Source organism: Nocardioides sp. (genome assembly GCF_044226765.1).
GTDB lineage: Bacteria > Actinomycetota > Actinomycetes > Propionibacteriales > Nocardioidaceae > Nocardioides.
The window spans coordinates 1-110749 of the sequence record NZ_JBGAGJ010000008.1 but is presented as its reverse complement, the minus strand read 5'-3'; the positions used below and the strand labels follow the sequence as shown (position 1 = coordinate 110749).

Annotated in this window: 116 protein-coding genes, 1 tRNA gene, 2 rRNA genes and 1 other RNA gene (1 of these 120 cut by a window edge); 69 read left to right on the top strand and 51 right to left on the bottom strand. The window is 73.2% G+C overall.

Features of this window, described 5'->3' with window-relative positions:
- On the top strand, positions 1-955 hold the 3' portion of the coding sequence (locus ACILRH_RS16615) for a cation-translocating P-type ATPase (RefSeq protein WP_395695132.1). Its footprint begins 1742 nt before the window's first position; only the last 955 of its 2697 coding nucleotides appear in the window; its start codon lies beyond the left edge, outside the window; the stop codon is at positions 953-955.
- Between the two features lie 40 nt (positions 956-995).
- Here the strand turns inward: ACILRH_RS16615 and ACILRH_RS16610 are convergent, their stop codons facing one another.
- Positions 996-2378, bottom strand: a complete 1383-nt coding sequence (locus ACILRH_RS16610; protein WP_395695130.1) for an MBL fold metallo-hydrolase RNA specificity domain-containing protein — start codon at positions 2376-2378, stop codon at positions 996-998.
- Between the two features lie 108 nt (positions 2379-2486).
- Between ACILRH_RS16610 and ACILRH_RS16605 the strand changes: the two genes are divergently transcribed.
- Positions 2487-2666, top strand: a complete 180-nt coding sequence (locus ACILRH_RS16605; RefSeq protein WP_395695128.1) for a hypothetical protein — start codon at positions 2487-2489, stop codon at positions 2664-2666.
- The gene (locus tag ACILRH_RS16600) at positions 2663-3703 is read left to right on the top strand and encodes a zinc-dependent alcohol dehydrogenase family protein (RefSeq protein ID WP_395695126.1); all 1041 of its coding nucleotides are present in this window, start codon (positions 2663-2665) and stop codon (positions 3701-3703) included. The genes ACILRH_RS16605 and ACILRH_RS16600 overlap by 4 nt, the downstream gene beginning before the upstream one ends.
- On the opposite strand, the gene ACILRH_RS16595 is transcribed toward ACILRH_RS16600, so the two are convergent.
- Positions 3700-4371, bottom strand: coding sequence for a response regulator (locus ACILRH_RS16595; protein ID WP_395695124.1), 672 nt, complete (start codon positions 4369-4371; stop codon positions 3700-3702). The two genes, ACILRH_RS16600 and ACILRH_RS16595, sit on opposite strands and share 4 nt — an antisense overlap.
- 127 nt (positions 4372-4498) lie before the next feature.
- On the opposite strand from ACILRH_RS16595, the gene ACILRH_RS16590 reads away from it, so the two are divergent.
- Together ACILRH_RS16590 and ACILRH_RS16585 are read left to right on the top strand one after the other, a co-directional pair.
- A complete protein-coding gene (locus ACILRH_RS16590) occupies positions 4499-5194 on the top strand; it encodes a universal stress protein (RefSeq protein WP_395695123.1) in 696 nt (231 codons plus the stop codon).
- 70 nt (positions 5195-5264) lie between these two features.
- On the top strand, positions 5265-5405 hold the full coding sequence (locus ACILRH_RS16585; protein ID WP_395695121.1) for a hypothetical protein: 141 nt from the start codon (positions 5265-5267) through the stop codon (positions 5403-5405).
- On the opposite strand, the gene ACILRH_RS16580 is transcribed toward ACILRH_RS16585, so the two are convergent.
- The 3 genes from ACILRH_RS16580 to ACILRH_RS16570 are packed head-to-tail and all read right to left on the bottom strand — an operon-like array spanning position 5378 to position 7165.
- On the bottom strand, positions 5378-5569 hold the full coding sequence (locus tag ACILRH_RS16580; protein WP_395695119.1) for a hypothetical protein: 192 nt from the start codon (positions 5567-5569) through the stop codon (positions 5378-5380). The two genes, ACILRH_RS16585 and ACILRH_RS16580, sit on opposite strands and share 28 nt — an antisense overlap.
- Entirely contained in the window at positions 5566-6204 is a 639-nt protein-coding gene (locus tag ACILRH_RS16575; protein ID WP_395695117.1) for a hypothetical protein, read from the bottom strand. The genes ACILRH_RS16580 and ACILRH_RS16575 overlap by 4 nt, the downstream gene beginning before the upstream one ends.
- A gap of 31 nt (positions 6205-6235) precedes the next feature.
- Positions 6236-7165, bottom strand: a complete 930-nt coding sequence (locus tag ACILRH_RS16570; protein ID WP_395695115.1) for a universal stress protein — start codon at positions 7163-7165, stop codon at positions 6236-6238.
- Between the two features lie 115 nt (positions 7166-7280).
- Here ACILRH_RS16570 and ACILRH_RS16565 point away from each other — a divergent pair, with 115 nt between their 5' ends.
- From ACILRH_RS16565 to ACILRH_RS16545, 5 genes are all read left to right on the top strand, one after another.
- Positions 7281-7856: a flavodoxin family protein gene (locus ACILRH_RS16565; RefSeq protein WP_395695113.1), complete on the top strand. Its 576-nt coding sequence runs from the start codon at positions 7281-7283 to the stop codon at positions 7854-7856.
- Between the two features lie 10 nt (positions 7857-7866).
- Entirely contained in the window at positions 7867-9111 is a 1245-nt protein-coding gene (locus tag ACILRH_RS16560; RefSeq protein WP_395695111.1) for an NAD(P)/FAD-dependent oxidoreductase, read from the top strand.
- Positions 9108-9446 (top strand): TusE/DsrC/DsvC family sulfur relay protein, encoded by a 339-nt coding sequence (locus ACILRH_RS16555; protein WP_395695109.1) that lies wholly within the window; start codon positions 9108-9110, stop codon positions 9444-9446. The genes ACILRH_RS16560 and ACILRH_RS16555 overlap by 4 nt, the downstream gene beginning before the upstream one ends.
- Before the next feature lie 21 nt (positions 9447-9467).
- On the top strand, positions 9468-9995 hold the full coding sequence (locus tag ACILRH_RS16550; protein ID WP_395695107.1) for a DsrE/DsrF/DrsH-like family protein: 528 nt from the start codon (positions 9468-9470) through the stop codon (positions 9993-9995).
- 79 nt (positions 9996-10074) lie between these two features.
- On the top strand, positions 10075-10818 hold the full coding sequence (locus ACILRH_RS16545) for a response regulator (RefSeq protein ID WP_395695105.1): 744 nt from the start codon (positions 10075-10077) through the stop codon (positions 10816-10818).
- 22 nt (positions 10819-10840) lie between these two features.
- Here the strand turns inward: ACILRH_RS16545 and ACILRH_RS16540 are convergent, their stop codons facing one another.
- The 3 genes from ACILRH_RS16540 to ACILRH_RS16530 form a co-directional block, all read right to left on the bottom strand.
- On the bottom strand, positions 10841-11200 hold the full coding sequence (locus ACILRH_RS16540) for an Hpt domain-containing protein (protein ID WP_395695103.1): 360 nt from the start codon (positions 11198-11200) through the stop codon (positions 10841-10843).
- A 61-nt stretch (positions 11201-11261) separates the two neighbouring features.
- Positions 11262-12368 carry a threonine aldolase family protein gene (locus tag ACILRH_RS16535; RefSeq protein WP_395695101.1) on the bottom strand — a complete coding sequence of 369 codons (1107 nt, stop codon included), beginning with the start codon at positions 12366-12368 and terminating at the stop codon, positions 11262-11264.
- A gap of 1 nt (position 12369) precedes the next feature.
- The gene (locus tag ACILRH_RS16530; RefSeq protein WP_395695099.1) at positions 12370-13158 is read right to left on the bottom strand and encodes an isocitrate lyase/phosphoenolpyruvate mutase family protein; all 789 of its coding nucleotides are present in this window, start codon (positions 13156-13158) and stop codon (positions 12370-12372) included.
- 87 nt (positions 13159-13245) lie between these two features.
- Between ACILRH_RS16530 and ACILRH_RS16525 the strand changes: the two genes are divergently transcribed.
- Complete coding sequence (locus ACILRH_RS16525; protein ID WP_395695097.1) at positions 13246-13725, top strand: hypothetical protein; 480 nt, start codon at positions 13246-13248, stop codon at positions 13723-13725.
- Here the strand turns inward: ACILRH_RS16525 and ACILRH_RS16520 are convergent.
- The 7 genes from ACILRH_RS16520 to ACILRH_RS16490 form a co-directional block, all read right to left on the bottom strand.
- Positions 13722-14645, bottom strand: coding sequence for an MBL fold metallo-hydrolase (locus ACILRH_RS16520; RefSeq protein ID WP_395695095.1), 924 nt, complete (start codon positions 14643-14645; stop codon positions 13722-13724). The two genes, ACILRH_RS16525 and ACILRH_RS16520, sit on opposite strands and share 4 nt — an antisense overlap.
- A gap of 324 nt (positions 14646-14969) precedes the next feature.
- The gene (locus ACILRH_RS16515; protein WP_395695093.1) at positions 14970-17948 is read right to left on the bottom strand and encodes a bifunctional [glutamine synthetase] adenylyltransferase/[glutamine synthetase]-adenylyl-L-tyrosine phosphorylase; all 2979 of its coding nucleotides are present in this window, start codon (positions 17946-17948) and stop codon (positions 14970-14972) included.
- Entirely contained in the window at positions 17945-18697 is a 753-nt protein-coding gene (locus ACILRH_RS16510; RefSeq protein ID WP_395695092.1) for a type 1 glutamine amidotransferase, read from the bottom strand. Before ACILRH_RS16510 ends, ACILRH_RS16515 begins: the two co-directional genes overlap by 4 nt.
- Positions 18694-19059 (bottom strand): hypothetical protein, encoded by a 366-nt coding sequence (locus tag ACILRH_RS16505; protein ID WP_395695090.1) that lies wholly within the window; start codon positions 19057-19059, stop codon positions 18694-18696. The genes ACILRH_RS16510 and ACILRH_RS16505 overlap by 4 nt, the downstream gene beginning before the upstream one ends.
- 13 nt (positions 19060-19072) lie before the next feature.
- Entirely contained in the window at positions 19073-20410 is a 1338-nt protein-coding gene (locus ACILRH_RS16500; RefSeq protein WP_395695088.1) for a glutamine synthetase family protein, read from the bottom strand.
- Between the two features lie 117 nt (positions 20411-20527).
- The gene (locus ACILRH_RS16495; RefSeq protein ID WP_395695086.1) at positions 20528-22612 is read right to left on the bottom strand and encodes an NAD(+) synthase; all 2085 of its coding nucleotides are present in this window, start codon (positions 22610-22612) and stop codon (positions 20528-20530) included.
- Positions 22613-22631: 19 nt separating this feature from the next.
- Positions 22632-23381, bottom strand: a complete 750-nt coding sequence (locus ACILRH_RS16490) for a class I SAM-dependent methyltransferase (protein ID WP_395695084.1) — start codon at positions 23379-23381, stop codon at positions 22632-22634.
- 51 nt (positions 23382-23432) lie between these two features.
- Here ACILRH_RS16490 and ACILRH_RS16485 point away from each other — a divergent pair, with 51 nt between their 5' ends.
- The 9 genes from ACILRH_RS16485 (at position 23433) to ACILRH_RS16445 (ending at position 33172) form a co-directional block, all read left to right on the top strand.
- Complete coding sequence (locus tag ACILRH_RS16485) at positions 23433-23897, top strand: VOC family protein (protein ID WP_395695082.1); 465 nt, start codon at positions 23433-23435, stop codon at positions 23895-23897.
- Between the two features lie 106 nt (positions 23898-24003).
- Positions 24004-24852 carry a 3-methyl-2-oxobutanoate hydroxymethyltransferase gene (panB, locus tag ACILRH_RS16480; RefSeq protein WP_395695080.1) on the top strand — a complete coding sequence of 283 codons (849 nt, stop codon included), beginning with the start codon at positions 24004-24006 and terminating at the stop codon, positions 24850-24852.
- Between the two features lie 238 nt (positions 24853-25090).
- Positions 25091-26026, top strand: a complete 936-nt coding sequence (locus ACILRH_RS16475; RefSeq protein WP_395695078.1) for an ABC transporter ATP-binding protein — start codon at positions 25091-25093, stop codon at positions 26024-26026.
- Entirely contained in the window at positions 26023-26805 is a 783-nt protein-coding gene (locus ACILRH_RS16470; RefSeq protein ID WP_395695076.1) for an ABC transporter permease, read from the top strand. Before ACILRH_RS16475 ends, ACILRH_RS16470 begins: the two co-directional genes overlap by 4 nt.
- A 24-nt stretch (positions 26806-26829) precedes the next feature.
- Positions 26830-27930 (top strand): sensor histidine kinase, encoded by a 1101-nt coding sequence (locus ACILRH_RS16465; protein WP_395695074.1) that lies wholly within the window; start codon positions 26830-26832, stop codon positions 27928-27930.
- Positions 27927-28535 carry a response regulator gene (locus ACILRH_RS16460; protein WP_395695072.1) on the top strand — a complete coding sequence of 203 codons (609 nt, stop codon included), beginning with the start codon at positions 27927-27929 and terminating at the stop codon, positions 28533-28535. Before ACILRH_RS16465 ends, ACILRH_RS16460 begins: the two co-directional genes overlap by 4 nt.
- Positions 28536-28563: 28 nt before the next feature.
- Positions 28564-29739: a PQQ-dependent sugar dehydrogenase gene (locus ACILRH_RS16455; protein ID WP_395695070.1), complete on the top strand. Its 1176-nt coding sequence runs from the start codon at positions 28564-28566 to the stop codon at positions 29737-29739.
- Positions 29740-29791: 52 nt separating this feature from the next.
- The gene (locus ACILRH_RS16450) at positions 29792-31096 is read left to right on the top strand and encodes a hemolysin family protein (RefSeq protein WP_395695069.1); all 1305 of its coding nucleotides are present in this window, start codon (positions 29792-29794) and stop codon (positions 31094-31096) included.
- Between the two features lie 60 nt (positions 31097-31156).
- The gene (locus ACILRH_RS16445; protein ID WP_395695067.1) at positions 31157-33172 is read left to right on the top strand and encodes a hypothetical protein; all 2016 of its coding nucleotides are present in this window, start codon (positions 31157-31159) and stop codon (positions 33170-33172) included.
- Here ACILRH_RS16445 and ACILRH_RS16440 read toward each other — a convergent pair.
- Genes ACILRH_RS16440 through ACILRH_RS16430 form a run of 3 tightly spaced genes read right to left on the bottom strand, consistent with a single transcriptional unit; the run spans position 33169 to position 34099 of the window.
- The gene (locus tag ACILRH_RS16440) at positions 33169-33435 is read right to left on the bottom strand and encodes a hypothetical protein (protein ID WP_395695065.1); all 267 of its coding nucleotides are present in this window, start codon (positions 33433-33435) and stop codon (positions 33169-33171) included. The genes ACILRH_RS16445 and ACILRH_RS16440 overlap by 4 nt on opposite strands.
- A 45-nt stretch (positions 33436-33480) precedes the next feature.
- Complete coding sequence (locus ACILRH_RS16435) at positions 33481-33654, bottom strand: hypothetical protein (RefSeq protein ID WP_395695063.1); 174 nt, start codon at positions 33652-33654, stop codon at positions 33481-33483.
- 28 nt (positions 33655-33682) lie between these two features.
- A complete protein-coding gene (locus ACILRH_RS16430; protein ID WP_395695061.1) occupies positions 33683-34099 on the bottom strand; it encodes a tetratricopeptide repeat protein in 417 nt (138 codons plus the stop codon).
- Between the two features lie 294 nt (positions 34100-34393).
- Between ACILRH_RS16430 and rnpB the strand changes: the two genes are divergently transcribed.
- An RNA gene (gene rnpB / locus ACILRH_RS16425) (RNase P RNA component class A) lies at positions 34394-34782 on the top strand.
- A 30-nt stretch (positions 34783-34812) separates the two neighbouring features.
- Here the strand turns inward: rnpB and ACILRH_RS16420 are convergent.
- From ACILRH_RS16420 to ACILRH_RS16410, 3 genes are read right to left on the bottom strand one after another with little or no spacing between them, the layout of a single operon-like run.
- On the bottom strand, positions 34813-35268 hold the full coding sequence (locus ACILRH_RS16420) for a hypothetical protein (protein ID WP_395695059.1): 456 nt from the start codon (positions 35266-35268) through the stop codon (positions 34813-34815).
- Positions 35265-36374: a tyrosine-type recombinase/integrase gene (locus ACILRH_RS16415; protein ID WP_395695058.1), complete on the bottom strand. Its 1110-nt coding sequence runs from the start codon at positions 36372-36374 to the stop codon at positions 35265-35267. The genes ACILRH_RS16420 and ACILRH_RS16415 overlap by 4 nt, the downstream gene beginning before the upstream one ends.
- A gap of 27 nt (positions 36375-36401) precedes the next feature.
- A complete protein-coding gene (locus ACILRH_RS16410) occupies positions 36402-37094 on the bottom strand; it encodes a hypothetical protein (RefSeq protein ID WP_395695056.1) in 693 nt (230 codons plus the stop codon).
- 130 nt (positions 37095-37224) lie between these two features.
- Here ACILRH_RS16410 and ACILRH_RS16405 point away from each other — a divergent pair, with 130 nt between their 5' ends.
- From ACILRH_RS16405 to ACILRH_RS16375, 7 genes are all read left to right on the top strand, one after another.
- Positions 37225-37440: a helix-turn-helix transcriptional regulator gene (locus ACILRH_RS16405; protein ID WP_395695054.1), complete on the top strand. Its 216-nt coding sequence runs from the start codon at positions 37225-37227 to the stop codon at positions 37438-37440.
- A 307-nt stretch (positions 37441-37747) separates the two neighbouring features.
- Positions 37748-38731 (top strand): hypothetical protein, encoded by a 984-nt coding sequence (locus tag ACILRH_RS16400; protein ID WP_395695052.1) that lies wholly within the window; start codon positions 37748-37750, stop codon positions 38729-38731.
- A 32-nt stretch (positions 38732-38763) separates the two neighbouring features.
- Positions 38764-39045: a hypothetical protein gene (locus ACILRH_RS16395; RefSeq protein ID WP_395695050.1), complete on the top strand. Its 282-nt coding sequence runs from the start codon at positions 38764-38766 to the stop codon at positions 39043-39045.
- Entirely contained in the window at positions 39042-39383 is a 342-nt protein-coding gene (locus ACILRH_RS16390; RefSeq protein ID WP_395695048.1) for a hypothetical protein, read from the top strand. Before ACILRH_RS16395 ends, ACILRH_RS16390 begins: the two co-directional genes overlap by 4 nt.
- 116 nt (positions 39384-39499) lie before the next feature.
- The gene (locus ACILRH_RS16385) at positions 39500-39769 is read left to right on the top strand and encodes a hypothetical protein (RefSeq protein WP_395695046.1); all 270 of its coding nucleotides are present in this window, start codon (positions 39500-39502) and stop codon (positions 39767-39769) included.
- A 74-nt stretch (positions 39770-39843) separates the two neighbouring features.
- Positions 39844-40074 (top strand): hypothetical protein, encoded by a 231-nt coding sequence (locus ACILRH_RS16380; protein WP_395695045.1) that lies wholly within the window; start codon positions 39844-39846, stop codon positions 40072-40074.
- A gap of 11 nt (positions 40075-40085) precedes the next feature.
- Positions 40086-40610, top strand: a complete 525-nt coding sequence (locus ACILRH_RS16375; protein ID WP_395695043.1) for a hypothetical protein — start codon at positions 40086-40088, stop codon at positions 40608-40610.
- Positions 40611-40728: 118 nt separating this feature from the next.
- Here the strand turns inward: ACILRH_RS16375 and ACILRH_RS16370 are convergent, their stop codons facing one another.
- Together ACILRH_RS16370 and ACILRH_RS16365 are read right to left on the bottom strand one after the other, a co-directional pair.
- Complete coding sequence (locus ACILRH_RS16370) at positions 40729-41580, bottom strand: hypothetical protein (RefSeq protein WP_395695041.1); 852 nt, start codon at positions 41578-41580, stop codon at positions 40729-40731.
- Positions 41577-41861: an Rmf/CrpP fold protein gene (locus tag ACILRH_RS16365; protein ID WP_395695040.1), complete on the bottom strand. Its 285-nt coding sequence runs from the start codon at positions 41859-41861 to the stop codon at positions 41577-41579. Before ACILRH_RS16365 ends, ACILRH_RS16370 begins: the two co-directional genes overlap by 4 nt.
- 333 nt (positions 41862-42194) lie before the next feature.
- On the opposite strand from ACILRH_RS16365, the gene ACILRH_RS16360 reads away from it, so the two are divergent.
- The 3 genes from ACILRH_RS16360 to ppsA all read left to right on the top strand — a co-directional run bounded on the left by ACILRH_RS16360 (position 42195) and on the right by ppsA (position 45623).
- Positions 42195-42854, top strand: a complete 660-nt coding sequence (locus ACILRH_RS16360; RefSeq protein WP_395695038.1) for a hypothetical protein — start codon at positions 42195-42197, stop codon at positions 42852-42854.
- A gap of 104 nt (positions 42855-42958) precedes the next feature.
- Positions 42959-43234: a DUF1876 domain-containing protein gene (locus tag ACILRH_RS16355; RefSeq protein ID WP_395695037.1), complete on the top strand. Its 276-nt coding sequence runs from the start codon at positions 42959-42961 to the stop codon at positions 43232-43234.
- A 10-nt stretch (positions 43235-43244) separates the two neighbouring features.
- Positions 43245-45623: a phosphoenolpyruvate synthase gene (gene ppsA, locus ACILRH_RS16350; RefSeq protein WP_395695035.1), complete on the top strand. Its 2379-nt coding sequence runs from the start codon at positions 43245-43247 to the stop codon at positions 45621-45623.
- A gap of 79 nt (positions 45624-45702) precedes the next feature.
- Here ppsA and ACILRH_RS16345 read toward each other — a convergent pair whose 3' ends face one another.
- The gene (locus ACILRH_RS16345; protein WP_395695033.1) at positions 45703-46803 is read right to left on the bottom strand and encodes a fibronectin type III domain-containing protein; all 1101 of its coding nucleotides are present in this window, start codon (positions 46801-46803) and stop codon (positions 45703-45705) included.
- 82 nt (positions 46804-46885) lie between these two features.
- On the opposite strand from ACILRH_RS16345, the gene ACILRH_RS16340 reads away from it, so the two are divergent.
- The 6 genes from ACILRH_RS16340 (at position 46886) to ACILRH_RS16315 (ending at position 50793) form a co-directional block, all read left to right on the top strand.
- On the top strand, positions 46886-47209 hold the full coding sequence (locus tag ACILRH_RS16340) for a nuclear transport factor 2 family protein (RefSeq protein WP_395695031.1): 324 nt from the start codon (positions 46886-46888) through the stop codon (positions 47207-47209).
- 82 nt (positions 47210-47291) lie between these two features.
- Complete coding sequence (locus ACILRH_RS16335; protein ID WP_395695029.1) at positions 47292-48158, top strand: hypothetical protein; 867 nt, start codon at positions 47292-47294, stop codon at positions 48156-48158.
- 434 nt (positions 48159-48592) lie between these two features.
- Positions 48593-48736: a hypothetical protein gene (locus ACILRH_RS16330; protein ID WP_395695028.1), complete on the top strand. Its 144-nt coding sequence runs from the start codon at positions 48593-48595 to the stop codon at positions 48734-48736.
- A 23-nt stretch (positions 48737-48759) separates the two neighbouring features.
- Positions 48760-49920, top strand: a complete 1161-nt coding sequence (locus ACILRH_RS16325; RefSeq protein WP_395695026.1) for a zinc-binding dehydrogenase — start codon at positions 48760-48762, stop codon at positions 49918-49920.
- Positions 49917-50297 carry a hypothetical protein gene (locus ACILRH_RS16320; RefSeq protein WP_395695024.1) on the top strand — a complete coding sequence of 127 codons (381 nt, stop codon included), beginning with the start codon at positions 49917-49919 and terminating at the stop codon, positions 50295-50297. Before ACILRH_RS16325 ends, ACILRH_RS16320 begins: the two co-directional genes overlap by 4 nt.
- 100 nt (positions 50298-50397) lie before the next feature.
- Positions 50398-50793, top strand: coding sequence for a hypothetical protein (locus ACILRH_RS16315; protein WP_395695022.1), 396 nt, complete (start codon positions 50398-50400; stop codon positions 50791-50793).
- A 9-nt stretch (positions 50794-50802) separates the two neighbouring features.
- Here ACILRH_RS16315 and ACILRH_RS16310 read toward each other — a convergent pair whose 3' ends face one another.
- Positions 50803-52251 (bottom strand): RNB domain-containing ribonuclease, encoded by a 1449-nt coding sequence (locus tag ACILRH_RS16310; protein WP_395695020.1) that lies wholly within the window; start codon positions 52249-52251, stop codon positions 50803-50805.
- Positions 52252-52276: 25 nt separating this feature from the next.
- Between ACILRH_RS16310 and yaaA the strand changes: the two genes are divergently transcribed.
- Both yaaA and ACILRH_RS16300 read left to right on the top strand, forming a co-directional pair.
- Positions 52277-53026: a peroxide stress protein YaaA gene (gene yaaA, locus ACILRH_RS16305; RefSeq protein WP_395695234.1), complete on the top strand. Its 750-nt coding sequence runs from the start codon at positions 52277-52279 to the stop codon at positions 53024-53026.
- A gap of 68 nt (positions 53027-53094) precedes the next feature.
- Positions 53095-53640 carry a hypothetical protein gene (locus ACILRH_RS16300; RefSeq protein ID WP_395695018.1) on the top strand — a complete coding sequence of 182 codons (546 nt, stop codon included), beginning with the start codon at positions 53095-53097 and terminating at the stop codon, positions 53638-53640.
- 24 nt (positions 53641-53664) lie between these two features.
- On the opposite strand, the gene hypB is transcribed toward ACILRH_RS16300, so the two are convergent.
- The 3 genes from hypB to ACILRH_RS16285 are packed head-to-tail and all read right to left on the bottom strand — an operon-like array spanning position 53665 to position 56734.
- Positions 53665-55281: a hydrogenase nickel incorporation protein HypB gene (gene hypB / locus ACILRH_RS16295; RefSeq protein ID WP_395695017.1), complete on the bottom strand. Its 1617-nt coding sequence runs from the start codon at positions 55279-55281 to the stop codon at positions 53665-53667.
- Positions 55274-55651, bottom strand: a complete 378-nt coding sequence (locus ACILRH_RS16290; RefSeq protein WP_395695015.1) for a hydrogenase maturation nickel metallochaperone HypA — start codon at positions 55649-55651, stop codon at positions 55274-55276. Before ACILRH_RS16290 ends, hypB begins: the two co-directional genes overlap by 8 nt.
- Before the next feature lie 21 nt (positions 55652-55672).
- A complete protein-coding gene (locus ACILRH_RS16285) occupies positions 55673-56734 on the bottom strand; it encodes an AraC family transcriptional regulator (protein WP_395695014.1) in 1062 nt (353 codons plus the stop codon).
- A gap of 164 nt (positions 56735-56898) precedes the next feature.
- Here ACILRH_RS16285 and ACILRH_RS16280 point away from each other — a divergent pair, with 164 nt between their 5' ends.
- The 15 genes from ACILRH_RS16280 to ACILRH_RS16210 are packed head-to-tail and all read left to right on the top strand — an operon-like array spanning position 56899 to position 72625.
- Positions 56899-57507, top strand: coding sequence for a DUF1641 domain-containing protein (locus ACILRH_RS16280; protein ID WP_395695012.1), 609 nt, complete (start codon positions 56899-56901; stop codon positions 57505-57507).
- A gap of 16 nt (positions 57508-57523) precedes the next feature.
- Complete coding sequence (locus tag ACILRH_RS16275; protein WP_395695010.1) at positions 57524-58495, top strand: hypothetical protein; 972 nt, start codon at positions 57524-57526, stop codon at positions 58493-58495.
- A 30-nt stretch (positions 58496-58525) separates the two neighbouring features.
- Positions 58526-60163 carry a nickel-dependent hydrogenase large subunit gene (locus tag ACILRH_RS16270; RefSeq protein ID WP_395695009.1) on the top strand — a complete coding sequence of 546 codons (1638 nt, stop codon included), beginning with the start codon at positions 58526-58528 and terminating at the stop codon, positions 60161-60163.
- 1 nt (position 60164) lies between these two features.
- A complete protein-coding gene (locus ACILRH_RS16265; RefSeq protein ID WP_395695008.1) occupies positions 60165-61184 on the top strand; it encodes a hydrogenase maturation protease in 1020 nt (339 codons plus the stop codon).
- Positions 61181-62626: a hypothetical protein gene (locus ACILRH_RS16260; protein WP_395695006.1), complete on the top strand. Its 1446-nt coding sequence runs from the start codon at positions 61181-61183 to the stop codon at positions 62624-62626. The genes ACILRH_RS16265 and ACILRH_RS16260 overlap by 4 nt, the downstream gene beginning before the upstream one ends.
- Positions 62623-63486 (top strand): NifU family protein, encoded by an 864-nt coding sequence (locus ACILRH_RS16255; RefSeq protein WP_395695004.1) that lies wholly within the window; start codon positions 62623-62625, stop codon positions 63484-63486. Before ACILRH_RS16260 ends, ACILRH_RS16255 begins: the two co-directional genes overlap by 4 nt.
- Entirely contained in the window at positions 63456-64694 is a 1239-nt protein-coding gene (locus ACILRH_RS16250; RefSeq protein ID WP_395695003.1) for an NHL repeat-containing protein, read from the top strand. Before ACILRH_RS16255 ends, ACILRH_RS16250 begins: the two co-directional genes overlap by 31 nt.
- A complete protein-coding gene (gene hypF / locus ACILRH_RS16245; RefSeq protein WP_395695001.1) occupies positions 64691-66997 on the top strand; it encodes a carbamoyltransferase HypF in 2307 nt (768 codons plus the stop codon). Before ACILRH_RS16250 ends, hypF begins: the two co-directional genes overlap by 4 nt.
- Positions 66998-66999: 2 nt before the next feature.
- Positions 67000-67245, top strand: a complete 246-nt coding sequence (locus ACILRH_RS16240) for a HypC/HybG/HupF family hydrogenase formation chaperone (RefSeq protein WP_395694999.1) — start codon at positions 67000-67002, stop codon at positions 67243-67245.
- Entirely contained in the window at positions 67242-67880 is a 639-nt protein-coding gene (locus ACILRH_RS16235; RefSeq protein ID WP_395694997.1) for a hypothetical protein, read from the top strand. Before ACILRH_RS16240 ends, ACILRH_RS16235 begins: the two co-directional genes overlap by 4 nt.
- Positions 67877-68971 carry a hydrogenase expression/formation protein HypE gene (gene hypE, locus ACILRH_RS16230; RefSeq protein ID WP_395694996.1) on the top strand — a complete coding sequence of 365 codons (1095 nt, stop codon included), beginning with the start codon at positions 67877-67879 and terminating at the stop codon, positions 68969-68971. Before ACILRH_RS16235 ends, hypE begins: the two co-directional genes overlap by 4 nt.
- 20 nt (positions 68972-68991) lie before the next feature.
- A complete protein-coding gene (locus tag ACILRH_RS16225) occupies positions 68992-69261 on the top strand; it encodes a HypC/HybG/HupF family hydrogenase formation chaperone (RefSeq protein WP_395694994.1) in 270 nt (89 codons plus the stop codon).
- Between the two features lie 11 nt (positions 69262-69272).
- The gene (gene hypD, locus ACILRH_RS16220; RefSeq protein WP_395694993.1) at positions 69273-70451 is read left to right on the top strand and encodes a hydrogenase formation protein HypD; all 1179 of its coding nucleotides are present in this window, start codon (positions 69273-69275) and stop codon (positions 70449-70451) included.
- Positions 70432-71184, top strand: coding sequence for a DUF6390 family protein (locus ACILRH_RS16215; RefSeq protein ID WP_395694991.1), 753 nt, complete (start codon positions 70432-70434; stop codon positions 71182-71184). Before hypD ends, ACILRH_RS16215 begins: the two co-directional genes overlap by 20 nt.
- Before the next feature lie 49 nt (positions 71185-71233).
- Entirely contained in the window at positions 71234-72625 is a 1392-nt protein-coding gene (locus tag ACILRH_RS16210; protein ID WP_395694989.1) for an NAD-dependent malic enzyme, read from the top strand.
- Positions 72626-72628: 3 nt separating this feature from the next.
- Here the strand turns inward: ACILRH_RS16210 and ACILRH_RS16205 are convergent, their stop codons facing one another.
- The 4 genes from ACILRH_RS16205 to ACILRH_RS16190 all read right to left on the bottom strand — a co-directional run bounded on the left by ACILRH_RS16205 (position 72629) and on the right by ACILRH_RS16190 (position 76434).
- A complete protein-coding gene (locus ACILRH_RS16205) occupies positions 72629-73240 on the bottom strand; it encodes a hypothetical protein (protein WP_395694987.1) in 612 nt (203 codons plus the stop codon).
- Positions 73241-73392: 152 nt separating this feature from the next.
- A complete protein-coding gene (locus ACILRH_RS16200) occupies positions 73393-74550 on the bottom strand; it encodes a bifunctional RNase H/acid phosphatase (protein WP_395694985.1) in 1158 nt (385 codons plus the stop codon).
- Positions 74547-75173, bottom strand: coding sequence for a zinc ribbon domain-containing protein (locus tag ACILRH_RS16195; protein WP_395694983.1), 627 nt, complete (start codon positions 75171-75173; stop codon positions 74547-74549). The genes ACILRH_RS16200 and ACILRH_RS16195 overlap by 4 nt, the downstream gene beginning before the upstream one ends.
- Positions 75174-75300: 127 nt before the next feature.
- Positions 75301-76434 (bottom strand): Nif3-like dinuclear metal center hexameric protein, encoded by a 1134-nt coding sequence (locus ACILRH_RS16190; RefSeq protein ID WP_395694981.1) that lies wholly within the window; start codon positions 76432-76434, stop codon positions 75301-75303.
- A gap of 27 nt (positions 76435-76461) precedes the next feature.
- On the opposite strand from ACILRH_RS16190, the gene ACILRH_RS16185 reads away from it, so the two are divergent.
- From ACILRH_RS16185 to ACILRH_RS16170, 4 genes are all read left to right on the top strand, one after another.
- Positions 76462-76767, top strand: coding sequence for an antibiotic biosynthesis monooxygenase family protein (locus ACILRH_RS16185; protein WP_395694979.1), 306 nt, complete (start codon positions 76462-76464; stop codon positions 76765-76767).
- 256 nt (positions 76768-77023) lie between these two features.
- Positions 77024-77269, top strand: coding sequence for a ferrous iron transport protein A (locus ACILRH_RS16180; protein WP_395694977.1), 246 nt, complete (start codon positions 77024-77026; stop codon positions 77267-77269).
- A 21-nt stretch (positions 77270-77290) separates the two neighbouring features.
- Positions 77291-79249, top strand: coding sequence for a ferrous iron transporter B (locus ACILRH_RS16175; RefSeq protein ID WP_395694976.1), 1959 nt, complete (start codon positions 77291-77293; stop codon positions 79247-79249).
- Positions 79246-79773: a NifU family protein gene (locus tag ACILRH_RS16170; protein WP_395694974.1), complete on the top strand. Its 528-nt coding sequence runs from the start codon at positions 79246-79248 to the stop codon at positions 79771-79773. Before ACILRH_RS16175 ends, ACILRH_RS16170 begins: the two co-directional genes overlap by 4 nt.
- A 243-nt stretch (positions 79774-80016) precedes the next feature.
- Here ACILRH_RS16170 and ACILRH_RS16165 read toward each other — a convergent pair whose 3' ends face one another.
- Positions 80017-81561: an AMP-binding protein gene (locus tag ACILRH_RS16165; RefSeq protein WP_395694972.1), complete on the bottom strand. Its 1545-nt coding sequence runs from the start codon at positions 81559-81561 to the stop codon at positions 80017-80019.
- A 238-nt stretch (positions 81562-81799) separates the two neighbouring features.
- Between ACILRH_RS16165 and ACILRH_RS16160 the strand changes: the two genes are divergently transcribed.
- The 3 genes from ACILRH_RS16160 to ACILRH_RS16150 are packed head-to-tail and all read left to right on the top strand — an operon-like array spanning position 81800 to position 84271.
- Positions 81800-82225, top strand: a complete 426-nt coding sequence (locus tag ACILRH_RS16160; RefSeq protein WP_395694971.1) for a hypothetical protein — start codon at positions 81800-81802, stop codon at positions 82223-82225.
- The gene (locus ACILRH_RS16155) at positions 82209-83618 is read left to right on the top strand and encodes a sensor histidine kinase (RefSeq protein WP_395694969.1); all 1410 of its coding nucleotides are present in this window, start codon (positions 82209-82211) and stop codon (positions 83616-83618) included. Before ACILRH_RS16160 ends, ACILRH_RS16155 begins: the two co-directional genes overlap by 17 nt.
- Positions 83603-84271: a response regulator transcription factor gene (locus ACILRH_RS16150; RefSeq protein ID WP_395694968.1), complete on the top strand. Its 669-nt coding sequence runs from the start codon at positions 83603-83605 to the stop codon at positions 84269-84271. The genes ACILRH_RS16155 and ACILRH_RS16150 overlap by 16 nt, the downstream gene beginning before the upstream one ends.
- A 60-nt stretch (positions 84272-84331) precedes the next feature.
- Here the strand turns inward: ACILRH_RS16150 and ACILRH_RS16145 are convergent, their stop codons facing one another.
- The 11 genes from ACILRH_RS16145 to ACILRH_RS16095 all read right to left on the bottom strand — a co-directional run bounded on the left by ACILRH_RS16145 (position 84332) and on the right by ACILRH_RS16095 (position 95496).
- Positions 84332-84586, bottom strand: coding sequence for a hypothetical protein (locus ACILRH_RS16145; protein ID WP_395694966.1), 255 nt, complete (start codon positions 84584-84586; stop codon positions 84332-84334).
- Positions 84587-84798: 212 nt separating this feature from the next.
- Positions 84799-85728, bottom strand: coding sequence for a lysophospholipid acyltransferase family protein (locus tag ACILRH_RS16140; RefSeq protein ID WP_395694964.1), 930 nt, complete (start codon positions 85726-85728; stop codon positions 84799-84801).
- Positions 85725-87308: a lactate racemase domain-containing protein gene (locus ACILRH_RS16135; protein WP_395694962.1), complete on the bottom strand. Its 1584-nt coding sequence runs from the start codon at positions 87306-87308 to the stop codon at positions 85725-85727. The genes ACILRH_RS16140 and ACILRH_RS16135 overlap by 4 nt, the downstream gene beginning before the upstream one ends.
- 106 nt (positions 87309-87414) lie before the next feature.
- Complete coding sequence (locus tag ACILRH_RS16130) at positions 87415-88605, bottom strand: zinc-binding dehydrogenase (RefSeq protein WP_395694960.1); 1191 nt, start codon at positions 88603-88605, stop codon at positions 87415-87417.
- Complete coding sequence (locus tag ACILRH_RS16125) at positions 88602-90896, bottom strand: HAD-IB family hydrolase (RefSeq protein ID WP_395694958.1); 2295 nt, start codon at positions 90894-90896, stop codon at positions 88602-88604. Before ACILRH_RS16125 ends, ACILRH_RS16130 begins: the two co-directional genes overlap by 4 nt.
- Positions 90897-90972: 76 nt before the next feature.
- On the bottom strand, positions 90973-91359 hold the full coding sequence (locus tag ACILRH_RS16120) for a hypothetical protein (RefSeq protein ID WP_395694956.1): 387 nt from the start codon (positions 91357-91359) through the stop codon (positions 90973-90975).
- Positions 91360-91384: 25 nt separating this feature from the next.
- Positions 91385-92077, bottom strand: a complete 693-nt coding sequence (locus ACILRH_RS16115) for a DNA alkylation repair protein (RefSeq protein WP_395694954.1) — start codon at positions 92075-92077, stop codon at positions 91385-91387.
- Between the two features lie 289 nt (positions 92078-92366).
- A tRNA-Val gene (locus ACILRH_RS16110) sits at positions 92367-92438 on the bottom strand.
- Positions 92439-92812: 374 nt separating this feature from the next.
- The gene (locus ACILRH_RS16105) at positions 92813-93277 is read right to left on the bottom strand and encodes a peroxiredoxin (RefSeq protein WP_395694952.1); all 465 of its coding nucleotides are present in this window, start codon (positions 93275-93277) and stop codon (positions 92813-92815) included.
- A gap of 69 nt (positions 93278-93346) precedes the next feature.
- Positions 93347-94960, bottom strand: a complete 1614-nt coding sequence (locus ACILRH_RS16100; protein ID WP_395694951.1) for an AMP-binding protein — start codon at positions 94958-94960, stop codon at positions 93347-93349.
- A gap of 92 nt (positions 94961-95052) precedes the next feature.
- Positions 95053-95496, bottom strand: a complete 444-nt coding sequence (locus tag ACILRH_RS16095) for a DUF3052 domain-containing protein (RefSeq protein WP_395694949.1) — start codon at positions 95494-95496, stop codon at positions 95053-95055.
- 215 nt (positions 95497-95711) lie between these two features.
- Between ACILRH_RS16095 and aceE the strand changes: the two genes are divergently transcribed.
- Positions 95712-98480, top strand: a complete 2769-nt coding sequence (gene aceE / locus ACILRH_RS16090) for a pyruvate dehydrogenase (acetyl-transferring), homodimeric type (RefSeq protein ID WP_395695233.1) — start codon at positions 95712-95714, stop codon at positions 98478-98480.
- Between the two features lie 210 nt (positions 98481-98690).
- Here aceE and ACILRH_RS16085 read toward each other — a convergent pair whose 3' ends face one another.
- On the bottom strand, positions 98691-99629 hold the full coding sequence (locus ACILRH_RS16085; RefSeq protein ID WP_395694947.1) for an alpha/beta fold hydrolase: 939 nt from the start codon (positions 99627-99629) through the stop codon (positions 98691-98693).
- Between the two features lie 134 nt (positions 99630-99763).
- Here ACILRH_RS16085 and ACILRH_RS16080 point away from each other — a divergent pair, with 134 nt between their 5' ends.
- The 7 genes from ACILRH_RS16080 to ACILRH_RS16050 all read left to right on the top strand — a co-directional run bounded on the left by ACILRH_RS16080 (position 99764) and on the right by ACILRH_RS16050 (position 106807).
- Complete coding sequence (locus tag ACILRH_RS16080) at positions 99764-100957, top strand: PucR family transcriptional regulator (RefSeq protein WP_395694945.1); 1194 nt, start codon at positions 99764-99766, stop codon at positions 100955-100957.
- Positions 100958-101037: 80 nt separating this feature from the next.
- Complete coding sequence (locus tag ACILRH_RS16075) at positions 101038-102225, top strand: acyltransferase domain-containing protein (RefSeq protein ID WP_395694943.1); 1188 nt, start codon at positions 101038-101040, stop codon at positions 102223-102225.
- Positions 102222-103199 carry a beta-ketoacyl-ACP synthase III gene (locus ACILRH_RS16070; protein ID WP_395694941.1) on the top strand — a complete coding sequence of 326 codons (978 nt, stop codon included), beginning with the start codon at positions 102222-102224 and terminating at the stop codon, positions 103197-103199. Before ACILRH_RS16075 ends, ACILRH_RS16070 begins: the two co-directional genes overlap by 4 nt.
- Positions 103200-103276: 77 nt before the next feature.
- Positions 103277-103522 carry an acyl carrier protein gene (locus tag ACILRH_RS16065; RefSeq protein WP_134742449.1) on the top strand — a complete coding sequence of 82 codons (246 nt, stop codon included), beginning with the start codon at positions 103277-103279 and terminating at the stop codon, positions 103520-103522.
- Between the two features lie 42 nt (positions 103523-103564).
- Positions 103565-104815, top strand: coding sequence for a beta-ketoacyl-[acyl-carrier-protein] synthase family protein (locus tag ACILRH_RS16060; protein WP_395694939.1), 1251 nt, complete (start codon positions 103565-103567; stop codon positions 104813-104815).
- Position 104816: 1 nt separating this feature from the next.
- Positions 104817-106259 carry an acyl-CoA carboxylase subunit beta gene (locus ACILRH_RS16055; RefSeq protein ID WP_395694937.1) on the top strand — a complete coding sequence of 481 codons (1443 nt, stop codon included), beginning with the start codon at positions 104817-104819 and terminating at the stop codon, positions 106257-106259.
- A 53-nt stretch (positions 106260-106312) separates the two neighbouring features.
- Positions 106313-106807, top strand: coding sequence for a hypothetical protein (locus ACILRH_RS16050; RefSeq protein ID WP_395694935.1), 495 nt, complete (start codon positions 106313-106315; stop codon positions 106805-106807).
- Between the two features lie 18 nt (positions 106808-106825).
- Here the strand turns inward: ACILRH_RS16050 and ACILRH_RS16045 are convergent, their stop codons facing one another.
- From ACILRH_RS16045 to ACILRH_RS16020, 6 genes are all read right to left on the bottom strand, one after another.
- On the bottom strand, positions 106826-107359 hold the full coding sequence (locus tag ACILRH_RS16045; RefSeq protein ID WP_395694933.1) for a DUF3145 domain-containing protein: 534 nt from the start codon (positions 107357-107359) through the stop codon (positions 106826-106828).
- Between the two features lie 174 nt (positions 107360-107533).
- A complete protein-coding gene (locus ACILRH_RS16040; protein WP_395694931.1) occupies positions 107534-108454 on the bottom strand; it encodes an alpha/beta fold hydrolase in 921 nt (306 codons plus the stop codon).
- A gap of 17 nt (positions 108455-108471) precedes the next feature.
- On the bottom strand, positions 108472-109275 hold the full coding sequence (locus ACILRH_RS16035; RefSeq protein ID WP_395694929.1) for a PP2C family protein-serine/threonine phosphatase: 804 nt from the start codon (positions 109273-109275) through the stop codon (positions 108472-108474).
- 63 nt (positions 109276-109338) lie between these two features.
- On the bottom strand, positions 109339-110268 hold the full coding sequence (locus tag ACILRH_RS16030) for a tetratricopeptide repeat protein (protein ID WP_395694928.1): 930 nt from the start codon (positions 110266-110268) through the stop codon (positions 109339-109341).
- Positions 110269-110359: 91 nt separating this feature from the next.
- Positions 110360-110476 (bottom strand): 5S ribosomal RNA (rrf, locus tag ACILRH_RS16025).
- A gap of 145 nt (positions 110477-110621) precedes the next feature.
- Positions 110622-110749 (bottom strand): 23S ribosomal RNA (locus ACILRH_RS16020); the annotation flags it as partial.

The following is a 110749-nucleotide window of genomic DNA, read 5'->3' as shown; positions in this document are numbered from 1 at the left end:
CCTGCTCGACGACGACAGCGAGATCGTCTTCGCGCGCAGCTCGCCCGAGGACAAGCTGCGGATCGCCGAGCGTCTGCAGGCGGCCGGACACGTGGTCGCCATGACCGGGGACGGGGTGAACGACGCCCCCGCACTGCGGCGCGCCGACATCGGGGTCGCGATGGGCCGCGGCGGCACCGACGTCGCCCGCGAGGCGGCGACCATGGTGCTCACCGACGACAACTTCGCCACGATCATCGTGGCGATCCAGGCGGGACGGCGGGTCTACGACAACGTCCGCAAGTTCATCCTCTACATCTTCGCCCACGCGGTGCCGGAGATCGTCCCGTTCCTGCTGTTCGCGCTCTCCGGCGGCGCGGTGCCGCTCGGCCTGACCGTCGTGCAGATCCTGATGATCGACCTCGGCACCGAGACGCTGCCCGCCCTGGCGCTGGGCCGGGAGGCCGCCGAGCCGGGGCTGATGGACCGCCCACCGCGTCCGCGCAGCGAGGGCATCATCACCGGGCGGATGCTGCTGCGCGCCTGGGCGGTGCTCGGCCTGACCTCCGCCGCGCTGGTCGTCGCGGGGTTCTGCTGGGTGCTGTGGTCGTCGGGGTGGCGCCCCGGTGACCCGACCGGCGTCGGCAGCCCCTACCACCACGCCTACCTCCGGGCGACGACGATGACCTTCGCCGGGATCGTCGCCTGCCAGATCGGCACGGCGCTCGCGGCCCGCACCGACCACGTCTCGCTCTTCTCGGTCGGGGTGCTCAGCAACCGGCTGCTGCTGGCCGGCATCGCCTTCGAGCTGGTCCTCACCGCACTCGTCGTCTATGTCCCGTTCGCCCAGATGGTGCTCGGCACGCGGGCGCTGCGGCTGGCCGAGCTCCTCGTCCTCGCCTGCTTCCCGGTCGTCGTGTGGGGCGTCGACGAGCTGTTCCGGCTGGTCGGCCGCCGTCGGGCCGCGCGCGCCTGACCCGCCTGCCCCACCCTCAGTCCAGCCCTCAGTCCAGCCCTCAGTCCAGCCGGACGACCTCGCCGAGCTGCGGGACCACGGCCGGCCAGCCGAGTTCGGCGTCGATGCGGGCAGCGAGCTCGGCGGAGCCGTGCGCCTCGCCGTGCACGACGTAGACCGTGCGGGGAGGTTCGGGGGCGGTGGCCAGCCAGGCCAGCAGCTCGTCGGCGTCGGCGTGCACGGAGAAGTCGGAGTCGTCGACCACCTCGGCGCGGACCGGGACGTAGCGACCGTGGATCTTCACCTGCCGGGCGCCGTCGAGGAGCTGCCGGCCCCGGGTGCCGATCGCCTGGTAGCCGGTCAGCACGACGCAGTTGCGCGGGTCCGGCAGCTGCTCGGCCAGGTGGTGCACGACCCGCCCGCCGCTGGCCATCCCGGACGCGGAGACCACGATGCAGGGGCTGCCCGGGCGGTTGAGCCGGATCGAGCCCTCCGCGTCGGTCACCGTCCGCACGTGCAGCTCGTCGAGGGCGTCGAGGAGCTCGTGCGCCTCCGGCCGCAGCTGGGGCGAGCCCTCGGCGATGCAGCGTCGGTAGACCTCGAGCGTCGCCAGCGCCATCGGGCTGTCGACGTAGACCGGCACCCGCGGGACCTGTCCCGTCGCGACCAGCCGGCGCAGCTCGACCAGGACCAGCTCGGTCCGGTCGACCGCGAACGCCGGCACCAGGACCGAGCCGCCGCGGCCCAGCGTCCGGCGCAGGGCGGCGGCGAGCACCTCCGGGCGTCTCCGGGCATGCGTGCGGTCGCCGTACGTCGACTCCACGACCACCGTGCCCGCGGCCGGCACCGGCGCCGGCGGGCGCAGCAGCGGGTGGTGCGGGCGGCCCAGGTCGCCGCTCAGCACGACCCGCTGGTCGTCGACCTCCAGCAGGACCGTCGACGAGCCGAGGATGTGGCCGGCCGGCCGCAGGGTCACCGTCGCGCCGGCGACGAGCGCGGTCGGCTCGTCGTACCCGACGGGGTCGAGGAGCCGCAGCGTGGCCTCGACGTCCTCGTCGTCGTAGAGCGGCAGCGCCGGGCGGTGCTTGGAGAAGCCGTGCTCGTTGGCGAGCCGGGCGTCCTCCTCCTGCAGGTGGGCGCTGTCGCGCAGCACGATCGCGACCAGCTCGGCGGTCTCCGGCGTGCACACGATGCGCCCCGCGAACCCGTCGCGGACCAGTCGTGGCAGGTAGCCGCAGTGGTCGAGGTGGGCGTGGCTGACCACCACGGCCGCGAGGTCGGCGGCTCCGCCGTCGTCGGCGTCCCAGTTGCGGCGCCGCAGCTCGGCCGGGCCCTGGTAGAGCCCCGCGTCGACGAGGAAGCCACCGCCGTCTCCGCGGAACCGGAACCGGCTGCCGGTGACGGTGCCCGCGGCACCCAGGAAGGTCAGGGTCGGGCTGGTCATGCTTCGAGGCTGCGCCTGCCGGACCGGCCCCGTCAGGGTCGTAGGTCCCGGCGATCTGGCGCCGGTCGCCCCTGCTGCGCCGGGCCGGCCCCGATCCATCCTGGCGTCATGAGCACCGCGGGACCTGGCCTCATCCCGGATCCGTTCCTGGCGCGCCACCGAGTGGCGGGGGCGCTGCTGGCGCTGCTCGCGCTGGTCGTCCTCGGCGCGGTCACCGGCGCGCTCATCGGCTCGCTCCTGGCCCAGGCGGTCGATCTGGTGCTCGGCGTGGTGGGCGGCTCGGGGTGAGCGTGCGCCCGCGGATGGCCGCCTGGGTGGTGGACCGGCCCGGGCCCGTGGCGACGACCCCGCTGGTCGCGGTGCAGCGAGACGTGCCCGAGCCCGCGGCGGGCGAGCTTCTCGTCACGGTCGAGGCGTGCGGCGTCTGCCGCACCGACCTGCACCTGGCCGAGGGCGACCTCGAGCCGCACCACCGGCGCACCGTGCCCGGCCACCAGGTCGTGGGACGGGTGGCGCGCACCGGCCCGGGCACCGCACGCTTCGCCCGCGGCGACCGGGTCGGGATCGCGTGGCTCCGCGGCACCTGCGGGGAGTGCCGGTGGTGCCGCTCCGGACGCGAGAACCTCTGTCCCGGGTCGACCTACACCGGCTGGGACGCCGACGGCGGCTTCGCGGAGCACGCCGTCGTCCCCGCCGCCTACGCCTACGCCCTCCCCGACGACGTCCCGGCCATCGCCCTGGCACCGTTGCTGTGCGCCGGGATCATCGGCTACCGCGCGCTCCTGCGCGCCCAGCTGCCGCCGGGTGGGCGCCTCGGCCTCTACGGGTTCGGCTCCAGCGCGCACCTGACCGCCCAGCTCGCGCTCGCCCAGGGCGCCGAGCTGTACGTCGCCAGCCGGGGCGAGGCCGACCGCGAGCTCGCCCACGAGCTCGGTGCCGTGTGGGTCGGCGGGGCCGCCGACCCGCCGCCCCGCCCGCTCGACGCGGCGATCGTCTTCGCCCCCGCCGGCGAGCTGGTCCCCGTCGCGCTGCGGGCGCTGGATCGCGGCGGGACGCTGGCGCTCGCCGGCATCCACATGTCCGACGTGCCGGCGATGTCCTACGCCGACCACCTCTTCCTCGAGCGCGACCTGCGCACCGTCACCTCCAACACCCGGCGCGACGGCGAGGAGCTGCTCCGGCTGGCCGTGCGGCTCGGCGTCCGGGCGCACACCACGGTGTATCCCCTCGACGGCGCCGGGCGGGCGCTGGCGGACCTGGCCGCGGGCCGGGTCCAGGGGTCGGCCGTGCTGGAGGTCGCCGACCTGTCCTCCCGCGACGGCTAGTGCGGCGCCCGCTTGAGCGCCACGATCGCGGCCTGGGTGCGGCTCTCCACGCCGAGCTTGCCGAGCATCGTGGAGACGTAGTTCTTCACCGTCTTCTCGGCCAGGCCGAGCCGAGCCGCGATCTGGCGGTTGGTGAGGCCCTCCCCGACCAGCTCGAGGATCTGCTCCTCCTTCTCGGTCAGGTGCCCGTTCGGCTCGTCCGAGCCGCCGTGCCGCAGCCGGTCCAGCACCGACGCGGTGAGGGCCGGGTCCATAATCGACTGCCCCGCCGCCACCCGGCGCACGGCGTCGACCAGGTCGCCGCCCTTGACCTGCTTGAGCAGGTAGCCGGCCGCGCCGGCCTTGATGGCGGCGAACAGCGGCTCCTCCTGGTCGTAGGAGGTCAGGATCAGCGCCTGGATCCCGGGGTCCGCCTCGCGGACCCGGCGGCAGACGTCGATGCCCGAGCCGTCCGGGAGCCGGCCGTCGAGCAGCGCGACGTCGGGTCGCAGCCGCACGATCTCCTCGACCGCCCCCGTCGCGGCCCCGGACTCACCCACCACGCGGATGTCCTCGGCGCCCTCCAGGACCTCGCGGATCCCGCGGCGCACCAGCTCGTGGTCGTCGAGCAGGTAGACCGTGATCTGCCGCTCCGACGAGCCTGCGTTGTCCCTGCCGGACTCCGACATGTCGTCAATCTAGGACGATGGTCGTCCGAGCGGTCCGGGCAATCGCCCCGCAGGCCCGGGACCTTCGTCACGACGCTGGCGGCCTTCGCCCGTGGCACCAGGCGCCGTCCGGACGCAGGGTGGAGACATGACCGTCGTCGTGGGGACCGACGGGTCCGACCAGGCGCACGCCGCGCTGCTCTGGGCCGCCGAGCACGCCAGCAGGACCGGCGCCCGGCTGCGGCTGGTGCACGCCGTGGTGCTGCCCGTCATGGGCGGGCTGGCGTGGCGCACGGAGGCCGTGGCCCAGGCCGAGCGGCTGGTCCGCGCGATCGACGAGGACGCCCACCGTGAGTTGGGGCGGGCGGCCGGGCTGGTCCGCCACCGCCACCCCGGGCTGGAGGTCGACACCGACTGCGTCCACGGGGACCCGCGCGAGGCCGTGCTGGCCGGGACCGCTGCCGGCGACCTCGTGGTCGTCGGCTCCCGGGGCCAGGGCCCGGTGCGCAGCCTGCTGCTCGGCTCGGTGAGCGCCGCGGTGGTCCGGCACGCGGAGTGCCCCACCGTGGTGCACCGCACCCCGGCCACGGACGCCCATGGCGTCGCCGCGTCCGACGACCCCGTGGCCCTGGCGTTCGCGGAGGAGTACGCCGCGGCGCACGGCCTCGAGGTCACCCCGGTCGCCGCGCACGACGTCGACGCGCTGGTCGAGGCGGCGCAGGGCAGGCAGCTGCTGGTCGTCGTACGCCGGCACCCGGCCACGACCGTCGTCCGGGGCTTCGAGCGGGCGGTCGCGGTCGCCGAGCACGCCGGCTGCCCGGTCGCGGTGGTGCCGGCGACCTGACAGCGGGAGGGTGAGGCGTCCCACGTCGCGCCCGGGCATGACCGAGCCTCCCGGGGGGAAGAGGATCGGCATGGAAGACACCCCGATCCTGGCCTCCGTGGAGCGCGACCTCGAGCTGTCCTACGACGAGCTGACGACGTCCCTGGGCGCCGGGCCCGTCCCCGACCAGCAGGCACGCGTCGATCAGTCGAGCGCGCCCAGCGCCCCGTAGACCACGAACGCAGGCCACACGAGGCCCTCCAGTACGGCCAGCAGGTACCACCAGAACGAGTCGGCCTGCTGCCAGAACCAGACCCACGCCCCGAGGATCCCCAGGCCGTAGATCGCGCCGCTGCCGGCGGCCGCGCCGCCGCCACCCTCAGCCACTTCCCTCACCCACCGTTCCCACCGTCCCGGTCGTCGCTGGACTGCTCGCGCAGGCCGATCGCCTGGTCGACGATCGCCGCGAAGTGCATCGGGTTGCGCCGCTCGATCTCGTCCAGCAGCAGCACCCGCTCGTCGACGAGCTCGATCGCGAGCTCCGGCGGAGTCCCCGGGTGACGCAGGCGCGCCGCCGTGACGTGCCAGCGCCGCTCCAGCTCGCGGTCGGTCAGCAGCGCGAGGTCGACCAGCACCGGCTCCAACGGCGCGTCGGCCGCGATCGGCCGCAGATCCCCGGCGGCGTCCTCCCCGGCTCGCGGGTGCAGAGCCGACACGGCCCGAGCGACCAGCGGCGGTGCGGTCAGCACCAGGCCCAGGATCGCGAGCAGGGACCAGGGACCCAGCAGCGACGGCAGGCCGACCACGAGCAGGCCGCCGGCCACCCCCCACGCGCCACAGCGCACCACGGTACGGCGCACGGGCTCGTCGGACTCCTCGGCCCAGACGATCCCGACCATCCCGGCCAGCACCGTCGCGCAGGCGCCGGTGACCACCAGACCGACCCAGCCCGCGGTGAGCGCCGCGCTGACGCCCGACGCCACGGCGAGGGCGCCGATCGCCGTCACCCAGCAGACTCCGTAGATCCTCATCACGCTCTCGGCCATCGCGTCGACGCACGCGTCAGGCGAGCAGGCCGCCCGCCTCCTCGAGCACCAGGTCGGGGATCACCCCGGTCTCCCGCGGCGGCACGACCAGCACCGGGCAGGCCGACGCGCGCAGGACCGCGCGCGCGACCGAGCCGAGATGCGCCGCGGCCGGACCATGCACCCGGCGGACGACCACGACCAGGTCGGCCTCGGCCGAGGCCTCGACCAGCGCCTGCGAGGGGTGCTCGTGCACCACCCTGACGCGGACGGCGACGTCGGGGTAGGCGCGCCGCCAGGGACGCACCAGCTCCTCGACGTGGTCGGCCGCCCCCTGCTCCCAGTCGCCGACCGCGGGGTCGGTCCCGGCCAGGTCGTCGTACCCGCCGGGCAGGCGCCAGGCGTGCAGGCCCAGCAGCTCGGCACCCTGCTCGTCGGCGACCGCGAACGCGTCGGCCAGCACCGCGTCGGCGTACGCCGGTGACTTGAGCCCGACCACGACGACGCCGTGCGCGGGCCGGTCGGCCGAGGCGGGCCGCCACTCGGCCGGGACCTCGACCACGGGCACCTCGGCCCGCGAGGCGACGGACGCGGCCGTGTCACCACGCAGCATCCGCTCGAGCACCGGGCGGTCGTCGCGGCCGACGACCAGCACGCCGGCGTCCTCGGCGCACTGCAGCAGGGCGGTGGCGCGGGAGCCGTGCCACAACCGGGCGTCGACGTCGAGCCCGGGGGCCGCGGCGCGGGCGGCCTGCTCGGCGTCGCGCAGCACGGTGGCGCCGGTCTCGCTCAGGTCGAGCGGGGTCACCGGCACCAGGGGCGAGATCACCCCACGGTCCGGGACCACGTGCGCCAGGCGCAACGAGGTGCCGCGGCGGGCGGCGAGGTCGACCGCGAAGAGCAGCGCCCCGAGGTTCGCCTCGCTGCCGTCCACGCCCACGACCACGGGTCGCTGCAGGTCGGACACGGCTGCCACCTCCCTCCGGTGCTCCCCTCCACTGTCCTGCGGTCCCACGCCGCGCGGCAGGGACCAACGGCTCGACGACACGGGCCCATTTCCCGTGGGCCCGAGACAGCGCCCGGTGGACGCTGACGACGAGAGAGAGGTCGAGATGCGCGCCCTACTGGTCTACGAGTCGATGTTCGGGTCCACCGCAGCGGTGTCCGAGGCGGTCGCCGCCGGGCTGCGGGACGCCGGGCTCGAGGTCGAGGTCCAGGAGGTGCGGTCGGCACCGGCCGCCCGCGACGTGGCGTTCGACCTGCTGGTCGTCGGCGGCCCCACGCACGCCTTCTCGCTGAGCCGGCCGTCGACCCGCGCCGAGGCCGTGCGGCAGGGCGCCGGCGCCGAGCTCGCCGCGACCGGCCTGCGCGAGTGGCTGGAGGCCCTCGGACCGCGGGAGGACGCGGCGCGCCGACCGGCCGCCGCGTTCGACACCCGCGTCACCAAGGTGCGCAACCTGCCCAAGGCGGCGTCCACCCGCGCGGCCCACCTGCTGCGCCGGCACGGCTACCGGCTGGTGTCGCGACCCACGCCGTTCCTCGTCGACGACACCCAGGGACCCCTGGTCGAGGGCGAGCTCGAGCGCGCCCGCGCCTGGGGAGGCGAGATCGCCCGGGCAGCCGCTGCACCGCCCACACCGTCGAGCGTCGCGAGCTGAGGAGGCAGTCATGCGTCACGTCGTGATCCTGGGGGCCGGCACCGCCGGCACCATGGTGGCCAACCGGCTGCGCCGGGTCCTGGACCACCAGGAGTGGCACGTCATCGTCGTGGACCGCGACGACGACCACCTCTACCAGCCCGGCCTCCTCGAGGTGGTGTTCGGCCACCGCGAGCCCGGACAGCTGGTCCGGTCCCGGGCCGCGCAGCTCGCCGACGGGATCGAGGTCGTCACCGGCGAGGTCGACGTCGTCGACACCGGGACCAAGCACGTGCTCCTCGCCGACGGACGCCGGCTGCGCTACGACCAGCTGGTCGTCGCCTCCGGCACCAGTCCGCGTCCCGAGGAGACCCCGGGGATGGCGGGCGCGCTCTGGCGCCGGTCGGTGCACGAGTTCTACACCCTGGAGGGGGCCCGCGCGCTCTGCGCGGCGCTGGCCGACTTCGACGGGGGCCGCCTGGTCGTCCACGTCACGGAGATGCCGATCAAGTGCCCCGTCGCCCCCCTGGAGTTCGCCCTCCTCGCCGAGGCACGGATGCGGGAGCGTGGCCTGCGCGACGCCGTCGAGATCACCTACGTGACGCCGCTGTCGGGTGCCTTCACCCGCCCGGTCGCGTCCGCACGCCTCGGGCACCTGCTCGAGGAGCGCCACATCGCCGTGGAGCCCGACTTCGTCGTGGAGCGGGTGGACGAGGACACCTCGGCCCTGGTGTCGTACGACGAGCGCTCGGTGCCCTTCGACCTGCTGGTGACGGTGCCGCTCAACATGGGCGCCGACTTCGTGGGCCGCTCCGGGCTCGGCGACGACCTCAACTACGTGCCGGTCGACCCCCAGACCTTCCTCGCCAAGGGCCACGACGACATCTGGGCGATCGGCGACGCGTCCGACATCCCCGCCTCGAAGGCGGGCTCGGTCGCCCACTTCTCCGTCGACGTCTTCGTCCCCAACTTCCTCGACCACGTCGCCGGCCGGCCGATGCAGCACCAGTTCGACGGGCACGCCAACTGCTTCGTCGAGAGCGGGGACGGCAAGGCCCTGCTCATCGACTTCAACTACGAGGTCGAGCCGCTGCCGGGCCGCTACCCGGTGCCGGGCGTCGGCCCGATGACCCTGCTCGACGAGAGCCGGATCAACCACCGCGGCAAGCAGGCCTTCCCCTGGGTCTACTGGAACGTCCTGCTGCCCGGCCGTCCCATCCCCCTGCCGTCTGCGATGTCGATGGCGGGCAAGCACGAACCGGAGGCGACACCATGACCACGACCCCTTCCCCCTCGACCCTGACCACCACCATCGGTGGGCACACGGTCCACGTCGACCCCGAGGGCTTCCTCACCGACCCCGAGGAGTGGGACCTGGAGCTGGCCGAGGCGCTCGCCGAGCAGATCGGGATCACCCTGACCGCCGACCACCGCACGGTCCTCGCCTTCGCCCGGGCCGACTACACCGAGCGGGGCGAGAGCCCGACGCTGCGCCGGGTCAGCACCGGCGCCGACGTACCGGTCAAGACGCTCTTCGAGCTCTTCCCCGGCAAGCCCGCCAAGAAGATCGCCTACGTCGCCGGGCTGCCCAAGCCCCGCGGGTGCGTGTGACGCACGTGTGAAGGAGGAGCCATGACCACCACCGAGACCCACGAGCCGGTCACCGCACCGATCGTCCCGTCGTTCGACGACGAGGCGTCCAGCGGGCGCAAGCTCGCCATCATCTGCTCCAAGGGCAGCCTCGACATGGCCTACCCGGGCCTGATCCTCGCCAACGCCGCGCTCGGCGAGGGCGTGGAGGTCGACATGTTCTTCACGTTCTGGGGCTTCGACATGATCAACCCCAAGTACATGGGCGACCTGAAGTTCACGATGCTCGGGAACCCCGCGACGCACATGCCGCAGGGCCTCGGCGGCGTGCCCGGCATGACCTCGATGGCCACGCACCAGCTCAAGCGGGCGATCGCCGACCTCGACGTGCCCGAGGTGCCCGAGTTCCTCGAGCAGATCAAGGCGTCGGGCGGACGCCTCTGGGCGTGCCGGATGTCGGCGGACATGCAGCACCTCAGCGAGGAGGACCTGTGGGACGGCATCGAGGCCATCATCAGCGCCTCGGACTTCATCGAGAAGACCGCCGGCGCCCAGCTGCTCTTCATCTGAGCCGGCATCCGGTCCGACATCCGGTCCGACCCGGCGCTGGAACCTCAAGGAATCCGCAAGAAGTGGCATCATGCCGTCCATGAGCACGGGCACCGAACCGGGCGCGGAGCGCCGGGCGCTCGTCGTCGAGGACGACGAGGACATCCGGGCCCTCATCGAGTTCACCCTGCAGACGCAGGGATTCGCGGTGACGGCCGTCGACTCCGGCCTTGCGGGGGTCGACGCGGTGCGTGCTACGAAGCCGGACCTGGTCACCCTCGACCTGGGACTGCCGGGGATCGACGGCATCGAGGCGTGCCGCCGGATCCGGGAGATCAGCGACGCGTACGTCGTCATGATCACCGCCCGCGACGACGAGATCGACCGCCTGCTCGGTCTGGAGACCGGCGCCGACGACTTCATCTCCAAGCCGTTCAGCGCCCGCGAGCTCAAGGCTCGGGTGAACGCGATGTTCCGCCGTCCCCGCACCAGCGAGGGCTCGCCGGTGACGCACGTCCCGATCCCGGCCGACGAGCACGAGGTGCTCGAGCACGGACCGCTGCGTGTGGACGTCGACGGGCGCCGGGCGTTCCGCGACGACGTGGAGCTGGAGCTGACCCGCACCGAGTTCGACCTGCTGACCGAGCTGATGCGCACGCCTGCGCGGGTCTGGACCCGGGAGGCGCTGCTGCGGTCGGTGTGGGGCACCGAGTGGGCCTCGGACACCCACCTGGTCGAGGTGCACGTCGGCAACCTGCGCCGCAAGCTCGGCGAGACCCGCGACGGGCCGCGCTACATCCGCACCGTGCGCGGTGTCGGCTACCGCATGGAGCTCGCGGACTAGCCGACCGGCCCAGGCGTCCGGCTCAGGCCGCGAGGTAGGCGCCGAGCGCCTCGTCCGCGCGGTGCGCGGCGTCGGCCAGACCGGTGACCGCGATCCGGGCGTGCGCCAGGTCGGTGCGGCGCAGGTGAGCCTCCAGCGTCCGGCCGAGCAGGCAGAGCTCGCCGGCCCCGACCGTGCAGGCGGAGACCTTCAGGCTACGCACGGCGTCGAGCGCCTCGTCGACATCGCCCTCGCCCAGCGTGGTGGCGATCCGGCGGACGCGCTGCGGGAGCAGGGTGCGGAACTTGTCCACGAAGACGTGGGCGAACATGTCGTCGTCGGTGAGGTCCGCGACGACGCACGGGTCGAACACCGCGGCACCTGCCTGGTGCTTCTCGTTCATGGGCACCCCCTTCCGCAGTCAACTGTGCGGGACGCGGCTCAAGCGCACCGGTGCCAAACCCTCAAGACCTCCGCAAGCCGACGATTTCCGTCCACAAGCGCGCCACCTGCGCCGGGTCGTGCGCGAGGGCGGCGCCCTGCACGGCGACCTCGGTCGTCACGAGGCCCGGGACCGGCGCGTCCCACCACGGAGAGCCGGGGGCCAGCCGCTCGCGCTCCATGAACTCGGCCAGCCGTTCGTTGACCGCGTCCGCCCGGCCGGGAGCGTGGACCTGGAAGGTGTTGGTGTGCGGCGGGTCCGGGTCCACCGTGAAGCCCGCGGCGCTGAGCTCGCGGGCGAGGTCACGCGCCCAGCCGACGTACTCCCCCACCCGTGGGAGGTGCTCGTGCAGGCCGGCGAGGGCGCCCACGGCGTACGGCGTCATCCGGAACAACGTGCCACCCATCCGGCGCCGCCACCGGCGCAGGTCGGCGGCGAGGTCGGCCGGGCCGGCCACCGCGGCCCCGGCGTGGGCGCCGAGCACCTTGTAGAACGAGACGTAGACCGAGTCGGCGAGGTCGGCGACCTCCGGCAGCGAGTGGTCGAGGAAGGGCTGGGACTCCCACAGGCGCGCACCGTCGACGTGCAGCGGCACCCCGAGCTCACGAGCGGTCCGGGAGAGGTCGACCAGCTCGTCCCAGGTCGGCAGCCGGCAGCCGGCGTCGCGCAGCGGCAGCTCGACCAGGGCCGCCCCGAGCCCGGCGGGCAGGGCAAGCAGGTCTGCGGCGGTCGCCGTCCGCCTCCCGGTGGTCAGGTGCTCGAACCGGAACCCGTGCAGCTCGCGCGGGCCGTCCTCCTCGTGGACCAGCAGGTGGGAGCGGTCCGGGAGCGCGACCCGCCGCGACCCCGAGCGCTCGCACCAGGCTCGGAGGGCGGCCTGCTGGCCCATCACGCCGCTGGGGAAGAAGACGGCCGCCGGCTTGCCCAGCAGCTCGGCCACCTCCGCCTCGAGCCGGGCGACGGCGCCGCCGTCGCCGTAGGTGTCCCACGAGTCGATCCCCAGCTCCCCGCAGGCCGCGCCGAGCCGCGCGAAGGCATCCGCCGGGGACTCGCGCTCACCATGGAGCACCGAGCGCGTGCAGGCGGCCGAGGCCGCGCGGAGCCGGGCGGTGAGGTCGTCGTCGGCCACGTCAGTTGAGGATGCGCATCGTCGACGGCACGCCGCCGCCGCGGTGCACGTCCTCGACGAGCTCCTGCAGGGCGGTGAGGGCGACGTTCTGCGACATCGGGCCGTAGGAGACCCGGGCGACGCCCAGCTCCTCCAGCCGCGCTAGCGGCGGGACACCGGGGATGCCGATCAGCGTCAGCTTTTGCGGGCCCCACGCGTCGACGATCTCGCCGACCTGGGTCTCGTCGAGGATCGCGGGCACGAAGACCACCGGGGCGCCGGCGTCGAGGTAGGCGCGGCCGCGCTCGATCGCCTCGGCGACGTTGTCGGCCGGGTCGCGGTCCCGGCGCAGGTGGAAGGCGTCCGTGCGGGCGTTGAGCACGAAGTCGACGCCCTCCTGGTCGGCGACCTGCATGATCTTCTCGACGTTGCGGGCCGCCTCGGCCAGCGGCCGCATCTGGTCCTCGATGTTGGCGCCGACCACGCCGATCCCGATCGCCCGGCGCACCGTCTCGGCCGGGTCGCCATACCCGCCCTCGAGGTCGGCGGTGACGGGCAGGTCGGTCGACGCCACGATCCGTCCGACCGCCTCGAGCATCAGGTCGAGCGGGATGTTCTCGCCGTCCTCGTAGCCGTAGGACGCGGCGATCGAGTGGCTCGCGGTCGCCAGCGCCCGGGTGCCGTCGACGTCGGCGACGACCTTGGCACTGATCACGTCCCACACGTTCACGACGGTCAGCAGCTCGGGGGCGCGGTGCAGGTCCAGGAGGGTGGTCGCCTTGGACGCGGTGGTGGGGGCGGTCTCGGTCATGGGGTCACCCTAGGTCGCCGGGTGGAACCGCGGCAGCACCCCGGACGTCGGACCGGCATGGGAACACGACGAACGACTCTCGGGCTGGTGCTGGCCGCCCTCGTCCTGGCCACCGGGTGCGGGAGCTCGACCGGCTCCGGCGGTGGCACCGACGCTGGCACCGGGTCCGGCGGTGGTGGTGCAGCCGCGTCGTGCGCGGCGCCGTACCTCGACGACCGGCCGCCCGGCGAGCCGTCCCACGGCGGCCGGCCAGTGGTGCGCGTGGGCGAGGACGTCACGGTCTACGGGCACTTCTACACCAGCACCTGCAACGACACAGGTGGGGACACCGGTGGCCACGACCCGCTCGAGCCGCTGCCACCGGTGACGCTGACCGTGCGGATGCCCGACGGCGACGTCGTCGACCTCGGCACCCACACCCCGAGCGGCCCCGACGCGGGCTTCGCCGCCGTCCTGCACGTGCCTCCCACCGCCGCCACCGGCGTCGCGACGGTCCGCGATGACGGCGACCCGCACGCCACCCTCGAGATCGAGGTCCGCGCACACGTGGAACCCGGACCGCGCTAGGCCCAGGGGTCCTCGCGCCGCCACACCGTCGGCATCGCCAGGTCCCGTCCGTCGCCCTCCGCCAGAGCGGTCAGCACCGACATCGTGACGTCGAGGTCGTCCCCGGCGTAGGGCAGGGCGCGCAGCGGCTGGTCGAGCGGTCGGAAGAAGTCGTCCCAGTGCGTGAGCACCACGCGTCGGGCGCCGACGGCGCGCACCGTGTGCGCCCAGTAGTCGTGCAGGTAGCGCTCCGGCTGCACGCCGAGCTGGCCGACGCCGAGGTAGACCACCTCGGCCTGCAGCCCGTCGAGAGCGTGCGGCACGAAGCCGGCGCTGCCCTGGACGAGCGCGGTGCGACCGCCGACGTGGGCGACGTGGATCGACCAGGCCTCGCCGCACCTGTAGGCGTTGGCCCGCACCGGCGGGACGACCGGGGTCGCGACGACGCCCGGGTAGCGGTCGGGCGGGCAGTGCTCGGACACGACGTGGGTCAGCGCGAAGTCCCCGACCCGCAGGGGCTCACCCGGCCTGACGACGTGGATCTGCTCGGCGCCCAGACCGGCGCCGCGACCGACGTTCGCCGTCGACTCACCACCGACCAGCAGCCCGCCGGCCCGCTGCGCCACCGCCGCGGAGTCCAGGGCGTGGTCGTAGTGGGTGTGCACCGGGGCCACCGCTGCGAGCCGGCGGCCACCGGCCCCGAGCCCGACCCGGTCCAGGGCGGCGTCGATGCGCTCCCCGTCCGGTGCGATCCTCGCGAACGCTACGCGCAGCAGCGAGGGGCGCGAGAAGAACCCGTCGAACAGCACCGCCGACTCACCGTCGTCGAACAGCAGCGTCGAGACACCCAGGAAGGTCACGGCCAGGCCCTCCCCCGCCGCCGGCACGGTGAAGCGGTCGGCGTACGCCGCCAGGTCCGGTCGTCCGGTCTTGAGCCTCATGGGGCCATCATGGCGTCGGTTTGCTGCGCCGTGTCCGACGCGGCGGCTGCGGTTTCACCAGGGGATGCAGGTGAACCTGCACTTCCCATGGTGGGCTCGCCGTGGGAGGTGCAGGTTCACCAACAGACCATGATGAAACGGCGGCGGCTCGGGCAGGAGAGCTGCCACGGTCGACAGCCGCGGCGGACCGGCTGCGGTTTCACCAGGGGATGCAGGTGAACCTCCACTTCCCATGGTGGGCTCGCCGTGGGAGGTGCAGGTTCACCAACAGACCATGATGAAACGGCGGCAGCTCGGGCAGGAGAGATCGCCCCGACCGCCCGCTCAGGTCTCCCAGAAGACCCGCTCCACGACGGCCCGGGCGAGCCGGGTGTAGCGGAGCTGGTCGTTGACCATGGCGTCGGAGGAGCCGGGCGGGTAGCCGAGGACGGCGGCCACGGCGGCGCGCTCGCGGATGTCGCGGGGCAGCTCGTCGACGGGCTTGCCGCGCACGAGCGTGACCGCGTTGCGCACCCGGCTCACGCGGCGCCAGGCCTGCTGGAGGATCGCGGCGTCGTCCTCGTCGACCAGACCGGCCTCGCGGGCCGCGGTGAGCGCCTCCAGGGTGCGGGAGGTGCGCAGGCCGGGCAGCGCGCCGGCGTACCGCATCTGCAGCAGCTGGACCGTCCACTCGATGTCGGCGAGGCCGCCGCGCCCGAGCTTGAGGTGCAGGTGCGGGTCCGCGCCGCGCGGCAGCCGCTCCTCGTCGACCCTGGCCTTGATCCGGCGCACCTCGAAGACGTCGTCGTCGGACAGGCCGCCCGCGGGGTAGCGCAGCGGGTCGATCAGCTCGGCGAAGCGCTGCAGCAGTCCCGGGTCACCCACGACCGGGTCGGCGCGCAGCAGCGCCTGCGACTCCCAGACCTTGGACCACTTCGCGTAGTAGGCAGCGTAGGAGTCGAGGGTGCGCACCAAAGCGCCCTGCCGTCCCTCCGGCCGCAGGTCGGCGTCCACCTCGAGAGCCGGGTCCGGGCCGGGCAGGGCGAGCAGCCGGCGCAGCTCGTTGGCGACCGCCTGGGCGTACGACGCCGCCGTCTGCGGGTCGGCGTCGGACACCGGGTCGTGCACGAAGAGCACGTCGGCGTCGCTGCCGTAGGAGAGCTCGAACCCCCCGTAGCGCCCCATCGCCACCACCGCCATCCGGGTCGGGGCGACGTCGAGCCCGCGCTGGGCGCGCACCGCCCGCCCGGCCACGGCGAGGGTCGCCTCGAGGGTGGCGTCGGTCAGCCGGGACAGGCCCGCGCCCACGTCGGCGACGTCGGTGAGACCGAGCAGGTCGCCGGCGGCGATGCGCAGCAGCTCCCGCCGCCGGATCCCCCGCACGGCGAGCACGGCGGGCTCGGGCTCCTCGTGGCGGCCCGCCGTGGCCAGCATCTCCTCGGTGAGCGCCTCGGCCGGCAGCGGCCGCAGGTCACCGCCGAGCATGCGCACGCCCTGCGGCTCGCGCTCGAGCAGGTCGGTCGCGTAGCGGGAGGTCGCGAGCACCCGGGCGAGCCGCTCGGCGACCTGCCCCTCGTCGCGCAGCGTGGAGAGGTACCAGGGGGTCGAGCCGAGCGACTCGCTGATCCGCCGGAAGCCGAACAGCCCGGCGTCGGGGTCGGGCGCGTCCGCGAACCAGCCGAGCAGCACCGGCAGCAGCGTGCGCTGGATCTGGGCGGCCCGGCTGACGCCGGAGGTGAGCGCCTCGAGGTGCCGCAAGGCCCCGGTCGGGTCCAGGTAGCCGAGCGCCGCCAGCCGCTCCTCGGCCGCCTCCGGCGAGAGCCGCACCTCCTCGCCCGGGATCCGGGCGACCGCGGTGAGCAGCGGGCGGTAGAAGAGCTTCTCGTGCAGCCGGCGCACCTCGCGGCGGTGGTGCTGCCAGGTCTTGTCCAGGGTCTCGACCGGCTCCTTGAGGAAGCCCATGCTGCGACCGATCCGCCGCAGCGACGCCTCGTCCTCGGGGACGACGTGGATCCGCCGCAGCCGGTGCAGCTGGAGCCGGTGCTCGAGCGTGCGCAGGAACGCGTACGCCTGGTGGAGCGCCTCGCCGTCCTCCCGCCCGACGTAACCGCCGCGGGTCAGCTCGGCCAGGGCGCTCAGCGTCGCCGACGGACGGATCCGCTCGTCGGCGCGTCCGTGGACCAGCTGCAGCAGCTGGACGGCGAACTCCACGTCGCGCAGGCCACCCTCCCCCAGCTTCAGCTGGCGCTCGGCCTCCTTGGCCGGGATGTGCTCGATCACCCGCCGCCGCATCGCCTGGGTGTCCTCGACGAACCCGTCGCGCTCGGCCGCCGACCAGACCATCGGCCGGGTCAGGTCGACGAACTCCTGGGCCAGCGGCAGGTCGCCGGCGACCGCGCGCGCCTTGAGCAGCGCCTGGAACTCCCAGGTCTTCGCCCAGCGCTCGTAGTAGCCGCGGTGGCTGGCGATCGTGCGCACCAGCGGTCCGGCCTTGCCCTCGGGGCGCAGCGCCGCGTCGACCGGCCAGATCGTGCCCTCCCCGGTGTGGTCGGAGCAGACCCGGATCAGGTGGCTGGCGAGCTGGGTCGCGATGCGTACGGCGGCGTCGTCGTCCGCCCCGTCGGCGGCGGCGTGCACGAAGATGACGTCGACGTCCGAGACGTAGTTGAGCTCGTGACCGCCGCACTTGCCCATGGCCACGACGCCGAGCCGGGCGAGGGCGGCGTCGGCGCCGACCCGCGCCCGCGCGACCGCCAGGGCGGCGTCGAGGGTGCCGGCCGCGAGCTCGGAGAGCTCGGCAGCGACGTCGTCGACCCCGAGGTGGTGCGAGAGGTCCCGAGCGGCAAGGCGCAGCAGGACCCGGCGGTACTCCACCCGCAGCGCGTCCACCGCGACCGCGTCCGGGCGGGTGGCGACCGGCGCCGGGTCGCGCGGGTCGGCGCCGACCGCCAGCAGCAGCCCCTCGCGGACCGACCAGGAAGCGGGCCGGGTGGAGCCGAGCCGCGAGTCGGCCAGCTCGCGCCACTGCTCGGGGTGCCGGACCAGGTGGTCGCCGAGCGCCTCGCTCGCACCGAGCACCGACAGCAGCCGCATGGCGGTGCCCTCGTCGCCGGCGATCGCCTCGAGGAGGTCGTCGGGGTCGTCGACCGCGTCGGTCAGCCTCACCAGCGCGGCGAGCGCCTGGTCGGGGTCGGCCGTGCGCGCGACCAGCGCGAGCAGCCGGTCGCCCGGGTCCCCCAGGCGCCGGAACGCGACCAGCGCGGCCTCGGTGTCCTCGAAGCCCAGGCGCAGGAGGTTGCCCTTGCCGGTCGCGGAGCGGCTCATCGCGGCGGATCCTCCGTGCGCGCCGCGCGGTCCCGGTGCTCGGCGGCCAGCTCGGCCAGCCCGGTGGCCAGCGGACGCCACGCCGCCTCCAGCTCCGCGCTCGCCGCGTCGATGTCGCGCAGCAGCGCGTCGGTGTCGATGCCGCGCGTCTCGTGGGACCCGCGGTCCTCCTCCCCCCACGGCCGCAGCACGTCGGCGTCGACCTCGGGGTGCAGCTGGACCCCCCACACCAGCGGCGCGAACCGGGCCGCCTGCACCTCCCCGCGGCCGGTCTCGGCGAGCAGCACGGCCCCGGCAGGGAGCACGACGACGACGTCGTCGTTCCAGTGCACGCCGCGCCGCGGCCAGGACAGTGGTCCGAGGAGCCGGTCGTCGCGGGCCGCCTCGGTCCAGCCGACGCCGATCAGGCCGAGCTGCTGGCCGTGCGGGTTGCGCGCCACCTCGCCGCCGAGGGCGGTCGCCACGAGCTGGTGGCCCAGGCAGATCCCCAACGTCGGCAGGTCCGTGGCCCGCGCCTCGCGGACCAGCTCCCTGACCGGGCCCAGCCACGGGTGCGTGCCGTCGTCGCCGGCGCCCATGGAGCCGCCCAGCACGACGAGCGCGTCGTACGGCGCGAGCCCCGGCAGCGGGTCGCCGGCGTACGGCCGGGCCACGTCGAGCTCGCAGCCCGCCTCGGCCAACCAGGTGCCCAGGAGCGCCGGCGGGCAGCCCGCCTCGTGCTCGACGACGAGCACGCGAGGAGCGGTCACCGGGGCTCCTGCTCGGGGGCGAAGACGACGACCAGCAGGCCGATGCCCGCGACGGCCGTGAGCAGGCCGACGGCGATGCCGATGAGCGGGATGGAGAGGGACACCAGGAGCGCGCCGGTGAGGACGCACAGCGAGCGGGCGCGCTCCGAGCCGCGGCGTACGGCCCGCAGCGCCAGCCCGCCCGACAGGGCGAACGCGGTCGCGATCACCAGCAAGGTGATGCCGTAGGGGTGGAGCTCGTCGCTGAGGATGAGCACCGCGATCACCACGAGGACGACCGCGAAGAGCAGCGGCAGGTAGAGCACCCGCTGCAGGCTGCGGGCGCGGCGCTCGGTCAGGAACGGCTGGTCGGCATCCGCCATCTCGGCCCCGCCCTCAGATCACCGGGAGCATGCGGTCGCGCTCGAAGACCGAGACCTGCCCGCGATACTCCTCCCACTCGGCCCGCTTGTTGCGCAGGAAGAAGTCGAAGACGTGCTCGCCCAGGGTCTCGGCGAGCAGCTCGGAGTGCTCGGCGACCGCGATCGCCTCGGACAGGCTCTTGGGCAGCGGCTCGATGCCCAGGCTCTGGCGCTCGCGCTCGGTCAGCGCCCACACGTCGTCCTCGGCCTCGCGCGGCAGGTCGTAGCCCTCCTCGATGCCCTTCATGCCGGCGGCCAGGACCACGGCGAAGGCCAGGTAGGGGTTGCAGGCCGCGTCGACGGTGCGCAGCTCGATCCGGGTGGACTGGCCCTTGTTGGGCTTGTACATCGGGACGCGGATCATCGCGGACCGGTTGTTGTGCCCCCAGCAGATGTACGACGGCGCCTCGCCGCCGAACATCAGCCGCTTGTAGCTGTTGACCCACTGGTTGGTGACCACGCTGATCTCGTTGGCGTGCCGCAGCACGCCGGCGATGAACTGCCGGCCCGTCTTCGACAGCTGGTACTCCGCGCCGGCCTCGAAGAACGCGTTGCGGTCGCCCTCGAAGAGCGAGACGTGCGTGTGCATGCCCGAGCCGGGGTGCTCGGTGAACGGCTTCGGCATGAACGTGGCCCAGATCCCCTGGCCGAGCGCCACCTCGCGGATCACTGTGCGGAAGGTCATCACGTTGTCGGCGGTGGTGAGCGCGTCGGCGTACCGCAGGTCGATCTCCTGCTGGCCCGGACCGCCCTCGTGGTGGCTGAACTCGACCGAGATGCCCATCGCCTCGAGCATCGTGATCGCCTCGCGGCGGAAGTCGGCGCCCATCGACTGCGCGGTGTGGTCGAAGTAGCCGCTGCGGTCCACCGGCACCGGCGGTACGCCGGGCTCGGGCTGGTCCTTGAAGAGGTAGAACTCGATCTCGGGGTGCGTGTAGAAGGTGAAGCCCTGGTCGGCGGCCCTCGAGAGCGTCCGCTTGAGGACGTGCCGCGGGTCGGCGTAGGAGGGGGAGCCGTCGGGCATCACGATGTCGCAGAACATCCGGGCCGTCGCCGGGCCCTCGCCGCGCCACGGCAGGATCTGGAAGGTCGACGGGTCGGGCATCGCCAGCATGTCGGCCTCGTAGACCCGCGCGAAGCCCTCGATCGCCGACCCGTCGAAGCCGATGCCCTCCGAGAAGGCGCCCTCGAGCTCGGCGGGAGCGACCGCCACGGACTTCAGCGAGCCGAGCACGTCGCTGAACCAGAGCCGGACGAACCTGACGTCACGCTCCTCGAGCGCCCGGAGGACGAAGTCTTCCTGCTTTCCCATGGCGGCGAGCCTAGCGGCGCCGTACCCGCACCGGATGCCGGGTGAACGCCGGTGGGCGGACGGGCACGGACGGGCCGTGGGCGTGCCGCCCGGTCAGGGCCGAGGTCAGGACTGCGGTCAGGACTGGGGGACGTTCGCCTCGAGCTCGGCGAGCCACGCGGCCGGGGAGGCGTCGGAGGGCATCCGCCAGTCGCCGCGCGGCGACATCGTGCCGCCGTGGCTGACCTTGGGGCCGTTGGGCAGCGCGGAGCGCTTGAACTGGCTGGCGAAGAACCGGCGCACGAAGACCTCCAGCCACCGCCGCACGGTGGCGAGGTCGAACTCGACGCGCCGGTCGTCGGGGAAGTTCGGGGGCCACTCCCCCGCCTCCCGGTCATGCCAGGCGTGCCAGGCCAGGAACGCGACCTTGCTGGGCGGGTAGCCGTAGCGCAGCACGTGGAAGAGCGTGAAATCCTGCAGTGCGTAGGGGCCCACGGACTCCTCGGTGGACTGCGGGAGCTGGTCCTCCCGGGCCGGGATCAGCTCGGGGCTGATCTCCTGCGCGACGACCTCGTCGAGGACCTCGTTGGTCTCGTCGTCGAACTGCCCGGAGGTCGCCACCCAGCGGATCAGGTGCTGGATGAGCGTCTTCGGCACACCCGCGTTGACGTTGTAGTGCGACATCTGGTCGCCCACCCCGTAGGTGCACCAGCCCAGCGCGAGCTCGGACAGGTCCCCGGTGCCGAGCACGATCCCGCCGCGGTGGTTGGCGAGCCGGAAGAGGTAGTCGGTGCGCAGCCCCGCCTGCACGTTCTCGAAGGTGACGTCGTAGACCTCCTCCCCCTTCGCGTAGGGGTGGTCCAGGTCGGTCAGCATCGCCCGTGCGGCGTCGGTGATGTCGATCTCCTGCATGGTGATGCCGAGGGAGTTCGCGAGCCGCCAGGCGTATCCCTTGGTGCGCTCACCGGTCGCGAAGCCGGGCAGGGTGAAGCCCAGGATGTCGCTGCGGTCGCGGCCGAGCCGGTCCATCGCCTTGGCAGCGACGATCACCGCGTGCGTGGAGTCCAGCCCGCCGCTGAGGCCGACGACGACCTGGGGGCCCTGCCCACCCGGGCCGCCGATGGCCGAGAGGCGCTGCTCGAGACCGGAGACCTGGATGTTGTAGGCCTCGTAGCAGTCCTGGGCCAGCCGGGCCTCGTCGTCGGGCACGAACGGGAACCGGTCGACCTTGCGCCGCAGGCCGATGTCGCCGGTGGGCGGCGCGAGCTCGAAGCGGACGGTCCGGTGGCGGCCCCCGGTGGTTGAGGTGCGAGCGAAGCGAGCCTCGAAACCCCGGCGGTTGTCGTCGAAGGTTCCGGTGCGCAGCCGCTCGAGCCGGGTCCGGTCGAGGTCGAGGTCGGCCACCGCCCGGCGCGGTCCGTCGGGGAAGCGCTCGGTCTCGGCGAGCAGCTCGCCGTGCTCGTAGACCATCGTCTGTCCGTCCCAGGACAGGTCGGTGGTCGACTCGCCCTGGCCGGCGGCGGCGTAGACGTACGCCGCCAGGCAGCGGCTCGATGCGCTGCGGGCCAGCAGGTGGCGGTCCTCGGCTCGGCCGACGGTGATCGGGCTGCCGGAGATGTTGAGCAGCACCGTCGCGCCGGCCAGTGCGGCCTCGGCGCTCGGCGGAACCGGGACCCACATGTCCTCGCAGACCTCCACGTGCAGCACGAGGCCCCGCACGTCCTCGGCCTCGAAGAGCAGATCGGGCCCGATCGGCACCTCCTGCCCGGCGAGCACGGTCGTGCCGCGCACGTCGTCGCCGGGGGCGAACCAGCGTCGCTCGTAGAACTCGCGGTAGGTCGGCAGGTAGGACTTCGGCGCGACACCCAGGATCCGCCCGCGGTGGATCACGACCGCGCAGTTCAGGACGCGGTTGCCGTGCACGACCGGGGCGCCGACCACCAGGACAGGCAGCAGGTCCGCCGAGGCGGCGACGACCTCGGCGACCGCGTCGGTCACGGCGTCGAGGAGCGCGTCCTGAAGGAACAGGTCGTCGACGGAGTACCCCGAGAGGCACAGCTCGGGGAAGATCGCGACCGCGACCCCGTCGTCCGAGCACGCCCGGGCCTGCTCGAGGACCGCGCGGGCGTTGGTCGCCGGGTCGGCGACCCGGACCGGCACCGTGCAGGCCGCGACCCGCGCGAACCCGTGGGCGTAGGCGGAGTAGAAGTCCACGCTCCGCATGTTCCCACGCGGCCGGTTCTCACGCCGTCGCGGTGATCACCCACGCCGTGGCGTCGACGCTGAACGGGCCCTCGGGCAGCAGCTCCGCGCAGCGGGCCCGCAGCGCCTCCCGCTGCTCGGGGGGCAGCCCGGCGACGTGGTCGCCGGCGGGGCCGACGCCGAGCGTGTAGGGCTCCCACCACTGGTCGAACCCGGAGTAGGCGACCGACACCGTCAGGGTGCCCTCGACCACGTCGCGGAGCCCGGCCGCGCGCGCGAGCGCCCCGAGGTCACCCTCGCCGGTGCCGGGCAGCGCCGCCTCGTCGGCGACGCCGGGGTCGAGGTCCTTGGCGGCCCGCCAGAACGTCGTCAACGGTCCGGTCGCGGTCGCGTGGTTCCAGACCGTCGCCGCCACCGCACCACCGACCCGGCCCATCTCCTGCAGGCCACGGACCGGCTCGCTCATGAAGTGCACGACGAGGTTGGCCAGCGCGACGTCGAACGCGCCGTCGTCGAAGGGCAACGACTCCGCGGTCCCCTGCCGGACGTCGACACCCGGGCAGCGCTCGCGGGCGGCCGCGACGAACGGCGGCGAGGGGTCGAGTGCCACCACGCCCTCGGTGCCGAGCCGCTCTGCCAGACGCGCCGTCAGCACCCCGGGGCCGCAGCCGACGTCCACGGCACGCATCCCCCGCCGTACGCCGGCGAGCTCGACGAGCTGGTCGGCGAGCGGCTCGGAGTAGCGCCCCATGAAGCGCCCGTAGGAGTCGGCTGCGACGTCGAAGGCCATCGGCCGACGGTAGGCCGATGAGTTCTGCCCCGTCCATGAGTCAATCGGGGCATGCCCGAGATCAGCACCTGCCTGTGGTTCGACGACAACCTCATGGAGGCGGTGGACTTCTACACCACCGTCTTCCCCAACTCCGCGGTCCAGGGGGTCTCCCACTACGAGGACGGGCGCGTGCTCGCCGCCGAGTGGACCCTGGACGGACGGCCCTTCCGCGGCATCAACGGCGGTCCGATCTACGCGGGGTTCACCGAGACGATCTCGCTCAGCGTCAGCTGCGCCGACCAGTCGGAGGTCGACTACTACTGGGACACCCTGGTGGCCGGCGGCGAGCAGAGCCAGTGCGGCTGGCTCAAGGACAAGTTCGGGCTGTCGTGGCAGATCATCCCGACCCGGCTCTACGAGCTGCTGTCCGACCCCGACCCGGCCCGGGCGCAGGCCGCCGGTGCCGCGATGATGCAGATGCAGAAGATCGTCGTGGCCGACATGGAGGCCGCCGCCGACGCCGCATCCTCCTAGCCGGGTGACCAGCGACACAGGAGTCATCCGCGACCTGCGGGACTAGCCTGGCTGACGGTCCGTGGACTCCACCGGGGAGCTGCGAGATGACAGTCAGGGAGATCCCATGAGCGAGGAGACCGCGCCGTACGGCTCGGGGCCGGCAGCGTCCGCACCACCGACCAAGCGGGTGCGCACCCACCACCTCCGCGAGATGAAGCAGCGTGGCGAGAAGATCACCATGCTGACGACGTACGACATGTACTCGGCCGCGATCTTCGACGAGGCCGGTGTCGACATCCTCTTCATCGGCGACTCGGCGGCCAACAACGTCCTCGGCTACGAGACCACCATCCCGGTGACCGTCGACGAGCTGCTGCCGCTCGTGCGGGCCGTGTCGCGGTCCGTGCGCCGCGGGCTGGTGCTCGCCGACCTGCCGTTCGGCAGCTACCAGGCCTCCCCCGAGCAGGCGTTCCACACCGCCGTCCGGTTCATGAAGGAGGGCGGCGCGCACGCGGTGAAGCTCGAGGGCGGCGTCGAGGTCGCGCCCCAGGTCGAGAAGCTCTCGACCAACGGGATCCCGGTCATGGGCCACATCGGCTTCACCCCGCAGTCCGAGCACAGCCTCGGCGGCTACCGGGTGCAGGGCCGCGGCGAGGCCGCCAAGCAGGTCCTGGAGGAGGCGCGCGCGATGGAGGAGGCCGGCGCCTTCGCGATCGTCATGGAGATGGTGCCGGGCGACGTCGCCGCAGAGGTCACCGGCTCGATCTCGATCCCCACGATCGGCATCGGTGCCGGTGCCGGGTGCGACGGGCAGGTGCTGGTGTGGCAGGACGCCTTCGGCCTGCGCAGCGGCAAGATGGCGCGCTTCGTCAAGCAGTACGCCGACCTGCACGGCGTCCTCCTCCAGGCCGCACGCGACTACGCCGCCGACGTCAGGGCCGGGACCTTCCCTTCCGACGAGCACACGTTCTGAGCACCGCCCTGCCTGAGCTCGCGAAGGCAGGGCTCCCGGTGCCAGGTCGAGTAGCGCCCGCGACCGAGGAACGAGGTCGCGACGGCGCGTATCGAGACCTCCGCCGTTCCGGGTCTCGATACGCTCGCTGGCGCTCGCTACTCGACCACCGAACACACCGCGGTGCATGACACCTGTCACGGGCACCTCGTGACGGTCGTGTGAGGGTCGGAGCATGCGGCGACGGCATCGTGGAGCCATGACCTCCCCCAGCGTCTCGGCAGCCCCCGTGGCCGGCACCCACCCGGTCCCCGCGGTCCGCCTCACCGGCGTCACCAAGGACTTCGGCCCGGTGCACGCCGTCCGCGGCATCGACCTCGAGCTCCACCAGGGCGAGATCGTCGCCTTCCTCGGCCCGAACGGCGCCGGCAAGACGACGACCATCGACATGGTGCTCGGGCTCTCCCGTCCGACCACCGGCCACGCCGAGGTGCTCGGCATGAGCCCACGGCACGCCGTCGCCCGCGGCCTCGTCTCCGCCGTGATGCAGACCGGCGGTCTCCTCAAGGACCTCACCGTCCGCGAGACGGTGCAGTACACCGCGAGCCTCTTCGCCGACACCCGCCCCGTCGACGAGGTGCTCGAGAACGCCGGCATCACCGAGATCTCCGACCGCAAGGTCGCCAAGTGCTCCGGCGGCGAGCAGCAGCGACTGCGGTTCGCGATGGCGCTGCTGTCCGACCCCGCGCTCCTCCTGCTCGACGAGCCGACCACCGGCATGGACGTCGAGGGCCGGCGCACGTTCTGGTCCGCGATCCGCGCGGACGCCGAGCGCGGTCGCACGATCATGTTCGCGACGCACTACCTCGAGGAGGCCGACGCGTACGCCGACCGGATCGTGCTGATCAGCCACGGTCGGGTCGTCGCGGACGGGACCGGCCCCCAGATCAAGGCGCTCGCGTCGGGCCGGACGGTCCGTGCCACCCTGCCCGGCGCCGACACCGACGCGCTGCGTGCGATCGGCGGCGTCACCGGGATCGAGGTGCGCGGCGACGCGGTGCTCGTGCACACCAAGGACAGCGACGCGGTCGCCCGGCACCTGCTCACCCGCACCGACGCCCGTGACCTCGAGATCACCTCCCAGGGCCTCGAGGACGCCTTCTTGAGCCTGACCGGAGAGGACGACCCCCGATGACCACCACGACCATCGACCCCACCGCGCGGAAGGTCCCGCCGCTCGGCGGCTTCAACCTGACCCTGCTCGGCATCGAGCTGCGGCGGATGCTGCGCAACCGGCGCACCGTCATCTTCGCCATGGTCTTCCCCGCCGCGCTGTTCCTGAGCTTCGGCTCCACCGCGGACTGGAACCAGAGCGTCGGCAACGGCAACGTGGCGGCGTACGTCATGGTCTCGATGGCGCTGTACGGCGCCGCGCTCACCGCCGCCTCGGCCGGCACCCAGGTCGCGATCGAGCGCGCGATGGGCTGGTCGCGGCAGCTGCGTCTCACGCCGCTCAACCCCGGCGTCTACATCGTCGTCAAGGCGATCCTGGCCCTGGTCCTCGGGGCGCTGGCCATCGCGGTCGTCAACCTGGTCGGCGTGCTGCAGGGCAAGCCCGACATGCCGGTCGACGTCTGGGTCGACTGCGCGCTGCTCACCCTGGCCTGCACGTCGGTCTTCGCCGCGCTCGGGCTCTTCGTCGGCTACCTGCTGCCGGGCGAGAACGCGATGCAGATCCTCGGCCCCGGCCTCGCCCTGCTGTCCTTCCTCGGCAACGTCTTCATCCCCATCGACGAGGGCAGCTGGATCTACACGATCGCGCAGTGGACCCCGATGTACGGCGTCGCGGAGATCAGCCGCTACCCGCTCACCGGCGACCTGACCTGGATCGCGGTGGTCAACGCCGCGCTGTGGCTCGCGGTCTTCGTCGGCGGCGCGGCCTGGTGCATGGCCCGCGACACCGCCCGCGTCTGACCGCGCGACAGTAGCCTTCGCGCCATGACCGAGGAGCCGACCCGGCCGACCCAGCTCGACCGGCTGGGTCCGCTCTTCGCCGGGGTGTGGCTGTTCTTCCTGGTCGACCCGCTGCTCACCGGCTGGGACCACCGGGGCGAGGTGACCGGTGTCGTCGGGATGCTGGCGACGGTCGCGTTCGCCGTGCTCTACATGTCGCTGTGGATCCGGGTCCGCAACGAGCGCCAGCGGCTGGTCGACAACCCGCCGCTGCGGCAGTCGGTGCCCTACCTGCTCGGTCTCGTCGCCATCGGCGCGGTGATGGTCGGCTGCCTCGGCGAGACCGGCCTGGCCAGCGTCGTCTACATCGCCGTCGCCTGCTTCATGGTGCTGCCCCTGCGCACAGCCGCGGCCTGCGTGGCCGTCCTCATCGCGACCTCGCTGACGCTCAGCGCCGTTGCCGGGTGGGGCAGCCAGGCCGGCCTCGTCTTCGGCATCCTGGCCGCCTCGGTGGCGATCTTCGGGATGCGGCTGATCCTGCGCCGCAACCTGCAGCTGCTGGTCGCCGAGCAGGAGAACGCCCGGCTCGCGGTCGAGAACGAGCGCACCCGCTTCGCCCGCGACCTGCACGACATCCTCGGTCACTCACTCACGGTGATCACGGTGAAGGCCGAGCTCGCCCAGCGGCTGGTCGACGTCGACCCCGAGCGGGCCAGGGCCGAGATCGCGGACCTCGAGCGGCTCAGCCGCGACGCGCTCTCCGACGTACGCCGGGCGGTCGAGGGCTACCGCGAGCTGACCCTCCCCGGGGAGCTGGCGCGCGCCCGCGCCGCACTCGCCGCCGCCGAGATCGAGGCACACCTGCCGAACTCAGCCGACGAGGTGCCCACGGAGCTGCGCGAGCTCTTCGCCTGGACCGTGCGCGAGGGGGTGACCAACGTGATCCGGCACTCCGGCGCCCGGACCTGCGAGGTGCGGCTCACCTCGTCGAGCGCCGAGGTCCGCGACGACGGGCGGGGGGCCGCCGCAAGCCCCGGACACGGTTCGGGGCTGGCCGGCCTGCGCGAGCGCGCGGCCGCGGCCGGCGCGGCCGTGGTGACCCGCACGCTCGAGCCCGGCTTCTGCCTGGAGGTGGTGCGGTCGTGACGATCCGGCTGCTGCTCGCCGACGACCAGGCCCTGGTCCGCGGCGCCCTCTCCGCACTGCTGGGACTGGAGCCCGACCTCGAGGTCGTGGCCGAGGTCGGGTCGGGCGACGCGGTCGTCCCGGCCGCCCTCGCCCACCACCCCGACGTGGCGCTGCTCGACGTCGAGATGCCGGGCACCGACGGCATCACCGCGACGGCGGCGCTGCGGGCCGCGTGCCCCGCGACGCGGGTGCTCATCGTGACCACGTTCGGCCGGCCGGGCTACCTGCGCCGGGCGCTCCAGGCCGGTGCCTCCGGGTTCGTCGTCAAGGACACGCCCGCCGCGCAGCTGGCCGACGCCGTACGCCGGGTGCACGCCGGGCTGCGCGTCGTGGACCCCGCGCTGGCGACCGACAGCCTGGTCGCCGGCGAGTCGCCGCTGACCGCGCGCGAGACCGACGTGCTCCGGGCGGCGCGGGACGGCTCGTCGGTGGCCGCGATCGCCGCGAAGCTGTTCCTCTCCGAGGGCACGGTGCGCAACCACCTCTCGGCCGCCATCGGCAAGACCGGCTCCACCAACCGCGCCGAGGCGGTGCTCACGGCAGAGGGGAACGGCTGGCTGTAGGCTCTGCGGCCCGGCGTACCGTGGCGACATGCGCAGGATCGTCCTCCTCACGCTGGTGACGCTCGTCTCCGCGCTGCTCGCGCCGGCCGCGCTCGCGCAGGCTCCGGACCGTCCGGCGGCACCGCAGCACGGGGAGCGCGTCGCCGTCCCGGCCCTGCGGGTGACCCGCCTGGTCACCGGGCTCGACCACCCGTGGGACGTGCGCCCGGTCGGCGACGGCAGGCTGCTGATCACCGAGCGCTCCCGGGCCAGGCTCTCGCTGTGGACCGGCCAGCACCGGCGGACCATCCGCGACTTCCCGTCCGACAAGGTCTGGGTCTCCACCGACAGCCCGGAGACCGGGCTGATGGGCCTGGAGACCGACGCCGGCTTCGCGACGAACCACCGGATCTACACCTGCCAGGGCGGTTTCACCCGCTCGGGCCACCAGGTGCGGATCATGACCTGGACGCTCGACCCGGCGCTCACCCGGATCACCTCGGGCCGGCAGCTGCTCGGCGGCCTGCCGGCGACCAGTGGGCGGCACGGCGGGTGCCGGATCGTGCAGGTCGGCCCGCGGCTCTACGTCGGCACCGGCGACGCCGCGACCGGCACGAACCCGGAGGACCTGACCTCCCTCGGCGGCAAGACGCTCTGCCTGCTGGCCGCCACCGGTGCCCCCTGCCGCTCGAACCCGTTCATCGACGCGACCAACCGCAACCAGCGCTACGTGCAGACCTACGGCCACCGCAACGTCCAGGGCATCGACGTGCGCGGGGACGGGACGCTGTGGTCGGTGGAGCAGGGCACCTACCGCGACGACGAGGTCAACCGGCTCGTCAACGGCGCCGACTACGGTTACAACCCGGTGCCGGGCTACAACGAGTCGGTCCCGATGACCGACATGTCGCTGCCGGGCCGGCAGCGCCGCGCGGTGTGGAGCTCCGGCGACCCGACCCTCGCGACCTCCGGTGGCGGCTTCGTCCGTGGTAGCGGCTGGGGCTGGTACAACGGCACCTTCGCCGTCGCCGCGCTCAAGGCGGAGCGCGCGGTCTTCCTGAAGCTCTCCTCGACCGGCGCCCTGCGCAACGTCCGCACCCCCGCCGAGCTGCGTCGCTTCGGACGGCTGCGCACGGTCGTCGACGGACCGGGCGACGTCGCCTACGTCACCACCGACAACGGCGACGGGCAGGACGTGATCCTGGCGGTGCGTCCGACACCTTGACCACTCGACTTGGTCCGCTTTGGCATGCTGGGTGTCCCGACCAGGAAGAGCCGTGGACAGCCAGACCATCGTCAGCATCCTTCTCGTCGTCGCGTTCGTGCTCGTGGGAGGTGTGTTCGCCGGCACCGAGATCGCCCTGGTCTCGCTCCGCGAGGGGCAGATCAGCGCGCTGGAGTCGCGCGGCGGGCGAGCCGCCCGCGTGGCCGCGGTCGCCCGCGACCCCAACCGGTTCCTCGCCGCCGTGCAGATCGGCGTCACGGTCGCAGGCTTCTTCTCCGCGGCGTACGGCGCCAGCACGCTCGCACCCGACTTCGCACCCGCCCTCGAGGGGCTGGGCCTCGGCGAGGAGGCGGCGGACACCGTCTCGCTGGTGCTGCTGACGCTGGTGATCGCCTACCTCTCGCTGGTGCTCGGCGAGCTGGTGCCCAAGCGACTCGCACTGCAGCGCGCCCAGGGCGTGGCGCTGGCCGTCGGCGGGGCGCTGGACCGGTTCGCGGTGCTGATGCGACCCGTCGTCTGGCTGCTGTCGGCGTCCACCGACGCCGTCGTGCGGCTGCTGGGCGGTGACCCGCGGGCGACCTCGGAGGCGCTCAGCGACGAGGAGCTGCGCCACCTCGTCGGCCAGCACGAGGGTCTCGCCGAGGACGAGCGCCGGATCCTCGTCGACGTCTTCGACGCCGGCGACCGCACGCTGAGCCAGGTCAAGCGGCCGCGCGGCGACGTCGCCTTCCTCGCCGGCGACGTGACGGTCGCGCAGGCCACCGAGACGGCCCGCCGGCTGCCGTACTCGCGCTTCCCGGTGCTCGGCGACGGCCTCGACGACGTCCGCGGCTTCCTCCACGTCCGCGACCTGCTCGGCGCGGACCCCGCCACGCGTGTGCGCAAGCTGACCCGCGACATCGTGCACCTGCCCGCGACCAACCGGGTGCTGCCGTCGCTGACCCGGATGCGGGCCGAGGGCTGCCACATCGCGGTGGTGGTCGACGAGTACGGCGGCACCGACGGCATCGTCACCCTCGAGGACCTCGTCGAGGAGCTGGTCGGCGAGATCCACGACGAGTACGACGTGCCCGTGGCCGAGCCCGCCGACGGCGACCTCGACGCCGGTCTGACGATCGAGGAGTTCGCCGAGCGCAGCGGCCTGGTCCTCGAGCCGGGCCCCTACGAGACCGCAGCCGGCTTCGTCGTGCACCGCCTCGGCCGGCTCGCGCACCTCGGCGACACCGTCCGCGTCGGTGACGACGAGCTCGTCGTCACCGCCGTCGACCGGCACCGGATCACCCTGCTGAGCGTCCGGACCACACCGTCGGACGGCGGTTCCGGCGATTCACCCCCGCCGACGGCCCCTGCCACCTAGCCTGTCCGGACCAGCGACGCCGCATCGGGCGCGCGCCACTGCCCGGGGAGAAGCCACTGCATGCGACGTGACCGCGCCGCCGCCATCGGTGTCTCCGGGGCCCTGCTGGGTGTCGTGCTCGCGCTGCTGGGGACCGTCGGCGTGGCAGCAGGGACGCCGGAGCCGTCACGGCGGGATCCGGTCACCCCGCTTCCCCGCGCCTATCCGGTCGACGTCACGGACGCCGGATCGCCCGGCCAGGGCGGACCCCCCGCAGCGTCCAGGACACCCGCACGTTCGAGGGCGCTCGAGGGCACCGCCACCATCGGCGGGCTCGTCACGGGGCCGAGCCACCAGCCTGTCGCCGAGGTGACGGTGGTGGCCTACCGGCTCGATGTCGACGCGGGCTGGTGGTTCCCGGTCGCAGACGTCCAGACCGGTGCGGACGGGCAGTACCTCCTGGCGGACCTGGCGGCGGGCCGTTACGTCGTCGCCTTCTCGGGTGCTGGGCTCGCTGCGGAGTTCTGGGACGACTCACCCGGCTTCTACGGTGGCAGCAGGATCGACCTGACCGCTGACGCGTCCGTGTCCGGGATCGATGCCGAGCTCGCGACCGCGGGACTGATCACCGGGGTCGTCACCGACACCGACTCGACCCCTGTCTTCGACGCGGGCGCGGACGTCTACGGATGGAACCCCGACGACCAGTCGTGGGAGCTGTTCGGCGAGGTCGGCACCGATGCCGACGGCAGGTACACAGCGGCGCTGCGTCCCGGGACCTATCGCGTCGGATTCGTCCATCCCGACTACTACCCCGAGTTCTGGGACGACGTGGACGACATCGACGACGCGACGGACATCGTCGTCCGGGCGGGAGGAACCACCGCTGGCATCGGCGCCCGGTTGATGTCACCCAGCCATATCTCGGGCATCGTCCGGGGCCCGGACGGCCAGCCCGTGGCGGACGTGCAGGTGCGGCCCTACTACTACGACCCGGTCGATGACGTCTGGTACTGGGAGCTCTGGACCTGGGACGTCACCGACGCCCAGGGTCGATACGACCTAGGTCCTCTCTACCCCGACACCTACCGCCTGGGGTTCGAGGACTACTCCGGCCATGGCTACGTGCCCGAGTTCTGGCGGGACGCGGCGACCGTCGACGAGGCCGACGACGTCGTGCTCGCCGCCGGCAGGTCGGCTACCGGGGTGAACGTCAGGCTGGGACTCGGCAGTCAGATCACGGGCACCGTCACCGACGAGGACGGCGCCGTTCCGACCTCCGTCGAGGTGACGGTCTACCGCTGGCTGGCGACAGCTCGACACTGGGAGTGGTTCGAGGAGGTGTATGCGGACGCCCACGGCTTCTACGCGGCTACGGGACTGCCATCCGGTGTCTACCGGCTCCGTATCGAGGCCCCGGTCGACGGGGCGATCATCCCCGAGCACTGGGACGACGCGGGCTCGCTCGCCAGCGCGGTCGACGTGGTGGTGGGCGAGGCCGCGACGGTCTCCGGACACGACGCCGTGCTGTCGGCGTCCGACGACCCCGAGGTCGTGAACACGGTCCTTCCACGTGTCAGCGGGCCGACACGCGTCGGATCGACGTTGACCGCGACGCCCGGCGCCTGGACCCCGACGGTCGGGATGTCCTACGCCTACCGATGGTTCGTCGACGGGAGGCCGGTCGTCGGCGCCACGACTGCGACGTACGTCCCCCGCCCGGCCGACATCGGCAGGTCGGTCCAGGCCCAGGTGCGCGCGACTGCCACCGGCCACGTGTCACGGACGGCCGCCTCGGCCGCCCGAACCATCGCGGAGGGCACCCTCCGCGTGGTCTCGAAGCCCCGGGTCACCGGGAGGCCGGCGAAGAACGCCGTGCTGAGCGTCTCCCCCGGCACCTGGCAACCGAGGGCGACCTCCAGGGTCCAGTGGTACGCCGGAGGCCGGGCGATCCCGAAGGCCACCGCCGCGAGGCTCAAGCTGAGCGGCGCGACGTTGAGAGCCGTCACCGGCAAGGCGATCTCGGTGCGGGTCACCACCAGCGCCCGTGGCTACGCGACCGTCGTCACGACGCTGAAGGTGCCGGGAAGGCTCTAGGCCCTCCAGCCGAGCCAGGCCCCGCCGGCGACGGCGACCACCAGCCACACCACGACCCCGACGACAGGCACCCCCGGCACCCACCGCGGGTGCAGCGTCCACCAGGCCGTCGCGACGACGAGGAGCACCACCCACACGAGCACCAGCAGCAGCACCGCCCACCAGGGGGCGAAGAGCAGGCTGGCCAGGTCGAGGAACAGCACGCAGGCGAGCCCCGCCATTCCGACGAACGGCCAGGGCGACGCCCTGGTCAGCTCAGGCATCGACGCTCAGCCGTTCTGCTCAGTCGTTCTGCTCAGTCGTTCCACTCAGTCGTTCCAGTTGGGGTCGTCGTCCCACTTCTGGTTGCGCTCCTCGGCCTTCTCCAGGGCGTGCTCGGCCTCCTCCTGCGTCGAGAAGGGCCCGAGACGGTCGATGGGCGGGCACATGTCCTCGCCCTGCTCGACCCGGTGGTGCTTGACGCAGAACCAGAAGTCGCTCATGTCGCCCGAAGGTACACGCGTGGGCGGGTCAGCCGGCCTGCTGCAACCGCTGCTCGACCCGCAGGGCGGCGAGCCCGTGGTCGGGGTCGCCGCTCATCGCCGCGGCCAGCCGCAGGTGCGGCAGCGCCTCGGCGAACCGGCTCTGCCGCTCCAGGCAGCGGCCCAGCGCGTGGTGCGCCCAGTCGTCGGAGGGGTTCTCCTCGACCAGCTCGGCGAGCTCGGTCTCGGCGCGACCGAGCTGGGCGCGCATCAGGAACGCCCACGCCCGCAGCGTGCGCAGCGCGGTGTTGGTCGGCTCCTGCTCCAGCGCCGGCTCGATGACCTCCAGCGCCTCCCGCGGGGCGCGTCGCGCGAGCAGGTCGAAGGCGGTGCGGTACGCCGACTCGGGTGCCGCCTGCGCGGGGAAGACCACCGGCGGCGCCTGGATCTCCGGGTTCTCGTTCACGCCACCCGAACGTCTCCGCGACCCACCAGATTCCCACCGCCCGGTGGTTGAGGTGCGAGGAGCACCACCGACCAGCCGCCCCGGTGGTTGAGGTGCGAGGAGCGCCACCGACCAGCCGCCCCGGTGGTTGAGGTGCCAGGAGCGCCACCGACCAGCCGCCCCGGTGGTTGAGGTGCGAGGAGCGCCAGCGACGAGCCGCCCCGGTGGTTGAGGTGCGAGGAGCGCCAGCGACGAGCCTCGAAACCCCCGCCGCCCACCCACCACGTCGACCACCCCCTATCCTGGTCACGCGGATGGGCTGGCCGGGCGACCGCGTCGTTCCCCTCGGGGAGCGCCGAGGAAGGTCCGGGCTCCACAGGGCGAGGTGGTGGGTAACACCCACCCGGGGCAACCCGCGGGAAAGTGCCACAGAGAACAGACCGCCTCCCCCGTCTCGACGGGGAGGGCAAGGGTGAAACGGCGGTGCAAGAGACCACCAGCGACCGGGGCGACCCGGCCGGCTCGGCAAACCCCACCTGGAGCAAGATCAAGAAGTCCGGTGCTCGCACCGGACGCGCGCACGACCGAGGGCGGCCCGCCCGAGTGCGCGGGTAGATCGCTGGAGGCGGCCGGCAACGGTCGTCGTAGATGGATGGTCGCCACGCTTCGGCGTACAGAACCCGGCCTACAGGCCAGCCCGTCCGCATCACACCCTCTGACCTGCGGAAACGCGTTCAGCGCGCCTCTTCGGTCCGCACAGAGTCCGCAAGGATCAGATTTTCGACATGCAGACACTTCGCGGACAGCATGTTGAGGCGCGTCCGGAGCTCCTCGAACTCCGCCGACGTGGGCATCGGGATGTCCTGCCCTGACTTCGGGTGGACGAGCACCCAATCGGCCAGGTCACCGTCGAAGTACGCGAGCGAGTGAACGATGCGATTTCGGTCGTTGAGCGCCTTCCGGGATTGCGCGTAGAGGTCTCTCACCGGGTGACCGGTCGGGAACTTGCGACGGCCCTTCTTCAGCACCTCGAGCGGGCGTTTCGTCGTCGCGTCAAGCCAGTCGTCACCGACGTCGGCCAGCCTCGCGGCCACTAGTACTCGACCCAGCATGGCCTCCAGCTTCGCGGCCGCTACTGCGACCTTGCCGACACCGTCGTAGTGCGAACTTGGCACCTCTAAACGGTTCATCGAGCCACCGCCTGTGCCTGCGCGCCGAGAACGGAGTCGATCGCTTCACGCGTCCGGTCGTCGGAGTCCGGCCATAGGTGGCTGTAGGTGTCGAGGGTCTCGGCCGCCGATGCGTGCCCGAGTCGCGCCTGCACCGTCTTGACGCTCTCGCCGTAGCGGATCAGCAGCGAAGCGTAGTAGTGCCGCAGCGCGTGCAGGCCCGTCCCGGCCGGCAGGCCCGCCTCACGAGCCACCGGCCGCCAGAGGTGCCCGAATCGCTGCCGCGTAATCGGGGCGCCGTCGTCCACCGTGAACAGCAGCCCGTCGGCCAGCACGTCGTACGCCGCGACGTGAGCCGCGAGCGCGTCGACCACGACCGCGGGCAGCGGCACCACACGGTTGCTCGCGCTCGTCTTGGGAGGCCCGAACACCGGGGAGCCCCGGTCGACGCCGACGAGCTGCCGGTCGATCGTCACCTCACGCCGTAGGAAGTTCACGCGGTCGCGCGTCAGACCGAACGCCTCTCCCTGCCGCAGACCGGTCCCGGCCGCCAGGACCACGAGCGCCCGCAGCGACGGCGGCACCGCGGCCGCGATCGTCTCGACCTGCTCGGTCGTCAGCGGCACCACCCGCTTGCTCTCCCGCTTGGGCAGCTTCACGCCCTCGCACGGGTTGGACGCAACGAGCCGATCCCGCACGGCGGCCTTCATCACGGAGGCAACCAGGCTGTGCACGACAGCGATCGTCGCCGGGGCCAGCGGCCGGCGCTCGGCGTCGCCCTGCGCGAGACGCGTGACCCACGCCTGCACCTCGCTCGGGCGGATCGTCGACAGCGGCCGCTCGCCGAACGTCGGGTAGGCGTGGCGCCGCAGCATCGTCTCCACGTGGCGCACGGTCGACGGCCGATGCACCTGCGCGAGCCGCCATGACTCGGCGGCCTCACGGAACGTGACCCGGCCCGCGTTCGGGTCGACGTACTGGCCCGTGACGACGGCCGTGGTCACCTCGTCGAGCCACCTCCGCGCGTCGACCTTCCGGTCGAAGTGCCGAGCGTGCTCCTTGCCCGCCGCGTCGCGGAAGCGCGCCCGCCACCGGCCGTTGGGTCGCTTTGTCAGGTTGCCCGCCATGTGTCGGTCCTCTCGTGCTGCGGCGCGTCAGCCCGCCGTGTCGTCGGTGCGCGTGGCCGTGGCCGGCCGCGCGTCGGGGTCGGGGGTCAGGGACTCGGCGGCCGTGCGTCGCTTAGCCCCGCCAGGAGCCCCGGACGGGAGGCCCTTGCGGGTTGGCGCCAGGAGGCCAGCCGCTCGAGCTCGCGCGACGCGCTGCGCGGCGGCCGACTTCGAGAGGTGCAGCCGCGTCCGTACCGCCTTCGTTGGCGGCTCCCCCGCGTCGAGAGCGTCGAGATAGATGGCCGCGACGTCCTCGAGCGTGGCCGCCCGGTCCTCGCTCGGCCCCTGCCACCGGGCACGCACGCGAGGGTCAGCAGCACCGAGCGCCCCGGAATCCTCGAGCACGTCGACGTACGCCGCGCGGAGCTCGCTCGCGATCTGTGCCACAGGGACCGAGCGCCAGACGTCGGCGCGCAGCGGGAGCGGCTCCCGCCCGGTGCTGTCCTCGAGGTGCGGCCAGGACTGCGACGGCAGCACCCCGGCGAGGTGCGGCTCGGCGTCGACGAGCTCGCGCGTCTTGGGGTCGCGGTCTGCTCGGCGGACGGAGCGCAGCTCGAGGCCGACGACCTCCATGCGGCCGTCGACCCGCGCGAACGTGGCGCGGATCAGCCAGGGGCCGCGCTCGGGGTCGGGCCACAGGCGCGAGGCGAGGCCGGCCGGCGACTGGTGAGGGACGTCCATGCCCCTGCTCCTCTCTCGAGGGTTCTGCCGCTGTCGGATAACGCGGTAGGTGAACCTCTTGTCGAGAGGTTCTCACAGGTTGCACGCTGGCACAACAGAGCACGCAACGTCACCTAGGAGAGCAGTCCTAATGCACACCACCGACACCCCCGCCCTGGGCGACTTCCTCACCACGGAGGAGCTCGCCGCCTACCTCAAGGTGCCGGTGCCCACCGTGCGCGCATGGCGGCACAACGGGACCGGCCCGAAGGGCATCCGGCTCGGCCGCCACGTCCGCTACCGGCGCACCGACGTAGACCGGTGGATCGAGAACCACGAGCGCGCACAGCGGCCCCGCGCGGTCTGACCTGCAGCGGCTCATGACCACCAGGACGGCCGCACCGCCTCACGCCAGCAGAGACGTAACCGCCGCGTCGACGCAGGGATCAGGCGACCAGTCGGGCCGTCTCGGCACTCCCACCGACGAACGCCAGCGCGGCCCCGGTCAGGGGACCGGAGCCGCGCACCGAAAGGGACGAACCATGCACCCCGAGACTAGCCGCGAGAGCGGACAGCATCGGCGGACCAGGCGGACAACACAGGCCCCCGGCGCCCGGCCGGTCGACCGCTTCGAGTGGGAGCGCAAGCTCCGCGACTCTCCCAGCGTCACCGGCATGACCCTCGCGGTCGCGCTCCTCGTCAGCACCTACGCGAACGGCGACGGCTCGAGCATCCGGCCAGCCGTCTACACGCTCGGCGATCAGCTCGGCCTAGCCGTCAGCGACGACAACCGATGCCGGCCGGTGTCCAAGCACCTCGCCCGCCTCGTCGAGCTCCGGTGGCTCGAGCGCACCGCGCGAGGGTCGGCCGGTAGGCCCGCGACCTATCGACTCACCGTGCCTGACCGTGCTCCCAAAAGCACGGTCGTCACCTCTGACCGTGCTCCCACAAGCACGGTCACGACTCCTGACCGTGCTCACAGGAGCACAGAACCGTGCTCACAGGAGCCCGCTAACCGTGCTCCCACGAGCACGCCACCAAGTCATGACCAGATCAAGACCACTCTCTCTCCGCGCGAGGAGGCGCCCGCCGTGATGATCGACCCCGAGCAGATCAGGGAGGAGAGAGCACAGGAGCTTTCCCACGACCACGACAGCTCGTGCGCCTCCGGCGCCGAGCTCGTCCAGAGCATCGCCGCAGCCGATGGCGCCGACCCCGCCAAGTGGTCACCCGAGCGCCAGGAGCGCATCCGGGACCGCGTTGCGCGACACCCCGCGCTCGGCGGCGCAGCCGTCCCACTCGTCCGCCCCATGCTGCTCGAGCTCGCCAGCCGAGCCGGCAGCATCGACGGGCCGGTCGACGCCTACGTCGGTGGCATCCTCGGCAAGCCGGACGCCTCCGAGCAGGTACGCCGGCTCGCCGAGGCTGGCCAGCGCCGCATCCCCAAGCCTCCCAAGCCCTCAGCCGTCGACCGGCTGAGCAGCCATGAGCGCGAGCAGCTCCTCGAGGACGTCGCCGCCGAGCTCATCGACCGCGGCGACGTCATCCCCGACTGGCAACACGACAGCGACCGCGACCGCTTCCAGAACCGCATCCTCCACGAGGCCAACCGCCGCGCCGAACAGCTCCTCAGCAGCCGGCAGCCCGTCTCCGCATGACCCGACGACCGACGACCGACAGGACCAGCACCATGCACCGACGACCCGCCACCCGCCTCACGATCCGCTACCCCGACGGCACCGCCGTACGCCTGGCGGCCGGAGAGCCCGGCGCGACCCTCGACGACGGCACGACCCTCACCCTCACCGCCGGCGACCTCCGCACCGCCGCCTGCCAACTCGTCGCCCACGGTCTCGCCACCGTGACCGGCCCCGCCGAGCTCGCCGCCACCGTGACCCGCCCCCAGCTCGTCGCCGCACTCGCCGGCCTCGCGCTCGCCACCTCGCCCGCCCACAGGAGCCACGCCGCATGACCCACGCACTCCACGAGCTCGACGACCTCGAGCCCCTCGGCACCGACCTCGAGCTCGAGCTCGACGAGCCTGAACAGCAGGAGCAGCACCTCGACGACCCGCCGCCCCGCACCCGCCGCGACCGCGCACGGCATGACGCCAGAACCAACCGCACCGCCACCAAGGATGCACTCTGCGAGCTCGTCCGCGACGCGCTCGGAGCCAAGATCGGCCACGACGTCGACCGCCTCGCCGTCGCCCTCGACCACCTCGACAACATCGCCGCCAACCTCGCCAACCTCCGAGCCACCCTCGCCGCCGAGCAGACCAACCAACCCCGCCAGGACCACCAGCCATGACCGACCCCCAGCCAACCGACAGGCCCGCGCAGGAACGTTCCGCCCCCGGTCTGGCCCTCGCGCGCGCGAACCGACCAGGCGCCAACAGCCGGCAGCAGCGGTCCCGACGAGAGCAGATGCTCCACGCGGCCGCGTACGCCGCGCAGCAGCTCGAGGCAGCCGCCGACCACGACGCCGACCCCGCAGAGCTCCGCCTCGCAGCCGAGGGACTCCGAGCGGCCGCCATACGCCTCGCCACGCCCAAGCCGCGCCGGCAGCCCTCGCAGCGACTCCCGCGACCCGGCGACGGGATGCGGGCAGCCCGACAGGTCAGCCTCGAAGAGTTGCTCCACGCGGCCGCCGCCGCGCGTGCCATCGCCAGCACCGAGCACCTCACGCAGCCATGACCAGCGACCGGCCGGCGAGCGACAGCGCGACACGGCCGACGTCCCGCCACCCTCGTCGACGCCTTCCTAGCGTCGTGCTCAGCACCACCACCCGACCGACGACCAGGGAGGCCGCCCCCGTGCGGATCACCACGCTCTACCTCGAGGACACCCCGGCGACCGTCTCGCGCCTCTCCGCCCCGGTCCCGGTCCCGGACCCGCAGCCCGGCCAGCCGGCCGCAGCGCTCACAGCAGCCCGCGAGGCCGCCACAGAGGCCGCGTGGGACGACTTCGAGCGCGCCACCTTCCCTGACCTGACCCGATAGGAGCACCAGCCATGACCAGCACCCCGACCAGCGACCACGACGTGAGCGAGCAGCTCGAGGCCCTCGCCGAGCAGCAGACCGCAGCCCGCGAGGCCACCGCCCGCGCCCGTGCCGAGCTCGCCGCCGCCCGAGCAGCTCGAGCCGCCGCCGTCGTCGACGACACCCTCACCGCTCAGCACGTCGAGCGCCTGGACGACGCCCGCGAGGAGCTCGAGCTCTGCCAGGACGTCGAGGCCGAACTCGCCCGCCGCCGTACCGCGCTCGCCGGAGAGGCCCCAGCGCCGGCCGCCACCGGCGTCGGGGACTCCCGCACCGTCCGCGTCCGCGTCGCCGGCGCCACCGGCCGCCACTCGTGCAACCAGCCCACGACCGGCCGCGCACTCATGGGTGGCGAGGAGCTCACCCTCCCCGCAGACGACGCGCTCAGCCTCGCCGGCATGGGACACGTCCGCGTCGTCGGCAAGGTCCCGACGTGGTGGCCGCACAGCGTGCCGATCCCCGACGAGCCCACCCTCGTCGCCATCGCAGGCCATTAGGTCTAGCGCCTCACAGACCCCCGCTCCGGTGCTTTCGTCGGTCACCGGGAGGAGCGGATCAGGGAAGCGCCCCCGGTGCCACTCACGCGGAGCTCAGCACCGGGGGCGCACTCACAGGTCAGGCCTCGCCGTCCGTTTCGGGCGCCATGGCGTTTCCCCTACGGGGCTCCTCGACCCCCCAGCGCTCTACGAGGGCACGGACGGCCCCAAGAAGCATCGCTCTCTCCCACCTCACAACGCCGTCGACGGCCCGCCGGCCCCGAACGCTCGTGAACAGCGCAATGTAGGTCCACGCCTGAGGTCCGACGAGCTGAATCGCGGCCTCCTCGTCGAGCAACTCCCACTCGAACGCATCGCGTCGCAAGCTCTCAACCGCATCGCGCAGGCTTTCCAGGTCCTCAGTCAGCTGGTCGAGGTCGATGCTGTTCCACGAGGTCAACCGACTCGCCGGGTCGATCGGGTTATCGGGAGGTCCGGCCGTGTAGCCCATCGTGCCTTCGGGCCTCTGCCCGCCCGACGCCTCGGCCCAGCGCGCCCCGGCCGAGCTGGTCCTCAGCCACCGGTTGTCATTCAGGAACGACTCGCGCTCCTCGACCTTCCACTCGTGCCAATGCTCGTAGAGGTCACGCAGCGCCCAGACCATCTCCTGTTGGCGAAACTCCGGGAGCGTCGCGCCGCGACGTGCGAGGTAGAAGTGAGCACGCACGGCGCGCCGGGCGGCGACGATGGCGAACTCCATCGCGTCGGCGCGCTCAGTCCCGAGCGCGACAAGCTCGTCGGGTAGCCGACCCTCGTTTCGGTAGCCGAGGTCGACTCGCCGGCTCTGTTCCGCCCGGTGCGCGGCTTGGGCTCGTGACAGCTGTCGCAGCGCGAGCTCGATCTGACCTAGGCACTCCGCGAGCTCGCCGAAGCGGAGCCTCCCGGGCTCATCTTCGTAGACCTTCGCCGGCAGAAATGGGCGCCTGTTCACGTCTCTCCCACCTTGCCTGGCCAGGGTGCGTCCTCGTCCCACTCGTCGACGCGATCCGCGGCCGTCGGCAGCCCGACCTCGATCCGCCCGGCGACGTAGCCGCGCACCCACCACCGGGCAGCCCACGGCCTCGAGCTCGGCCGGTACGGGCAGACCGTCACCGGGTCACCGGCCCGGCCCGCCTCGCGGCCATCGACGACGCACCGCAACGCCAGCCCTCGCGGCCCGTAGCGCCCGACCGGCAGGGCCGGCCGTCGCTCGACGGGAGGCGCCAGCCTCACTCCCTGTCCGCTCCCCACGCTCACGACGTTAGGCCCGGCACCTCTCACAGCAGAGGCGACACGCTCGCCCGCCGCCGGCTCGGTCCGCGCCGAGTCCGCAACGGGTCCGCAAGACGCCGCGAAACTACGAAACACAGCGAGCAACCCGGATCAGCGTTTCCGCAGGTCAGGCCACAACAGCCAACAATGACGAGAAACAGCGATCCACGGGGGGCCAGAACCCGGCCTACAGGCCAGCCCCTCCGCACCCCAGGCATCCGCCGTGCCACCTCGAGCGGTTGCAGTTCGGTCACGGCAGCCGCTCGAGCGGCTCGGGCGTCGTAGCCTTCCGGGATGCCTGGCAGCAGCAGGTATCGCCCCCTGGTCGCCACGGTCCTCTGCGTGCTGGCCTGGCTGGGCCTGCTCACCGGATGTGGCGGCGGCAGCTCATCGGCGAGGCAGGAGCAGCGCCCGGCCTCGTCCGCCGCGAGCGAGCCGAGCACGCCGGCCCTGACGAACGGCAAGGGTGACGAGCAGGTCGTGGCGGGGACCTACCTCGCACCGGCGGGCTTCGAGCCCGGGCTGCTGCTCGATGTCCCGGCCGGATGGACCAGCGTGCACCGGTATCCCGACGCCTTCGACCTCGGTCAGCCGGATCCCGACCGCGACGCGCCCCTGCTCGCCGTGGTCTTCATGCGGCCGTCAGAGGGGAGCGCCGACGCCGCGCTTGCCGCCGTACGCCGTCGCGCCACCGGGCAGGTCACGTCGGTGCGCGGCGACCTCGCCGGCTCCGCGGCGCGAGGGCTCGACGTGGTCGGTGGCCGGGGCCCACTGGTCGCCAGTGCCGACGGTGGCATCAGCCTCGACGCAGCCCCCGGGCAGCGCGCCCGCGTGCTCGCGACCGACGTCGCGGGCGAGCCGCTCGTCGTGGTGGTGCTCGTGCCGGACGGTCGTCGGTGGGACGACCTGTGGCCCCGCGCGGAGGCCCTGCTGAGCGGCGTCACACCGTCCTGACGAGGTGCCCGGCCGAACGTCCCAGCGATCCCAGGACCGACGCCGCTGCCGGATCTCGCGGGTGCGGACGAGACTGGGTGGCAGGGTGTTGGAGGGAGAGTCCGATGCACACGTCCACGTGGCAGATGCACATCGACGTCTTCGAGGAGGACGGGCACACCCGGGCCGAGGCGGTGCTGCGCACCGACCGCGGCACCGAGCTGCGCCAGGTCGGGATCGCACGCCGCCGTCCGGGCGACCGGGACGTCCCCGAGATCGGTGACGAGCTGGCGGTCTGCCGGGCCCTGTCCGGTCTCGTCCACGAGCTGATCGACGCGAGCGTCGCCGACATCGAGGCGAACGACCCCGGGGTGCAGAGGGCCACCGTCGAGGTCGATTGAAGGGCCTCCCGTGTCCGACCAGCGCTACATCCTCGCGTTCGACCACGTGGGCCGGGACGACGTCGCGCTCGTCGGGGGCAAGAACGCCTCGCTGGGCGAGATGTACCAGCGCCTGGCCAGCAGCGGGGTCCGGGTGCCGACGGGCTTCGCCGTGACGGCGCGGGGCTACCGGCGCGTCCTCGACGCGGCCGGGATCCGGCCGGCCCTGACCGAGCTGTTCGCGGACCTCGACCCCGACGACCTGGGCGAGCTCGCCGCCCGGTCCGCACGCGCCCGGGCGCTCATCCACGACGCCGGGCTGCCCGACGACCTCGCGGCCGAGATCGTCGCGGCGTACCGCGTCCTGCGCGAGAGGTACGGCGAGGACCTGCGGCTCGCGGTGCGCAGCAGCGCGACCGCTGAGGACCTGCCGGAGGCCAGCTTCGCCGGCCAGCACGAGAGCTACCTCAACGTCGTCGGCGAGGCCGGGCTGCTCGACGCCGTCCGGCGGTGCTTCGCCAGCGCGTTCACCGACCGCGGGGTGCACTACCGGGCCCGTCAGGGCTTCGACCAGCTCGAGGTGGCACTGTCGGTCGGCGTGATGAGGCTGGTGCGGTCCGACCTCGCGTGCTCGGGCGTGGTGTTCACCCTCGACCCCGAGTCCGGCTACCGGGACGCCGTCCTCGTGTCAGGCTCCTACGGGCTGGGTGAGTACGTCGTCCAGGGCACCGTGGAGCCCGACGAGTTCTACGTCCACAAGCCGACCTACCGGACCGGCTCCCGGGCGGTGCTGCGGCGGCGGCTGGGCGGCAAGACGGTCCGGCTGGTCACTGACAGCGCGACCGGGACCCGCCGCGACCTCACCCCCGCAGCGGACCGGCGCCGCTTCTGCCTCGACGACGACGAGGTGCTGGAGCTGGCGGGCACGGCCATCACCATCGAGGACCACTTCGGCCGGCCGATGGACATCGAATGGGCCAAGGACGGGATCGACGGCCTGGTCTACATCGTCCAGGCCCGTCCCGAGACGGCGGCCTCCCGCGGAGCGGCGACCACGCTGAGCCGCTTCGTGCTCGACGAGCACGGCGACCTGGTCGTCGACGGCCACGCCGTCGGCAGCCGGATCGCGGTCGGCCGGGCCCGGGTGCTGGCCGACGCCGACCACCTCGCCGACTTCCGGCCCGGCGAGGTCCTCGTCGCCGCGGCGACCACCCCGGACTGGGAGCCGGTCATGAAGACCGCGGCCGCGGTGGTCACCGACCGTGGTGGCCGGACCTGTCACGCTGCGATCGTGGCGCGCGAGCTGGGCGTGCCGGCGGTGGTCGGCACGGTGGCCGGGACCGCGGCGATCACGGACGGCGACGTCGTCACCGTGTCGTGCGCCGAGGGTGAGACCGGGCACGTCTACCGGGGCTCCGCCACCTTCCACGTCGACCAGGCCGACCTCGGCGAGCTCCCGCGGCCGCGGACACACATCATGGTCAACCTGGGCAACCCGGCCGTGGCGTTCCGCACCTCGCTGCTGCCCACCGACGGCGTCGGGTTGGCCCGGATGGAGTTCGTCATCAGCGAGTCCGTCAGGGCCCACCCCCTCGCGCTGCTGCACCCCGAGCGAGTCACCGACGACGCCGACCGTGCGCGCCTTGCCGAGCTGCTCGAGGGCTACCCGGACGGTGCGTCGTACTTCGTCGAGCGGCTGTCCGAGGGCATCGGCATGATCGCCGCCGCGTTCTACCCCAAGCCGGTCGTGGTGCGCATGTCCGACTTCAAGACCAACGAGTACGCCGACCTGCTCGGCGGCTCGGCCTTCGAGGGCCAGGAGGACAACCCGATGCTGGGCTTCCGGGGCGCCTCCAGGTACGCGCACCCGGCGTACGAGGAGGGCTTCGCCCTCGAGTGCCGCGCGATGTGCCGGGTCCGGGAGGAGATGGGCCTGGTCAACGTGATCTTGATGCTGCCCTTCGTCCGCCGTCTCGAGGAGGCCGACACGGTGCTGGCGCGGATGGCCGAGCTGGGCCTCGAGCGCGGCCGGGACGGCCTGCAGGTCTACGCGATGTGCGAGATCCCCAACAACGTGATCCTCGTCGACGAGTTCGCCACCCGGTTCGACGGGCTCTCGATCGGGTCCAACGACCTCACCCAGCTGACGCTGGGCGTCGACCGGGACAACGCGGTCGTGGCGTTCGACTACGACGAGCGCGACCCGGGCGTGCTCCGGATGATCCAGCTGGCCATCGAGGGCTGCCACCGGCACGGCATCCACGTCGGCATCTGCGGCCAGGCACCGTCGGACTACCCCGACATGGCGGCGTTCCTCGTCAGGAACGGGATCGACTCCATCAGCCTGAACCCTGACAGCGTCCTGCGCACGACCCTGAGCGTGCTCGAGCTGGAGGAGCAGCTCGCCTGACGTGCGGCCCGACCGCTTGGCGGGTCGGTCGACCAGGTCGGGTCGCGCCCGCTGACGGGCGGCGCCGACGGCCGATGGGTCACCGAGAGATGCGCACCGTGGACGTGGAGTGTGCGGTCAGGCGTGCCATCTGCTCCCGTACCTGAGTCACCCTGACGGTGAAGGTCCGGGAGGCAGCACCGGGCCCGAGTCGCTTGGTAGGCACTCGGACGAAGGCGACGCGGTGGCCCTTGGCCACCGTGACCTGATGACCGCGAGCGACGAAGTCACGGCCGCCGCGCGCGGAGCCGTCCCGGACGACGTAGCGCAGCACCGTCGGATGATGGGCAGTCCGGTCGAGGCGGACCCGCACCTTCGCCGTACGACCTGCCGTGACGGCGGTGTCGGGGTCGACGATGACGTCGGGCCAGAAGTAGGGGTCGTCCTCGAAGAGCGTGAACTCCTGCCGCGCGCCGTCGAGGTGGACGAACCCCTCGCTGTACTGCGGGTAGGTCCAGCTCTCGAAGCCGAAAGTGTCGTGGACGTACTCGAACCGCTTCCAGTCGTCCCCCAAGTAGACGATGGGGTATGTGCCGCGGGTGGTGCCGGCCGGGATCTCGATGGGGAAGGAGTCCACGTTCGCCGGCCACGAGGGATCGGTCTGGTCGTACCCGTCATGTGCGTCGCTGCCGTCGTAGGCGACCGTCTTGGGCGAGATCCAGACGTCGATGGGCATCGGAGCGTCGAGGTGGAAGCCACGGTCGATCACGTAGGTCTCGCAGCAGACGCCGTCGCCGTGCTGCACGATCGGTTCGTCGTGGTCCAGGACCAGGGTGGAGACCACCTGGAACTCTGCGGACCACTCGCTGCTGATCTCGTCGCCGTCGTCGAAGACGGCGGTGACCCGGGCGATCTGCGAGTACCAGCGCGGCAGCCCCTTGATCACCACCGAGGTGACGTCTGCACCGACGGTCGTCAACGCGCTCTGCTCGTCCGCGTGCATGTCGCGGACCTCGACCCGGTAGCCCGTCAGCCCGTCGGTCGTCCCGGGCGTCCACGACACCGTCGCGGTCAGGTCGGGTGACGTCACGATCACCCCGGACGGGGCGAATCGGTCGTCGACAGCCGCGTAGGCGGCGGCCGGGCCCAGGATGCCGATCACCAGCAGAGCACCCACCAGGATCCGTCCGAGTCGCGTCACGTGCGCAGACTCTCACGCCCGGAGGCCCGGTCGCGCCGTGATGGCTCGATCCGGTGTCGGCGGGCGCGGCTAGCTTGGCCGCATGACCATCCCCGACGTCGTCTCCCGCTACTACGCAGCCGCCGCTGCCGACGACCTGGACGGCGTGCTCGGGTGCTTCACCGCGGACGCCCGCGTGCACGACGAGGACCACGACCACCACGGCATCGACGAGATCAGGGCGTGGCGCGAGGGCGTCGCGTCGCGGTTCACCTACACGACCGAGATCGTCGGCGCCGAGCAGCTGGGCGACGGCGCGTACGTCGTGTCCACCCACCTGGAGGGGGACTTCCCGGGCGGTGTCGTCGATCTCCACCAGCGGTTCACCGTGACTGCCGACGGGCTCATCTCCGAGCTCGTGATCTGAGCACCACCGCCGCCGTTCACCCTTCCGGACGGATTCCGCTCGTTTCCCGGCGTGGCTGGCCCGCGCGGGACAGGATCGTGGCATGCGACGACTCTCGGTCCTCCTGTCCCTGCCCATCGCCGGCCTCGTGCTCTCCTCCTCGGTCGCCGGCACGGCGCACGCCGCCCCGCAGGGCCCGCGCGAGCACCCCTGGTCGGCGTACTTCCCGGCCGAGGGCGTCACGTGTGCTGTTCAGGTCTCCCGGGACGGGGTGGTCGAAGGCACGGGTCACACGACCGTGGTCGAGAAGAGCGCGCGGAAGGTGGTCGTGCAGTACCGGGGCAGCGGGCGCATCGCCTACCAGCTGCAGTCCGGTGGTCGGATGCGGACCGCGGAGTCCGGATCGAGCGGCGGCTCTCGATCCGGCTACCGGACGCATGCCTCCGTGCTGACCACGCTGCCCTCCCCGTCGGCGCTGGCGCACCACGACCGGGGCCAGCAGAAGGTCACCATGAACATGACCGTGCCGAAGCGCGTCGCGCACCTGCTCCTCGTGCGCGGCAACGCCCTCCGCATCGTCGGTGACTATCCGGCCGTCGGTCTCGGCGTCCGTGAGACGACGCTCGCCGACAGCGAGGGTACGCCGGTGAACGCCGTCGGCTACCGGATCGCGCTGCGGTCGCTCAAGGTCACCAACATCAAGCCGAGGTACCGCCAGCAGCTCGTGCGCGAGCTGCGTCCGACGTTCGCAGACTTCGGCTACACCGACTGGACGGCGCGAACCCTTGGTGACGTGCTGCTCCAGCAGCGCGACTCGGGCAGCTTCTGGACGGCCAGGATGATCGGCTGCGGCGACGACGTCCGGACGGCGCGACCCGGCGCGGGTGCCGCCACCCGTCACTTCTCAGGTCGCCTGGACGCCGTGCCGCCCGCCGTCGTGCGCGCGCTCGGCCGCGGGCTCCGCTCCTAGGGTCCGCGCCGGCCGCCGCCCGGGACTTGTCGGCCAAAACCATCGCTTGTCGGCCGAAGCTTTCGCCGACAAGCGATGGTTTACCCGGTCGACCGGGTAAACCGGCGGCTGGCATCCGGGCACACCGGGACCGCGCGATTCCCATGCCGAGGGAGTGATCGGAGCGCCCTCGAACCGCGCGGCTGGTGGGACAGCCCGTCGCGGACGGGGTGCTGCGACGGACTGTCTGCCCCAACGGTGCGTGACCGAGCGTCCCGCAGCGAGGGGCGAAGTGCACGGGCGGAGGTGCCGCAGGTCCCGAGCCGGTCTGGTCCGGACGGCCCAGCCCGAAGGGGTGAGCGTCGCACCCCAGGGCCGAACTGGTTGATTCGGTGGTGAACGCCGGGACTTTCGACCGTATTCGTTGCCGAATCAACCAATTACCGTCGCTGTTCGTGGAACACGATCTCTGCACGTCGCCGGAGATCGACCACCCCGAGCTGCGTCTGCGGGCCGTGGAGGTCGCCGTGGCCGCCCTCGAGGAGGGCAAGTCGTGGCTCGAGGCGGCGGCCGCGGTCAAGCTGTGCGCCGAGGACTGAGCGCCCCACTACAGTCGGGCGCCATGCGAGCGGTCACGGTCCACCAGGGCGTCCTCGAGGTCGCCGACCTGCCCCTGCCCGAGCCGGGCCGCGGCCAGGTGCGGCTCAAGGTCACCCGCGCCGGCATCTGCGGCTCGGACCTGCACGCCCGGCTGCACGCCGACGCGGCGGCGGACATCGCCGCCGAGGTCGGGTACGACGACTTCATGCGTCGCGACCAGCGCGTCGTCCTCGGCCACGAGTTCACCGGCACCGTCGACGCGTACGGCCCGGGCTGCCACCGCCGCTGGGAGGTCGGGCAGCCGCTGGTCGCGCTGCCGCTCATCCGCAGCGACGGCGACGTGCACATGACCGGCCTGTCCCGGCACGCGCCGGGCGGGTACGCCGAGTACGTCCTGGTCGCCGAGGACACCGCCATGCCGGTGCCGGACGGTCTCGACCCCGACCTCGCCGCGCTCACCGAGCCGCTCGCGGTCGCCCGCCACGCCGTCAACCGGGGCGAGGTGGCCAAGCGGGACGTGGCCGTGGTCGTGGGCTGCGGCCCGATCGGGCTCGCGGTCGTCCTGATGCTCAAGGCCGCAGGTGTGCGCCGCGTCATCGCCAGCGACTACTCCGCCCGCCGGCGCGACCTCGCCCGCGCCTGCGGCGCCGACGTCGTCGTCGACCCCGCGACCACCTCGCCATGGGACGCGCTGGCCGCCGAGAAGGGCGTGGTCACCTCCGTCACGAAGCTGTACGGCGACGGGCTCGACGCCCTGCACGCGCTGCGCCGGGTCCCGCGGCTGCCGTGGTGGTCGGTCGTCAAGGGCGCCCAGCGCCTCGGGGTGGGGCCGCGCAGCCCGGTGGTGTTCGAGTGCGTGGGCGTGCCCGGGGTCATCGACGACATCGTCACGCACGCCCCGTTCCTGGCCCGGGTGGTCGTGGTCGGCGTCTGCATGGAGCCGGACTCCTTCCGGCCGACGATGGCGGTCAACAAGGAGCTCGACCTGCGGTTCTCGTTCTGCTACGACCCGGCCGAGTTCCGCGAGACCCTCCACCTGGTCGCCGACGGCACCGTCGACCCGCGGCCGCTGGTGACCGACGTGGTCGGGCTCGACGGCGTCGCGGCGGCGTTCGACACACTCGCCGCCGCCGACCAGCACGCCAAGATCCTCATCGACCCGCAGATCCAGGAGGGCCCATGAGCCCCCGCGCCGGCCTCGCTGCGACCCTCGGCGTGCTCACCCTGCTCGGGGCGCTGCTGGCCCCGGCCCCGGCCGCGGACGCCGGCTCGGGTGTGCACGTGCGGTCGACGGTCGTGCCCAAGGCCGGCCGGTACGTCGGCCATGCGCCTGGCGGCGTCACGACCGGCCTCCGACTCACCGAGGACCACCGCATCATCCACATCGACGTCGGCCGGCCCTTCACCATCCGCCACACGGTCCTGCACGGCCGCTCGTTCCACGCAGTCAACGGCGACCAGCAGATCTCGGGCGGCTGGGACAACAACACGAGCGTCACCGTCGCGGTCGCCTTCGGTCACCGCCACGGTTCCTTCACCGTCCACTGGGTCCACGACTGAGCCGTCGGCCGGACCGCCGCGGGGCACCGGTGCCACCCCAGGCCGCCGATGGCACCTCCGGGTCATGGCACCGCACCACCCGCGACCCTAGATTCTCGAGATGAGCACCCGCACCCGCACCGCCGCGGTCCTGACCGCGCTCCTGCTCGCCCTGGGCCTCTCGCTCGCGCCGCTCTCGACGGCCGGGGCCCAGCGCGCCGACCGCGCGCACGCCCGCACGTCGGTCCTCCCGAAGGTCGGCCACTACGAGGGCCGCGACAGCCACCACCGGCACATCCGGTTCTACTTCGGCAGCCACGGCCAGATCATCAACTTCCGCGTCGAGCACACCCACTTCCCACCGGCCACGGTCCACGGCTCGCAGTGGCACCACACCTGCCACAACAACCACTGCACCCGCGGCCACTGGCGCACCGACACCGAGGTGCACGGGCACTGGAACATCTCCACCCACGGCGGCGACGTGGCGTTCAACGCCCGCTGGATCAGCCACTGACCCGACGGGTCAGACGAGCTCGAGCTCGACCTTGCGGGTCGCCACGTCGGCGACCGTGAGGCGGACCCGCACGTCCGTGCCGAGCGGCAGCGGCCCGGCCGAGACGAGCCGGGCCTCGACGGCGGGCTCCTGCAGCACGACGACGCCCCGCCGCGGGTCCTGGTCGTCGACGTCGACCACGACACCGGCGAACTCCTCGCCCACCCGGGGAGCCAGGATGCCCGCCTCGACCAGGTCGAGCACGGCCCGCTCGTAGGCGTGCGCCTTCGAGGCCGAGGCGCGCAGGGTCTTCGGCAGTCCTGGGAGCGCCGCGTGCACCCAGGCCGGCACGGGGGTGCCGGCGCAGAGCGCGAGACAGACCTCCCCGGCGTACCGGTCGCCGAGGCGCCGCAGCGGCGCGGTGACGTGGGCGTACTCCGAGGCCAGCGCCGCGTGCTGCGGCTCGCCGGGCGTCTCGCCGTCGAAGGCGACGTAGCCGCTGCCGCGCAGCAGCCGCGCGCACGCGTCCACCATCGCGGCCTCGGCCGGCTTCGCCGGATCCAGCGTGCGCACGAAGTCGGCGTAGACCTGCTCGGCCGGCCACTCGATGCCCAGCGCCCGCGCGGTGCGGTGCAGCCGCCGGACGTCACGCGGGTCCGGCGGCGGGAGGGTGCGCAGCAGACCGACCCGGCCGTAGATCATCAGGTCGGCGGCCGCGAACCCGGTCAGCAGCGAGATCTGCGCGTTCCAGCGCTCGACGGGCAGCTGCTCGCGGAACTCCAGGCGCCACCGGTCACCCTCGACCTCGACCTCCTGCTCGGGCAGCGGCAGCGACACTCCCCCGCGCACGGCCTCGCGGTGCAGGCGCAGCTCGCCCACCTCGCGGAGCAGCCGGAGCGTCTCGGACGCCGACCCGTCGTCGATCGCCCGTTGGGCATCGACGTAGGACAGCGCCGCGCGCGAGCGCACCCGCGCCCGCTCCACGCGTACGTCGGCGCGCGACCCGTCCGCGCCGAGGTGGATCGTCCACAGCAGCGCGGGGCGCTCCTGGTCCGGCAGCAGCGACGCGCCGTCCTCGCTGAGCACCGTCGGGTGCAGCGGCACCTGGGAGTCCGCGCCGTAGAGCGTCTCACCGCGCCGGTTGGCCTCGACGTCGACCGGGTCCCCCGGCGTCACGAACGCGGCGACGTCCGCGATCGCGTAGTGCACCCGGAAGCCGTCACCGTCGCGCTCGAGGTGCAGCGCCTGGTCCAGGTCGCGGGAGCCCTCGGGGTCGATGGTGACCAGCTCGAGGTCGGTGCGGTCGAGGTCCGGGAGCCGCGGCGACCGTGCCGCAGCGGCGGCTGCCGCCTCCACCTCGGGCGGGAAGGCGGGGTCGACGTCGAGCTCCTCCTGGATCCGCGCGACACCGTCGCGGACCACCTCGGCGGCGACGCCGTCGTGGAGGGAGCGGACCCGGACGACGCGGCTGCTCGGCATACCGGCACGATAGGCCACCGTGCTGATGCTCCTGCCGCCCAGCGAGGGCAAGGCCGCCGCGCGTCGCGGTCGCCCGCTCGACCTCGCGAGCCTCGCGTTCCCCGAGCTGACGGAGCCGCGGGAGCGGGTGATCGACGCGCTCACCGACCTGTGCGAGGGCGACCCCGAGGTGGCGGCACGCACCCTCGGCATCGGCCCCACCCAGCTCGACCTGGTCGCGCTGGACCGTGGGCTGCGGACCGCGCCGGCCCAACGCGCGGACCGCGTCTACACCGGGGTCCTGTACGACGCCCTCGACGTCGCGACCGTGAGTCCCGCTGCCAAGCGGCGGGCCGCCACCCGGGTGGCGGTCACCTCGAGCGTGTTCGGGCTGGTACGCCCCGGCGACCGGATCCCGGCGTACCGGCTCTCCGGCGACACCACGCTGCCCGGGCTCGGTCCGGTCGCGGCCACCTGGCGCGCGCACCTCGGTCCGGTGCTCACCGACGCGGTGGGCAGCGGGCTGCTCGTGGACCTGCGCAGCGGCACCTATGTGGCCTTCTGGCGCCCGGCCGGCGTGCGGTGCGCGACCGTGCGGGTGCTGCACGAGCACCAGGGCGCCCGCAAGGTGGTCAGCCACTTCAACAAGGCCACCAAGGGGCGGATCGTGCGCGCCCTGCTCGAGTCGGGCGCCGACCCCCGCACCCCCGCCCGCCTCGCCGACGCCCTGCGCGACCTGGGCTGGGTCGTCGAGCTCGACGGCGACCGGCTGGACGTGGTGGTCAGCGAGCTGTGAGGGGCTCGGGCGGGCTGGATGAATCCCCGGCTGACCGGGGATTCATCCGGGGTTGTCAGGCTCTTCTGTTGCGCCGGCGGTGGCGCTCGGTGGTCGCCGCCGTCGTCGCCGCGGTCGTCGTGGTGGCGCTGCTCGTGGGCGTCGCCCTGCTGGGCTGGTCGTGGCGGCACCCGACCGCGTTCGACGACTCGGGGGCCGGCTTCGAGGTCGGTGACGGTGGGGGCCGGGTCGGACGGACGACGTACATCGGGATGACGTTCCCGGGTGCCGGCGAGGGGACCGTCCACCTCGACGCGGCGACACCGGTCGTCGTCTCCGGCGGCGCCTCGGCGACGACGGGCGTGCTCGTGTGCACGATGAGTGGGGGTTCCGCGGTGGGCCTGGCCCACGGGCGGGAGGTCGAGCAGTACTGCTCCCCGCTCGAGGCGGCCGCCGGCGCCGACCTGTCCCTCGGACCCGAGCCCCGGCAGCAGCTGATGCTCGCGGTGACCCCGACCCGGCCCGGCGAACGCATCAAGGTCGACGGGGTGGACGTCACCTACACCGACGGCTGGCGGCACGGCACGCAGCGGGTCCCGGGCACGTTCACGGTGTGGGTCAGCGACCACGACTGAGCAGATCCGAGCGGCCGGCGGGCGTCAGAGGTCGAGCAGCCCCACGTCGAACCGGGCGCGGACGGCGGCGGAGGCCTCGGCGGCGAGCACGATCATCGCCGCGTCCGCGACCCGGCCCGAGGAGATCTCCACCGCGCCGCTGTCGCTCGACTCGCGGTGCGCCATCACCCAGTCGAACAGCAGCCAATCGACGGCGCCCGACGCGGCCATCGGCTCGACGTCCGGCCCGGTGACGGCGGCGGTGACGCGGCCGAGCGCGTCGCGGTGCTCGTCGAGGGACGCCTCCCGGTTCACCCCCGAGCTGTCGTGCAGCAGCATCGCGAGCGTGGCGGGCAGCCGCTGCCCGGACTGGGTCGTCACCACCCACCGGGCGCCCCGCCACGGCTGGTCGCCCAGCACCCACTCGAGGCGCGCGTGCCCGCCGACGACGCCGGGCTCGGGGAGGTCGAGGGTCCCGTCGAACGGCGCTGGCGCCATCATGCCCAGCGCGTCGCGCAGGCGGATGCTCATCAGGGCGGCGGTGCCCAGGATCTGGCCCGCTCGCACGTCCTCGGGCAGGCCGCACGCCCGCTGCGCGACGGCGTACTCGTGGCAGAGCCGGTCGACCGCGCGGTACGCCGCCGCCAGCTCGTCGTGCTCCCCGCGCGCCGGTCCGCGGCCACCGCCCAGCACCTCGCCGTAGCGGCCGGCGACATCGATGAGGACGTCGTCGAGCGCCTCGAGGTGCGTGGGCAGCCACCGGTCCGGCTCGGCCCCCGGCAGCGCGAGCACGTCGACCAGGCGCAGCGGCTCGCCGTCGGGCGAGCACCAGCGGAAGCCGACCCGGTCGTCGGCGGCGTCGATGCGCGGCAGCATCAGCGCGCGACCGCCAGCGGCGCCGTGAGCCAGGCGTGTCCGGGTGAGCCCGTCGCCCGTGCGCGCGCTCACCCGGATCACCTCGGCGTGCGGGTTGACCTGGCGCAGGTTGGCCTCGAAGAGCCCGAGGTCGAAGTCGAGGTACGGCAGCAGGTCGGTCTTGTTGACGACGACGGCGTCGACGGAGCGGAACATCACCGGGTACTTCAGCGGCTTCTCCTCCCCCTCGGTCACGGCGTAGACCATCGCCGACCCGTGCGCGCCGACGTCGAACTCCGCGGGGCAGACCAGGTTGCCGACGTTCTCGATCAGCAGCAGGTCCAGCGCGGTCAGGTCGAGCCGGGTGAGCGCCCGCGCGACCATCGGCGCGTCGAGGTGGCACTCGCCGCCGAACCCGTCGCCGGTGTTGAGCAGCGCGACCTGGGCGCCCAGGCCGGAGAGCCGGTCCGCGTCGATCGAGGTCTCGATGTCGCCCTCGACCACCCCGGCGCGCACGCCGCGGTCGCGCAGGTGGGCGAGCGTGCTGGCCAGCAGTGTCGTCTTGCCCGCCCCGGGCCCGGACATCAGGTTCACGCAGCGCACGCCGGCGGAGTCGAACGCGGTGCGGTTGGCGAGCGCCGCCGCGTCGTTCTCGTCGAAGATCCGGGTCAGCACCTCCACCCGCTCGACGCCGGTGGCGTAGCCGGAGTGGTCGCCGTGGTCGCCGTGCTCGTGCGGGTGGTCGTGCGGATGCTCGTGGTCGTGCTCGTGCTCGGTGCCGTCGTCGTGGCGGTGGAACCTACCCATGGGTGCCCTCCCTGGACGTGGTGTCGGCAGCGTAGGCGCCGAGGTCGATCGAGGTGACCAGGAACTCCTCGCCCGTGACGACCTCGATGTCGCCCGAGCCGCACGCGGAGCAGGTCAGGACCAGCACGTGCGCGACGGTGGTGTCCGCCCCGCACGCGTGGCAGGCCAGCCGGACCGGCACGTGGTCGATGTCGAGCACCGACCCGGCCAGGGGGCCGCCGTCGGTGACGACGCCCCAGCAGTGCTCGAGGGTCTCCGGCACGACCTGGCGCAGCTGGCCGATGCGCAGGTGCACGGTGACGACCGGCCGGTCCTGGCGGGCCCGGTCGACGATCCCGTGGATGCTGCGGCACAGCGAGAGCTCGTGCATCAGTCGCTCCTCATCGCCCGGTCACCGGCGCAGTGTCTCGGACGGGGACTCGCCGAAGCGGCGGCGGTAGAGCACCGAGAAGCTGCCCAGGTGGGTGAACCCCCACCTCTCGGCCGCCGCGGTCACGGTCATGCCCTCCCCCGGCGCGGCCTCCATCAGCGTGTGCCGCACCCGGTCGAGCCGGCGGTCGCGGATGAACGCGATCGGCGTGGTCTCGAGGTCCTCGCGGAAGCCGGCCTGGATCGACCGGGTGCTCATCCCGGCCGCCGCCGCGAGGTCGGCCATCGTGATCGGCTCGGCCAGGTGCTGCTCGATGTAGTCCATCGACCGTCGCACGGCGGGCCGGCCGGTGCTCCGCGGTCCGGCGTGGAGGCGCTCGGAGTACGTCGAGGGCTGGACGTGCAGCAGGGTGGAGATGATCAGCTCCTCGAGCGAGTCCGCACCGACGCCCTGGTGGATGAGGGACTCCGGCGAGACGATCTCGCTGGAGAGGATCTGCAGCGCCCCGTGCCACCGCACGGCGCCGTCGGCGGTCAGGTCCCCCAGCGGCTCGAACTGCACCGGCTTGTCCAGGCTGCGCCCGAGCATCCGGGTGAGCTGGCGTTCCAGCGCCGCGCGCTCGATCCGCACGATCAGCTGGGGGCTGTCCCGTTCGAGGTCCAGCACGTAGGAGGTCCCCGGGGAGACGACCAGCGCGTGGAACGGCGAGAGGTCCGTGCGGTCGCCACCCACGGTGACGACCCCGCGGCCCGCGGTGGTCATGTGCACCGAGAAGCAGTCGGCTGACCGCGGCACCCGCACGGTGCTGGGGCAGACCAGGTCGAGGTAGGCCAGCGTCACGTCGACCAGGCGCACGGCGTTCATGGTGGCCAGGAACTCGTCGACGCCGTCGGGGTGGGGCTCGATGAGCAGGTCGCCGAGCAGCTGCGAGGCGACCTCGGTGGCCTCGGCGACGTCGGCGGTGCAGGCCACCGGGTGGTCCTGCAGGGCGTTCGGGACGCCTCGTGACCGGATCCGCCGGCGGACCGGGAGGCGGGTGCGGTCGACGTTGATGAAGCCGAGCCGGGACAGCCGGGACGACATGCGGACCCCCTCCTGGCCAGCTCCGAACGGCTCCACTATCCGGCCGTTGCGCGTACGGCGCAACGAACTTGCGCGATCGCGATATCAGGTTCGCGAAGCCGATAGATCCGCCCGGGCCGCCGTCCTAGCGTGCCTGGCAGTCTCGGTCACGGTCAGGAGAAGCGATGACGCTCACCCAGCCCCCCGGTCCCGACGTCGCGGCACCCCCGTCCCTGCCACCCGAGCTGCAGCGGGCGCTCGCCGACCCCCAGGTCGTGGACTCCCTGACGTCCCTGCTCGGGCACGCCGACCTGCTCGCCGTCCTCGTCGAGGGGCTCGACGGGATGCTGCAGCGCAGCGAGGTCCTCGGCGACAACCTGATGGGCAGCATCAGCGACCTGCAGACCACGATCAACGACAACGAGACGCTCGAGAGCACCGGCGCCGACATCGGGAGCCTGCTGGAGTCGGCGCTGCTGCTCGTGTCGGTGATCCCCACCGCCGCGCCGGGCATGGCGCGGGCCGCGAAGTCGGGCGTGGTCGAGAAGCTCTTCGACTCCGACCTGGTCAGCCCGCAGGCCGTCGACCAGATCTCGCTGTTCGCGCGCGGCCTCGTCCGCGGGTCCGAGATCTACGAGACCGACCCTGTCAAGGTCCCAAGTGCCTTTTCTGCGCTGCGACTCCTCAAGGACCCTGACATCAACCGCGCGCTGACCTTCGTCGCCACCATCGCCAAGGAGATCGGCCGCGAGCTGGCCGCTCCGCGCCCCGGCCCGAAGCACGCCCAGCAGTAGACAGGAAAGAGCAGCCATGTCCTCAGTCCTCTGGTTCCAGGCCGGAGCGTGCTCCGGGAACACCATGTCGTTCCTCAACGCCGAGGAGCCGAACGTCGTCGACCTGATCGTCGACTTCGGCCTCGAGGTGCTCTGGCACCCCTCGCTCGGCATGGAGCTCGGCGAGCAGGCGAAGAAGATCTTCACCGACTGCGCGTCCGGCGACCGGCCGCTGGACATCTTCGTGCTCGAGGGGACCGTGATCCGCGGGCCGGACGGCAGCGGCACGATGGACATGTTCGCGGAGCGGCCGATGCTGGAGTGGGTGACCGAGCTCGCGAACGCCGCCAGCATCGTGGTCGCGATCGGCGACTGCGCGTGCTGGGGCGGCATCCCCGCGATGGAGCCCAACCCCAGCGACTCGACCGGCCTGCAGTTCCACAAGCGTGAGCGCGGCGGCTTCCTCGGTCCGGACTGGCGCAGCAAGTCCGGGCTCCCGGTCATCAACATCCCCGGCTGCCCGGCCCACCCCGACTGGATCACCCAGATCCTGGTGGCGCTGGCGACCGGGCGCGCGGGCGACATCGCGCTGGACGACCTGCACCGCCCGCAGACCTTCTTCAAGACCTTCACCCAGACCGGTTGCACCCGGGTGCAGTTCTTCGAGTACAAGCAGTCGACGACCAGCTTCGGCGAGGGCACCCGCACCGGCTGCCTGTTCTACGAGTACGGCTGCCGCGGCCCGATGACGCACTCGCCGTGCAACCGGATCCTCTGGAACCGGCAGAGCAGCAAGACCCGCGCCGGCATGCCGTGCACCGGCTGCACCGAACCCGAGTTCCCGTTCTTCGACCTTGCGCCCGGGACCGTCTTCAAGACCCAGAAGGTCTCGGGGACGATCCCCAAGGAGGTACCCGAGGGCGTCGACCACATCACGTACATGGCCCACGCGGCCGCCGCCAGGATCGCTGCCCCGCAGTGGTCGAAGGAGGACATGTTCGTCGTCTGACGAGCATGTCGGGAAAGGGAACCAGCGACCATGACCACCACTGCGAACCCCGGCGGCGCGACCGAGTCCGTCGACCTGTTCGTCTCGCCGCTCGGCCGCGTCGAGGGTGACCTCGACGTCCGCGTCACGATCGAGGACGGCGTCGTCACCTCCGCCTGGACCGAGGCCGCGATGTTCCGCGGCTTCGAGATCATCCTGCGCGGCAAGGACCCGCAGGCCGGCCTGATCATGACGCCGCGCATCTGCGGCATCTGCGGTGGCAGCCACCTCTACAAGGCCTGCTACGCCCTCGACACCGCCTGGCAGACGCACGTCCCGCAGAACGCCACGCTCATCCGCAACATCGCCCAGGCCTGCGAGACGATCCAGTCGATCCCGCGCTACTTCTACGCCCTCTTCGCGATCGACCTGGTCAACAAGAACTACGCCGACAACCCGCTCTACGACGAGGCCGTGCGCCGCTTCGCGCCGTACGTCGGCACGTCGTACCAGAAGGGCGTGGTGCTCTCCAACAAGCCGGTCGAGGTCTACGCGATCTTCGGCGGCCAGTGGCCGCACAGCTCGTTCATGGTGCCCGGCGGCGTGATGAGCTCCCCGGGCCTGGCCGACGTCACCCGGGCGACCGCGATCCTGAACCACTGGAAGGACAACTGGCTGGAGAAGGAGTGGCTGGGCTGCTCCATCGACCGCTGGCTGGAGATCAAGACCTGGGAGGACATGCAGGCCTGGGTCGAGGAGAACGAGTCGCAGCACGACTCCGACTGCGGGTTCTTCATCCGCTACGCGCTCTCGATCGGCCTGGACAAGTACGGCGCGGGCGTCGGCAACTTCATCGCCCCGGGCACCTACCTCGAGCCGTCGCTCTACGAGAACCCCACCGTCGAGGGCCGTCAGGACGCGCTCATCGGCCGCGGCGGCGTCTACGCGAACGGCCAGTTCCTCGACTACGACCAGCTGCGGGTCTCCGAGGACGTCACCCACTCCTTCTACAAGGGCGACCGTCCGCTGCACCCCTGGGAGGGCGAGACCGACCCGCTGGACCCCCGGACCGCACGCGCGCAGGACAAGTACTCGTGGGCCAAGTCGCCGCGGTACGACGTGCCCGGCGTCGGCCGGATGCCGCTGGAGGCCGGACCGCTCGCCCGCCGGATGGCGGCCGGTGCGCCGGACCCGGCCGCGCACCAGGACAGCGACCCGCTGTTCGTGGACATGATGGCCAAGCTCGGCCCCAGCGTCTTCGTGCGGCAGATGGCCCGTATGCACGAGGGCCCGAAGTACTTCAAGTGGGTCATGGACTGGCTGACCCAGATCGACCTGCACGGGTCCTTCTACACCAAGCCCACCGAGCTCGAGTCGGGCAAGGGCTGGGGTGCGACCGAGGCCGCCCGCGGCGCGCTCCAGGACTGGATCGTCCTGGACAACGGCAAGATCGAGAACTACCAGGTCATCACGCCCACGGCGTGGAACATCGGCCCCCGCGACTCCGAGGGCACCCTCGGCCCGATCGAGGCCGCCCTGGTCGGCACGCCGATCAAGGACATGGAGGACCCGGTCGAGCTCGGCCACGTCGCCCGGTCCTTCGACTCCTGCCTGGTCTGCACGGTCCACGCGTACGACGGCCGGACCGGCCGCGAGCTGAACCAGTTCGTGGTCAACGGGATGGTCTGACGTGCCGCCCGCCCCGTACGAGCTCCTCGACGACGGGTTCGCCCCACCGTCGTGCGAGGTGCTCGTCATCGGGTGCGGCAACATCCTGCGCGGGGACGACGCGGTCGGACCCGTCCTCGTCCGCCACCTCCACGAGCGCGGCGTCCCCGACGGCGCCCGGCTCGTGGACGGCGGGACCGCCGGCATGGACGTCGCGTTCGCGATGCGGGGTGCCGGGCGGGTGGTCATCGTGGACGCGGCCCGCACCGGGAACGAGCCGGGCACGACCTACCGGCTGCCGGCCGAGGCGCTCGCCCAGCTGCCCCCGGTCGACGGGGTCCACACGCACAACTTCCGGTGGGACCACGCGCTCGCGCTCGGCGACTGGCTCCTCGGACCGGACCGCCCGACCGACGTGACCGTCCTGCTCGTCGAGGCAGGCGGCTTCGAGCCCGGTGCACCGCTCACCCCGCCGGTCGAGGCGGCGATGCTCGCGCTGGCCGACCTGGTGGAGACCGAGTTCTGGCCCGTCCGCGAGGAGCCGTGGCGGGTCGACATCACCGCGATGGGCTACCTCCACCTCCCCGCGGCGCTCGCCGCCCAGCACTTCCCGGCCGACGTCTGCGTGGGCCGGGTCTCGAACCTCGACTCCGCCTGGGCGCTCGACCTCCTCCCTCTGCAGTCGCCGGCCAACGGCGGACTGGTCCTCAAGCAGCACGACCCGGCCGGCAACCGGTCGCTGCTGGTCAGCGAGATCCTCGGCTTCGCCTCCGTCGACGGCCGCTTCGAGGCGCACTGGCTCGAGGCCGAGGGCCTGCTGCGCATCCACCTCGAGGAGACGGCCGATGACAGACCTCGACGTGACCACCCAGGTGGTGGCGGAGCAGGGACGGTGGACGGTCTACCTGGTGGTGACCTCGCCGGAGGGCGTGGAGCGACGGCGCCTGGACAGCTGGCCGACCGAGGCGAAGGCCCGCTTGGCGGCCGACGTCGTACGCCGGAGCGCGGCGCGCCGGCGCCCGCCACGGGAGGACCCTGGTGACCGCCCTGACTGACCCACCCTCCCCCGCGCCGGCCGCAGTGGCCGGACCCCAGCCGCTCGGCGCCTTCGGCATGCCGGCCGGCCTGCTGCTCCTCCCCGGCACCGACCCGGCCACCGAGTCCGCCCGCGCCAGCCTGGTCGCCGGCCGGCTGCCGGACCCCTGGCCCGAGCGGCTCTCGGACCTGCGCGTCGTGCACGAGGACCCGGACGACGTCAGCGGGCTGTTCCCCGGCGACGACCCCGTCGACCGCTACAACCGCTGGGTGCTCGACCCGGCGACGGCCGACGCCGCGACAGTGCGCGCGGACCTGCCCGCGGCGTACGCACCCCTGGTCGACGTGGTCGCCTACTCGGTGGGCCTCACCGACGCCGGCGCGCTGCCCACGACCGTCGACGACCAGGTCGCCCCCGAGGTCGCCGCGCTGCTCCTCGCCGCCGGCGCGTCGGCTCGCCTCGAGGCCGGCGACGCCGTCACCGCCTCGGCCCTCCTCGCGGACGCGATCGACGTCGCCGAGACCGGCGCTCCCGCCCTCGCCGCGGTCCTGCGCGGCAACCACGGAGCCCTGCTCCACGAGCACGGTCTCGACCCGGCCCGGGCCGGCGCCGAGCTCGCCCGGGCCACCGCCGACCTGGCGGGCACCGACCTGCGGACCACCCGGGCCGAGCTGCTGCACCTGCGCGGCGTGCGCGAGCATGAGCGGGCCGCGGAGGCGGGTGAGCCGCTCCAGGGCGCGATGGCGCTCTACTACGACGCGCTCCAGCTGGTGACCGAGCGCAGCGCGCCGTACCTGTGGGCGAGCGTCCAGCTCGACCTCGCCGCCGCCCAGCTCGCGTCCCCGATGACCGGGGCCTCCGACCAGCTGCGGCTCGGCGTCGCCGCCCAGGCGCTGCGGGCCTGCCGCCGCGTCTTCGACCCGGAGACCACGCCCGGGCCGTGGTCGACCGCGACGCTGAACCTGGCCAACGCGCTGGTCTACCTCCCGTCCACGCACCAGGGCGACAACCTCGTCGAGGCGGTCGAGCTCTACGAGGAGGTGCTCGCCTCCGGGGTGCGTGATGACGACCCGCTCGGCCGGGCCCGGCTGCTGGCCAACCAGGGCAACACGCTGGCCCACCTGGGCATGTTCGACCAGGCCCGGGCGCGGCTGGTGGAGGCGCGCTTCCTCTTCGAGGAGCACCTCGACCACGACGGGGCGATGGCCGTGCGGTCGGTGCTCGACGAGATCGCGCGGACGCAGGTGGGCGACCCCGACGACGAGCTGCTCGACCTGGCCCGCCAGGCCGAGCAGATGGGCCGGGTGCCGGTCGACGACGGCGCCTTCACCTCCGGGATGGGGGTCCGGGTCGAGCCCGGCACCGGCACCGGCACCGGTGCCGCCCCGCCCGCGGAGGCACAGCGCCGCGCCAAGGTCACCCGGCTGTCCCCGGACGAGCCGCGATGACCACCCTGAGGACGACCCCCGCCGAGTCGTCGCTGGAGGACCTGGCCGCGGCGCTCGACGCGGCCGGGGAGGCCGAGGACCCCCGGGTCGCGGCCCTCGACGAGCTGCACCGCCGGGCGCTGACGATCGTCGTGCGGCGGCTCAGGGACGACCCGCGGGGCAAGGAGCTGCTCTTCGAGCTGGTCGACGAGCCCGAGGTCCACATGGTGCTCGCCATGCACGGCATCGTCCGGCCCGACCCGACCACGCTGACGCGGCGGGTGCTCGACGGCGTGCGGCCGGGGCTGCAGTCGCACGGGGGCGACGTCGAGCTGGACCGGATCGAGAACGGCATCGCGTTCGTCCGGCTGCAGGGTGCCTGCAACGGCTGCTCGATGGCGGCGGTCACCATGCGCGAGGGTGTCGAGAGGGCGCTGCTCGGTGGGGTGCCGGGCCTGCGCGGTGTCGAGGTCGTGCCGAACGATCCGGGCCCGACGCTGATCACCCTCCCCTTGATGACACGGGGCGAGATCGGACCCGGGCCCGGCTGGGTGCGCGTGCTGTCGGTCGACGCCGTGCCGGCGGGCGAGCTGCGGGCGGTGACCGTGCCGGCCCCCGACGGTCGCCCGGTCGAGGCGGTCGTGGTCAACGCGGCGGACCGGCTCACGGCGTACGTGAACCGCTGCGCCCACCAGGCGCTCCGCCTCGACGACGCCCTGGTCGACGCGAGCCAGGGCACGCTGACCTGCCCGTGGCACGGCTTCTGCTACGACACGACGAACGGCGAGTGCCTCACGCTGGCCGGCGCGCAGCTCGAGCAGCTGCCCCTCACGGTCTCCGGCGGTCACGTGTGGCTGCGCCCCGAACCCGGCACCGCCTGATGCGGGTCCAGGTCCTCGCTGCCGGCACCGCGCCCGCCCCGGTCTCCCCGGGACTCGGCGCGGGCCCGGTGCTCGACCCGCCCCCGCCGACGTACGACGGGTGGCGCCCGCGCGCCGTGCTGGGCGCCGACTCGCCGGGCGGGCTCCTGCTGCCCCCGGCTCAGCCCACCGCGGCCTGGATGTACGCCCCGCGGGCGGCCTGGGTCGACGACGACCTGGTCGTCGTCGCGGACACCGGCAACCACCGGGTCCTGGTCTGGCACGGCGTGCCGACCACCGACGGCGTGCCGGCCGACGTCGTGCTCGGCCAGGCCGACGAGCACAGCGAGGGACCCGCCGCCGGCGGCGCCGGTCCCGAGAACGGGATGCACCTCCCCACCGGTGTCCTGGTCGCCGACGGCCGCCTCGTCGTCGCCGACGCGTGGCACCACCGGGTGCTGGTCTGGGACACCCTCCCGGCCCGGACCAGCACCCCGCCCGACCACGTGCTCGGCCAGCCGGACGCCGCGTCGGTCGAGCCGAACGCCGGGGGCGACGCCGGCGCCGACACGTTCTACTGGCCGTTCGGCATCGCCCTGGTCGACGGCCGCTTCCACGTGGCCGACACCGGCAACCGGCGGGTGCTCGTCTGGCGCGACGGCATCCCCGAGCCCGGCCGGCCCGCGGACGTCGTCCTGGGACAGCCGAGCCCGGCCGCCCGCGAGGAGAACCGCGGCGGCCCGGTGGCGGCCGACTCCTTCCGGTGGCCGCACGCGGTCGCCGGCACCGGCGCCGGCGGCATCTGGGTCGCCGACGCCGGCAACCACCGGCTGCTGCGGTGGGACCGGCACCCCGACGCCGACCGGCCCTCGGACGGCGTCCTCGGGCAGCCCGACTTCGCCACCGGCTCGGAGTTCCCCTACGTGCCGCAGGTGGGCCGGCTCCGGTTCCCGTACGCGGTCACGACCTGCGACGGGGCCGTCGCCATCGCCGACACCGCCAACAACCGGGTGCTGGTGCAGCGCGACGGCCTGGAGTCCCTGGACCCGGTCGCGGCGCTGGGCCAGCCGACGCTGGCCGACAACGGCGAGAACCGCTGGACCGGCGTCGCGGCCGACAGCCTGTGCTGGCCCTACGGCCTGCACTGGCACCGGTCCGCCCACGGCACCGACCTGATGGCCGTCGCCGACTCCGGCAACAACCGGGTCGTGCTCTGGGAGCGGTCGTGAGCACCTCGACCCGGCGACGCCTCCGGCACCGGCTGGTGGTCCGCGGCGTCGTCCAGGGCGTCGGCTTCCGGCCGCACGTCGCCGTCCTCGCGACCCGGCTGGGCCTGGACGGCAGCTGCCACAACGACTCCAGCTCGGTCACGATCGAGGTCGAGGGCGCCGCGACGGTGCTGGCCGACTTCGAGCGGCTGCTCGTCGAGCAGGCCCCGCCGCTGGCCCGGATCGACGGCGTCGAGCGCTTCGCGATGCCGCCCACCGGCGACCCCGGCTTCGCGATCCTCCAGAGCGCCGTCGTCGCGGGCAGCCGCACCATGGTGCCGCCGGACACGGCGACCTGCGACGCGTGCCTGAGCGAGCTCCTCGACCCGGCCGACCGGCGCTTCCGGCACCCCTTCATCACCTGCACCCACTGCGGTCCTCGCCTGACGATCACCGTCGACCTGCCCTACGACCGACCGTCGACGACGATGGCGGGCTTCCCGCTCTGCCCCGCCTGCGCGGCGGAGTACGCCGACCCGCTCGACCGCCGCTACCACGCCCAGCCGATCGCGTGCCACGACTGCGGGCCGCGGCTGCGGCTCGCGGCACCGGACGGCGCCACGACCACCGAGGGCACCGAGCCGGTCCTGGCGGCGGCACGGGCGGCCCTGGCCGCGGGACGGGTGGTCGCGGTCAAGGGCATCGGGGGCTACCACCTGGTCTGCGACGCGACCGACCCCGACGCCGTACGCCGGCTGCGGGAGCGCAAGCGGCGACCGCACCAGCCGTTCGCGGTGATGGTGCGCGACGTCGAGGCGGCGCGGACCGTCGTGGAGGTCCCGGACGGCGCGGACGCCGTCCTCACCGGTCCGGACCGCCCGATCGTGCTGCTCCCCCGCCGGGCCGGCCGCCCGCTGGTCGTCGACGAGGTCGCGCCGGGCATCCACGAGCTCGGCGTCCTGCTGCCCTATACGCCGCTGCACCACCTGCTGCTCGCCGCGGGACCCGAGCAGCCGGCCGCGCTGGTGGTCACCTCCGGCAACGTCTCCGGCGACCCGCTGTGCCACCGCGACGACGACGCCTTCGCCCGGCTGGGCGCCATCGCCGACCTCTTCCTCACCCACGACCGCGAGATCGTGGTGCCCTGCGACGACTCGGTCGTGGCCTGGTCCGCCGACGGTCCGGTGCCCGTGCGGCGGTCCCGGGGCCACGCCCCCTCGTCCATCCGGATCGGTGGCGCCTCGGCCATGACCGTCCTCGCCGCGGGTGCGGAGCTGAAGAACACCTTCACGCTGGCGCGCGACGGCCTGGCCTACCCCTCGGCACACCTCGGCGACCTCGGCAGCCTGGAGACCCAGCGGGCCTTCGAGGCGGCGACCGACCAGGCGCTCCGCTTCCACCGCAGCGCCCCCGACCTGGTCGTCGCCGACCGGCACCCCGGCTACGCGTCCCGCGCCTGGGCCGCCCGATTCGCCGACGACCTCGGGGTCCCGCTGCACGAGGTGCAGCACCACCACGCCCACCTGGCCGCGCTGGCCGCCGAGCACGGGCGGCTCGACGAGCCGCTGCTGGGGCTGGTGCTCGACGGCACCGGCTACGGGTGCGACGCGACCGTCTGGGGCGGCGAGCTGCTGCGGCTCGGGGACGGCGGCACCACGGCCGCGCGGCTCGGGCACCTCGGCACCGTCCCGCTGCCCGGCGGTGACCGCGGCGTGCGGAACCCGGTCCGCGTCGCGGCCGCGTTCCTGCTGCACCACGGCCTCGACCCGGCCGGCACCCCGGTCGCCGACGAGCTGACCGACGCGGAGCTCGCGGTCCTCTCCTCGCCCGGGCTCCCGTGGACCGTCACCTCCAGCGCCGGACGGCTCTTCGACGTGGTCAGCTCGCTGCTCGGCGTGCGCCACCGGATCAGCTACGAGGCGCAGGCGGCGATCGAGCTCGAGGCGCTGGCGACCACGACGGCGACGGCGGAGGTGCTGGTGGACGGGCTGGTCACCGACGGCGTGCTGGAGCCCGCGCCACTGGTCGACGCGCTCGCCGACGGGGTGCGCCGGGGACGCGACCGCGCCGTGCTGGCCCGGTCGTTCCACCGCACCCTCGCGGCCGGGCTCGCCGACCTCGTCGAGGTCGCCGACCCCGGTGGCCGCTCCCCCGTCGGACTGACCGGCGGAGTCTTCGTGAATCGCCTGCTGCTCGCGGAGACGAGCGCGAGAATGGCCGAGGCCGGCCGCCGCGTGCTCACCCACCGCGTCGTCCCGGCCAACGACGGTGGGCTCTCCCTCGGGCAGGCCGCCGTCGGCCTCCGTCTCGCGAAAGGGTCCTGATCATGTGCCTCGGAGTCCCCGGACGGATCGTGGAGCGCTGGCAGGCCGACGACGGCGCCCTGCTGGCGCGTGCCGACTTCGCCGGTGAGGAGCGGGTCATCCGGCTCAACTACCTGCCCGACCTCCAGGTCGGCGACCACGTCATCGTGCACGCGGGGTTCGCGCTCACCCGCCTGGACGCCGAGGAGGCAGCGAGGACCGTCGCGCTGATGCGCGAGGTCGGACTGCTCGCCGAGGAGCCGGCGTGACGGCCGTCGCGGGCGACGCCGACCTGGTCGAGGACGTCGACGGCGCGGCGCTCGCGCTCGCCCGGGTGCTGCACGCGGGTGGGACGGTGTGGGCCGTGGGCACCACCTGGCCGGCCGGGCGGTCGGTGGACGGGGAGGACCCGGTGGCCGCCGTACGAGCGGGGAGCGACGCCGGCGACGCCGTGCTGCTGCGCGCCCCCGCCGACGACCCGGTCGCCGCCGACCTGGCCCGGCGTGCCCCCGCCTGGGGCGTGCGTGCCACCTGGGTCGGCAGCGGTCCCCGCCCGGCGGGCGGCACCGCCGACGACGTGCTCTGGTCCGACGACCCGGAAGCCGTCCTCGCGATGCTGGACGAGCGGGCCCACGCCCACCTGCGGCGGCCCGAGCACCTGGCGGTGCCCGTGGAGGTCTGCGTCCCGGTCGACGGGCACTGCGTCACCTGCAGCGACGAGGGCCGGCTCGGCGAGGTCGTCGCCACCCCCACCGACCTGCTGCACCCGGCCCGGGTGCGCACCGCCGCCGGCGTGGAGGACGTCGACGTGACGCTGGTCGGCGAGGTCCGGCCCGGCGACCTCCTCCTCGTGCACGCCGGCTCCGCGCTCACCGTCGTCCCCACCTCGGGAGGAACCCCATGACCACCACCCCGCGCGAGGCGCCTCGCGAGTCGGAAGTCCTCAGCAGGATCGAGAGCTTCCGCCAGCGCCGGCCCCGGCTGCTCGACGAGGTCGTCACGCTGGCGCACGGCGCGGGCGGCAAGTCGTCGGCGGCGCTGATGGACGCGGTGTTCCTCGAGGCGTTCCGCAACCCCGAGCTCGAGCAGCTCGGTGACGGCGCGGTGCTCGACACCCCGGCCGGCGACCGGCTCGCCTTCTCCACCGACTCCTACGTCGTGCAACCGCTGCGCTTCCCCGGCGGCTCCATCGGCCACCTCGCGGTGCACGGCACCATCAACGACCTGACCATGTGCGGCGCCGAGCCGCGCTGGCTCTCCGCGGGCTTCGTCATCGAGGAGGGGCTGGACATCTCGCTGCTCCGCGAGATCGTCGCCGACATGTCCGAGGCGGCCGCCCGCGCCGGCGTCACGATCGTCACCGGTGACACCAAGGTCGTGCCCAAGGGCGCTGCCGACGGCCTCTTCGTCAACACCGCCGGCATCGGCGTGGTCCCGGCCGGACGCCGGCTCGACGCCGCTCTCGTGCAGCCCGGCGACCGGGTCCTGGTGTCCGGCTTCCTGGGCGACCACGGCATGGCGGTGATGGTGGCCCGCGGCGACCTGGCGATCGAGGCCGACATCTCGTCGGACACCGCCGCGCTCAACGGCATCGCTGCCGACCTGCTGGCGGCCGCGCCCGGCACCCGGTGGATGCGCGACGCCACCCGTGGCGGCCTGGCGACCGTCTGCAACGAGCTGGCCCGGTCGGCCGGCGTCGGGATCGTCCTCGAGGAGGACGCGCTCCCGGTCCGGCCCGTCGTGACCGGCGCCTGCGACCTGCTCGGCATCGACCCGATGTACGTCGCCAACGAGGGCTGCTTCGTCGCCGTCGTACCCGCCGCCGAGGTCGACGCCGCCCTCGCCGCGCTGCACGCCCACGAGCTGGGCGGTGACGCCGCCGTCGTCGCGGAGGTCGTGGCCGAGCCGGCTGGGATCGTCGCCGTCCGCACCCCCTTCGGCGGCAGCCGGATCGTCGACATGCTCGTCGGCGACCCGCTGCCGCGGATCTGCTGAGCAGGAGAACGGAGACCACCATGTGCCTGGGGATCCCCGGACAGGTCGTCGAGACCGTCGACGCCGAGAACTACCTCGCCAAGGTCGACGTGTCCGGCGTGCAGCGCACGATCAGCGTCCGGCTGCTGGCCGACCAGGGCCTCGCCGAGGGCGACTGGGTCCTCGTCCACGTCGGCTTCGCGATGGCGAGGATCGACGAGGCCGAGGCCGCGATGACCCTGGACCAGCTGCGCCGGATGGGGCGCGACTACGACGACGAGCTCGAGCAGTTCCGCTCGAGCTCGGTGTGAGGAGGCCTGCGATGAGGTTCGTCGACGAGTTCCGCGACCCGGCTGCCGCGCGCGCCCTGGTCGGCCGCATCACCGAGCTGGCCGGGGACGACCACGTGAAGTTCATGGAGGTGTGCGGAGGGCACACCCACACCATCTACCGGCACGGGCTCGAGCACGTCCTGCCCGAGAGCGTCGAGCTGGTGCACGGCCCGGGCTGCCCGGTCTGCGTGATCCCGATGGGCCGGGTCGACGACGCGATCCACCTCGCCGAGCAGCCGGGCGTGATCTTCACGACCTTCGGCGACATGATGCGGGTGCCCGGCTCGAACGGGAGCCTGCTGCAGGCCAAGGCCCGCGGCGCCGACGTCCGGTTCGTCTACTCCCCGCTGGACGCCCTCAAGGTCGCCGTGGAGAACCCCGACCGGCACGTCGTCTTCTTCGCGGTCGGCTTCGAGACCACCGCGCCCTCCACCGCGGTGACGCTGGTGCGGGCCCGCCAGCTCGGCGTCGAGAACTTCTCGGTGTTCGCCAACCACGTCACGATCGTGCCGCCGATCCGGGCGATCCTGAACTCCCCCGACCTCAGCCTGGACGGCTTCCTCGGGCCCGGGCACGTCTCCACGGTCGTCGGCACCGAGCTCTACGGCTTCGTCGCCGACGAGTACGGCAAGCCGATGGTGGTGGCCGGCTTCGAGCCGCTGGACATCCTGCAGTCCGTGCACATGCTGCTCCTCCAGCGCCACGAGGGGCGCTGCGAGGTCGAGAACCAGTACAGCCGCGTCGTCCGCCCCGAGGGCAACCCGCAGGCGCTCGCGCTGCTGGCCGAGACGATGGAGCCGCGGCCGACCTTCGAGTGGCGCGGCCTGGGCTGGATCGAGGGCAGCGCGCTCAAGGTGCACCGCGACTTCGCGCAGTGGGACGCCGAGGAGCGGTTCGAGATGCCCGGCGTGCGGGTCGCGGACCCCAAGGCCTGCCAGTGCGGCGACGTGCTGCGTGGCGCGATCAAGCCGTGGGAGTGCAAGGTCTTCGGCACCGCGTGCACCCCGGAGACGCCGATCGGCACGTGCATGGTGTCCAGCGAGGGCGCCTGCGCGGCGTACTACAACTTCGGTCGGCTGCACCGGGAGACGGCCGTCCTCGTCGGTCAGCCGGGTGGACTGTCGGGTGGTCTGCAGGGTGGTCAGCAGCGTGCCGGTCAGCCCGGGTGAGCGGCTCTTCGCCCGCTACGCCCACGCCCCCAACGCCCTAGGCTACTGCGGGCCGGCCGCGGCGAGGGCGCTGCAGCAGGTCGCGTGCGGGGGCGGCGAGGACGTCGACGTACGCCGGCTGGCCCGGCAGTTCTCCGGCGCCTGGCCCTACCAGGAGCTGATCGGCGAGCTCGCCGGCGCGGACCCGCTCTCGGAGGTGGTCGGCCGGGCCTACTGGACCGGCAACGAGGTCACCGACGAGGTCGACCGGGACCGGCTCGGCGAGCTGCTGCTCGAGCGGTTCGGGTCGCAGGCCGGCCACTACTGGGACCACCTGACCACGGACCTGCTGGCCGAGCTCACCCCCACGCACACCTTCCACGTGTTGGGGGTCTACCCCTGGAGCCGGCTGCTCCCGACCGGGCTCCCCGAGCCGCTGCACGTCCTGGACTCCTGCCGGATCCGGCCGGCCGAGGTGGTCGAGGTCCGCGGTGACGAGCTGCTCGTGCGCACCGACACCCTCACCTGGGACGGCCGCGAGCTCGGACTCGCCCCGGTGGCGGAGGAGTCCGTGGGCTACCGCACCGACGACGGCGACTTCCTCGCGGGCACGCCGGCGCGCGGTGACCTGGTCGCGCTGCACTGGGGCTTCGCGTGCGACCGGCTCACCGCCGCGGACGCCGCGGCGCTGCGTGCGGGCACCGAGACCCAGCTGCGGTTGACCAACCCCCGGCTGCGCCGCGCCTCGGCCTGAGCGGTCGCCGGTCACGCGTCCGACTTGGCAGTAACCCGCCGCCGGCGCGATGGTGGACCGCGTGCCCGCCACCATGTCGTCGTACTCGATCACCATGCGCCTGCACACGGCGCCCGACCACGGCGTGGTCGGCCACGTCGCCACCGCGATCTCCCAGGCCGGCGGGGTGGTCACCGCGATCGACGTGGCGGAGTCCAGCCACGAGCGCCTGGTCGTCGACGTCACCTGCTCGGCCAGCGACGCGGACCACGCCGGCGACCTGAGCGACGTGGTCGCGGCGTTGGACGGGGTGACGGTGCACCGCGTCAGCGACCGCACCTTCCTGCTGCACATCGGCGGCAAGATCGAGGTCAGCTCGAAGGTCCCGCTGCGCACCCGTGACGACCTGTCGCTGGCCTACACACCCGGGGTCGGCCGGGTCAGCCAGGCGCTCGCCGACGGCCCCGAGGACATCCCGCGGCTGACGGTCAAGGGCAACTCCGTCGCGGTGGTCACCGACGGCTCCGCGGTGCTGGGGCTCGGCAACATCGGGCCCGGCGCGGCGCTGCCGGTGATGGAGGGCAAGGCCGCGCTGTTCAAGCGCTTCGCCGGGATCGACGCGTGGCCGATCTGCCTGGCCTCGCAGGACACCGACGAGATCGTCAAGGCGGTCGAGATGATCGCCCCCGGGTTCGGCGGCATCAACCTCGAGGACATCGCCGCGCCGCGGTGCTTCGAGATCGAGCGCCGGCTGCGCGAGACCCTCGACATCCCGGTCTTCCACGACGACCAGCACGGCACCGCGATCGTCGTCCTCGCCGCGCTCACCAACGCGCTCCGCGTCGTCGGCAAGGAGCTGACGACGGTGCGGGTCGTGGTCTCCGGCGGCGGCGCGGCCGGCACCGCGATCGTGACGCTCCTGCTCGCCGCGGGCGTCACCGACGTCGTGGTCGTCGACCGCGCGGGCGCCCTCTCCGCCGACGACGACTCCCTCTCCCCGGCCCACCGCCAGCTGGCCGCGGCCACCAACCCCCGCCGGGCGCGCGGCGACCTGCACACCGTCCTGGCCGGCGCCGACGTCTTCATCGGCGTGAGCGCCCCCGGGGTGCTCGACCCGCTCTGGATCCAGGACATGGCATCCGACGCGGTCGTCTTCGCGCTGGCGAACCCCGACCCCGAGGTCGACCCCGCGGAGGCCGACAGGTACGCCGCGGTCGTCGCCTCCGGCCGGTCGGACTACCCCAACCAGATCAACAACGTGCTGGCCTTCCCCGGCGTCTTCCGGGGCCTGCTCGACGCCCGGGCCCGCGAGGTGACCACCGAGATGCTGCTGCGGGCCGCCGAGGCGATCGCGCTGGTCGTCAAGGACGACGAGCTGAACCCGAACTTCATCATCCCCACCGTCTTCCACCCCGACGTCCCCCAGGCCGTCGCCGCCGCGATCCGGGGCGCCGAGGGCTGAGCCTCACCAGCCGTCGGGGAACCGCGCCGACCCGGCGACGATCGCGAGCACGACGACCATGGCGACCGCCGCGGCGAGCAGCAGCTCGCGGCCGAGGTGCCGCCCGGCGGGGACGAGCAGGAGGACGAGCCCGACCAGCGCCGCGGCCACCGGCAGCGCGAAGAGCGGTGCGGCCGCGTCGACCAGGTACGCCGCGACGCCCAGCACCGCACCCGTCACCACCCCGCGCCGTACGGCGACCGGCCGGTCGCCCCGGGGCAGCCCGACCAGCGTCACCGCGCCGCCGGTGGCGAGCTGGTCGGGTGCGAGCACCCGCAGCAGGAGCGTCGCGCTCGCGGGGTCGGTGACCACCACGACGTCGCGGAACCGGTCCTCCAGGGCGACCCTCCGCACCAGCTCGTCGAGCCGGTGCCCGCGGTCGACGTCGGGGAACCGCACCGGCGCGAGCAGCGGCTCCGGCCTCGGCCGTCCGCCGAGTGCCCGCACCACGCGCGCGGCCTCGGCCGTCGGCGCCACGAGGACGGCCGGGTCGCGGCCGAGCCCGTCCCGGAGCCGCGTCACCTCGGCCTCCGTGGCCGCCGTGCTCACCACGTGGATGGGCTGACGTCCGGGCACGCGGTGACCTTAGCCGGGGCGTCCTGGCGGGTGCGGTCGCAGGTTCACCACGGTATGCAGGTGAACCCGCACTTCCCATGGCATGCCCGCCGTGGGAAGTGCGGGTTCACCTGCATACCGTGGTGAAACGACACTCTGGCGCTCGCCCGGCCTCACCACTTCGTCGGGTCGGCCCCGAAGACGTCGCTGCCCGGAGGGAGGGCGTTGTAGAGCCGCATCGAGGCGCGGTCGCCGTACCACGACAGGACGGTGACCGAGGCGGGCGACAGCTCCATCCGGAAGACCGCGTCCAGCGGGGCGCCGACGGCGTGTGCGACCAGGGTCTTGATCGGCGTCACGTGGCTGACCACGACCACGGTGCGGCCGGCGTGGGCGGCCAGCAGCCGGTCGAGGCCGGCGAGCACCCGCGCCTCGACGGCGCGGAAGGACTCACCGCCTCCGGGGGCGACGTCGAGCGAGCCCAGCCACGCCTCGAGCTCGTCGGGGTGCTGCTCGCCGACCTCGGCGAAGGTCTTGCCGTCCCAGGTGCCGAACTCCATCTCGGCGAACCCCGGCTCCTCCACGACGTCGTGACCGAGCCGAGCGGCCAGGATCTCGGCCGACTCCAGGGTGCGGCGCACGGGGGACGCGACCACCGCGTCGACCCGCTCGGCGATCGGGGCGAGCCAGTCCGCGACTGCCCGCACCTGCGCCCGGCCGTCGTCGCTGAGCCCCGGGTTGGCGCTGGCGAGCCCTCCGGAGAAGCGCTTCTCCACGGTGTGCGGTGTGACGCCGTGCCGCACGAGGACCACGGTCGTCGGCGTACCGGGCGGACCCCACCCCCGGGTCGGGGCGGGCGCCGGCGCCGGCGCCGGTGACTCGACCTCCTCGACGAGGGACTCGTCGGCGACCACGGTCACGCCGTCGCGCTTGCCGTCCAGCGCCTCGTTGGCCAGCCGGTCGGCGTGCTTGTTGCGCTCGCGCGGCACCCACGTGTACGTCGTGCCGAACGGCGCCAGCCGGGTCGCCTCGGCCGCGAGCGGCCGCATGTCGGGGTGCTTGATCTTCCAGCGTCCCGACATCTGCTCGACCACGAGCTTGGAGTCCATCCGGACCTCGATGTCGGCCTCGGGCGCGTAGGCCTCGGCCAGCCGCAGCCCGGCGATCAGGCCGGAGTACTCGGCGACGTTGTTGGTCGCGACGCCGATCGTGCTGCCGTCCTCGGCGATCACCTCACCGGTGTCGGCGTCCTTGAGCACGGCGCCGTACGCCGCAGGGCCCGGGTTGCCGCGCGAGCCCCCGTCCGCCTCGATGAGGACCCGGCGGGTCACAGCCCGGACTCGGGGGTCCGCACCAGGATCCGCTGGCACTCCTCGCAGCGCACCACCTCGTCGGGGGCCAGCCCGCGGATCCGGTTGAGCTCGGCCTGGTCCAGGGTCAAGCGGCAGCCGCCGCACTCCCGGGCGCGCAGCTCGGCGGCGCCGACGCCACCCTTCTGCTCGCGCAGCCGGTCGTAGAGCGCCAGCAGGTCGGCCGGCAGACCCTCGACCACCGGGCCGCGACCGGCTGCCACCGTGCCGAGGTCCTCGTCGAGGGCCGCCAGCTTCTCGTCGCGCGTGGCGGTCAGGCCGGCCAGCTGCTCCTCGGCCTCGGCGACCATGCCCTGCAGCTTCGTCAGCTCGGCCTGCGCCTCCTCCAGGCGCTCCATGACCTCGATCTCGTCGTCCTCGAGGCTGGCGATGCGCCGCTCCAGCGACTCCAGCTCGTGCTGCATGCGCTCGAGGTCCTTGGGGTTGCTGATCAGGCCCTGGTCCATCCGGGTGCGGTCGCGGGTGCGCCGCGCCTTGACCGCCTCGACGTCGGCGTCGACCTTCTCCTGCTCCGCGACGAGGTCGTCCACGGCGATCTGCGCGTCGCGGACCAGGTTGCCCACGTCGACGCGCTTGGCCTCCAACGCGGAGATCTCGGCGAGCTCGGGCAGGGTGGCCCGCTGGTGGCGCAGCTGGTCGGCCCGGGCGTCGAGCCCCTGCAGGTCCAGGAGTCGGAGCTGGGCGTCGGGGTCGGCTTTCAGCGGGATCTCCTCAGGCAGTGAACGTCCACGGATCGGTGCGCAGCGTGCTGACGCGCGTCTCCACCGTATCGCCCCCCGGCAGGCGGCCGAGCGCCGCGCGGAGTCTCTCCTCCAGGACCGGCAGCCAGGTCCACTCGGCGGCCCAGTGCGCCACGTCGACCAGGGCCGGGGCGGCACGCTCGACGAACTCCGACGCCGGGTGGTGGCGCAGGTCGCTGGTCAGGTAGACGTCGGCATCGGTGCGCGCGACGGTGTCCAGCAGGAAGTCGCCTGCTCCCCCGCACACCGCCACCCGGCGTACGACGCGGTCGGGGTCGCCCGCCACCCGCACCCCCTGGGCGGTCGAGGGCAGCACCGCGGCGACGGCCGCCGCGAACCCCGCCAGGGTGGTCTCGGGCACCGTCCCGATGCGTCCGGTGCCGGTGACGGCCGTCTGCGGGTCGGCGAGCTCGACGAGGTCGAAGGCCGGCTCCTCGTAGGGGTGCGCCGCGAGGAGCGCCCGCACCACCGCGGCCCGGCGGGCCCGGGGCAGCACCACCTCGATCCGCTCCTCCTCGACCACCTCGAGGTCACCCACCCGGCCGACGGCCGGGTTCGCCCCGTCCAGCGGGCGGAACCGGCCCTGCCCGCCGGTGGAGAACGACGCCTGCTCGTAGTCGCCGATCCGGCCGGCGCCGGCGCCGGCGAGCGCGGCCCGCACCGCATCCGCGTCGGCGACCGGCACGTACGTCGTGAGCTTGTCCGTCGGCGCGGACGGGGCCGGCACGAGCGGCCGGGCGTCCGTCAGGCCGACCGCGGTCGCGAGCGCCTCGGAGACCCCGCCGACCGCCTGGTCGGCGTTCGTGTGGGCGGTCAGCAGCGCGCACCCGGACCCCGCGAGCGTCGCGAGGGTGCGGCCCTTCGGTGTGGTCGCGGGCACCCCGTGCACGGCCTTGAGGAACAGCGGGTGGTGGACGACCAGCAGGTCCGCACCCCAGGCTGCCGCCTCGTCCGCCACCACCTGCACGGGATCGACCGCCAGCAACACCTTGCGGACCGGCGCCCCCGGGTCGCCGAGGACCAGGCCGACGGCGTCCCAGGAGTCCGCGGTGGCCGGGGGGTACCAGCCGTGCAGCAGGTCGACGACGTCCTCGAGGGCGGGCATGGCGGTCAGGCTACTAATCTCGACGGCATGTCCGTCGTGAAGATCAACGCCATCTCGGTCCCGCCCCAGGCCCACGAGGAGCTCGAGAAGCGGTTCTCCCAGCGGGCGCACGCCGTCGACGGGGCCCCGGGGTTCCTCGGCTTCCAGCTGCTGCGCCCCGTGCGCGGCGACGACCGCTACTTCGTGGTGACCCACTGGGCCGACGAGGAGTCCTTCGCCGCCTGGCGCGACGGCGACGCCGTCGCCGCCCACGCCGGCGAGCGGGCCCGGCCGGTCTCCACCGGCGCCGACCTGCTCGAGTTCGAGGTCGTGCTGGACGTCAAGCCGGCCTGAGGCGCGCTCGGTTGGGCTGGACGGCTGGATGAATCCCCGGCTGACCGGGGATTCATCCGGGGTTGTCAGGCTCAACCTGTCGTTGTCGGGGGTTGCAACCCCTGACAACGACAGGTTGAGCCTGACCGGTCCGCCCGGGCCGAGGTCCCGGGACCGGTCGGGACCCTGCGGGACCTTCGACCCTTGGCGTCGCGTCACCGGCCTCGACTAAAGTGAGGCTTGCCTTGGTCCGGCGTCGGACGAGAAGGGGGGACGCGTGGACGGTGGAGCCCACCGGCTGGTCGAGCTGCCGGCCGGCAGCACCGCGACGGTCGTCGGCATCGCCGACACCGCGGAGCCGTACGTCGCCCGCCGGCTCGCCGACCTGGGGCTCACGCCCGGCACCGCGGTCACGGTGGTGCGCAAGGCGCCGCTGCGCGACCCCACGCTCTACCGCTTCGGTGGCACCTCGCTGTGCCTGCGCGCCGCGCAGGCCCAGCACGTCACCGTGCGCCTGGCCTGAACCGGGCGTGAGAGACAGCCGATGAGCTCGCACTGCGCCCCCGACGGCGGTGGACGTCCGCTGGCCGACGCCGGCCCCCGGCCGCCGGTCGTCGCCCTAGTCGGCGCGCCCAACGCGGGCAAGTCGACGATCTTCAACGCGCTGACCGGGCTGCGCGCCAAGACCGGCAACTACCCCGGGGTGACCGTGGGCCGGGCGGCGGGCACCTGCGCGCTCGCCGACGGCCGCACCGTCGAGGTCGAGGACCTCCCGGGCACCTACAGCCTGGAGCCGATCAGCCTCGACGAGCAGATCACGGTCGACCTGCTCAACGGCCGGCTCGAGGGCCTGGCCGCCCCGGAGGCGGTGGTCGTGGTGGCGGACGCCACCACGCTGACCTCGTCGCTGCGGCTGCTCTCCCGCGTGGTGGAGCTCGGCCTGCCCACGGTGCTCGCACTCTCGATGTACGACGAGCTCGTGGCCCGCGGCGGACATCTCGACGTCCCCCGCCTGGCCCGCGCGGTCGGCGTCCCCGTGGTCGTCGCCGACGGGAGGCGCCGCTCGGGGGCCGGCGACCTGGCCGAGCTGCTCACCTCGTGGGACTCCTGGCCCGCACCGGTGGTGGCCCCGCCGACCGACCCCGAGGAGTGCACCGCGTGGGCGCGCTCGGTGCTCGCCGCCGCGTCGTACCGCTCGGCCGGCGAGAGCGTGCTGACCACCCGGGTCGACCGGGTGCTGCTGCACCCGGTGGCCGGCGTGGTCGTGTTCTTCGCGGTCATGCTCGCCTTCTTCGAGACCATCTTCGCGCTGGCCGCTCCCCTGCAGGACGCGATCGCCGGCGCGATCTCCGCCCTGTCGTCGGCGTTCACCTCCGTCGCCGGCGACTCGGCGCTGGCGCGCCTGGTGTCCGACGGACTGCTCGGCGGCGTCGGCAGCGTGCTCGTCTTCGTCCCCCAGATCGCGCTGCTGTTCGTGCTGATCGCAGCGATGGAGCAGCTGGGCTACCTCTCCCGCGCCGCCTTCCTCATGGACCGGGTGATGGCCTCGGTCGGCCTGGAGGGCCGCGCGTTCGTCGCGCTGCTGTCGTCGTTCGCCTGCGCGATCCCGGGGATCATGGCGACCCGCACCATGCCGTCGGCCCGCGAGCGCCTCTCGACGATGCTGACGCTGCCGCTCGTCACCTGCTCCGCGCGCCTGCCGGTCTACGTGCTGCTGGTGTCGATGCTGGTCCCCGCCGACACCCGGTGGCTCGGCGTCGGCGGCCGCGGCCTGGTGATGTTCGGCCTGTACGTGCTCGGCGCCGTCTCGATGATGCTCGCCGCCCGCGTGTCGACCCTGCTCGGCCGCGGTCGGCACGCCGTCCTGCCGTTCACGCTCGAGATGCCGCCCTACCGGCTGCCCACGATGCGCTCGATGGCGTTCGCGGTGTGGATGCCGGTCAAGGGCTTCCTGCGCAAGGCGGGCACCATCATCCTCTTCGCGACCGTGGTGATGTGGGCGCTGCTCAACCTGCCCACCCACTCCGACGCCGAGCTGCGGGCCGCAGGTGTCGACCCGTCGGACAGCGCGGCGGTCACCACCTACACCATGCAGCACAGCGTGGCCGCGGACCTCGGCCGCGCCGTGGGGCCGGTCTTCGAGCCGCTCGGCTTCGACTGGAAGGTCAACGTCGCGGTGATCTCGTCGCTGGCCGCCCGCGAGACCTTCGTGGCCACCCTCGGCCAGATCACCGCCGCGGAGGACCCGACCGACCCGCAAGCCGCCCTGGAGGCGACGACCTACGAGAGCGGTCCCGACGAGGGCCAGCCGGTGTTCACGGCGCCGACGCTCGCCGCCTTGCTGGTGTTCTTCGTCTACGCACTGCAGTGCCTGTCCACCCTGGCGGTGCTGCGCCGCGAGACCGGCACCTGGCGTTGGCCGCTGTCCGTGTTCGGCATCTACTTCGCGATCGCCTGGAGCATGGCGCTGCTCGCCCACACCGTGGTGGGAGCGGTGACGTGACGGGCGTGGCGCTGCACGCCGAGCCGGGCGCCGACCCCGCCGAGGTCCGCTGGGTCGCCCCCGACACCCCTCTGCCGGCCGCCGGCGAGGCGGTCCGGGTGCCCGACGACCTCGGCTCGCTCCTGGCCGACGGCACCCTGACCGAGGTGCGGGTGCAGGCCGACGGCGTGCTCACCCGGGCCGCCGCACCCGTCGACTGGCGCCGGATCGGCCCGGTGGTCCGCCGGGCGGTGGCGGCTGCGCTGACGGTGCCGGCGCAGTGGGAGACCCGGGCCGCGGACCCGTCCGCCGCCGACCTCAGCCTGGCCTCGGTCGCCCGGGAGCTGCTCGCCGGGGAGGTCGGTGACTACGTGCGCTCGCACGGCGGCGCGATCGAGGTCGTCGGTGCGCGCGACGGCGTCGTCGCCGTACGCCTGCGTGGCGCCTGCCACGGTTGCCCGGCGTCCACCCTCACCCTGCGCCACCACCTCGAGCAGCGGCTGCGGGAGGTCTGCCCGGGCCTCGTCTCCGTCGTCGAGCGCTGACGGAGTCATCCGAACCGGCTGCCCGAGCGACCACCCCGCATGACGGCCCCCGCACGTCATCCGAACCGGCTGCCCGAGCGACCACCCCGCATGACGCGCCCCCGGACGTCATCCGAACCGGCTGCCCGAGCGACCACCCCGCATGACGGCCCCCGCACGTCATCCGAACCGGCTGCCCGAGCGACCACCCCGCATGACGCGCCCCCGGAGCCCGCGCCCGCGCCCGCACCCGCGCCCGCGGGGTCAGTGGACCTGGCGGTCGTAGCCCTCCCAGTAGGGCGCGCGCAGCTTGAACTTCTGCAGCTTGCCGGTCGCGGTGCGAGCGAGCGCGTCGCGGAACTCCACCGAGGTGGGCGCCTTGTAGCCGGCGGCCTTGTCCTTGCACCAGGCGATGAGCTCGGCCTCGGTGACGGAGTGGCCGGGGACGAGCACGACCAGGGCCTTGATCGTCTCGCCCCACTTCTCGCTGGGCACCCCGATGACCGCGACCTCGGCGACCGCCGGGTGGGAGAAGAGCACGTCCTCGACCTCGATCGAGGAGACGTTCTCGCCGCCGGTGATGATGACGTCCTTCTTGCGGTCGGAGATGGACAGGTAGCCGTCGTCGCCGATCACGCCGCCGTCACCGGTGTGGAACCAGCCGTCGGCCAGTGCCCTTGCCGACTCCTCGGGCTGCTCCCAGTAGCCCTCGAGGACCACGTTGGACCGCGCGAGCACCTCACCGGCGTTCGCCTCGTCCTCGGAGATCTTCAGCCGCACGCCCAGTGCCGGCGCGCCGGCCCGGGTCAGCCGCGTCGCCTTCTCCAGCGGGTCGAGGTGGTCCCACTCGGCCCGGCTGCGGTTGAAGGTCAGCAGCGGCGAGGTCTCGGTCAGGCCGTAGATCTGGATGAACTCCCAGCCGAGCTCCTCCTCGACGCGCGCGACGGTCTTGGTGGGGGGCGGGGCGCCGGCCATGATGATCCGCACCCGGTCGCGGCCCGGGACGGGGCCGTCCCAGCTCTGCGCTGCGTCGAGCACGGCCGCGGCCACGGCGGGGGCAGCGCACATCACGGTCACGCCGTGCTCCTCGACCCGGCGCAGGATCTCCGCACCGTCGATCTTGCGGATGACGACGTGCTTGGCACCCACCCCGGTCGCGAGGTAGGGCCAGCCCCACCCGTTCGCGTGGAACATCGGGAGGGTGTGCAGGTAGACGTCGCGGTCGCTGGTCTGCGCGTGCAACCCGAACGTCACCGCGTTGACCCAGATGTTGCGGTGGGTGATCTGCACGCCCTTGGGGCGAGCCGTGGTGCCGGAGGTGTAGTTGATGCAGGCCGTCGCGTTCTCGTCGGGCTCCCAGTGTCGCGGCTGCACGCCCGGACGGGCGTAGAGCTCGTCGTCGTCGCCGATGACGAACTTGAACTCGGCCTCGACATCGGCCAGCTCGTCCGCGAGCTCCGGGTCGACCAGCAGCACCCGCGCACCGGAGTGCTCCACGATGTAGCGCACCTCGTCGGGGCGCAGCCGGAAGTTGACCGGCACGAGCACCCGGCCCCAGCCGCTGACACCGAAGAACGACGTCAGCAGCCGCGCGCTGTTGTGGCTCACGATCGCGACCCGGTCACCCACCGCCAAGCCGAGCTCGTCGAGCTTCGCGGCCTGCCGGCGCGCCAGCTGACCCATCTGCGCGTAGGTCAGCTCCCCCTGGGACGGCGCGGGCTGGTCCGGCTCGTCGACGACGCCGATGCGGTCGCCGTACACCTGCACGGCGCGGTCGAGGAAGTCACGGACGCTGAACGGCACGAACATGCCGCCCACTGTAATGAGGGTCACGCTGCCTGGAGGTTGGTCGCGGTGATCCGACGGTCCCGACCCGACGAACGGTCGGTCGACGTCGCCGAGCGGTCGCGAGGTCGGCCCCGGTGGGCGGTGAACCGGTGGCCACCGTGCTCCGTTGGGACCGGTAGCGGGACTTCCGCGCCCGCCGATGAGAAGGCTCTCACCGGCGTCTCATGAGGACCGCACCGCGGGGAGGGACCGTCGGCACATGCGCACCGTCTGGAAGGTCCTGGCCACGCTCGCCGTCGTCGTGCCGCTCGGGTCGTACGCCGCGGGGTCGCTCGCCGCGTCCGCCTCCGACGACCCGGCGCCACGGCGCACGATCGTGCTCCGCGAGCCGCACCCGGCCGGGCACACCCCCTCCCCGTCGACCTCGCCGTCGACCTCGCCGTCGACCTCGCCGTCGACCTCACCGGCACCGACGTCGGGCCCGTCCGCCGGTCCGGAGGTCGAGCACCAGGTCGAGGTGGTCACGCCGGAGCCGCACGAGGTGGGAGACGACCACGGTGGTGACCGTGGGGGTGACCAGTCCTCCGGCCACGGCTCGGGCCACGGCTCGGGCCACGGCTCGCGCGATGGCTCGGGCGGCGACGACGGCGGGCACGGTGGCGGGCACGGTGGCGGGGAGGGCTAGCGTCTCGGTCCGCACCCGGATCACCGCGACCGTCGCCCTGCTGCTGCTCGCCGGCCTGGTCCTGGCCGGCGCCGTCGTGTGGTCCATCGAGTCCGCGCGGCTGGACCGGCAGCTGGCGTCCGACACCGCGCGCGAGTTCGCGCAGCTGCGCAAGCTGCAGCGCGGAGGCGTCGACCCGGCCACCGGCGAGCCGTTCCCGGACACCGGGTCGATGGTGCGGGTCTACCTGCAGCGCACGGTGCCCGACGACGACGAGCTGCTGGTGGGCTGGTGGGACGGGGCGGCGCGCGTCCAGTCACCGGCCTGGGACGAGATCAGCGCCAGCCCCGAGCTGGCCGCCGCCGTCGTACGACTGCTCCCGGTCAACGGGACCGACCGGGTCGGCTCGCCGGCAGGCGAGCTGGAGGTCAGCGTGCAGGGCGTCCAGCAGGGGCGGTCCGTCGGAGCGCTCGTCGTGGTCCGGTTCCTGGACCGAGCCCGGGCGGGCCTGCACGAGACGATGCGCACCTACGCGATCGTCGCGGCGCTGACGCTGCTCGTCGTCACCGCGGTCGCGGCCTGGGTCTCGGGGCGGCTGCTCTCGCCGCTGCGGACCCTGCGGCAGACCACCGACGAGATCTCGGCGACCGACCTGTCCCGCCGCCTGCCGGAGACCGGCAACGACGACATCACCGCCCTCACCCGCACCGTCAACGGGATGCTCGGCCGACTGGAGGGCGCGTTCGTCGGCCAGCGACAGTTCCTCGACGACGCGAGCCACGAGCTCCGCACCCCGCTGACGGTGCTGCGCGGGCACCTGGAGCTGCTCGACCCCGAGGACTCCGAGGAGGTCGCCGCCACCCGCGAGCTGCTCCTCGACGAGACGGACCGGATGGGGCGCCTGGTCGGCGACCTGGTGGTGCTGGCCAAGAGCGACCGCCCCGACTTCCTCCACCTGCGCGAGGTCGACCTCGAGGCCCTGACACGCGACGTGCTCGCCAAGGCTCGCGGCCTGGGCGACCGCACGTGGGAGCTCGACGCCGTCGCCGAGCACAAGATCCTGGCCGACGAGCAACGGCTCACCCAGGCGCTCCTGCAGCTCGCCGACAACGCGGTGAAGCACACCCGCCCGGGCGACCTGGTCGCGATCGGCTCGTCGTACGCCGGCGGCACGGTCCGGTTGTGGGTCCGCGACTCCGGCCCGGGCGTGCCGCCCGAGGACCGCGCCCGGATCTTCGAACGATTCGGCCGCAGCGCCGTACCTCCTGGTGACGAGGGCTTCGGTCTCGGCCTCTCGATCGTCGGCGCGATCGCCCGTGCCCACTCGGGCGGCGTGAGCGTCGAGGACGCCGAGCCGACCGGGGCCCGCTTCGTCATCTCGATCCCCGAGGAGGACACGTGGCCCGCATCCTGATCGTCGAGGACGAGGAGCGCATCGCCTCGTTCGTGGCCAAGGGTCTGCGTGCCGACGGCCACCTGACCACCACGGTCGCCGACGGCCGCCACGGCCTGGACCACGCGCTGAGCGGCGACCACGACCTGGTCGTGCTCGACATCGGGCTGCCGGGCATGGACGGCTTCGAGGTGCTCGACCAGCTGCGCTCGCAGGGCTCGCGGGTGCCGGTGATCGTGCTGACCGCGCGGGACTCGGTGGGTGACACGGTGACGGCGCTCGAGGGCGGTGCCGACGACTACGTGCCCAAGCCGTTCCGGTTCGCCGAGCTTCTCGCCCGGGTCCGGCTGCGGCTGCGGCAGCGATCCGACCCGGCCGGTCAGCGGCCGGACGTGCTGGTCCAGGGCGGCGTGCGCCTCGACCTGCGCACCCGCCGCGCCCAGGTGGGCGGCCGCGAGGTGGACCTGTCCGCGCGGGAGTTCGTGCTCTGCGAGTTCCTCATGCTCCACGCCGGCCAGGTCCTCTCCCGCGAGCAGCTGCTCGACCACGTCTGGGGCCTCGACTTCGACCCGGGGTCGAACGTCGTCGACGTCTACGTCGGCTACCTGCGCCGCAAGCTGGGCGCCGGCACCATCGCCACGGTGCGCGGCATGGGCTACCGGTTCGACCGCTGAGTGCCGAGTCGGCGCCACTGCCGCCGGCGGACTGCAGTAGCGCCGACTCGGCGAGGTCGGTCAGTCGTCGGCGCCGTGCCCGCCGCTGCCGTGGTCGTCGCCCGCGTCGTGACCGGCCGGGTCGTCGGCACCGTGGCCGTGGTGCCGCTCACCGTGGCCGTGGTGCTGGCCGTGGTGGCCGTGGTGGCCGTGCCGCTGGTGCCCGGCCGGGTCGTCGCCGCCGTGGCTGGCGAGCGCCGGTGCGCTCCACGCGACGAGCGCGGCCGTGACGAGGCCGCCGAGGGCGAGGGTGGTGGTCTTCAGGATGCTGGTCATCGAGGAGTCCTCTCGGAAGGGGTTGTCGTGACCACGAGGCTCCCCGACCGCGATGAGCCGGCCGTGAGGCCCGGATGAGGGCACTCTCACCAGTGCCTCGGACGCCTCAGGTTCATCACGGGATGCAGTCGAACCCTCACTTCCCACGGCATGCCCACCGTGGGAAGTGAAGGTTCACCTACATACCGTGGTGGACCTGCGACGGCCAGGGCTCAGCGGCGCCAGGCCCGCCGCTTGCGGGCGGGGGCGTCGGCGACCGGGGACTGGGTCTGCTCCCAGACCCGGCGCCACGCGGCGACCGAGGGCCCCGAGGGATCGGGCACGGCACCGGCGGCGACCCGGCGCCGGGCCTCCCACCAGGTCGTCCGGTCCTCGTCGAGCAGGGCGGCCACCCCGTCCTTCACCCGCGCGGCGAAGTCCCGGACCGACTCGTCGGCGCCGGCCGTCAGCGGCTCGCCGAACCGGATGGTCAGCTGGCGCCGGCCCGGCGCCGGCCAGCCCGCTCCTCGCGGCATCGCGGCGAAGGTGCCGCGGTGCGCCACCGGCACGATCGGGACGTCGTGCTCCTTGGCCAGGAACGCCGCCCCCATCCGGAACTTGCCGACCCACCCGTCGGTCGACCGGGTGCCCTCGGGGTAGATCACCAGGCTCCAGCCGTCGGCCAGCACCTCCCCGGGCGTGGCCGCCAGCGAGCCGCCGCGCCGGTCGATCGGGAAGGTGTTGAACAGCAGCACCGAGCCGACGGCCCGCCACCAGGTGTCGAAGAAGTAGTCGGCCGCGGCCGCCACCGCCGTACGCCGGCGCCACTCGTCGGGCAGCGACAGCAGGATCAGCGGCGTGTCGAGGTGCGAGGCGTGGTTGGCGACGAAGATGACCGGCCCGTCGACCCGCGCGAGCACGTCCAGCCCCTCGACCCGGGTCCGCACCTGCGACCGGAACAGCGGCTCCAGCCCGACCTTCTGCGCCACCTCCCGCGCGGCGACCGCGGGCCGCCGCCGCGACCAGTCGGTGCGGAAGACGGTGGACCGCGCCGGAGGCACCCACGCCTCGGCCGACCGCGGCACCTGCGCGCGCCGGCCCCACCGCCACCCGCGCGCGACCACGCGGACGTCGTCGACCGACTCCTTGAGGAACGAGCTCATCGCACGTCCGCGAGCAGGTGGGGCGGGTTGTGCAGGTAGGTGATCGACGGCGAGGTGCCGACGGTGCCCGAGACCATCTCCAGCGCGTCGGCCAGGGTCGACGCCGCGCGGAAGCCGAGCCGGGCGGCGACGCGCCGGTTGCCACCGACCCAGACCACCTCGTCGACGTGGTCCATGGCGTGCGCAGCCCAGTACCACATGTAGAACGGGTGGACCCCGTGGTAGGCGTGCGAGGTGCGGTAGAGGTGGATGTACCAGGGGTCCTGCGCGAACTGCTGCTCGTACTTCTCCCCCACCACCGCCGGATCCGTCGACTCGGCGAGGACCTCCTCGTAGAAGTCGACGTACGACGGGTGGTGCAGCTGGTTGAACCCCTCGTCGAGCGGGTGGTAGAGGATCACCGCCCCGCCCTTGCGGACGACCGGCTGGCCTCGGTAGGAGTTGAAGTAGTACCCGAGTCCCATGCAGGTGGCGAGGACCGGGTTCATCGAGCTGTTGACGTTGTAGGGCCCGAGGTAGGGCACGCCCATGACGAGCACGTCGGACTGGCCCTGCACCTCGACGAGGTGCTGCTGGTGCACCTTCTGCAGGGTCCGCTCGTGGACGGCCTCGACCTCGCCGGCGTTGATGCCGGTCAGCCCGTAGGCGGACCGCATGTCGTGGAACATCTTGTGCCGCGCCCGTTGCGGTGCGAGCCCCAGCCCGCGCCGGACCGCGAGCATCGACGCCTGGTCGCGCACCGACCACTCCCACTCCCGCTTCTGCAGGAAGTCGAAGGCCTTCGGGAACACGTTGTTGTCCAGCGTCGTCTCGATCTGGAAGACCTTGACGTGGTCCTTGATCAACCGACCCATCCGCCACGCGGAGTGGTGCATCGCGGAGTGCTTGTGGTCCATGAAGGAGCGCGAGTGGACCATCGTCTTGGCGTTGTGGTGGTGGCGCAGCGACTTGTACGACGCCAGGCCGATGCCCACCGACTTGTGACCGCCGTCCATCGCCACGAGGTTGACGTTGACGTAGACGAGCAGGTCGGACTCCGCCGCCCGCTTGCTGATCTCGACGTCCTCGCCCTTCTCCGTGGTGCCGAGGTGCGCGAGCGCGTCGCGGTCCTCGGCGTCGAAGTTGTAGAGGTCGCCCTGCGGGTAGAACGAGCGGAACACCCGCTCCCCCACGATGTGCCGCAGCTCCGCCGCGGTCATCCGACGATGCAGGGCATTGGCGGCGATCAGCTGCACGTCGTCGACGCCGGCGTCCGCGGCCAGGCTCAGCACGTGCTCGATGATCCGGCCCCGGATGTCCGGCGGACGCATCGTCGGCAGCGGCAGCGACAGGTCGTCGAAGGCGATGGTCAGCCGCATGCCGGGTCGCAGCAGCGCCGGCAGCGGCTCGGAGTCGACCGGGTTCAGCAGCGCGTCACGGATCGCCGCGTCGACGTCGGGCACCGTCGGGATGGACTCCGGCGGGTAGACGACCCGCGTGCCGAGGGGGAACCCGTCCTCCAGCCGGAAGCCCAGCCCCTCGTGCACGACGAGCGGCGGGGTGCGGTCGTCCACCTCGAGGACGAATCCGGGCCTACTCATGGTCTGATCGCTCCTGACATCTGACTGGGTCTCGACGCGCGGTCGCGACCTCGTTCCTCGGTCGCGCTTGCTCGACCTCCCCGGGCCCACGCACGTCGTTGGTACCTCACGACGTGCTGCCCGGTGAGAACGCGACCTTGACCGTGCCGAGCCGGCCGGCCGAGTGGGCATGGTCGAGGGCCTCGCGCCACCGGTGGAGCGGATAGGCGGCCACCCCCTTGGCGAGCTGCTGGACGGCGTCGCCGGCGACCAGCCCGACGGCCGTCTCGAAGGCCCCGTCGCCGTGCGCCGAGGCGTAGGTGCCGACGACCTCGAGCTCGCGGAACCAGGCGGCGGACAGGTCCGCGGGCGCGGGCATGCCCGACAGCAGCACCCGGCCACCGGCCCGGGTGGCGTGCAGCGCGGTCTCGAGCGACTGCTTGCTGCCCACCGCGTCGATCGCGACGTCGACCCCGCCGAGGAGGTACGGCGAGGACAGCTCCGGCTCGAGCTGGAAGGCGCCCGTCGCGCGGCGGACCCGGCGCAGCACCTCACCGGGCGCCACGACCTCGGTCGCGCCGAGCTCGCGGGCCAGCTCGCGCTGGTGGGGGTGCTTGGCGACCACGACGATCTCGCCGGCGTCGGTGAGCTCGCGCAGCGCCAGGGTCGCGAACAGGCCGACGGACCCCGCACCGCTGACGAGCACGCGGTCACCGCTGCGGACGCCCGCGCGCAGCGCCGTGTGCACCGCGCACGCGACCGGCTCCACCAAGATCGCCTGCTCGTCGGAGAACCCCTCCGGCACCGGATGCAGCTGGCTGCGGTGGGCCGTCAGCTGCTGGCCCCACCCGCCGCCGGTGTCGTGGCAGAAGCCGGTCTGCAGGCCCGGCGAGAGGTGACCGACGGTGATCCGCTCGCACCGGTTGGTGGCCCCGGTCGCGCAGGACGGGCACGGCTCGACGCCGCGAGCGGCGCAGCCGAGGACCGGGTCGACGACGACCCGGGTCCCGCGCGGCAGGTCCTCACAGTCCTCCAGCAGCTCGGCCACCACCTCGTGGCCGGGCACGAACGGCATGGACACCAGGGCCGAGAAGTAGAGGCTGGTGCGCCCCGACAGGGCGCCGAGGTCGGACCCGCAGATGCCCGACAGACGGGTGCGCAGCCGCGCCCAGCCGGGACGCTCGACGCGAGGCTCGGCGATCGTCACCAGGCGCAGCGGCGCGGCGAAGCCGGACAGCAGGCCGGGCATCCGGCCCCCGACGGCCCGGCCCGCCACGGCGCGCGGGACCGATCGGAACATCTCCAGCGCGAGCATCATGGGCGGCCTGCCGGGTTGAGCCTCCGGGTGGAGGCCGGGGGGCTGGCCCAGTCGACGATCGTCCAGCGGTGCCGGCGGGCGTGCCGGAAGAGCGGGACGTCCGGCCGGACCGCGACCGGCCGCCCGACGGCCTCGAGCAGCGGCAGGTCCGAGTGGGAGTCGGCGTAGCCGTAGGACGTCGCCAGATCGATCCCGTGCTCGGCGGCATAGCCGCGCATCCAGGCCGCGCGCGACTCCCCCACCAGCGGCGAGGATGCCAGGAACCCGGTGCAGATCCCGTCGGCGTCGACCGCGAGCCGGGCCGCCTCGACGTGGTCGAACAGCGGCGCGAGCGGCCGGGTCAGCGGGGCGATCGCGCCTGTGATCAGCACGGTGCGATGGCCGGCGGACCGGTGCTCGCGGATCCGCCGCACCGCGTCGGGCGAGAGCCGGGCCAGCACGTGGGAGGTGAGCTGCTCGTCCGCGATCGCCTCCAGGTCCGACAGCCGCGCGCCGGCGTACTCCCGGTAGACCGCCCGCAGGAAGGAGCTGCGCTCGCGCCGCTCGGCGCGCACCAGGTGGGGCAGTCGCGCCACCATCCGGCCCAGCTCACCCATCCGCTCGGCGCCGCCCTGCTCGCGCAGCCGCAGCCACAGGTAGGTCTCGATGACGTTGGAGGACAGCAGCGTGCCGTCCATGTCGAAGAACGCCGCGACACCGTCCCCGGTGGTCGAGCTGTCCCCGGTGGTCGGGCTTGTCGAGACCCCCGCACCCGACAGCGGCCGCAACCCCGGAGCGGCCGCCGCACGACGCTTCCTCCGCAGCTCGTCCATCCGCCGCACCGGCGCGGTGACGGCCGGGCAGTGCACCTCGCCGAGGTAGTGCTCCCAGTCGATGACCGAGGTGTCGAACGCGAACCGCTCACGGTCCGCGGGCGTCAGCGACTCGAAGAGCGCCACCGTGTGGGCGTCGGCGAAGTGCAGCTCCGCGACGGCGTACTCGTGGTAGATGTCGAGGTAGCGACGCAGGAACTCCAGCCGCCGGCCCTGCTGGTCGAGCTTGCGCGCCAGGTCCCGCGCCCGGTCACTGCGGGGCGCCCGACCCACCACGTAGTCGGCCACCCGGTGCGCCCGCTCGCTGGTCACCAGCAGCCGCTCGACGGACTGGGCGCCGGCGAACCGCCAGTCCGGCAGCCGCGCCGCCCCGCGCTCCCCGCCGACGAACGGGTGCTCGTCGAAGTAGCGGCGGATCGTGTCGTAGAGCCGCCGGAACGTCACCGGGTTGCGCCCACCGGACGAGACGTGGAAGTACGCCGGCTCGCCGGGCTCGGGCGGGTCGGCCAGGACCGCCACGATCGCGGCGACGACGTGGTCGACCGGCACGATGTCGATGACGGTGTCGGCCGAGGCCGGGAAGTCGGGCAGCTCGCCGCGCCCGTAGGCGAGGATCAGCGGCTCGGCCATCTTGAAGCCCTCGATCCACCCCGGGTAGGGCTTCTCGAGTGCGGACTCGATGATGCTGGGCCGCACGATCGACACGCGGTGCGGCTCGGCGGCGTACGCCTCGACGACCCGCTCCCCGAGCGCCTTGGTGAACGTGTAGCAGTCGGTCCAGCCGAGGCTGCGGGCCCGCTCGGTGCCGACCCGCACCAGCTCCTTCTTGACCCACTCCTTGCGCGCCGCCTCGGTCGCGGCGGCCGCGGTGAGCAGACCCGCGCGGCTGTGCGCCTTCTCCGCCTTGCGGCGCTCGGTCTCCAGCAGGTACGCCGTGCGCGACCGGTGCTCGATCGAGCTGCGCTGGGCGAGCCCCCAGGCGAGCTCGGCCTCCAGGTCGACGTCGTGGTCGACCGGCCCCTCGGGGATGACCCCGCGGCGGCGGCCCGCGACGTAGGCCGTCGAGATGTGCACGTAGTGCGGGTCGCGGCCGGTCTCGCGGATCCGGTCGAGCAGGTCGCGCGCACCGACGACGTTGGTGCGGAAGCCCTCGTCGACCGGCGGGTCGAAGGAGACGTCGCCGGCACAGTGCACGACGGCGTCCAGGTCGGCCGGCAGCGGCGGCACGTCGGTGAGGTCGCCGGAGAGGACCTGCACCCGCGCGGCCGCCTCCTGCACCTCGGCGAAGATCGGCTTGCGCAGCAGCGCGTCGGTGCGGGCCTGCGCGGTGGTGGATCCCTTGGGCCGCACCAGGACGGTGACCCGCACGCCCGGGACCTCGGTCAGCAGCAGCTGGAGCAGTGCCTCCCCGACGAAGCCGGTGACACCCGTGAGCAGCACGTGCTGCCCGTCGAGCCGTTCAGCGACGGTCTCCTGCATCCAGCGTCCTCCTCACCCGGTTGAGGCACATGCGGCGATTCTGCACCCCGGCGCAACCCAGCCCGACCGGCGTCCGTCAGGAGCGCCGCTCCTCGACCCGGTTCTTGACGAAGATCAGCGGCAGGATGAACACGCCCAGCAGCGAGACCACCCAGACGATCAGCGTCGCCTCGAGCCAGGTCGCGGCCCCCTGGATGGAGAGGCCGCTGGAGATCGCCGCGGTGATGATCAGCGCGATGAACGTGGCGACCAGCGCGACGCCTCCGCGCAGCGCCGAGGCCTTGCTCACCGCGAGCTGGGTCAGGAACGGCTGCATGAGCGCGTAGACGACCGTGAAGATGACGACGGCGATCACGAAGGCGGCGCCCGTGATCGTCATCTTGTCGAGGATCGCAGCGGCCACGATCAGCCCGAGGGCGTTCGCGGCGAGCTGGATCACCAGGCTGATGAGCATCCGGATCATGGGCGAACGCTAGCGGGTCCGGGCCCTAGAGGTGCTTCATCGCCTCACGGCGGGACAGACCGGAGAGCCGCTCACCGAGCCGCTCGACCTCTGCACGCACCCACGCGGGGTCGGTGCGGGCGCGGTCGCGCAGTGCCCAACCGATCGCCTTGCGCAGCCAGAACGACGGGTCGTCGACGTTCGCCTCGACCACGTCGCGCAACAGCTCGGGGTCGGTCCCGGCCCCGCGGCCGACCTGGGCCAGCACCGCCGTCCGCCGCACCCAGAGGTCCTCGTCGCGCGCCCAGGCCCGCACCACCGGGGTCAGCTCGTCGCGGTCACCGGCGAGCGCGTCGCCGACCAGGTGCGTGGCGACCTCGTCGACGAGGTCCCACCAGGCGCCGGTCTCGACCAGGTGACGCAACAGCGGCATGGCCGCGGCATCGACGAACGCACGCGCCCGGCGGTGCCGGGCGACCGCGAGGGCGGCGTACCGCTCCTCGCGGAACGCCGCCTCGTCCCACAGGGCCCGCACGGTCGCCTCCCAGCGCGCCCGGTCGCCAGGCTCCCAGTCGCGCAGCAGCGGCCGCAGCGCCGCCTTCAGCTCCGGAGAGGAGAGGCCCCGGAACGGCATCGCGGACTTCATGTAGCGCTGCTGCGCCACTGCCCGCTCCGGGTCGGCTCGCTCGGCCAGCGCCGTCCGGACGGCGGCGACGAGCTCGAAGTCGGCAGCGCTCACGGCGTCAGCCTAGGGAGCGCCTCGGGGTCCGGCGCGTCGTCCGCCCACGTCGGCTCACCGACCGCGAGTGGGGCGCCGACGCGGCGCAAGCCGGCTCCTCCGCTTCGCTCCCCCGCCAGTTCCGCCGAGTCAGCTCGCCTCGCCCACCGTCGTCGGCTCACCGACCGCGGGTGGGGCGCCGACGCGGCGCAAGCCGGCTCCTCCGCTTCGCTCCCCCGCCAGTTCCGCCGAGTCGGCGCATGCCCACTGCCTCGCGCCCTCCTCGCTGCGCTCGGTGGACGCTCGTCAGTGGGCGCAGAGGGGATCGAACCCCCGACCACCTCCTTGTAAGGGAGGTGCTCTACCGCTGAGCTATACGCCCGTCGCCCGGAGCCGGGGCTTCGAGCGGGCCACAGACTACGCACGATCGACTGCCGACACGACTCCGCCCGACCGCCGCAGCGGCGCCGGCTCAGGACTGACAGGTGTCCTTGTTCGGACCGCTACCCGGGAAGGACGGGTAGACGTTCTTGTCCTGCCGGCTGGCGTCGGCCCGTCTCGCGAAGAACCCGGGGAACGGCCCCCCGGAAATGAAGTCGGACCGCAGGCGTCTCGGGTCACCTGCGGTCCAACAACCCCAAGATTACGGTGGTCCGCCAAGCGCTGTCGCGGGTTCGCCCGAAACGTCCGCGAAATCCGCCAGTCCGGTCTAGTCCAGGGGGCAGCGGGTGGCCGACGGAGTGCGGCCAGCGGGGGTCAGAGGGCGCCGGTGAGCTGCCGCAGGTGCTCGTCGAGGTCCCGGCCGTCCGGCATCGCGTTGTGGACGGCCCAGCGCACCAGACCCTCCTTGTCCACGACGTACGACGACCGCCGCGGGCAGCCGCGCTCCTCGTCGAAGACGTCGTAGGCGCGGGCGACCTCCCCATGCGGCCAGTAGTCCGAGAGCAGCGGGAAGTTCAGGCCGTCCTGGTCGGCGAACGCCCGCAGCGAGTACATCGGGTCGCAGGAGATCCCGAGCACCTCGGTGTCGAACGTCAGGAACTCGTCGAGCCGGTCGCGGATGCCCGCCATCTCACCGGTGCAGACCCCGGAGAACGCGAACGGGAAGAACACGATCGCCACCGCCTTGGCGCCCCGGAACGACGACAACGACACGTCCTGCCCGAACTGGTCGCGCAGCGTGAAGTCGGGGGCCGGGCCACCCAGCTCGAGTCCGGTCATGACCGAATCCTGTCACCCACCGCCGACGGCCCCGCGCCCGGGCCGGCCCGCAGCCCGGGGCGGTCCGGGTCAGTCGGTGTCGAGGTCCCGCTTGAGCACCTTTCCGGTGGCGTTGCGGGGCAGCTCGTCGAGGAAGACGATGTCGCGGGGCACCTTGTAGCGGGCCAGGTTCTCCTTCACCCAGCCCTTGAGGTCCTCCTCGGAGACCGAGCCGTCGGTGACGACGAAGGCCCGCAGCCGCTTGCCGAAGTCGGGGTCGTCGACGCCGACCGCAGCGACCTCGATGACGGCGTCGTGGCGCATCAGGCAGTCCTCGACCTCCTTGGGGAAGACGTTCTCCCCTCCGGAGACGATCATCTCGTCGTCCCGCCCCTCGACGTGCAGGCGACCGTTCTCGTCGAACCGTCCGACGTCGCCGGTGGACATCAGCCCGTCGACGATCTCCTTGTGGCCGCCCCCGGTGTAGCCCTCGAAGAGCAGCCCGTTTCCGACGAAGATCCGGCCGGTCCTCCCGGTCTCCACCTCCCGGCCCTGCTCGTCGAGGATCTTCACGATCGTCGCGTACGGCGGCTTGCCCGCCGCGGCCGGCGCCGCCCGCAGGTCCTCGGGCGTCGCGATGGACGCGTAGGCGACCTCGGTCGAGCCGTAGATGTTGTAGAGGTGGTCCCCGAAGTGGTCCATCCAGTCCAGGGCGAGGTCGCCCGGCAGGGCCGAGCCCGACGACGCCACCACCTTGACCCGGGACAGGTCGTAGCGGTGCAGCGTCTCCTCGGGCAGCGCCATGATCCGCTGCAGCATCACCGGGATGACCACGAGGGAGTCGCAGCCCTCGTCCTGCGCGACCTCCAGGCACCCCTCGGGGTCGAACCTGCGGCGCAGCACGACGGTCGAGCCCAGGAGCATCGACAGCGCCAGGTGGGCGAACCCCCAGGTGTGGAAGAGGGGGGCGGCCACGTGGGTGCGCCAGCCGTACCTCAGCGGCATCCGCGACAGGAGCGACACGGCAGCGTCGATGCCGGCCTCGCTGCGCGGCGCGCCCTTGGGGGTGCCGGTCGTGCCGGAGGTGAGGATGACGATCCGGCCGTGCCGCCTGGTCGGCTCCAGGTCGGCGTCGGAGTGATCGGCGATCAGCTTCTCCAGGGTCGGCCCGGAGGCGTCCGCGTCGATCCACGCCAGCACCGAGGTGCCGGCGTCGGCCTTCTCCAGCAGGTGGGTGAACTCCTCGTCGTGGACGACGACCGCGGGCTGCTCGCGCTCGAGCACGTCGACCAGCTGCGGCCCGGCGAACGCGGTGTTGAGGTAGAGGATGTCGGCGCCCAGCTTGGCCGCCGCGATGCTCGCGTCGACGAACCCGCGGTGGTTGCGGCACATCAGCGCCACGCCGCTCCCCTCGGTCACCCCGAGCTCGGCGAAGCCGCGCGCCAGGGCGTTGGACCGGCGGTGCATCTCGTCGAAGGTCAGCGACCCCAGCTCGTCGACGATCGCCGTACGCCGGGGGTCCAGCAGCGCCGCGGCGGTGAACCCGCCGGCGGGGCCGGTCCCCCAGCCGCGCAGCGCGCGGGCCGCCTTCGCCAGCGCCAGCGGGCGGTGGGGGCGGATGACGCCCGCCTCCCCGAGGACCTTGAGGGTGGTGCCGGTCGCCGAGGCGCCGGCGAGGGCCTTCTGGAGGACGTCTGGGAGCACGCGCTGCCTTTCGTGGTGGGTTCGTCAGCGGGTCGGTCCGGGTCCAACGACCACCGGCGCCCGGGGTCCCGGCCCGACCTCTCCGTCCGGGTCTACCCGCGCGACTTGGGCGCGACGAGCCGGGTCGCCGCCCAGTCCCTGCTCACCGCGGCGGTCGTGGTCTGCGCGAGGCCCGCGATCGGCGCCGCCTCGGCGATGTCCGTCGGGTCGACGGCGCTCGGACGCCCGACCTTCGGGGTGAGCAGCCAGATCGCCCCGCCACCGACGAGGTCGGTCAGGGCGTCCACCAGGCTGTCGACCAGGTCCCCGTCCTCGGCCCGGAACCACAGCACCACCGTGTCGACCACGTTGCCGTAGTCGCCGTCGACCATGTCCGCGTCGATGGCGTCCTCGATCGCGATGCGGAGCTCGTCGTCGCTGTCGGCGTCCCAGCCGAGCTCCTGGACGACCATCCCGGTCCGGAGACCCAGCCGGTCGGCCGGTCCCGCAGCGGTCCCGTCTGTCTGGGTGGGTCCGCCACCCGGCGTCGCGCTCACGTTCGCCTCCCCTGTCTTCCTCAAGGCTCGCACCCGCAGGTGCCACCGGGGTCCCCCGGAGTGGGGAGTAGTCCACCGGAGTTGGGGCAGGGGCGCAACCCACCCGACGTGGACGCACGTCCCGTGGGACTACCCGCGGGTAAATTTTCCGCCCTGTGATCGCGTGGGACGATGGCCCGGTGACCGATGAGACCACCACCCCCGGCACGGGCACCCTGCGGAGCGGCACCACCCCGACCGTCATCCACGAGGGCCTGCCCACCCAGCTCCCCGACATCGACCCGGACGAGACCCTGGACTGGATCCAGTCCTTCGACGCGCTCGTCGACGAGCGCGGCCGCGAGCGCGCCCGCTACGTGATGCTGCGCCTGCTCGAGCGGGCTCGGGAGTCCAACGTCGGCGTCCCCGCGCTGCGCAGCACCGACTACATCAACACCATCCCGCCGGAGCGCGAGCCGTGGTTCCCCGGTGACTACGAGGCCGAGCAGCGGATCCGCGCGTTCCTGCGCTGGAACGCCGCCGTGATGGTCTCCAGCGCCAACCGCAAGGGGCTCGAGGTCGGCGGCCACATCGCGACGTACCAGTCGTCGGCCAGCCTCTACGAGGTCGGCTTCAACCACTTCTTCCGCGGCAAGGACCACCCCGGCGGCGGCGACCAGATCTACATCCAGGGCCACGCCTCCCCCGGCATCTACGCCCGGGCGTTCCTCGAGGGCCGGCTCACCGAGGAGCAGCTCTACCGGTTCCGCCAGGAGGTGCAGCACGGTCCGCACGCCGGACTGTCGTCCTACCCCCACCCGCGGCTGATGCCTGAGTTCTGGGAGTTCCCCACGGTCTCGATGGGCCTGACCGCGATCAACTCGATCTACCAGGCGCGGTTCAACCGCTACCTGCAGAACCGCGGCATCAAGGACACCGCCGAGCAGCGCGTGTGGGCCTTCCTCGGTGACGGCGAGATGGGCGAGCCGGAGTCGCTCGGGGCGATCCGGGTCGCCGCCCGCGAGGAGCTCGACAACCTGGTGTGGGTCGTCAACTGCAACCTGCAGCAGCTCGACGGGCCGGTCACGGGCAACGGCAAGATCATCCAGGAGCTGGAGGCCAACTTCCGCGGCGCCGGCTGGAACGTCATCAAGGTGATCTGGGGCCAGGGCTGGGACCAGCTCCTCGCACGCGACGTCGACGGCGTGCTCGTCAACAAGATGAACACCACCCCCGACGGCGCGTTCCAGACCTACTCGGTCGAGGACGGCGCCTACGTCCGGGAGAACTTCTTCGGCCCCGACCCGCGGCTGCGCGCCATGGTCGAGCACATGACCGACGCGCAGATCCAGAAGCTGCCGCGCGGTGGTCACGACTACCGCAAGGTGTACGCCGCCTTCGACGCCGCCACCAAGCACGTCGGCCAGCCGACGGTGATCCTGGCCAAGACCATCAAGGGCTGGACCATCGACGCCCTCGAGGGCAAGAACGCCACCCACCAGATGAAGAAGCTGACGCCGGACGACCTGAAGAAGTTCCGCGACCGGCTGCGGCTCCCGATCTCCGACCGCGACCTCGACCGCTCCTACGAGGAGACGGGCGCGGCGCCGTTCTTCCACCCGGGCGCCGACTCCCCGGAGATCGCCTACATGCTCGACCGTCGCAAGCAGCTCGGTGGCTCGCTGCCGCGCCGGGTCCTCCGCGCGAAGCCGCTCACCCTGCCCGGCGACGACATCTACGCCGAGCTCAAGCAGGGCTCGGGCAAGCACAAGGTGGCCACGACGATGGCGGTCGTCCGGCTGCTCAAGGACTGGATGAAGGACCCCGGCATCGGCCAGCGGATCGTCCCGATCGCGCCGGACGAGTACCGCACCTTCGGCATGGACTCGATGTTCCCGAGCGCCAAGGTCTACAACCCCGGCGGGCAGCAGTACGAGTCGGTCGACCGGAAGTTGTTGCTCTCCTACAAGGAGTCGGCCCAGGGCCAGATGCTCCACGAGGGCATCTCCGAGGCCGGCGCCCTGGCGTCGGCGACCGCGGCCGGGTCGGCGTACTCCACCCACGGCGAGCAGATGATCCCGTTCTACATCTTCTACTCGATGTTCGGGTTCCAGCGCACCGGTGACTCGATCTGGGCGATGGCCGACCAGCTGGCGCGCGGCTTCCTCGTCGGCGCCACCGCCGGCCGCACCACCCTGACCGGCGAGGGCCTCCAGCACGCCGACGGCCACTCCCCGCTGCTCGCGGCGACCAACCCGGCGGTCGTGCACTACGACCCGGCGTTCGCCTACGAGATCGGCCACATCATGCGGTCGGGCCTGGAGCGGATGTACGGCGACACGGGTTCGAACGGACAGGGCGAGGACGTGATCTTCTACCTCACCGTCTACAACGAGCCGGTCGCCCAGCCCGCCGAGCCCGAGGACGTCGACGTGCGCGGCATCCTCAAGGGGATGCACCGGGTCGCGACCGCCCCCGCGGACGGCGACGGCCCCCGGGTGCAGCTGCTCGCCTCCGGCGTCGGGTTCCCGTGGGTCGAGGACGCCCAGCGGATCCTCGCCGAGGAGTGGGGCGTGCGCGCCGACACCTGGTCGGTGACCTCCTGGAACGAGCTGGCCCGCGACGCCGTGGCGGCCGAGGAGTGGAACCTGCTGCACCCCGGCGAGAGCCCGCGGACGCCGTACGTCGCCGACCGTCTCGGCGGCGTCGAGGGCCCCGTCGTGGCCGTGTCGGACTACATGCGGGCGGTGCCGCTCCAGATCGCCCGGTGGGTGCCCGGCGACTACCGCGTGCTCGGCGCCGACGGCTTCGGCTTCGCCGACACCCGCCCTGCGGCCCGCCGCTACTTCCACATCGACGCGCAGTCGGTCGTCGTCCAGGCCCTCCAGGCCCTCGCCGACGCCGGGCAGATCGGTCGCGACAAGGTCGAGGAGGCGTTCGCCCGCTACCGCATCGACGACCCCACCGCGGTCGCCGGCGTCAAGCAGGAGGGCGGGGACGCCTAGTCCCGCCGGCGGTCTGGCGGCCAGCAGGGCGTCCAGCTCCCACCCGGGCAGCGCGACGACTCACAGTCCCACCAGTCCCACCAGCACCACCGGCACCAGCGGACGGGCACTGCCTGACGTTGTCGGGCGTTGCAACCCCTGACAACGTCAGGTTTCCCCGGCTGACCGGGGATTCATCCCCTCCCCGTCCCCGCACCAGCGGGAACGCGGCTACGCCGTGTCCGAGACCGCCTGCAGCGAGGCGGCGCCACCGCCGGAGCGGAGCAGGGCGCGGAACCGCGCCCGGGAGTACGACGACGCCTCGGTCGTGCGCACGAAGTCGTGGACGAGCCGGGCGAACCGCTGCGGGTGGTCCTTGTGCGGGAAGTGGCCGGCGTCGTCGAAGACCTCGACCCGCGCGTGCGGAGCCAGCTCCGCCGCCCGGGCGGCGTGGGCGACGGGGATGACCTGGTCGTCCTGCCCCCAGACGACCCACAGCGGCATCGCCTCGATGAGGTAGGCCCGGCCGGCCATGCTCAGGACCTGGCCGCGCCAGTCGACGACCGCCTTGACGACGTGCCGCACCGCGTGGCGGGCGTGCGCGTCACGGAAGGTGTCGAAGATCTCCGCGACCTCGTCGAGGTCGCGGGTGGCCGGCAGGCCGGTGCCGGACAGGGCCCGCAGCCCGAGCTTGCCGGCGTGCCGGATGCCCGGCAGCGTCAGCACGGTCATCACCGGGTGGAAGCCGGGCAGGCTGATCATCCGGATCGCCGGCGTGACCTCGGGGCCGAGGCCGCCGGACGCCACGAGCATCAGCCGCTCGGTCCGCTCGGGGTACTGGTAGGCGAACTGCATCGCCACGCCGCCACCGAAGCTGTGCCCGACCACCGAGACCTTGTCGATCCCGAGCACGGTGAGCAGGTCCCGCATGCCGTTGGCGAAGCCGCCGAGGGTGTAGTCGGCGCGCGGCTTGTCCGACCGCCCGTGACCCAGCAGGTCGGGAGCGATGACCGTGTAGCGCCGGGAGAGCGGCTCGATCACGCTCTCCCACGTCGTGTGGTCGCAGCCGAGGCCGTGCAGGAGCAGCAGCGCCGGCCCGGACCCGACCTTGACGAAGGCGCGCCGGTGCCCGTTGATCGTCAGGTACTGGACGTCGGCAGGGCCGGACATGGTGCCTCCCAGGTCGCACAGCCACCCCGGGCTGTTGAACTCGATTCAACCAGACGTACCCGCCCCCCGGGGCCCGGAATCTCCCGGTTTCACCGGGGTTCCGGGCAGATCCACGGGTGCCCTAGCGTGTGCGGGTGACTCCACGCAAGGGCACGACGGCCCCTCACCGGGCCGCCGACGCCCTCCAGCGGGCCAGCGGTGCGCTGAGCACGGCCGCGATGGCCCGGATGGAGTCGGACATGCCCTGGTTCCGCGAGCTGAGCGCCGAGGACCGCTCGTGGGTGGGCGTCATCGTCCAGGCCGGCATCCGCGGGTTCGTCGACTGGTACCGGCTGGCGGGCCGGGACCAGCCGGCCCCTGGGGGCACCGAGATGGTCGCGGCGGTGTTCGGCGTGGCTCCGCGGGCGCTCGCCGGGGTCATCAACCTCCAGCAGACCGTCGACCTGGTGCGACTGTCGATCGAGGTGGTCGAGAGCAACGTCGAGGAGCTGCTGGAGCCGGCCGACGCCGCCGACGTCCGGGCCGCGGTGCTGCGCTACGCCCGCGAGGTCGCCTTCGCCACCGCCGAGGTGTATGCCCGGGCCGCCGAGCAGCGTGGCGCCTGGGACGCGCGCCTCGAGGCGCTGGTCGTCGACGCGGTGCTCCGCTCGGAGCCGGACGAGACGCTGCTGTCCCGGGCGAGCGCCCTGGGGTGGGCCGGACGCGGCGACGTCGCGGTGGTGCTCGGCGCGATCGCCGCCGACCGCAGCGACACCGACACCTTCGACGAGGTACGCCGGTCCGCCCGCGCCGCCGGCATGGACGCGCTGTGCGCGGTGCAGGGCGACCGGCTCGTCGTGGTGCTGGGCGGCGTCGACGACCCGCGGGCGGCCGGCGAGGCGGTCGCCGACCACTTCGGCGACGGCCCGGTGGTCGTCGGCCCGGTCGCGTCCGACCTCGGCCAGGCCCACGTGTCGGCCCGGGCGGCGCTCTCCGCGCTGCGCGCGGCACCCGGCTGGCCGGCCGCACCCCGTCCGGTACGCAGCTCGGACCTGCTCGCCGAGCGCGCCCTGGCCGGCGACGGCCACGCCCGCCGGCACCTCGTCGAGGAGGTCTACCTGCCGTTGCTGCACGCGCGCGGCACCCTGATCGAGACGCTGACGGCGTACTTCGAGCGCGGCTCGTCCCTCGAGGCGGCCGCCCGCGCGCTGTTCGTGCACCCCAACACGGTGCGCTACCGGCTGCGACAGGTCGCGGACCTGACCGCGCTCGCGCCGACCGACGCCCGCGACGCGTTCACCCTCGAGATCGCCCTGGTGCTGGGTCGCCAGTCCGCGCGGACGTTGTAGGAACCCTACAAAGTTCGTCCCGGCGTTTTCGTGTGCGCCCGAGGCGAGGTGGTGGCCGGCGTCCAGGCACAGTGGGTGTCGTGCTCGTCATCGTCGCCCCCGGACAAGGCGCCCAGACCCCCGGCTTCCTCGGACCGTGGCTGGAGGACCCCACCTTCGCTGCCCGCTTCGACTGGCTGGCGACGGTCGCCGGGCTGGACCTGGCGCACTACGGCACCGAGGCCGACGCCGAGACCATCCGGGACACCCGGATCGCCCAGCCCCTCCTCGTCGCCACCGGCCTGGTGGCCGCGCTCGAGCTGTTCCCGCACCCGGCCGACGCGTTCTCCCAGATCGGCGCGGTCGCGGGCCACAGCGTCGGCGAGATCGCCGCTGCCGCCGGCGCACGGGTGATCACCGCCGAGCAGGCGATGGTGCTGGTCCGCGAGCGCGGCCGCGCCATGGCCGACGCCGCGGCGGTCACCCCGACCGGGATGACGGCGGTCCTCGGGGGCGACCGCGCCGAGGTGCTCGGCGCCCTCGACCGGCACGGGCTCACCCCGGCCAACGACAACGGCCCGGGCCAGATCGTCGCCGCCGGCACCACCGAGCAGCTGGCCGCCCTGGCCGCCGACCCGCCGACGAAGGCGCGGCTGATGCCGCTGAGCGTGGCGGGTGCCTTCCACACCCACCACATGGAGCCGGCCGTCGGCCACCTGGCCGCGCTGGCCCGCTCCGTGTCGACCCACGACCCGCGCACCCGGGTGATCTCCAACCGCGACGGCCAGGTCGTCCACGACGGCCGCGACGTGCTCGCCCGGCTGGTCGGCCAGATCGCCAGCCCGGTGCGCTGGGACCTGTGCCTGGAGACGATGGAGGACCTCGGGGTCACCGGCATCCTCGAGATGCCCCCCGCGGGCACGCTGACCGGCATCGCCAGGCGAGCACTCAAGGGCGTGGAGACCTTCGCGCTCAAGACCCCCGACCAGCTCGACGACGCCCGGGCCTTCTGCGCGAAGCATGGCGAGTCGTCCGAGATGGAGACCGCCCCCACCTGGCGGATGGTCGTCTCGCCGGGCAAGGGCACCTTCCACGTCGCCGGTGCTGCTCGAGACGGCGACCTCCTGGCTCCGGGCACGGTGATCGGCGAGGTCGCCAGCTCGCGCGACCGCACCGGGGTCACCGCACCGCACGGTGGCCAGGTCGTGGAATGGCTGGTCGAGGACGGCGACCTGGTCTCCCCGGGCCAGCCGCTGCTGCGGCTCCACCCGCAGGGCGCCGCCTCGTGACCGAGCACGCCGCGATCCTCGGCATCGGGGCCTACCGGCCGTCACGGGTGATCCCCAACGCCGAGGTCGTCGACGCCATCGACTCCAGCGACGAGTGGATCCAGCAGCGGTCCGGCATCCGCCAGCGTCGCTGGGCGACGCCCGAGGAGACGGTGCAGGTCATGTCGGTGGCCGCGGCGCGCCAGGCGCTGGAGCGGTCCGGCATCGACGCCCGCCAGGTCGACTGCGTCATCGTCGCGACCGTCACCCACCTGATCCAGACCCCGGCGATCGCCACCGCGATCGCCCACGAGCTCGGCACCGACCAGGCCGCGGCGTTCGACATCTCCGCGGCCTGCGCCGGCTTCTGCCACGGGATCGCACTGGCCTCCGACCTGGTCCGTGGTGGCACCGCCGGCCACGTGCTGGTCATCGGCGTCGAGCGGCTCTCCGACATCACCGACACCGGCGACCGGGGCACGGCGTTCATCTTCGCCGACGGCGCCGGCGCCGCGGTCGTGGGGCCCAGTGCCACCCCGGGGATCGGACCGGTGGTCTGGGGCTCCGACGGCGAGCAGTTCGACCTGATCCGGCAGCGCGAGGACTGGCGCGACGTCGTCGCCTCCGACAACCCGGTCATGCCCCACCTGGTCATGCAGGGCAACGCGGTGTTCCGCTGGGCGTCGTACGCGATGGCCAAGATCGGCCAGCAGGCCCTCGACCGTGCCGGGGTGACGCTCGACGACCTCGACGTCTTCGTGCCCCACCAGGCGAACATGCGCATCACCGATGCGATGGCCCGCGCGATGAAGCTCCCCGAGCGGGTCCGCATCGCCCGCGACATCGCCGACCAGGGCAACACGTCGGCGGCGTCCATCCCCCTCGCCCTCGACCGGATGATCGCGGAGGGTGACGCCCGCAGCGGCGACACCGCCCTCCTGATCGCCTTCGGTGCCGGCCTCGCGTACGCCGCGCAGGTCGTCACCGTCCCGTAGACCGCACTACCGCAGTTCGCACCATCCCGCACCACCACCGAAGTTCCACTGGAAGCAACCGAAAGGGAAGAAGCTCGATGGCAACCACCGAGGAGATCCGCTCCGACCTCGCCGAGATCGTCAACGAGGTCGCCGGCATCGACGCCGACGACGTCCAGCTCGACAAGTCCTTCGTCGACGACCTGGACGTGGACTCGCTGTCCATGGTCGAGGTCGTCGTCGCCGCCGAGGAGAAGTTCGGCGTCTCGATCCCCGACGACGAGGTGAAGAACCTCAAGACCGTGGGCGACGCCGTCGCCTTCATCGAGCGGGCCCAGGCCTGATCGTTCCTCGACTGTCCAACCTGTCGAGACACTAGGAGCAGCATGTCGAAGCGAGTCGTCGTCACCGGTCTCGGGACCACCTCCCCCGTCGGGGGCGACGTGGCGACCACCTGGGACGCCCTGGTCGCCGGACGCTCGGGCGTCCGGTACCTCACCGACGAGTGGGCCGCCGAGATGCCGGTGCGCATCGCCGGCCGGATCGCGGTCGAGCCCTCGGAGGTCCTCGAGCGGGTCAAGGCCCGCCGGCTGGACCGGTCCTCCCAGTTCGCCATGGTCGCCGCCATGGAGGCCTGGAAGGACGCCGGCCTCGAGGGCGCGGAGGTCGACCACGACCGCCTCGGCGTCGCGATGGCGTCCGGGATCGGCGGCGTCACGACGCTGCTGGACAACTACGACACGCTCAAGGAGAAGGGACCGCGCCGGGTCTCCCCGCTCGCGGTCCCCATGCTGATGCCCAACGCGCCGGCGGCGCAGATCAGCCTCTACGTCGGGGCGCGCGCGGCGGTGAACACGCCGGTCTCGGCGTGCGCGTCCGGCAACGAGGCCATCTCCTTGGCCCTGGACCAGATCCGGCTGGGCCGGGCCGACGTGGTCGTCGCCGGCGGCACCGAGGCGGCGATCCACCCGCTCCCGATGGCGGCCTTCGCGAACATGATGGCGTTGTCGAAGACCGCGAGCGGTCCCGACGGGGGCGACCCGACCGCGGTGTCGCGGCCATGGGACCTCGCCCGCGACGGGTTCGTGCTCGGCGAGGGCGCCGGCGTGCTGGTGCTCGAGTCGGAGGAGCACGCGCTCGCGCGGGGGGCGCGCATCTACGCCACCGTCCTCGGCGCCGGCATCACGGCCGACTCCCACGACATCGCCCAGCCCGACCCCGAGGGCCGCGGCGGCTCCCGCGCCATCCTCCGCGCCCTCGCCGAGGCCGAGATCGGCCCGGCCGACATCGCCCACGTCAACGCCCACGCGACGTCCACACCGCAGGGCGACATCGCCGAGGGCCTGATGCTGCACGCGACGCTCGGCGCACACGCGACCGAGGTCGTCGTCACCAGCACCAAGTCGATGACCGGGCACCTGCTCGGTGGGGCCGGCGCGCTGGAGGCGGTCGCCACCGTGATGGCGCTGCACACCCGCACCGCGCCGCCGACGATCAACCTCGACGACCAGGACCCGCAGGTCGAGCTCGACATCGCCACCAAGGCCCGCGACCTGCCGGTCGGCGACATCGCGGCGCTCAACAACTCCTTCGGCTTCGGTGGCGCCAACGTCGCCGTCGCGTTCGGGTCGGTGTGAGGTGACGGCCACCGCCCAGAGCAGGTCCCAGAAGCCCGCGAAGCTCCCCCGCGAGCAGGATCCCCGCAACCCCGTCCACCGGCTCACCGCGCTGTTCGACGAGGGCACGCTGGAGCTGATCACGCCCGACGACGACTCCGGCATGCTCGCCGCGGTCGGCCAGGTCCGAGGGACCCGGGTCGTCGCGTTCTGCTCCGACGCCACCGTGATGGGCGGCGCGATGGGCGACCTGGGCTGCCGGGTCGTCGTGGACGCCTACCACCGGGCGATGACCGACGGCGTGCCGATCATCGGGCTCTGGCACTCCGGCGGCGCGCGCCTGGCCGAGGGCGTGCTCTCCCTGCACGCGGTCGGCCGGATCTTCCAGGCGATGACGCAGGCGTCGGGCAAGATCCCGCAGATCTCGGTCGTGCTGGGTCCGGCCGCCGGCGGGGCGGCGTACGGCCCGGCGCTCACCGACGTCGTGATCCTGGGCCCCGAGGGGCGGATCTTCGTCACCGGCCCGGACGTGGTCCGGTCGGTGACCGGCGAGGACGTCGACATGCTCCGCCTCGGCGGCCCCGAGCCGCACGGCCGGCGGTCCGGCGTGGTCCACATCCTCGCCGAGTCCGAGCGCGAGGCGCTCGACCGGGCCCGCGGCGTCGCCGACCTGCTCGGCGCCCAGGGCTCCATCCGGGTCGGTGAGGTCGAGGACCGCGACCTCGCGGGCCTGCTGCCGGAGTCGAAGAAGCGCGCCTACGACGTGCACCCGCTGGTCGAGTCGGTCCTCGACGAGGGCTCGGCCCAGGAGCTGCACGCGCGCTGGGCCCCCAACATCGTCACCGCCCTGGGCCGCCTCGGCGGCCGCACCGTCGGTGTCGTCGCCAACAACCCGCTGCGCCTGGGCGGCTGCCTGGACTCGCTCTCGGCGGAGAAGGCGTCCCGCTTCGTGCGGATGTGCGACGCGTTCGGGGTCCCCCTGGTCGTCCTCGTCGACGTCCCCGGCTACCTGCCCGGAGTCGGGCAGGAGTGGGACGGGGTCGTGCGGCGCGGAGCCAAGCTCCTGCACGCCTTCGGGGAGTGTGTGGTGCCGCGGGTCACGCTGGTGACCCGCAAGACGTACGGCGGCGCCTACATCGCCATGAACGCCCGGTCGCTCGGCGCCACCAAGGTCTTCGCCTGGCCCGGCGCGGAGGTCGCGGTGATGGGGGCGGTCGCCGCGATCCGCATCCTGCATCGCCGCCGCCTCGCCGAGGTCGCCCCCGACATCCGCCCGCAGGTGGAGGCCGAGCTCGCGGCCGAGCACGAGCGCATCGCCGGCGGCGTCGACCGGGCCGTCGAGATCGGCGTCGTGGACGAGGTCGTCGAGCCGACCGCCACCCGCACCGCGATCGCCCGGGCCATCGAGGACGCGGTCCAGTCCGTCGGCGTCCGACGCGGGCAGCACGGCAACATCCCGCTGTAGCCGGCTCGGCACCACCCCGTAACGGCGACGGGCGGTCGCGCGTTGGACCGGGCATGACGCCCGTCACACGATCGGCTGCGGTGCTCGCCGGGGCGAGCCTGGTCACCGGCCTCCTCACCACGGCACCGGCGTCCGCCGAGCGCCGGTCCGACCCGGTCTCGGGGCTGGTCGGGCAGGTGCTCGGACCCCCGTCGTCCGGTCCGGACGGCGGCCAGCGGCGGTCGGGTGCCGCCCTGGGCTCGACGGCGGCGGCCGACGGGGTGCTGCGGCAGGGGTGCCACAACCACTACTACCGCTACGTCGTGCGGGTGGCCACCGACGACTGGACCCTCGAGACGTTCCTCGACGACCGCACCGGCGACACGATCGCCTCGGGGACCTACATCGCCGACTCCGACGCCAGGCGTGCCCGCAAGGTCTTCCGCTTCTGCCGGTGGTCCACCCGTCCCGGCCGCTTCACGATCCGTGCGAAGCTGACCTGGTACACCGACAGCGGGGAGCACCGCGGCTGGTTCGAGCCGTCGCACTTCCGGCTCCGCCGCCCCTGAGCAGGCGCCGGCCGCGCCTCAGACCACCTGGTGGAGCCAGCGGACCGGGGCACCCTCGCCGGCGTGGCGGAACGTCTCGAGCTCGTCGTCCCAGGGCTTGCCGAGCAGCTTGTCGATCTCCACGAGCAGCGTGGTGTCCCCCAACGCGGCCTTGACCACGGCGGCCTTGAGCCGGTCCTCGGGGATCATCAGGTCCCCGTGCAGCCCGGTGACGGCGTGGAAGACGCCGAGCTCGGGGGTGTAGGAGTACCGGGAGCCCTCGGAGGAGGCGGTGGGCTCCTCGGTGATCTCGAAGCGCAGGTGGTTCCACCCGCGCAGCGCGGAGGCGATCGCCGCGGCGGCACCGGCCTCGCCGGTCCAGGAGAGCTCGGCGCGGTAGGCACCCGGCTGCGCCGGCTGGGGGGTCCAGTCCAGGCTCACGGGCGCGCCGAGGACGCCGCTGACGGCCCACTCGATGTGCGGGCACAGCGCGGACGGCGCTGAGTGGACGTACAGGACGCCCCTCGTCGCGGTGCGGGTAGCGGTGCGTGCGGTCACCGTGGCCTCCTTCATCTCCGGCGCGAGCTGCGCCTTCCCCAGCGGGCTCGACCAGTGGAGACGAGGTCGGACAAGTGACAGCGATGTAGTTGTGGACACCATTGTGACGCATGGGGCGCCTGAACACCAAGCACCTTCACGACGGGGGTCAGACCGGCGTCCCGGACCCGGCGGTCGGATCGCTGCCGGTCAGGGGCGGACGGCCCCGGCGCGCCGCGGCCCGAGGTCCATGAGCGTCTCGATGACGTCCTGCGCGATCGCCAGGCCGCCGAGGTGGCTCTCCCCGTCGATCACCGTCATCGTGGCGTCCGGCAGCCGGTCGACGACGTGCTGACCATGGCGGAACGGCACGATGTGGTCCGCGTCGCCGTGCCACCACCGCACCGGCACCCGGACGTCGGCGAGCTCGAAGCCCCAGGGCTGGGTGAAGAGCACCAGGTCGTTGAGGGGCGCGGACGTCTGGAACCGGCTGCCGTTGAGCAGGTCGTCGAGGAACATCGCCTTGAACTCCGGGCGGGAGAGCAGGTTCTTGTCACCGGGCGGCTGGACCGCGGCATACAGGTCGAGCGCGGGGCCGGCGAGCGGCCGGACCAGCCGGATGCCCTGGGTGAGCAGCACCCCGAGCGGCACCCGGGCGGTCCGCAGCACGGGGGCGAGCGCGACCGCGAGCTGCATCGCCCCGCCCTCCACGGCGTCCGGTCCGCAGGTGGGCGCGACACCGCCGAGCACCCCGACGCCGTGCACCCGGTCCGGCAGGGCCGCGCCGGCGGCGAGCACGTACGGGCCGCCGCCCGAGAGCCCGATCAGGCGCACCGTGTCGATCGCCAGGGTGTCGAGGAGCAGCTCGAGGTCATGGGTCCAGTCCCGCAGCTCCGGGTAGAGGTGGGGGGTCGAGGAGCCGATGCCGGGCCGGTCCAGTCCGATGATCCGGACGCCCCGCTGGTCGGCGTACTCGCGCACCTCCAGCGGGATCTGCCGGCGGGCACCCGGGGTGCCGTGCATCCACACGATCGCCGGACCCCGGCGCGGTCCGTACTCGGCGAAGCTCAGCCGCCGGTCGTCGCGGACCGCGACCGTGCCCTCGAGGGCCGGCCGGCGGACATTGCTCATACCGAGAGTATGCCACCTCAGCGGCCGCGCACGGCCGCCGGATCCACGACGTTGGCGATCTCCCGCACGGCACCGAGCAGCTGGCCGTCGCCGACCACCCGGGGACCGTCGACCACGTCGAGCACCACGCACGTGACGTTGTCGCGGCCGCCCGCCCCGAGCGCCGCGTCGACCAGGGCCGACGCCGCCTCCTCGGGCTCGCCACCGCCGAGCAGGCCGGCGATCGCCTCGTCGGGCACCAGGTCGGTCAGCCCGTCGCTGCACAGCAGCAGCCGGTCGCCCGGCACGACGTCCAGCGGCACCAGGTCGACGGCCGGGTGCACCGGATCCCCGTCCACCGACCGCAGCACGACGTTGCGCCAGGGGTGGACGGCGGCCGAGACGGCGTCGATCTCGCCGTGGTCGACCAGCCGCTGCACGTAGGTGTGGTCCCGCGAGACCTGCGTGGCCCGGCCGTCTCGCAGCAGGTACGCGCGAGAGTCCCCGACGTGCCCGAGCACGACCCGGTCGCCGTCGCACACCACGGCGGTCAGCGTCGTCGCCATCCCCAACCGGCGCAGGTCGGTCTGCACCCCGCGCTGCACGCTGGCCTGCGCGGCCTCGGCGCCAGCGGTGAGCACCACCTCGGGCACGTCGCCGAACCGCGCGAGCGCCGTGGCCGCCATCGCGTAGGTGGCCGTCGCCGACGCGACCTCACCGGCCGCGGCCCCTCCGACACCGTCGGCCACCACCGCGACGTACGGCCCGACGAACGCGGAGTCCTCGTTCTCGGGGCGCACCCGGCCCACGTCACTGATCCCCGCACCCGAGAAGCGCAGCACCCGTCGTCCTCCGATCGCCTGCCGCCCCATTCTGGCAGGGGCGGCGCCGGGCTAAGTCGATGCTCAGCCGATCTTGCGCTCGAGCGCGTCCGCCCGCTCGTCGGCGTCGGTCAGCTGCTCGCTGTCGATGGCGTGCGTGCGGTGGAACCAGGCCAGCGCGTCCTGCTCCCGACCGGCCGCCTCGAGGGTGTCGGCGTACGCGTAGCGCAACCGGACCACCCAGGGCGCACGGCTCTTCGAGGTGAGGGGCGCCAGCTCCAGGGTCCGCAGCGCGGCGTCGAGCTGGCCGAGGTCCCGGCGCGCGCCGGCCTCGACGATGGTCATCTCCGCCTTGGCCTCCGGCGCGAAGTTCACGACCGACGGGCTCTTGGCGAGCTTCAGCGCCTCCTGGGGCTTCCCGAGCGCCCGCTGGCAGTCGGCCATGATGGGCAGGTACGCCGTCGCGCCGTTCATCCGCTTGGCCGCCCGCAGCTCGGCCAGCGCCTCGGCGTAGTGACCGGCCGCGTAGGCGGCCTCCCCCGTCGCCTCGCGCACCACGGCGAGTCGAGGCGCCCGGGCCCGGGCCGCGAGCGCGTGCTGGTAGGCCGTCTCCGGGTCCTCGTCGATGAGCATCCCCGCTGCCGCGAGGTGCCGGGCCACGCGCGCGGCGAGCTTCTCCGGCAGCCCCTTGAGCTGGGCGGCGACGGCGCGGTCGAGCTCGCGACCGGTGATGTCCTCGGGCAGGTCGGGGCCGTCGTAGACGGCCCGCTCCGCCGTGCGGGCGGCCTGCTTGTCCGCGGGCCGGCGCCAGTCGCTCTGCCGCGCCGGCCGCTTGCCGGCCGGCTTGCCACCGCGCTCGGCCGGCTTGCCCCCTCGTGCTGCCGGCTTGCCACCGCGCTCGGCCGGCTTGCCCCCTCGTGGTGCGGGCTTGCCGCCCCGCGGGGCCGGCTTGCCGGACCGGGCCGGTGACGAGCCCTTGCTCGCCGGACGTTGGGGGCGACGTTGCTCGGCCACGACGGTTGCTCCTCGGTCAGCTGGTGCCAGAAAGGTGGGAGTGGAAATGCAACGAGGGGCCACCTGTCCAGGTGGCCCCTCGTGAGTGTATGTCCGGCGGCGTCCTACTCTCCCACGACCTCGCGGTCGCAGTACCATCGGCGCTGAGAGGCTTAACTTCCGGGTTCGGGATGGGACCGGGTGTTTCCCTCTCGCCATGGCCGCCGTAACTCTTGCGGAGTGCGTCGCTCGACACCGGCGGTTCGCCGGCGCGAGGCGCACGTCCAAGCCACTGTTGTGTTGTGGTGGATCTGTCGTGCTGGATTCGTGGACGCGAGCAACTCGAAGACGGTGTTGTCTTGGTTGAGGGTTTGTGGGACAAGCCCTCGGCCTATTAGTACCGGTCGGCTGGGCATTGCTGCTGTACACCTCCGGCCTATCAACCCAGTGTTCTGCTGGGGGCCTTACCCCCTCGAGGGGGTGGGAAACCTCATCTTGAAAC

Bases quoted from the DNA above. Each gene is read 5' to 3' on its own strand.
- ACILRH_RS16610 (WP_395695130.1), bottom strand. From the start codon at position 2,378: ATGACCAGCCCGACCCTGACCTTCCTGGGTGCCGCGGGCACCGTCACC.
- ACILRH_RS16605 (WP_395695128.1), top strand. From the start codon at position 2,487: ATGAGCACCGCGGGACCTGGCCTCATCCCGGATCCGTTCCTGGCGCGC.
- ACILRH_RS16595 (WP_395695124.1), bottom strand. From the start codon at position 4,371: ATGTCGGAGTCCGGCAGGGACAACGCAGGCTCGTCGGAGCGGCAGATC.
- ACILRH_RS16590 (WP_395695123.1), top strand. From the start codon at position 4,499: ATGACCGTCGTCGTGGGGACCGACGGGTCCGACCAGGCGCACGCCGCG.
- ACILRH_RS16585 (WP_395695121.1), top strand. From the start codon at position 5,265: ATGGAAGACACCCCGATCCTGGCCTCCGTGGAGCGCGACCTCGAGCTG.
- ACILRH_RS16575 (WP_395695117.1), bottom strand. From the start codon at position 6,204: ATGAGGATCTACGGAGTCTGCTGGGTGACGGCGATCGGCGCCCTCGCC.
- ACILRH_RS16560 (WP_395695111.1), top strand. From the start codon at position 7,867: ATGCGTCACGTCGTGATCCTGGGGGCCGGCACCGCCGGCACCATGGTG.
- ACILRH_RS16555 (WP_395695109.1), top strand. From the start codon at position 9,108: ATGACCACGACCCCTTCCCCCTCGACCCTGACCACCACCATCGGTGGG.
- ACILRH_RS16550 (WP_395695107.1), top strand. From the start codon at position 9,468: ATGACCACCACCGAGACCCACGAGCCGGTCACCGCACCGATCGTCCCG.
- ACILRH_RS16545 (WP_395695105.1), top strand. From the start codon at position 10,075: ATGAGCACGGGCACCGAACCGGGCGCGGAGCGCCGGGCGCTCGTCGTC.
- ACILRH_RS16540 (WP_395695103.1), bottom strand. From the start codon at position 11,200: ATGAACGAGAAGCACCAGGCAGGTGCCGCGGTGTTCGACCCGTGCGTC.
- ACILRH_RS16530 (WP_395695099.1), bottom strand. From the start codon at position 13,158: ATGACCGAGACCGCCCCCACCACCGCGTCCAAGGCGACCACCCTCCTG.
- ACILRH_RS16520 (WP_395695095.1), bottom strand. From the start codon at position 14,645: ATGAGGCTCAAGACCGGACGACCGGACCTGGCGGCGTACGCCGACCGC.
- ACILRH_RS16515 (WP_395695093.1), bottom strand. From the start codon at position 17,948: ATGAGCCGCTCCGCGACCGGCAAGGGCAACCTCCTGCGCCTGGGCTTC.
- ACILRH_RS16505 (WP_395695090.1), bottom strand. From the start codon at position 19,059: ATGGCGGATGCCGACCAGCCGTTCCTGACCGAGCGCCGCGCCCGCAGC.
- ACILRH_RS16500 (WP_395695088.1), bottom strand. From the start codon at position 20,410: ATGGGAAAGCAGGAAGACTTCGTCCTCCGGGCGCTCGAGGAGCGTGAC.
- ACILRH_RS16495 (WP_395695086.1), bottom strand. From the start codon at position 22,612: ATGCGGAGCGTGGACTTCTACTCCGCCTACGCCCACGGGTTCGCGCGG.
- ACILRH_RS16490 (WP_395695084.1), bottom strand. From the start codon at position 23,381: ATGGCCTTCGACGTCGCAGCCGACTCCTACGGGCGCTTCATGGGGCGC.
- ACILRH_RS16485 (WP_395695082.1), top strand. From the start codon at position 23,433: ATGCCCGAGATCAGCACCTGCCTGTGGTTCGACGACAACCTCATGGAG.
- panB (WP_395695080.1), top strand. From the start codon at position 24,004: ATGAGCGAGGAGACCGCGCCGTACGGCTCGGGGCCGGCAGCGTCCGCA.
- ACILRH_RS16475 (WP_395695078.1), top strand. From the start codon at position 25,091: ATGACCTCCCCCAGCGTCTCGGCAGCCCCCGTGGCCGGCACCCACCCG.
- ACILRH_RS16470 (WP_395695076.1), top strand. From the start codon at position 26,023: ATGACCACCACGACCATCGACCCCACCGCGCGGAAGGTCCCGCCGCTC.
- ACILRH_RS16465 (WP_395695074.1), top strand. From the start codon at position 26,830: ATGACCGAGGAGCCGACCCGGCCGACCCAGCTCGACCGGCTGGGTCCG.
- ACILRH_RS16455 (WP_395695070.1), top strand. From the start codon at position 28,564: ATGCGCAGGATCGTCCTCCTCACGCTGGTGACGCTCGTCTCCGCGCTG.
- ACILRH_RS16445 (WP_395695067.1), top strand. From the start codon at position 31,157: ATGCGACGTGACCGCGCCGCCGCCATCGGTGTCTCCGGGGCCCTGCTG.
- ACILRH_RS16440 (WP_395695065.1), bottom strand. From the start codon at position 33,435: ATGCCTGAGCTGACCAGGGCGTCGCCCTGGCCGTTCGTCGGAATGGCG.
- ACILRH_RS16435 (WP_395695063.1), bottom strand. From the start codon at position 33,654: ATGAGCGACTTCTGGTTCTGCGTCAAGCACCACCGGGTCGAGCAGGGC.
- ACILRH_RS16420 (WP_395695059.1), bottom strand. From the start codon at position 35,268: ATGAACCGTTTAGAGGTGCCAAGTTCGCACTACGACGGTGTCGGCAAG.
- ACILRH_RS16415 (WP_395695058.1), bottom strand. From the start codon at position 36,374: ATGGCGGGCAACCTGACAAAGCGACCCAACGGCCGGTGGCGGGCGCGC.
- ACILRH_RS16410 (WP_395695056.1), bottom strand. From the start codon at position 37,094: ATGGACGTCCCTCACCAGTCGCCGGCCGGCCTCGCCTCGCGCCTGTGG.
- ACILRH_RS16405 (WP_395695054.1), top strand. From the start codon at position 37,225: ATGCACACCACCGACACCCCCGCCCTGGGCGACTTCCTCACCACGGAG.
- ACILRH_RS16400 (WP_395695052.1), top strand. From the start codon at position 37,748: ATGACCCTCGCGGTCGCGCTCCTCGTCAGCACCTACGCGAACGGCGAC.
- ACILRH_RS16395 (WP_395695050.1), top strand. From the start codon at position 38,764: ATGCACCGACGACCCGCCACCCGCCTCACGATCCGCTACCCCGACGGC.
- ACILRH_RS16390 (WP_395695048.1), top strand. From the start codon at position 39,042: ATGACCCACGCACTCCACGAGCTCGACGACCTCGAGCCCCTCGGCACC.
- ACILRH_RS16385 (WP_395695046.1), top strand. From the start codon at position 39,500: ATGCTCCACGCGGCCGCGTACGCCGCGCAGCAGCTCGAGGCAGCCGCC.
- ACILRH_RS16375 (WP_395695043.1), top strand. From the start codon at position 40,086: ATGACCAGCACCCCGACCAGCGACCACGACGTGAGCGAGCAGCTCGAG.
- ACILRH_RS16360 (WP_395695038.1), top strand. From the start codon at position 42,195: ATGCCTGGCAGCAGCAGGTATCGCCCCCTGGTCGCCACGGTCCTCTGC.
- ACILRH_RS16355 (WP_395695037.1), top strand. From the start codon at position 42,959: ATGCACACGTCCACGTGGCAGATGCACATCGACGTCTTCGAGGAGGAC.
- ACILRH_RS16340 (WP_395695031.1), top strand. From the start codon at position 46,886: ATGACCATCCCCGACGTCGTCTCCCGCTACTACGCAGCCGCCGCTGCC.
- ACILRH_RS16335 (WP_395695029.1), top strand. From the start codon at position 47,292: ATGCGACGACTCTCGGTCCTCCTGTCCCTGCCCATCGCCGGCCTCGTG.
- ACILRH_RS16325 (WP_395695026.1), top strand. From the start codon at position 48,760: ATGCGAGCGGTCACGGTCCACCAGGGCGTCCTCGAGGTCGCCGACCTG.
- ACILRH_RS16320 (WP_395695024.1), top strand. From the start codon at position 49,917: ATGAGCCCCCGCGCCGGCCTCGCTGCGACCCTCGGCGTGCTCACCCTG.
- ACILRH_RS16315 (WP_395695022.1), top strand. From the start codon at position 50,398: ATGAGCACCCGCACCCGCACCGCCGCGGTCCTGACCGCGCTCCTGCTC.
- ACILRH_RS16310 (WP_395695020.1), bottom strand. From the start codon at position 52,251: ATGCCGAGCAGCCGCGTCGTCCGGGTCCGCTCCCTCCACGACGGCGTC.
- yaaA (WP_395695234.1), top strand. From the start codon at position 52,277: ATGCTCCTGCCGCCCAGCGAGGGCAAGGCCGCCGCGCGTCGCGGTCGC.
- hypB (WP_395695017.1), bottom strand. From the start codon at position 55,281: ATGGGTAGGTTCCACCGCCACGACGACGGCACCGAGCACGAGCACGAC.
- ACILRH_RS16290 (WP_395695015.1), bottom strand. From the start codon at position 55,651: ATGCACGAGCTCTCGCTGTGCCGCAGCATCCACGGGATCGTCGACCGG.
- ACILRH_RS16285 (WP_395695014.1), bottom strand. From the start codon at position 56,734: ATGTCGTCCCGGCTGTCCCGGCTCGGCTTCATCAACGTCGACCGCACC.
- ACILRH_RS16280 (WP_395695012.1), top strand. From the start codon at position 56,899: ATGACGCTCACCCAGCCCCCCGGTCCCGACGTCGCGGCACCCCCGTCC.
- ACILRH_RS16275 (WP_395695010.1), top strand. From the start codon at position 57,524: ATGTCCTCAGTCCTCTGGTTCCAGGCCGGAGCGTGCTCCGGGAACACC.
- ACILRH_RS16270 (WP_395695009.1), top strand. From the start codon at position 58,526: ATGACCACCACTGCGAACCCCGGCGGCGCGACCGAGTCCGTCGACCTG.
- ACILRH_RS16255 (WP_395695004.1), top strand. From the start codon at position 62,623: ATGACCACCCTGAGGACGACCCCCGCCGAGTCGTCGCTGGAGGACCTG.
- ACILRH_RS16240 (WP_395694999.1), top strand. From the start codon at position 67,000: ATGTGCCTCGGAGTCCCCGGACGGATCGTGGAGCGCTGGCAGGCCGAC.
- hypE (WP_395694996.1), top strand. From the start codon at position 67,877: ATGACCACCACCCCGCGCGAGGCGCCTCGCGAGTCGGAAGTCCTCAGC.
- ACILRH_RS16225 (WP_395694994.1), top strand. From the start codon at position 68,992: ATGTGCCTGGGGATCCCCGGACAGGTCGTCGAGACCGTCGACGCCGAG.
- hypD (WP_395694993.1), top strand. From the start codon at position 69,273: ATGAGGTTCGTCGACGAGTTCCGCGACCCGGCTGCCGCGCGCGCCCTG.
- ACILRH_RS16210 (WP_395694989.1), top strand. From the start codon at position 71,234: ATGGTGGACCGCGTGCCCGCCACCATGTCGTCGTACTCGATCACCATG.
- ACILRH_RS16190 (WP_395694981.1), bottom strand. From the start codon at position 76,434: ATGCCCGCCCTCGAGGACGTCGTCGACCTGCTGCACGGCTGGTACCCC.
- ACILRH_RS16185 (WP_395694979.1), top strand. From the start codon at position 76,462: ATGTCCGTCGTGAAGATCAACGCCATCTCGGTCCCGCCCCAGGCCCAC.
- ACILRH_RS16175 (WP_395694976.1), top strand. From the start codon at position 77,291: ATGAGCTCGCACTGCGCCCCCGACGGCGGTGGACGTCCGCTGGCCGAC.
- ACILRH_RS16165 (WP_395694972.1), bottom strand. From the start codon at position 81,561: ATGTTCGTGCCGTTCAGCGTCCGTGACTTCCTCGACCGCGCCGTGCAG.
- ACILRH_RS16160 (WP_395694971.1), top strand. From the start codon at position 81,800: ATGCGCACCGTCTGGAAGGTCCTGGCCACGCTCGCCGTCGTCGTGCCG.
- ACILRH_RS16145 (WP_395694966.1), bottom strand. From the start codon at position 84,586: ATGACCAGCATCCTGAAGACCACCACCCTCGCCCTCGGCGGCCTCGTC.
- ACILRH_RS16140 (WP_395694964.1), bottom strand. From the start codon at position 85,728: ATGAGCTCGTTCCTCAAGGAGTCGGTCGACGACGTCCGCGTGGTCGCG.
- ACILRH_RS16135 (WP_395694962.1), bottom strand. From the start codon at position 87,308: ATGAGTAGGCCCGGATTCGTCCTCGAGGTGGACGACCGCACCCCGCCG.
- ACILRH_RS16130 (WP_395694960.1), bottom strand. From the start codon at position 88,605: ATGATGCTCGCGCTGGAGATGTTCCGATCGGTCCCGCGCGCCGTGGCG.
- ACILRH_RS16125 (WP_395694958.1), bottom strand. From the start codon at position 90,896: ATGCAGGAGACCGTCGCTGAACGGCTCGACGGGCAGCACGTGCTGCTC.
- ACILRH_RS16120 (WP_395694956.1), bottom strand. From the start codon at position 91,359: ATGATCCGGATGCTCATCAGCCTGGTGATCCAGCTCGCCGCGAACGCC.
- ACILRH_RS16105 (WP_395694952.1), bottom strand. From the start codon at position 93,277: ATGACCGGACTCGAGCTGGGTGGCCCGGCCCCCGACTTCACGCTGCGC.
- ACILRH_RS16085 (WP_395694947.1), bottom strand. From the start codon at position 99,629: ATGTCCGGCCCTGCCGACGTCCAGTACCTGACGATCAACGGGCACCGG.
- ACILRH_RS16065 (WP_134742449.1), top strand. From the start codon at position 103,277: ATGGCAACCACCGAGGAGATCCGCTCCGACCTCGCCGAGATCGTCAAC.
- ACILRH_RS16060 (WP_395694939.1), top strand. From the start codon at position 103,565: ATGTCGAAGCGAGTCGTCGTCACCGGTCTCGGGACCACCTCCCCCGTC.
- ACILRH_RS16050 (WP_395694935.1), top strand. From the start codon at position 106,313: ATGACGCCCGTCACACGATCGGCTGCGGTGCTCGCCGGGGCGAGCCTG.
- ACILRH_RS16045 (WP_395694933.1), bottom strand. From the start codon at position 107,359: ATGAAGGAGGCCACGGTGACCGCACGCACCGCTACCCGCACCGCGACG.
- ACILRH_RS16040 (WP_395694931.1), bottom strand. From the start codon at position 108,454: ATGAGCAATGTCCGCCGGCCGGCCCTCGAGGGCACGGTCGCGGTCCGC.